The organism is Streptomyces sp. NPDC031111 (assembly GCF_055570675.1).
Window position 1 is genome coordinate 389,952 of the sequence record NZ_JBVIGS010000002.1, and the last position, 113,835, is coordinate 503,786.

The following is a 113,835-nucleotide window of genomic DNA, read 5'->3' on the forward strand; positions in this document are numbered from 1 at the left end:
CGTGGTGGTCGGTGGCAGTGATCGTGGTCGAAATTCGTGGTTGTGACGGCGCGGAAGGCGGGCTTCGGGCGTGGCGGTGCAGGAGGCGAGGCAGGGTGGCCCGGACATGGGCGCCCACGAGGGCGGCTGCACCTGCGGGGACTGTCCGCACGGCGTGCGTGAGGGGCATCGGCGGGCGGTCGCCGCGTTCCTGCTGAAGCGGGACGAGTTCGCGGCCGGACAGGGGCTGCCGGCCGCGGTGGCCCACTCGGCGTCCGCCTCCCGGCAGTGGGTGTCGGAGGAACTGACCCAGGCCGCGGAGGCCGTGGCCGAACGGGGGCGGGCCGAGGGCGCGGCCTGGCTGGTGCGGCTGTGGCGGCGGACCGCCGTGGTGGTGTGGGCGGGAGTCGTACTGCTCCTCCTGGGACAGGCGCTCACGGCGATCGGCGCGGGGTGGACCGCCGCGCGCACCGCCGGGCTGCTGGCCGCGGTGGTGGTGGCCGGGGCGCTGACCGCGGCGTCGTGGTTCCACCGGGCCCGTGGTGGCGCGTTGGCGCCGGTGATCGGGGAGGACAACCGCCTCTCCACGTCCCGTGCGGTCGCGGCCGCCTGGGTGCTGTTGCTGGCGTTCGCGGTGCTCGTCCTGGTGGGGCAGCTGGCGGCCGCCTCCGGGAGCCGGGAGCGGGACGCGCTGATCGAGGGGCTGGAACTCGCCCGCGGGGCCGGTGTGGTGACCGTGCTGGCCGTGGTGTGCGGGATCGCCGTGCTGGTGCGGCGGGTGGTCGGGCTGCGGGTGCTGGGGCAGCGGCTCCAGAAGGTACGCGCCTACCGGCCCAGGGCGGCGGACCTGCTGACCGACGATGCCGGGCGGGGGAGCTTCGCCGACATCCAGTACGTGGTGATCAGCGGTGTCGCCCTGGCGTTCGCGGCGGTGCGGCTGGCGCGGCGGCCGGACCAGTTGCCGGATCTGCCGTGGGGGCTGGCGGTGGTGGTGCTGGTGTCGGCGGCGACGTATCTCGCGGGGAAGTACGCGGAGGGCGGGCGGCCGGTGATCCTCTCGGTGGTGCGGGCGCGGGAGGCCGGCGATCTGGACGCGCCGATCCGGACCGGGGACGACATCGAGATCCGGGGGGCCGGGTTCGTGCCGGTGGGGGCGCAGGGGGCGGACCGGTTGTCGCGGATGGTGGTGCGGGTGGGGCCGGTGAATGTGCATGTGCCGTTGGTTCCGGTGCAGGGCGGCTTCGACAACCCGACGGACGCGCTGCTGACGGTGCCGGTGCCGGCGGAGGTGGAACCGGGCCGGGTGGAGGTACAGGTCGTCACAGCGGCGGGCGCGGAGACGAACCGCTACACGATCGACGTGACGGAGTAGGCCGTCGAGGGCTTGCTGGGCTGACGCCCACGGGCGGTGGGTGGGTCGGGGCCGGACCGGAGGTGTCCGTCCTCGGACTGGCGCGATTGAGTCACTTGGAGAGGTGCGGGGCGCGGACGCGCCAGCCACTGCGGGCGGCCACCCCCGCCCCGTCCCCTCCGCGCCGCACGCGGCAATCCGCCGCCTGGGGCGCGGCCACTACGTCCCGCTCTCCGCGGGCAGTCGTGCCGCTGGGGCGGCACGGGTGGGCGCGACGGCACCCGGCAAGCGCCGGGCCGGGCGACCCACCCCCGGTCGGCACCAACGCGGGGCACCTTGTACGGCACGGGCCGCCTGAGCCCACCCGGCCCACATACAACGCGGAGCACCCGCAATGCGCACGGCCCCGTGACCACACAGTCCCGCACGTTCGAAAGAAAAACACCGTCCCCAGGGTTGAGCCGGGAGCGTTTGCTGTACGTATGACTATTGAGGCGGCACGGCGGTGAGAGGCGGCAGACAGCGATGACTCACGGTATGCGCGCGGACACGTACTCCCCCCACTTCAACGGCGACGGAGGCGGTTGGCGGGACACCGCAACCCGCTTCGCCCTCGTCCCCCTGCGCATCTTCCTCGGGATCACCTTCATCTACGCCGGCCTCGACAAACTCACCGACAGCGCGTTCATGAAGGACGCCGGCGCCGGCTCGATCGGCGACATGATGCGCGGCGTCCGCGACTCCTCCGCCATCCCCGCCCTGGTCGACATGGCCCTGGAGAGCCCCGTCGCCTTCGGCTACGCCATCGCCTTCGGAGAGCTGGCCGTCGGCATCGGCACCCTCCTAGGACTGCTCACCCGCCTCGCCGCTCTCGGCGGCGCGCTGATCTCCCTCAGCCTGTGGCTGACCGTGAGCTGGGCCGCCGACCCCTACTACTACGGCAATGACCTCCCGTACCTCATGGGCTGGATCCCGCTGGTGCTGGCGGGCGCTCCACTGCTGTCCGTGGACGCCCTTCTCCGGTCACGGCGTCAGCGGACCGGGAGCTACCGGTAGCGCCCCCGGGCAGCCTCAGGGCGCCGTCCCCGCGCCGGACTCCCCGGGCACCGACCTGCGTCGGCGGCGGACGAGCCCCCTCAGGGAACCCACCGCGCCGGCCAGGCAGAGTCCGCCCGTGACGACGGGGATCATCACGAACCACGGCGTCTCCCAGGCACCGCCCGCGTCACCGCCGTAGATCACCGCGGCGAGGGTGAGGAAGAACCCGGCGATCAGCCGGCCCGGCTGGAACTCATGACGCAGCACGGCTCACCTCCGCCTGTCCCGCGCCGACCTGGAGCTCGAGGTCGAGCGTGCCCGCGCCCCCGGCGCCGGCCGGCGGCTCCAGGGTCACCTCCTTGTGCTTGCCCGGTGCCACGTCCACGTCCTTCTGTTCGTCGCCCGGCAACTGGATGTCGCCCACTCCCACGTCGATGCTCAGCCTCACGGTCACATCCCTGGGCACGATCACATGGATCCGGCCCAGGCCCACATCGGCCCGCGTCGAGACGGTGCGGCCCTCGGGGACGCGTATCGCGGACAGGTCCAGGACGCCTTCGCCGGCCCCCAGGTCGTAGCTCGGGCGTATCTGTGCGACCGAGGTGGGCTCCCAGGTCGTCCGTCTCCAGTCGGTGCCGATGTCCTTCGGCACGGCGGCCGAACCGGCGAGCAGGCCCGCCGTGATGACCGCCAGGATGATCGAACCCGCCCCGGTGCGGCCGAGGAACGCGCTCACGGCCACGCCGATGCCGAAGACGCCGAGCGCGCAGGCGAGACCGGCCTGGAGGCTCGTGCCGAGCGGGTGGTCCTGCCACGTCAGCCCGGTGCCGAGGCCGCCCGCGAGCAGGGCCAGCAGGAATATCCGGCCGCCGATGCCACGGGGGCCGCGCGGCCGCGGCGGGCGGGGGCGCGTCGCGTACGCGGTGTCGCGGGCGCCGGAGTGGAGGCCGCGGCCGATGGTGACGGCGGCGGAGATGTCCGGGTCACGGGCGTCCCGGGGGCCCCACAGATAGCCGGTGCCGCCGACGTGCGTGCCGTCCTTGACGATGGGGTCGCGCCACCACGAGGGGAACGCGGACGGAGCCGGCGGTGCCTGGGGCTCCGGCGGGGCGTCGGCCACGGCCTGGGCGGCTATGTGGTCGTCGGGGCTGGGGGCGCCGCGCCGCCGCGACCAGTAGCCGGCCCCGGCGAGCAGCAGGGACAGTATGACGGCGAAGCTCAGCACGCCGTCGTTGCTGAGCATGGTGAGGAAGACGCCGCAGCCGACCAGCGCGAACAGCACGGCCGTCAGGGTGTGGCCGTCGACCCGGCCGGTCAGCAGCCTGCGGATCTCGTTCTCCTCCTCGTCCTCGTACGGGACGAAGAGCCAGGCGAAGCCGTAGAAGATGAGGCCGATGCCGCCGGTGGCGGACAGCACCGCGAGCGTGATCCGGAAGATCACCGGGTCCATGTCGCACTGCCGGCCGAGCCCCGAGCACACCCCGCCGAGCATCTGGTGTCGACGGTCGCGCCGGAGCCGTCCGCTCTCCTCGGACGGCTCCGGTGGCACGGCGGTCGCTCCTCCCGGGCCGGAGCCGGGGCCCGGACCCGTCGCGGCGTGCTGGTGATCGGTCATGGGTCCATGGTGACGGGCGAGCCGCCGCGGCGGCAGTCGGAATGACCCTGGCCGGACCCTGATATCGGCCCCCGAGTGGGGCCGGGGGAGTGTTCGACGGACCCCGGCCACGGAGATCAGGGGAGTCTCCGGGGCCGACCCTGATGCTCCGGTACTCCGGGCGTGTGACCATCAGTGGCATGTCGGAAGCCGCAGCAGCGCCAGTCACCGAGCCGCGGCCGCCGCGCAAGCTCTACCGCAGCAGTGACGGACGCTGGCTCGGGGGCGTGGCGCGGGGTCTCGCCGGACACCTCGGGCTGCCCGTGATCTGGGTACGTCTCGTCTTCGTCGGTCTGTTCACGGCCGACGGTCTCGGCGCGCTGCTGTACGCCGCGTTCTGGTTCTTCGTCCCGCTGGGCGTCGGCGGTGTGGACGCGCAGAAGCCGCCCTCCCTGGTGACGACGGAGACCTCGCCGGACGGCCGGCGCAGACTCGTCACCCGGAAACCGGACAAGGGCCAGCTCGTCGCCCTGCTCCTCATGGTCGTGGTGGCCATGATCTTCGTGGGCAGTGTGAACCTGAGCAACGGTGCCAGGGCCTACCTCTGGCCGACCGTGCTGGTCGGCGCGGGCGTCGCCCTGGTCTGGCGGCAGGCGGACAACGCCCGCCGGGCCCGCTGGATGGAGGTCGGCCGGCGCCGCCGCACGGTCACGCTGCTGCGGGCCGTGGCCGGTGTGCTGCTCGTGACGGCGGGCGCCTCGGGCATCTTCGTCCTGCGGGGCTCCGGCAGCCACCTCGGCTCGGTCCTCCAGGCCGCCCTCGCGGTCCTCGTCGGCATAACGCTGCTCGCCGGCCCCTATCTCGTGCGGATGACCCAGGACCTCTCCGAGGAGCGCCTGATGCGCATCCGGGCCCAGGAGCGCGCGGAGGTCGCCGCCCATGTCCACGACTCGGTGTTGCACACGCTCACCCTGATCCAGCGCAACGCCGACAACGCGGGCGAGGTGCGCCGCCTGGCCCGTGCCCAGGAGCGCGACCTGCGCGCCTGGCTCTACAAACCGGAGGGCAACGGCAAGGACGAGGACGACGAACCCACCACCCTGGCCGAGGCCGTGAAGCGCAATGCCGCCGAGGTCGAGGACAAGCACGGCGTCCCCATCGAGGTCGTGGTCGTCGGCGACTGCCCGCTCGACGAGAGAATAGGCGCGCAGATGCAGGCCGCGCGCGAAGCGATGGTCAATGCCGCCAAGTACGGTGGCGAGGGAGGCGCGGTGCAGGTCTACGCCGAAGTCGAGGGGAAGACGGTCTTCGTGTCCGTCCGGGACCGCGGCCCCGGCTTCGACCTGGACTCGATACCCGCCGACCGCATGGGCGTCAGAGAATCGATCATCGGCCGCATGGAGCGCAACGGCGGCACGGCGCGGCTGCGCGCGGTGCCGGACGGCGGCACGGAGGTCGAGCTGGAGATGGAGAGGGCGGAGAAGACGTCATGAGCGAGCCGACCGAGGCGAACGGAACGGCGGGACCGGCGGAGGCGGCCGGTGGCAGCGGCCGGCGGGTGCGCGTCGTCCTCGTCGATGACCACCGCATGTTCCGCACCGGCGTCCAGGCCGAGATCGGGCAGACCGAGCAGACGGGCGTCGAGGTGGTCGGCGAGGCCGCCGACGTCGACCAGGCGGTCACGGTCATCACCGCGACCCGGCCCGAGGTGGTCCTGCTCGATGTGCACCTGCCCGGTGGCGGCGGCGTCGAAGTGCTGCGCCGTTGTGCCCCGTTGATGAGCGACACCGAGCAGCCGGTCCGTTTCCTCGCCCTGTCCGTGTCCGACGCGGCGGAGGACGTGATCGGCGTGATCCGGGGTGGCGCCCGCGGGTACGTCACCAAGACGATCACCGGGACCGACCTCGTCGACTCGATCTTCCGGGTCCAGGAGGGCGACGCGGTCTTCTCGCCCCGTCTGGCCGGCTTCGTCCTGGACGCCTTCGCCTCGACCGACGCCCCGCCGGTCGACGAGGACCTCGACCGCCTCACCCAGCGCGAGCGGGAGGTCCTGCGGCTGATCGCCCGCGGCTACGCCTACAAGGAGATCGCCAAGCAGCTGTTCATCTCGGTCAAGACGGTCGAGTCCCACGTCTCGGCGGTCCTGCGCAAACTCCAGCTCTCCAACCGCCACGAACTGACCCGCTGGGCGACGGCACGCCGGCTGGTGTGACCGCGGCTACGACGGGGCGGAGAGGGTCAGTTCGAACCAGACTTCCTTGCCGATGCCGCACTCTCTCTTCCGCACGCCCCACTGCTCGGCCAACGTTGCCACCAGCGCGAGGCCACGGCCCGACTCGTCGTCCGGGGAAGCCGTGGCCGGGGTCGGCAGCGTGTCGTTGGCGTCCGTGACCGTGATGCGGAGGCGGTCGTCCGCGAGGACGCAGCGGGCCCGGATCTCACGCCCGGCGGGGGCCTTCGCGTGGCGGTACGCGTTGGTCATCAGCTCGCTGAGGAGGAGTTCCGCCGTGTCCGTCACGTCCTGCGGCAGCTCCCAGATGGCCGCCTGTTCGCGGAACAGGGTGCGTGCCCGGCCGACGCTGCGTGCGTGACGGGGGAGTCGCCACTCGATGTCCTTCGGGGCGGCCGTAGGCAGTGGCTGCGGCAACGGGGTCTGCATGTGCGGGTCATCCCTTGCGTTGATGTTTCGCGGTTGGCGGGATCACCGTCTCGGTTCGTGCGTAGCCTCACGAGTAACGGACCGGGTACAGCGAGTGGTTGTACCCTGCGGGGACCTGCGGGGGTGTCTATGGCGACCGAGGTGAACTCCCAGCCGCCGATCGCGTGGCGGTACTGCGGCAGCCAGATCAAGTTGTGGCGTGCGGAGGCCGGGGTCGGCCGGGAGTCGCTGGCAAAAGAGGCCGGGTACGACTACGAGTACGTCAAGTCGATGGAGAACGGCCGCCGTCGGCCCACGCTGCGGTTGTTGCAGATCGCGGATCAACTGTGCGGGGCGGGCGGGAAGCTGGTCGCGGCTCAGGAGTACCTGAAGCCGGAGCCGTTCCCGGCACGATCGAAGGAGTTCATGGCCATCGAGGCCGAGGCCATCAGCTTTTCCTGTTACGAGCCGCTGCTCATCCCCGGCTTGTTGCAGACCGAGGAGTACGCACAGGCGCTGATCGGGGGTGGCTGTCCACCGTTGGACGACGAGACGGTGAACGAGCGCGTTGCCGCCAGGTTGCGCAGGGCTGAGGCGCTGAGGCGCAAGGTTGGCGTGATGTATGGCTTCCTCATCTACGAAGCTGCGCTACGTACTGGTGTAGGTGGAGAGGACGTCATGCGTCGCCAGTTGCGTCATCTGACCGAAGTTGGTCAGCTTCGCAACGTGTCGATTCAGATCTTGCCGTTCGGTCGGTGCGGAGGGGTTGCGCTCAGCGGCCCGATCGTCCTGCTGGAGACGGAGGAGCACGAGCTCTATGCCTTTGCCGAGGGGCAGGGGACGAGTGCGCTGTACGTCAGCCCTGGCAAGGTCAGTGAGTTGTCGCGTAAGCATGGCATGATCCGCATGCACGCTCTCAGTGTTGAGGAGTCTGCCGAGTTCATCAGAGGGGTGGCTGAGAGGCAGTGAGTGAGCGCTTGACGTGGTTCAAGTCCAGCTACAGCGACAGCGAAGGCAGCAACTGCCTCGAAGTAGCCCTGGACTGGCGCAAGTCCAGCCACAGTGACTTCGAGGACGCTGCCTGCGTCGAAGTGGCCGCCTGCCCCCACACCATCCACGTCCGGGACTCGAAGCTCGGCCCTCAGGGCCCCCGGTTCGCCGTCACCGGAGGTGCCTGGGTCGCCTTCGTCACGTACGCGCGTACTTAGGTCACGCGCGTCGCGCCCGCGAAGGGCATCTCGTCGATGGGGGCCACCCGTACCGGGGCCGAGGGGTTCGGGGCGTGGATCATTCGGCCGTCGCCGACGTAGATGCCGACGTGGCTGATGCCGGAGTAGAAGAAGACCAGGTCGCCGGGGAGGAGTTCGGAGCGGGGGATACGGCGGCCGGCGTCGATCTGGGCGTAGGTCGTGCGGGGGAGGGCGACTCCGGCGGAGCGGTACGCGGCCTGGACGAGGCCCGAGCAGTCGAAGGCGTCGGGGCCGGTCGCGCCCCAGACGTAGGGGCTGCCGAGCTTCTGGTGGGCGTAGGAGACGGCGGCCGCCGCGCGAGGGCCGGGGGCCTTGGCGGTGGTGGGGGTCGGGGCGGTCGAGGAGCCGGGGGTGAGTCCCGCGCGCTGCTCCGGTGTCAGCCGGGACAGCAGGCGGCGGGCCTCGGTCAGCTTGGCGTCGACCGTCTTCCGGTGCCGCTTCAGCTCGGCCCTGCGGGACGTCAGCGAGGCCACCTCGACGCGTGCGGCACCGCGCAACCGCTCGATCTCCCGGAGCTGTTCGCGCACGCGCCCCACGGCCGCGTTCTGGCGACTGCCCGCCCGCTCGGCCAGCGCGGCGCCCTCCAGATAGCCGTCGGGGTCCTCGGAGAGGACGAGCTGAAGGGCGGGGTCCAGGCCGGCGCCGCGGTACTGCGCCGCCGCGACCGAACCCAGGGCGGCTCGCGCGGAGTTGAGCCGGTCCTTCCGGCGGGCCGCCTCGTCCTGGAGGTCGCGCAGCCGCCGCTGCGCCGAGTCGGCCTTCTCCTTCGCGCCGTTGTACTTCTCGGTGGCGACCTCCGCCTCCCGGTGGAGCCGGTCCACGTCGGCCTTCACCCGGCCCGGTGTCGGCTGCGGTTCGGCGTGTCCCGTCCCGTCGAGGCCGGTCGCGGTGGCCGCGCCGGCGAGGGCGATGGCGGCGGCCGTGCGGGCCCTGGTGCCGCCCGTCACGCGCTGCCGGGTCCTGCGGTGCGCTGCCACCTGGACTCCTGCTCCTTTCCGACGACCGCCGGGAGCGGACCCCCGTCCGTCGGTCCGGCGGCGGGGGGTGCACAGGGGGAGCCGTCCGCCGCCGGACCTTTCTCGGCGGTGGTGGCCGGCTGCCGCCCCTGGTCCGGGCGGCGGTGGAGAGCCGGTCACCTGGGGGAGGACGCTAGGCCCGGCCGCGCCGCCCCGGTAACGGGTTGTGCGGAACTGGCGCGACCGGACCGACGGGTGACCGTAAGTGACCGCGATCCGGTCCCGGCTTCGTCGCCTTCACTCTGTGTGATGACCGATGTGGGGAAGGGCGGGGAGGTGAGGGCGGCGGACTGCTATGGGGTGGGGATGGTTAGGCTCCGGCCCCATGGACGTACTCATCCACCTCTTCGTCGGTCTGCACATCATCGGTATCGCCTCGCTCCTCGGCGGCTTCCTCACCCAGATCAAGGCGATGGGCCAGGGCACCGCCCGGTTCGTCCCCGCGATGCTGCACGGCGCGCTGACGATGCTGGTCACCGGTGTGGTGCTGGTCGGCCTCAACCAGGCGCAGGACTACTCCGTCGACAACATCAAGATCGGCGTGAAGCTGGCGCTGCTGATCGTGATCCTCGGCCTGGTCTATGTGAAGCGGGACGAGGAGAAGGTGGACAAGGGCATGTTCGGCCTCGTCGGGCTGCTGACCACGGCGAACGTCTTCATCGCCGTGCTCTGGACCTGACCCCTGTCCACCTCCGGCGCCCGGTGACGATCAGGCCGGGCGCACGATGCTGTGGATCGAGGACTCGCCGTCGTAGTAGATCGACTCCTCGCGGACGTACGTACCGGGCTTCGGGGCGTGGATCATCATCCCGTTGCCGATGTAGATGCCCACGTGGGTGATGTCGTCGTAGAAGAAGACCAGGTCACCGGGCTGGGCCTGGGAGACGGGGACCGTCGTGCCCGCGTCGACCTGGTCGTAGGTGGTGCGCGGGATGGTGACGCCGGCGGCCTTCCAGGCGGCCTGGGTGAGGCCGGAGCAGTCGTAGGAGCCGGGGCCGGTGGCGCCCCAGACGTACGGCTTGCCGATCTGCGCGCGGGCGAAGGCGAGGGCCTTCTCGGCCTTGGCGGCGTACGAGGAGTCGGTCGACGTCGACGGGGAGGTGGTCGAGCCGGAGGACTCGGACGAGCCCGAGGTGCCGCTGTCCTGCTGGGCCGCCTCCTGCTGGGCGGCCTCCTCCTCGGCCTGCTGCTCCGCCTGCTGCCGGGCGAGCTCGGCGGCCTTGCGGGCGGCCTCCTCCTGCTTCTTCTTCTCGATCGCCGCCAGCCGCGCCTTCTCCTCGGCGGTCAGCTTCGACATCAGCTCGCGCGCGTCGGCGAGCTTCTTCTGGACGGTGGCCTTGGCCGTCTTCAGGTCGCCCTGTGACTCGGTGAGCGTCTCGAGGCTCTTGGTGGCCTCCTGGCGCTTCTTCATCGTCTGGGACTGCTGTGTGACGTAGTCGTCGACCGCCTGCTTCTGGCGGCCGGTCATCCGGTCCATCACCTGGCGCTGGTCGAAGATGTCCTGCGGCGTGTCCGCGAGCAGGAAGGTCGCCGTGTCGGGGACGCCGGCACCGGTCCGGTACTGGGCGGCGGCGAAGGAACCCAGCTCCTCCCGCGCCTCGTTGAGCCGCTGCGTGCGCTTGGCCACGTCGTCGAGGAGGGTGTCGACGCGCGTGCGCTGCTTCGCGGTCTTCTCCTTGGCCGCGTTGTACTTCTCGGTCGCCGACTCCGCCTGGCGGTACAGGTCGTCGACCTTCTTCTCCACCTCCTCCAGGCTCGGCCTGTCGTCCGAGGGGGCGGCGTTGGCCGTCTGGGACAGCAGCGCCACGGAGGTCAGGGCGGCGGTGGCGAGGGCCGGGGTCCGTATGCCTGCCACGCGCGGGCCGGGGGTGCGCGACTTGCGGTGCGACGCCAAGGGAGGCGACTCCTTCCAGTGCTCCGCCTACCGGGTTAGCTGTCGGGTTCGGGCGGGTGGTGCTTCGGAAGGGTTGCCCTACGGCCGCTCCACGAAGGAGTGGGCCGATTCACCCCAAGGTCTCGGTGGGTCCCCGGCTCCGGCTGCCACGGCGGGCAGTGACGGACTCGGCGGGGGCCGCGCGGCCCGGCGGGGTTCGCCGGTGGGGGTCGTACGGCCCGCCCGCACCGTAGCCAACTGGTGTGGCGCCTGTGAAGGTTGATGGGTGATATGCCCGATACATTTTCGTGACCTTGTGCGTCCGGTCACTCAGGGTGCGGGTGCGGTGCCGGCGGGTGTGCGTTCCGGCCCGACGGCCGGAAACCAGGGATGTTCCCGGGGTGGCCCCGGGTTGTCGGTGCGGCGCCCTAGACTCGGAGAGCGATGAGCAGCCTCTTTGACGACAGCTTCCTGGCGGACCTCCAGGCCCAGCGGGGCCCCTCGGACGAGCCCCCGCCACCGCCCGAGGACGAGCACGTACCGGAGCAGATTCCGGACGACCTGTTCGGCGGGAAGTTCGACGTGCCGCCGGAGAGGGACGCCTACTACCGCGACGGCGCCCCGCGCCCGGTGATCGACTCCGCCGCGCTGCTGGAAGGGCTCAACGACAACCAGCGCGCCGCCGTCGTGCACTCCGGCTCCCCGCTGCTCATCGTGGCCGGCGCCGGCTCCGGCAAGACCCGCGTGCTCACCCACCGCATCGCCCATCTGCTGGCCGAGCGGCACGTCCACCCGGGCCAGATCCTCGCGATCACCTTCACCAACAAGGCCGCGGGCGAGATGAAGGAGCGCGTCGAGCAGCTCGTCGGCCCGCGTGCCAACGCCATGTGGGTCATGACGTTCCACAGCGCGTGCGTGCGCATCCTGCGCCGCGAGAGCAAGAAGCTCGGCTTCACGTCGTCGTTCTCGATCTACGACGCCGCCGACTCCAAGCGGCTGATGGCCCTGGTCTGCCGCGACCTCGACCTCGACCCCAAGCGCTTCCCGCCGAAGTCCTTCAGCGCCAAGATCAGCAATCTGAAGAACGAGCTGATCGACGAGGAGGACTTCGCGGCCCAGGCGGGCGACGGCTTCGAGAAGACCCTCGCCCAGGCCTACGCGCTGTACCAGTCCCGGCTGCGCGAGGCGAACGCCCTCGACTTCGACGACCTGATCATGACGACGGTCAATCTGCTCCGCGCCTTCCCGGACGTGGCCGAGCACTACCGCCGCCGCTTCCGCCACGTCCTGGTCGACGAGTACCAGGACACCAACCACGCCCAGTACGCCCTGGTCCGCGAGCTCGTCGGCACCTCCGAGCACCCGGTCGACGTACCGCCGGAGGCCGAGGTCCCGCCCGCAGAGCTGTGCGTCGTGGGCGACGCCGACCAGTCGATCTACGCCTTCCGCGGCGCGACGATCCGCAACATCCTCCAGTTCGAGGAGGACTACCCGGACGCGACGACGATCCTGCTGGAGCAGAACTACCGCTCCACGCAGACCATCCTGAGCGCCGCCAACGCCGTCATCGAGCGCAACGAGTCGCGCCGGCCGAAGAACCTGTGGACCAACGCCGGCTCGGGCGCCCGGATCACCGGGTACGTCGCCGACACCGAGCACGACGAGGCGCAGTTCGTCGCCGACGAGATAGACCGCCTCACGGACGCGGGGGAGGCCAAGGCGGGCGACGTCGCCGTCTTCTACCGCACCAACGCCCAGTCCCGTGTCTTCGAGGAGATCTTCATCCGCGTCGGCCTGCCCTACAAGGTCGTCGGCGGCGTCCGCTTCTACGAGCGCAAGGAGGTCCGGGACGTCCTGGCCTATCTGCGGGTGCTCGCCAACCCCGAGGACTCGGTGCCGCTGCGCCGCATCCTCAACGTCCCCAAGCGGGGCATCGGCGACCGCGCGGAGGCCATGATCGACGCCCTCGCACAGCGCGAGAAGATCAGCTTCCCGCAGGCGCTGAAGCGCGTCGACGAGGCGTACGGCATGGCCGCGCGGTCATCGAACGCGGTGAAGCGGTTCAACACGCTGATGGAGGACCTCCGTACGGTCGTGGATTCCGGGGCGGGCCCGGCCACGGTGCTGGAGGCGATCCTCGAACGCACCGGCTACCTCGCCGAGTTGCAGGCCTCCACCGATCCGCAGGACGAGACCCGGATCGAGAACCTCCAGGAACTCGCCGCTGTCGCCCTGGAGTTCGAGCAGGAGCGCGGGGAGGGCGAGTCGGTCGCGCTGTCCGACTTCCTGGAGCAGGTCGCCCTGGTCGCCGACTCCGACCAGATCCCCGACGAGGACGAGGACGGCTCCGGCGTCATCACCCTGATGACCCTGCACACCGCCAAGGGACTGGAGTTCCCGGTCGTCTTCCTCACCGGCATGGAGGACGGCGTCTTCCCGCACATGCGCGCCCTCGGCCAGACCAAGGAACTGGAGGAGGAGCGGCGCCTGGCGTACGTCGGCATCACGCGTGCGCGGGAGCGGCTGTACCTGACCCGCTCGACGCTGCGCAGCGCGTGGGGGCAGCCCTCCTACAACCCGCCCTCGCGGTTCCTGGAGGAGATCCCGGCCGCCCACCTGGAGTGGAAGCGGACGGGGGCGAGCGGGCCCGTGTCCTCCGGCCCGGTGTCGGGGGTGGCGGCCTCGCTGTCGTCGTCCCGCTCCCGCTCGTCGGCTTCGGGAGCGTCCGGCTTCGCCACCCGGCGGACATCGGAGAAGCCCGTGGTGTCGCTGGCGGTCGGGGACCGGGTCACGCACGACCAGTTCGGGCTCGGCACCGTGGTCGCCGTGAAGGGCACGGGGGCGAACGCGGAGGCGACTATCGACTTCGGGGAGACCAAGCCCAAGCGGCTGCTGCTGCGGTACGCGCCGGTGGAGAAGCTGTAGCGGCGGGCCGCGACCCGTCGGGGGGACGGTCCTACGGGGCCTCCGGCTCCTACGACGGGTCGAGGCCGTGGCTGCGGAACCAGGCGAGCGGGTCGATCGCCGAGCCGCCGCCCGGGCGGACCTCGAAGTGCAGGTGCGGGCCGGTCGAGTTGCCCGAGTTCCCGGAGAACGCGATCCGGTCGCCGGCCTTCACGGTCGAGCCGGAGGGGATCTGGTAGCTGGAGAGGTGGCAGTACCACGTCTCCGTGCCGTCCTTCGCCGTCACGATCATCATGTTGCCGTAGGCGGAGTTGTACTGCGTGCGCACCGTGCCGTCGGTCGCGGCCATCACCGGCGCACCGTACGAGACGGGGAAGTCGATGCCGGTGTGGACGGACATCCAGTTGATGCCGGACTGGCCGTAGTAGGCGCTGAGTCCGTGCTGTGCGACGGGGAGCGCGAACTTCGGACGCAGCCGCTCCTTGCGGGCCGCCTCCTCCGCCGCCCGCCTGCGCTCGGCCTCCTGCTGTGCCTTGAGGTCGATGCGCTCCTGGGTGCGGCTGGCCCGGTCGGCGAAGTCGTCGGCGCCGGCGGCGAGGCTTTCGAGCTGGGTGTCCAGCTTGATGTTGGCGGCGGACGGTTTCACCGGCTGGGCGTCCGCGGCGGTCGTCGTGGTGTCCTGGCCGCCGTCGTCGGTCAGGCCGCCGACCGAGGCCGCGGCGATACCGGCGACGCCCATCACGCACGCCGAGGGCACGGCCACCGTCAGCAGCGCGGAGCGCTTGGCGGGCGTACGGCGGCGGGACCGGGAACCGGAGCGTGAGGCCGCCCGCGGCGCCGGGACCGGAAGGGACTCCTCCTGCTCGTCGAGCAGGGACACCGCGGGCATCTCACCGGTGTCGGCGGGCCCGTCGGCCTCGGGGTCCGCGGGGGACTCCTGGTCGAAGGACTCGAACGACTCGGTCTGCGGCGCGTAGGCGTCGGCCGCGGGCTCCTGGGCGGCCGCCTCGCCGCCGTCGGAGTTCCACTGCGTGGCGTCGTAGACGCCGCTGTCGAAGGTCTGTGTGCCCCAGTCCCACTGTTGGGTGAGGGCGGCGGGGTTTCCGGCCTGGTCGGGCTGGAGCCACTCACCGGAGTCCCACTGGCCGCTCGCCTCCGGGGAGGTGGCCTGCGGCGGGATCATCGTCATCGGATGCTGACCGGTGGTCCAGGCGGTCGCGTCGTAGCCGCCGGTGTCGTACGCGGACGGCTGCTGGACGGCGTACGCGTCGTACTGCCCGGTGTCGTGGCCGCCCGTGGTCCAGTGCGCGGTGTCGTAGCCGCCGGTGTCGTGTCCGCCGGTGTCGTGTCCGCTGCCCGGGAGGTCGCCGAAGAGGGGGTCGGCGGCGAAGCTCCCGGTGGTGTGGGCGCCGGTCCCGAAGTGGGTCGCGGAGAAACCGGTGGCGTCGTAGCCGCCGTACGTGGTGAAGTCTCCGTACTGGGCTTCCTGGGAGCCGTACGACGCGTAGGGCGCCGAGTCGGCATCGGAAGCCGGAGCCGGGGCCATGGTCCCCGACGGGTGACGGTCGTTCACCAACTTCTCTTTCGCCTCGACAACAGGGGCTGCCAGAGCAGTGCGGCGACTGTACCCGGCGGTACGCGGGCACGACAATCTTCCTCAGGTTTCACGCGCGCAGGAAACGGGCAATCAGTCGTCTTTTGGCGGACGGCGGGCGCGGTCTTGGCTCTTTGTTCGAAGTCTGTTCGAGATCGTGAGTGGGTCGACGGCGGTAAGTCGGCTGTCCCGGACCGTTGTTGTTCGGTTTCCGTCGAGGGGTATATGCCCCCTTCGGTTGTCACGTGGCACCGGCGCCGGGCGTGTCGCGCCGCCGCCGTCTCCGGGTGGCCGCCCCGTTTGCGGCCGTCAGGCCACGGTCAGGCCGCCCGGGCGGCCGGCGGCCGGCTCTCCGGGGAGCGCCGTGTCCAGGGCCTGGCGTATGCCGGTCGCCACGGCCGGGTGCACGGGCAGCGCGAGATGGCCGACGCCGCTCACCCGTACGTTCACGGACGTCAGGTCGGGGTGCTCGATGCACGCCGACTCCAGCGGGTCCATGATGTGGTCGAGGTCGCTCCAGAACGCGACGAAGTGCGTACGGCAGCCCGGCGCCGGCTGGGTGAGCTCCTCGAGCACCGGTGAGCCGGGGCGCATCTGGCGCACGATGGGGTGTGCGTTCGCCAGCGGCGCGACACGGGTGCCGGAGTGCGGGGTGCCGAGCGTGACCAGCGTCCGCACGCGGGTGTCGCCCCCCAGCCGCTGGACGTAGTACCGCGCGATGAGCCCGCCGAGGCTGTGCCCGACCACGTCGACCCGACGGCTGCCCGTACGTTCGCACACCTGCTCGATGTGTCGGCCGAGCAGTTCGGCCGCGATGCGGATGTCGCAGGTCAGCGGCGAGTAGTTGAGCGACTCGACCTGCTGCCTGCCGTGCTGGGCGAGGCTGCGGCGCAACAGGACGAAGACCGACCGGTTGTCGATGAAGCCGTGCAGCAGGACGACCGGGGGCTTGGCCTCCGTCGGCAGCTTCGCCGTGCCGTCCGGCGGGGGCAGCGCCGGACTGGTGCCCCGCCGCTCCTGGATGATGCCGGCGGGATAGAGCAGGAGGTGACCCGCCAGGATCGCCAGCTCCAGCGCGGTCGCCTTCAGCAGGGCCAGGGAGAGATCCGCCAGCCGGGTCGGCAGAAGACGCCGGCAGAGCGGCAGGAACGGAAGAGCTGCCTCGGTGACCTTCATGGCCGACCTCCTGTCGGCACGCGGAGGGACAGCCCTGTCCCCCGTGTGCCCTCATGGGAAATCGCTACGAGAGCGGTCGACGGTGCGCGCGTATGACGTGTCGAGGGGGCGCGGTGGTACGGCGACCTCGGTGCGAATCCCTTATGCGCATGTTCCCACCGTTGCCCGAGTGGCGCACGGGCACGGGGTGCGTGGGGCGCGGAGCCCGGGAACGCTGCGCGGTGAACGTGTCCCACCGTGTGATTTGCCCCTCGCTGTGCACCGTGAAACTGCCGGTTGCGGGATGCTGGAGATAACGTTCGTTCACTTCCCCGGCCGGTTCGGGCAGGGGATCCCGAGCGATGTGTACGGCATGACGGATGTGTGCGGTACTTGTCGGTACGGATGGATGTAGTCGCTTCATGGAGGCAGTGATGGGTGTGGCAGCCGGTCCGATCCGCGTGGTGGTGGCCAAGCCGGGGCTCGACGGCCACGATCGCGGGGCCAAGGTGATCGCGCGGGCGTTGCGCGATGCCGGTATGGAGGTGATCTACACCGGGCTTCACCAGACCCCCGAGCAGATCGTCGACACCGCGATCCAGGAGGACGCCGACGCGATCGGTCTGTCCATCCTCTCCGGGGCGCACAACACGCTCTTCGCGGCGGTGATCGAGCTGCTGGAGCAGCGGGAGGCTGCGGACATCCTGGTCTTCGGGGGCGGGATCATTCCCGAGGCGGACATCGCTCCGCTGAAGGAGAAGGGTGTGGCGGAGATCTTCACGCCGGGGGCGACCACGGCGTCGATCGTGGAGTGGGTGCGGGCGAACGTGCGTCAGCCTGCGGAGGCGTAGGGCGCGGGGGGTTTGAGGCAGCGCCGGGTGCCGTTTGGCCGGGGGCGCGGTCTTGGCGCCCCGGGGTTGGGGTCGGCCGGGGGCGGGTCGCGCTGCCCGGCGCTTGCGGGGTGCCGTCGCGCCCACCCGTGCCGCCCCAGCGGCACGACTGCCCGCGGAGAGCGGCAGACAGCTGGCCGCGGAGAGCGCGGCAGGGCTGTCCGCGGGGGCGGTCAGGGGGTTAGTTCTTTCAGCATTGTTGCGCGTAGGTGGAGGGTGGTTACCAGGCGTTGGAAGGCTTCCGACCAGTAGCCGCCGGCGCCGGGTGACGCGTTCTCCGGCTCGTCCGGTATCGCCAGGAGCGCGTCGAGACGGCCGGCCTCGGACGGGTCCAGGCAGCGTTCGGCCAGTCCCATGACTCCGCTGAAACTCCATGGATAACTCCCTGCGTCCCGCGCGATGTTGAGCGCGTCGACCACGGCCCGTCCGACCGGCGCCGCCCAGGGCACCGCGCACACCCCGAGCAACTGGAACGCCTCGGACAGGCCGTGCGTCTCGATGAACCCGGCCACCCACTCCGCCCGTTCGGCGGCGTCAAGGGTGCCGAGCAGCTTGGCGCGTTCGGCCAGGGACACCGCCCCCGGACCGCCCGCCTCCGGCGCGGACGGCTCACCGAGCAGCGCCCGGGACCATGCCGCGTCGCGCTGCCGCACCGCCGCCCGGCACCAGGCGGCGTGCAGCTCGCCCTGCCAGTCGTCCGCCACCGGCAGCGCCACGATCTCCTGGGGCGTACGCCCGCCGAGCCGCCGTGACCAGCCGCCGAGTGGCGCCGCCTCCACCAACTGCCCGAGCCACCACGAACGTTCGCCCCGGCCGGCGGGGGCCTTGGCCACCACGCCGTCGCGCTCCATGTCCGCGTCGCACTCGTGCGGCGCCTCGACGGCGATCGTCGGTACGTCCCGGGTGTGGTCGACGGCCACACACGCCCCGGCCCTGACCGCCATCCGCCGCGCCAGCGCCGACGCGGGCAGCGCCGACAGCAGCTCCGCCGCCGTCGCCCGTACGTTGCGGCTGCGGTCGGCGAGGGCCTGCTCCAGGAAGGGCTCGTCGTCCGGACCGAGTCCGGTGCGCAGCGAGTCCAGGAACATCAGCCGGTCCTCCGCCCGCTCCGTCGCCCAGGTCTCCGTGAGGAGCTCGCGCGCGGCGGCCGGCTCCCGGGAGCGCAGCGCGGCGAGCAGGGCCACCCGCTCGGCGAACAGGCCCTCCTGCCAGAGCCGCCGTATGCCCTCCGGGTCGTGGAGGCCGGGCGCGGACGTGCCGCCGCCCGGGGTGGAACGCAGGGCGAACCGCCAGTCCGGGTTGAGCCGGGCCAGCCAGAGGGCGCGGGGCCCGGCGAACCGCAGTGCCGCGGGACGCAGGTCCGTCCGTCCCCGCGCGGCGTCCAGCAGGGCGGGCAGCGCCGCGGGGGGCGCCGCGAATCCGCCGGCGTTCGCCGCCGCCAGCCACTGCGGCAGCAGCTCCATCAGGTCCGGGGCCGTGCCCCGGCGGCCGCCGCCGGAGGTGCCGGGGCGGTCGGCGAGCAGCATCGCGAGCCGGCGCGCGGCGGCGGACGGCAGGGGAGGGCGAGGGTCCTCCGGCGCAGACGGCGGGCGCTCCGCGGCCCGCGCGGGCCGCAGCCCGGCGCGTCGCCGCACGGTCGCCACGGCCGCCGCGTCCAGCAGCGCCGACGGCGCGTCCGGCCCGGGCGCGGAGCCCGCCAGTGTACGCCGGTCCGTGCCCAGCAGGGCCGTGGTCACCAGCTCCTCCCATCCGTCCGGGAGGGACGCGTCCACGGCGGTGGTCGTCCTGCTCATGAGCTTCCTTTCCGACGGGCGTGCCGGTGCGGTCGAAGACTCACGCGCACCGAGTGTCCAGTGATGCCCGAAAGATTCCTGGGGCCCACGGGGCGGACGGGGCTGGGGGCCGGCACGTCGCTCAGCACAGCGGCACCGCCTCACCGGGGCCCTCCGGCCATGCCGCCAATGGGGTGAATCCCTGGTGGCCGCACTCGCCGAAGACCCTGACCGGGGCGCCGCCCGACAGGGCGACCAGACGCCACAGACCGGGGCGGGACAGCGCGGCCGGGGTGAGCGGCAGGGCCGTGTCCCCGTCGGCGTCCGCCAGCTGCCAGCCGTCACCGTCCGGAGTCGGTATCACCCGCTCCAGCGTCACCGGGACCGAGTCCAGCCAGGGGTCGTCGCGCAGTGCCTCGCCGTAGCGGGCCACCGCCCGGGCCGTGGTCGTCCCCGTCGGCCGCACGGCCGTGGGCGCGGGTGCGGAGAACCGCTCTCCCAGGGCCGCCCGGGGCTGTCCCGCGCCCGGATAGGCGGACAGCTCCGCGTCCAGGGCCAGCCCCACCGGCAGCGCGAGCTCCGGGGCACGGCCCGCCGCACCGTAGGAGAGGAGCAGCGCCGTACGCCCCGAGTCCGTGCCGTACAGCCAGACGCGGCGGGTGGTGAGACGGCTGTCGGCCGTGTCGTACTGGGCCAGGACCAGCCAGCGGTCCCGCACCGGCGGGCCGTCCGCCGAAGCGGGCAGGCCGACACGGGACCGGACCGTCGCGGCCAGGCCCTCCGGCAGCCGCTCGCGACGCAGCCAGCCCCGGCCCAGGAGGTGGAGCAGCGCGCACTCCTCCAGCAGCCGCACCGGCCAGCCCGGCCCGGTGCCCGGGAGCGCCCCCAGCTCCCGCACCCGGGCGGCCAGCCCCGGCGCCTGGGCGTCGACCATGCGGGCCGCGGTCTCCTCCCACAGGCCGTACCCCGACTGCTCGGCCGACACCAGGCCGCCGCGGAGCAGGTCCGTCAGCCGCTGCTCCAGCTCCGCCGCGCCCGCGGTGACCCGTTCGGCCCGGCGCTCCGCCCTGCGCCGCGCCGCCTCCGGGTCGGCCGCTCCCGGCGGGGAGCCCGAGCCGTCCGGGTCACCCCTCCGCTCCGCGCGCGAGCGCCGGTCCGCGACCCACTGCTCGGCCCACTCCGGCGCGGTTCCCCGCGGCACCGCCCCGTCCCCGGCGGCCCAGAGCAGCAGCAGACCGAGCGCGTGCTTGCACGGGAACTTGCGGCTCGGGCAACTGCACTTGTACGCGGGCCCGGAGGCGTCCGCGACGTCGACGACCGTCCGGTACGGAGTGCTCCCACTGCCCCTGCACTGCCCCCACACCGTCCCCTCGCCCGAACTGCCGGCCTCGGACCACGGACCGGCCGTGCCGAGTTTGCTTCCCGCTTTGCGTGACGCGGCGTCAGGCGCCAGTGCCAGCACCTGGTCCGCCGTCCAGCGCACCCCCTGCCGATTCATGCCTTCGAAAGTAGATCCCGGCACTGACAATCGGCCCGGTCGGCGCGATGGTGCAGGTCGGAGCGATTGTCAGTGGTGTGGTGCACGGTTGGTGACAGATCCGAACCGGCCGAGCTGGAGGGGGACTCCGCCATGACTGTGTCCGCTGAACCGACGCCCGTCGACCCGACGCGGAACGGCGCCGCGCCCGCGAACACCCCACCCGCGCAGACGCTGCGGCCGCACGCCGAGGACGCCTTCGCCGCCGAACTCGCGGCGCTGGCCGCCCAGGACGACCGGCCCCGCCCCGCCCGCTGGCGGCTGTCCCCGTGGGCCGTCGCGACCTATCTGCTCGGCGGCACGCTGCCGGACGGCACGGTGATCACGCCCAAGTACGTCGGCCCGCGCCGCATCGTCGAGGTCGCGGTGACCACGCTCGCCACCGATCGCGCCCTGCTCCTGCTCGGCGTGCCCGGCACCGCCAAGACCTGGGTGTCCGAGCATCTGGCCGCCGCCGTCAGCGGTGACTCCACCCTGCTGGTGCAGGGCACGGCCGGCACGCCGGAGGAGGCCATCCGCTACGGCTGGAACTACGCCCGGCTGCTCGCCCACGGCCCCAGCCGCGACGCCCTCGTGCCCAGCCCGGTGATGCGGGCCATGGCGGAGGGCATGACGGCCCGGGTCGAGGAGCTGACCCGCATCCCGGCCGACGTCCAGGACACGCTGATCACGATCCTGTCGGAGAAGACGCTGCCGATACCGGAGCTGGGCCAGGAGGTGCAGGCGGTCCGCGGCTTCAACCTGATCGCCACGGCCAACGACCGCGACCGCGGGGTCAACGAGCTGTCCAGCGCACTGCGCCGCCGCTTCAACACCGTGGTGCTGCCGCTGCCGGAGACACCGGAGGCGGAGGTCGACATCGTCTCGCGCCGGGTCGACCAGATCGGCCGCTCCCTCGACCTGCCGGCCGTGCCCGACGGCATCGACGAGATCCGCCGTGTCGTCACCGTCTTCCGCGAGCTGCGCGACGGGGTCACCGCCGACGGCAGGACGAAGCTCAAGTCGCCCAGCGGCACGCTGTCGACCGCCGAGGCGATCTCCGTCGTCACCAACGGACTGGCGCTGGCCGCCCACTTCGGCGACGGCGTGCTGCGGGCGGGGGACGTCGCCGCGGGCATCCTCGGCGCGGTCGTCCGCGACCCGGCCGCGGACCGGGTCGTCTGGCAGGAGTACCTGGAGACCGTGGTCCGCGAGCGCGACGGCTGGAAGGACTTCTACCGGGCCTGCCGGGAGGTCAGTGCATGAACGACGGGAAGGCGGGGGCCGGGGGACCGCTGCTGCTCGGCGTACGGCATCACGGGCCGGGGTCGGCGCGGGCGGTGCGGGCCGCGCTGGAGGAGGCCCGGCCGGGTGTCGTGCTGATCGAGGGCCCGCCCGAGGCGGACCCGCTGATCCCCTTGGCCGCCGAGGAGGGGATGCGGCCGCCGGTCGCCCTGCTCGCCCACGCCGTGGACGAGCCCGGCCGCTCGGCCTTCTGGCCGCTGGCCGGGTTCTCCCCGGAATGGGTCGCGATCCGCTGGGCCCTGGAGCACGGAGTCCCGGCCCGCTTCATCGACCTGCCGGCGACGCACACCCTGGCCTGGGAGAGGGACGGGGAGGGCGACTCGGGTGCGGGGGCCGAGCCGTCCGGAGCGGAGGGTGAGGACACCACGCCGGAGGCCGAGGTGCGGGTCGATCCGCTGAGGGTGCTCGCCGAGGCCGCCGGGTACGACGACGCCGAGCGGTGGTGGGAGGACGTCGTCGAGCACCGGGGCGTGGGCAAGGGGGACGCGGTCGCGCCGTTCACCGCGCTCGAGGAGGCCATGACCGCGCTGCGGGAGGAGTACGGAAGCGGGGGACACGAGAGGGACCTGGTGCGCGAGGCGTACATGCGGCTCCAGGTCAGGGCGGCACAGCGCGAGTTCGAGGACGGCGTGGCCGTGGTGTGCGGGGCCTGGCACGTTCCGGCGCTGCGCCGGAAGGCCGCCGTCGCCGCCGACCGCGCCCTGCTGAAGGGGCTGCCCAAGGTGAAGACGGACATGACCTGGGTGCCCTGGACCAACCGCAGACTCTCCCGGGCGAGCGGCTACGGCGCGGGCATCGACTCGCCGGGCTGGTACGGGCACCTGTTCGGCGCCCCGGACCGGCCGGTCGAGCGGTGGCTGACCAAGGTGGCCGGGCTGCTGCGGGCCGAGGACCGGATCGTCTCCTCCGCCCACGTCATCGAGGCCGTACGGCTGGCGGAGACCCTCGCGGCGATGCGCGGACGCCCGCTGCCCGGTCTGGGCGAGACGACCGACGCGGTACGGGCGGTGATGTGCGAGGGCTCCGACGTGCCGCTGGCGCTGGTGCACGACCGGCTGGTCGTCGGCGACGTGCTGGGGGAGGTGCCGCCGACGGCGCCCGCCGTGCCGTTGCAGCGGGACCTCGAGCGAACCCAGCGGCGGCTGCGGCTGAAGCCGGAGGCGGCGGAGCGGGAGCTGGAGCTCGACCTGCGCAAGGAGACCGACGCGGCGCGCAGCGGACTGCTGCACCGGCTGCGGCTGCTCGGCGTCGGCTGGGGGGAGCCGGCCGTCTCACGCGGAAGCACGGGGACCTTCCGGGAGACCTGGCGGCTGCGCTGGGAGCCGGAGCTGTCCGTGCGGGTCGCCGAGGCCGGGGTGTGGGGGACGACCGTACTCGCCGCCGCGACCGCCAAGGCGGAGGCGGACGCCGTCGGCGCGCGGAGCCTCGCCGAGGTCACCGCGCTCGCCGAGCACTGCCTGCCGGCCGGGCTGTCCGAGGCACTGCCCACGGTGATGCGGGTCCTCGCCGACCGCGCGGCCCTCGACACGGACGTCGGTCATCTCGCGCAGGCCCTGCCCGCCCTGGCCCGCTCACTGCGCTACGGCGATGTGCGCGGCACCGACACCGCGGCGCTGGCCGAGGTCGCCGCCGGTCTCGCCGAGCGGGTCTTCGTCGGACTCCCTCCGGCCTGCGCCGCACTCGACGCGGACGCCGCCGAGGAGATGCGGGGCCATGTCGACGCGGTGCACGGCGCGGTGGGCCTCCTCGGCGACGCACCCGCCCCGGGCCACGGGAGCCTGCGCGCCCGCTGGCAGTCGGTGCTGCGCACCCTGTCCGCACGCGACACGGTGTCCGGCGTCATACGCGGGCGGTCCGTGCGGCTGCTGCTGGACGACGGGGAGCTGGCACAGGACGAGGCGGCCCGGCTCATGGGGCTCGTGCTGTCGCCGGGCACACCCCCGGCGGACGCGGCCGCGTGGATCGAGGGCTTCGTCGGCGGCTCCGGGGGAGGGCTGCTCCTGGTCCACGACGAGCGGCTGCTCGGACTGGTCGACGCGTGGCTGACGGGCGTACCGGCGGAGGCGTTCACGGACGTACTGCCGCTGCTGCGGCGGACGTTCTCGGCGTACGAACCGGGCGTGCGGCGCACCCTCGGCGAACTCGTCCGGCGCGGGCCGGGGGCACGCGGACGCGCGGCGACCGCCGGTTCCGGCGCACCGGGCTTCGCGCCCGAGTTCGACACCGAGCGGGCGGACGCCGTGCTGCCGGTGGTGCGGCTGCTGCTGGGACAGGACGAGGACGACGAGGGAGCGCGTGACGGGCTCGCGGGGGTGACGGGATGACGGACACACAACGACAGGGCGAGGCGGGCGCGACGACCGATCCGGCGCAGGAGCGGCTGCGGCGCTGGCGGCTGGTGCTCGGCGGGGACACGGCCGACGGGACCGGGTGCGCGCTGTCCGGGCGGGACGCCGCGATGGACGGGACGCTCACCGCGCTCTACGGAAAGGGGGACAAGCCGCGGGCGGGCGGGGAGCGTTCGGCGGGTCTCGGGGCGTCGGCGCCCTCGGTGGCGCGCTGGCTCGGGGACATCCGGACCTACTTCCCCTCCTCGGTCGTCCAGGTCATGCAGCGCGACGCCATCGACCGGCTCGGCCTCGCCACGCTCCTGCTGGAACCGGAGATGCTGGAGGCGGTCGAGGCCGACGTCCACCTCGTCGGCACGCTGCTGTCGCTCAACAAGGCGATGCCGGAGACGACGAAGGAGACGGCACGGGCGGTCGTCCGCAAGGTCGTCGAGGACCTGGAGAAGCGGCTCGCCACCCGCACCCGGGCCACTCTCACCGGCGCCCTCGACCGCAGCGCCCGCGTCAGCCGGCCCCGCCACCACGACATCGACTGGAACCGCACGATCGCCGCCAATCTCAAGCACTACCTCCCGGAGTACCGGACGGTCGTGCCCGAGCGGCTCGTCGGCTACGGGCGCGCCTCGCGGACGGTGCGGAAGGAGGTCGTCCTCTGCGTCGACCAGTCCGGGTCGATGGCGGCGTCCGTCGTGTACGCGTCGGTGTTCGGGGCGGTGCTGGCGTCCATGCGGTCGATCGACACCCGGCTCGTCGTCTTCGACACGGCGGTCGTCGACCTCACCGACCGGCTCGACGACCCCGTCGACGTGCTCTTCGGCACCCAGCTCGGCGGCGGCACGGACATCAACCGGGCCCTGGCGTACTGCCAGTCGCGGATCACCCGGCCCGCGGAGACGGTGGTCGTGCTGATCAGCGACCTCTACGAAGGGGGAATACGCGACGGGATGCTCAAGCGGGTGGCGGCGATGAAGGCGTCGGGCGTGCAGTTCGTGACGCTGCTCGCCCTGTCCGACGAGGGAGCGCCCGCGTACGACAGGGAGCACGCGGCGGCGCTGGCCGCGCTGGGCGCCCCGGCGTTCGCCTGCACCCCCGATCTGTTCCCGGAGGTGATGGCGGCGGCGATCGAGAAGCGGCCGCTGCCGATACCGGACGCGGGGTGAGGGGCGGACTCGGTCCGTTGAAAAGGGACATGAGTATCCATCGGTAACAGAGGGCTTGCGCAACCTCAGGAGTCGCGTGCGAGTATCGACGCCGTTCGATGGGGACCGTGCAGCGTCCTCAGCCGTCCCGTCGCCCGGGAGGACCCGCCCCTCTTGACCCGGTCAGCAGCCGTGCCCGGTGCCGCTGTGCGCGCGATGCGCGTGGCGGCCGGGCGGCGTGCGGTCCAACTGGCGCTGCTGGTGGGCGCGGTCTTCGTGCTCGGCGTGCTGTGCGGGGAGCGGGCACAGGCGGCCGACGGCGGACCCGCGGGGGAGACCTCCACCGCCGCCGGGGAGGTCGCCTCCACCGTCGGGTCCCTGGCGTCGACCGGTCCGGGCACGCCGCCCGGCGCGGACGGTCCCACGGCGGTGCTCGACGCCCTCACCTCGCCGCGGCCGGACGCTGCCGACCCGATTCGTCCGTTGACCGAGACCGTGGTCCGTTCCGTGGACGAGCGGGTGCTGCGGCCGACCGCGGAACTGGTGGGCACGGTGGCCGGCCGGCTGGACGAGGCGACGGGGGAACTGCTCCCGCTGCCCGGTCCGGACCTGCCCGCACCGCTGCCGGAGGCCCCGGAACCGCCCGACGTGCCGGAGCGGCCCCTCCCGGAACCGGACGCGCCCGAAGCGCCCGCGCCCGAGCCGCACACGCTCGACCCGGAGTCGGGCGCTCCGACGCCGCGGCCCGACGAGCCCGGCCGGGACACCCCGGACGAGCCGAAGGGGCCGGACAGACCCGTCGGCACCGCGGGGCAGGTCGCGGGACCCGCTGCCCACGGCCCGGCGTTCCCCGCCGCCGTCGGCGCGTCCCACGATGACCCCGGCCACCGGCCCGTGCCGGGCGCCGCCCACGCCGGCCCGATCCCCGTATCCGGCGCTCCCGCCGGCCCGTCGGACGGCGTGACAGGGAGTGGCTCGGCCCTGGACCACGGCACGCCGCGCCACGGTGACGCGTACGCCGTCACCGCGCACCACCGCCCGGCCCTCCGGCTCGTCCCCGGCGCCACCGCGTGCGCCGAGGCGGCGACCGGCCCGCGGGACCGGTACCGGGACGTGCCGGTCTCACCCGCCTAGGGAGCGGTCCCCGCGCGCGGCGGATGCGTGCGTACGCGCGAGGGCGCGGCAGCCCCCTGCCCGTCCGGGCACCGTCGGTCCGTGTCCGGCCGCACGCGCCCACCGCCCCCATCCGTACCTGACTCGCGGGTAACAAAGGACTCCGCGGGGCATCAGGACCCGGACAGCCGAAAGCCGTCGGTCCGTCCGGTCGGAACCTCGTGGAGGGGCGGCCGGCCCCCATTGGGGTGGGGGCCGGTCACCCCGCACCCCGGAGAACAGGGCGTTCCCCGCCCTCCGGGTTGTTCGACAGGGCCTCACCGGGTCAACCCCAGCCCGGTGAGGCCCCTCACTCCCGGCACGCCGTGCCAGAGAAGACGGCATCATGTGACAGGTATCACCGCTCACGTGTGACCCGCGATTTAGAGCGGCCCCCCAAGCGGCGATAACCTGCGAGACGGACATGCCGCGCGCTCGGACACCGTGTGCGCCTCCCTTGTGACACAGCGGACGTCACGTTGCCCTTCGCGGCACGCCCACGCATCCAACGAACCGCGAGATCACTGATAGGGACGGAAGCGCGTGGACCTGTTCGAGTACCAGGCGAGGGACCTCTTCGCCAAGCACGATGTACCGGTGCTGGCCGGTGAAGTCATCGACACGCCTGAGGCGGCCCGCGCAGCCACCGAGCGTCTCGGTGGCAAGTCCGTCGTCAAGGCCCAGGTGAAGGTCGGCGGCCGTGGCAAGGCCGGCGGCGTCAAGCTCGCCGGGACCCCGGACGAGGCCGTCGCCCGCGCGACGGACATCCTCGGCATGGACATCAAGGGCCACACGGTCCACAAGGTGATGATCGCCGAGACGGCCCCGGAGATCCTGGAGGAGTACTACGTCTCCTTCCTCCTCGACCGTGCCAACCGCACCTTCCTCTCCATCGCCTCCGTCGAGGGCGGCATGGAGATCGAGGAGGTGGCCGCCACCCGTCCGGAGGCCGTCGCCAAGACGCCGATCGACGCCAACGAGGGTGTGACCCCCGCCAAGGCCCGCGAGATCGTCGAGGCCGCGAACTTCCCGGCCGAGGTCGCCGACAAGGTCGCGGACGTCCTGGTCACCCTGTGGAAGACCTTCGTCGCCGAGGACGCGCTCCTCGTCGAGGTCAACCCGCTGGCCAAGGTCGCCTCCGGTGACGTCATCGCCCTGGACGGCAAGGTCTCCCTGGACGAGAACGCCGAGTTCCGCCAGCCGGAGCACGAGGCCCTCCAGGACAAGGCCTCGGCCAACCCGCTCGAGGCGGCCGCCAAGGAGAAGAACCTCAACTACGTCAAGCTCGACGGCGAGGTCGGCATCATCGGCAACGGCGCGGGTCTCGTCATGAGCACCCTGGACGTCGTCGCCTACGCCGGTGAGGCGCACGGCGGCGTCAAGCCCGCCAACTTCCTCGACATCGGCGGTGGCGCCTCCGCCGCCGTCATGGCGAACGGCCTGGAGATCATCCTGGGCGACCCGGACGTCAAGTCCGTCTTCGTCAACGTCTTCGGCGGCATCACCGCGTGCGACGAGGTCGCCAACGGCATCGTGCAGGCGCTTCAGCTGCTCGCGGACAAGGGCGAGGAAGTCACCAAGCCCCTCGTCGTCCGCCTCGACGGCAACAACGCCGAGCTGGGTCGCAAGATCCTCTCCGATGCCAACCACCCGCTGGTCCAGCGCGTGGACACCATGGACGGCGCGGCCGACAAGGCCGCCGAGCTCGCGGCTGCTGCGAAGTAAGGGACGAGGGACTACACAGCCATGGCTATCTTCCTCAACAAGGACAGCAAGGTCATCGTCCAGGGCATGACCGGTGCCACGGGCATGAAGCACACCAAGCTCATGCTGGCCGACGGCACGAACATCGTCGGTGGCGTGAACCCGCGCAAGGCCGGCACGTCCGTCGACATCGACGGCAACGAGATCCCGGTCTTCGGCACGGTCGCCGAGGCGATGGAGAAGACGGGCGCCAACGTGTCCGTCCTCTTCGTCCCGCCGGCCTTCGCCAAGGCCGCCGTGGTCGAGGCCATCGACGCCGAGATCCCGCTCGCGGTCGTCATCACCGAGGGCATCGCGGTGCACGACTCCGCCGCCTTCTACGCGTACGCCGTGGAGAAGGGCAACAAGACCCGGATCATCGGCCCGAACTGCCCGGGTCTGATCACCCCCGGTCAGTCGAACGCCGGCATCATCCCGGGCGACATCACCAAGCCGGGCCGCATCGGCCTGGTCTCGAAGTCCGGCACGCTGACGTACCAGATGATGTACGAGCTGCGCGACATCGGCTTCTCCTCCGCCGTGGGCATCGGCGGCGACCCGGTCATCGGCACCACGCACATCGACGCGCTCGCCGCGTTCGAGGCCGACCCCGACACCGACCTGATCGTGATGATCGGTGAGATCGGCGGCGACGCCGAGGAGCGGGCCGCGGCCTACATCAAGGAGAACGTGAAGAAGCCGGTCGTCGGCTACGTCGCGGGCTTCACCGCGCCCGAGGGCAAGACCATGGGCCACGCCGGCGCCATCGTCTCCGGCTCCTCCGGCACGGCCGCCGCCAAGAAGGAGGCCCTCGAGGCCGCCGGCGTCAAGGTCGGCAAGACCCCGACCGAGACGGCGAAGCTGGCGCGCGCGATCCTCGCCGGCTGACGCCACGGCCGGATCACCGGCACTGGCACGGGTGGGCCCGTTCCCCTCAGGGGGGACGGGCCCACCGTCGTCCTCGTCCTCTTCTTCCTCGCCCGAGGTCACCGCGTCTGCGGAGCCAGCCGTTCCGGCCCGCGCGGGAGCTCCTCCCGCAGCCGGTCGCGCAGCTCGCGCTGGTCCTCCGACAGCGGGCCGGGTGCCACCCGTGGCGGAACGCCCCGTACCGTCTCCCCGGGCGGCACCGGCGGCTCGTAGCGGGTGGGGGACGTGCGCAGGGTGAGCGCCGTGGTGCCGATCAGGGCGACCGTGAAGGCGATGGCGGCCCGGGTCCAGAACCGGGCCCGGCGTTCGCTGCCCCCGCGCACCTCCGGCGGCTCGGACGCCCGCAGCCGCCCGGTGGAGGCCAGCTCGGCCAGCCGCCGGTGCAGCTCGTCCGGATCCGACAGTTCCGGGAGCCGGGCGGCGACGGCCTCCCGCGCGTGCGTCAGCCGGCCGGCCGTCGCCCAGGTGCTGGCCTCCGTCTCCGCCGCCGTCTCGGGCAGGTCGAGGCCGACACCGTCGTACAGCAGGAGCGTGCGGCGGTACGGCGGCGGCAGGTGCAGCAGGACCTCGAGGAGCGCGCGGTCCTCCGCGTCGGGGGGCGGCGGTTCGGGGTGCCGGTGGCGGCGACGGAAGCGGTGCCAGGGGGAGAGCGCCCACTCGTACGTGGCCGCGCGCACCCAGCCGGGCGGATCGGGGTCGCGGGCCACCTCGGGCCAGCGATCCCAGGCCAGCTGGAAGGCGCGCTCCACGGACTCGCGGGCGAGGTCGCGGCGGCCGGTGAGCAGATAGGCCTGACGGACGAGGGCGGGGGCGCAGAAGGAGTACAGGGCGTCGAAGGCCTGAACGGGCGTCAGGCCCGCGTAGCCCTCGTGACCGTGCGGCACGTGCGCAGGGGACGCGGACGGCGTCCGCATGAAGGCGGACGGCTCCGGTACGACCGATCCGTGCCCCGGTTTGTCCAGACACACCGTCACCACCGCTGCGCCCTCCTCCCTCTGACGAGCGGCCACGGGCGCCCGCTTCCCTGCGTCGGCCGACTCGGCCAGACCGGCCAGCAGCTTCGTGTACGCCTCCCGGTTCCGGCCGCGCGGTGCGCTGCGGCCGGACTCCCACGCCCGCACCGTGTCGGGCCGTACGCCCACGCGCTCCGCGAGCTGAGCCCGCGTCAGCGAAGCCGCCTCGCGCAGGCGTCGGCGTTCGTGGGGCGGGGGGAGCGGGGTGTCGGGGCTCCGCGTCACCGGACGCCCCTCCGTACGAAAAAGTACATAAACGTATATTGAGCGACACAGCGGTGCTTCGCCCGTTACACCGGGAAAGCGCGTGTCGTTGGGAGCATGGCGGGCGTGACCCAGTCGACCGCTCGCCGTACGACACCGGCCGCCCTGCTCACCCGGGTGCGGGACCGTTCGCCCGGGCTGGCCCCGGCCCTCCTCGGCGGTGCCCTCGCGGCCGGGCTGGGGCTCGCGGCCTTCACCATGCTGGTGGTGCTGCTGTGGATCAGCTCGCCGTACCCCGACAGCGGACCCGATGGCGCCCTGCACGTCGCGGCGGCCCTGTGGCTGCTGGCGCACGGCACCGAACTGGTCCGCATCGACACGCTCTCCGGCGTTCCCGCACCGGTGGGCGTGGTGCCGCTGCTGCCGCTCGTGCTCCCGGTGTGGCTGCTGCACCGGGCGGCCCGCGACGCGGCCGAGGGAGGCGCGGGGGAGTCGGCGGGCGAGGCCCCGCTGGTTCCCGGCCGTACGGCGTGGGCGGGAGTCGTCCTCGGCTACCTCGCCGTCGGCGCGCCCGCCGCGCTCTACGCCTCCGGCGGCGGGCTGCGGCCCGCGTGGCCGTGGACCGGGGTGTGTGTGCCGCTGGTCGCCGGGCTGGCCGCGGGGGCGGGGGTGTGGACGGCGTACGGCCGTCCGAGCGGACCGCTGGAGCGGCTGCTGGGGGCGGTGCTGCCGAGGCGCGTACGCCATCTGGTCCTCGGGCCGGACGGCCGCCCCGGGGTCGTCGCGCGGGCGGCGGCGGCCGGGGCGGCGGTGCTGGCCGGAGGCGGGGCGCTGCTGCTGGCGGTGTCGCTGGCCTGGCACGCCGGGGAGACCCGGCGGGCCTTCCCGCGGCTGACGGAGGGCTGGTCGGGGTGGCTGGCGGTACTGCTGCTCTGTGTCACGCTGCTGCCGAACGCCGCGGTGTGGGCGGCCGCGTACGCCCTCGGCCCGGGTTTCCTCCTCGGCACCGGCGTCTCGGTGACCCCGCTGTCCTCCGCGCCCGCCCCGGCGCTGCCGCCGCTCCCGCTGCTGGCGGCGGTGCCGGACGCCGGGGCCGGGACCGCGGTGAACTGGGCGGCGGGAACGCTGCCGGTGGCGGCGGGGGTGGTGGTGGGGTGGCTCGTGGGCCGGGGCGCCACGAGGAGCGGACGCGCACCGGCCCCCGCGTGGACGCCCGGCCGGACCGCCGGTGCGGCGGGAGTGGCGGCCGGGCTCTGCGCGGCCGTGCTGTCCGTGCTCGCCGCGCTCGCGGGCGGGCCGCTGGGCGTGGCCGCGCTCGCCCGGTTCGGCCCGGTCTGGTGGCACGTCGGAGCCGCCGCACTGGCATGGCTCGCCCTGGTGGCGGTCCCGGTGTCACTGGCGGTACGCGCCTGGCGCCACCGCCCGCCCGCCGACGACCCGGGGAGCCCCGGAAGGCCGCTCCGGCGCCCCCCGCTCCCGCCCCTTCCACCCGTCCCGCCCGACGACCCCGACGACGAGCCGTACCTCGTCACCCCCGCCTCCGGTGCGCGGGACGAGGTGTGGGACTGGGAGATGCCGTTCGCCGTGCGGGACACGGACCCCGGGGCCGGCGCCCCGGAATGAGTGCGGTGGCGTCAGTCCGTCGTGCCCAGGAGGTCGCGCAGCTGCTCCGGCAGGAGGTCGTTGCAGGACTGGCGGGCCTCATGGGTGAGCGCGTCGTTGGTGCACGTGTAGTAGTCGCTGTAGACCAGCTGGGCCGTGAAGGACGCGGCGACCAGGGCCAGCGCCAGCGAGCCCGTGACCAGTCCGCTCACCGCGGCCGTGGTCTGCGGGCGGCCCTTCTGCTCGGGCGCCGGGGAGTCCGGGTCCGGGGTGCGGGGCTTGGCGCGCAGTGCGCTGATGCCCCAGTACAGGGCCAGCGCGCCCAGCAGCAGCGCGACGTACGGCCAGTTGAACAGGGCGAAGAAGAAGGCCCACATGCCGGACAGCAGGGCGAAGCGGGCGCGGCGCTGGGCCGGATCCGTGGGGTCCCAGCGCATGCCGGGCCCCTGCGGACCGCCGCCCTGCCCCTCGGGGCCGCGCGGACGCTCGCCGAAGCCGCCGGGGGAGCGGCCGGGCTGCCGGTCGCTCCAGTTCCGGCCCCAGGGAGAGCGGCCGCCCTCCCCGCCGGAGGGGTGCCGCGGCTGCCACGGCCGGTCGGGGGTGCCCTCCGGCGGCGGCGCGAACGGGTTGTCGTCCTGGGTGCCCTGCGATCCCTGGGAACCGTCGGCGCCCCCGCCGTCACGGCGCCGGTCGTCACCGCCCTCGCCCCGGGGCGCGTCGGGCGGCGAGGCGGGGCGCTCCCGCAGCAGCACGCCGCCCCGCTCCCCTCCCTGGGCCGACTGCTGGGGGAACGTGAGGAGTCGCAGGCTGCGGTCCGGCATCAAGTGAGCGTCTTCCCCTTAATGAAGCACGGCGTGGTACGGCGCGACCGCCTCGCACGACGTATCGACTACGACTGAGCTGGAGCGTTCCCGTCAGCTCTCCGGCCCGGGTCCGTCATCCTGTGAACGCCCGGGGTGCGGCTCGCGTTCCCACGTGCCCCCGGCGCTCCCCGGCCCCGCTTTCCCGGACCGGCTCTTCCCAGACGCTACCTTCCGGCCACGCCCCCGTCCCGTGGGGGCCGCCCGGTGTGCCGGTATCGTTGCTGACGGTCGGCCGCTTCGTAGGCTTCCCCGTATCCGGGAACCCGAAGCATTCGTAGGAATGTACAAAGCGCTGTGCCGCCGACCGTACAGACGCTCCCCGAGAAAGGGCCCCACCGTGGCCGCCAAGCCCGTGGCCGAGCGCGCCAGGCGTCTCGTCGTGCTGGTCTCCGGATCCGGCACCAACCTCCAGGCGCTCCTCGACGAGATCGCCGCCGTCGGAGCCGAGGCGTACGGAGCCGAGATCGTGGCCGTCGGCGCCGACCGCGAGGGCATCGAGGGGCTGGCCCGCGCCGAGCGCGCCGGACTGCCGACCTTCGTCCGCAAGGTCAAGGACTACCCGACCCGCGAGGAGTGGGACGCGGCGCTCGCCGAGGCCGTCGCCGCCCACGAGCCGGACCTCGTGGTGTCCGCCGGGTTCATGAAGATCGTGGGGAAGGAGTTCCTCGCGCGCTTCGGCGGGCGGTTCGTCAACACCCACCCCGCCCTGCTGCCCAGTTTCCCCGGGGCCCACGGCGTACGGGACGCGCTCGCGTACGGCGCCAAGGTCACCGGCTGCACCGTCCACTTCGTCGACGACGGCGTCGACACCGGGCCGATCATCGCGCAGGGCGTGGTCGAGGTCCGGGACGAGGACGACGAGAGCGCTCTGCACGAGCGCATCAAGGAAGTCGAGCGAAGGCTGCTCGTCGAGGTCGTGGGGCGGCTCGCCCGCAACGGCTATCGCATTGAGGGACGAAAGGTAGTTATCCAGTGACCGCCGAGAGCAACAAGCGGGCCATCCGACGGGCGCTCGTCTCCGTCTACGACAAGACCGGCCTCGAGGACCTCGCGCGCGGCCTGCACGAGGCCGGCGTGGAGCTCGTCTCCACCGGGTCCACCGCCGCGAGGATCGCCGCCGCGGGCGTCCCCGTCACCAAGGTCGAGGAGCTCACCGGCTTTCCCGAGTGCCTGGACGGCCGCGTCAAGACCCTGCACCCCAAGGTCCACGCCGGCATCCTCGCCGACCTGCGCCTGGAGGACCACCGGCGGCAGCTCACCGAGCTGGGCGTGGAGCCGTTCGACCTCGTCGCTGTGAACCTCTACCCGTTCCGCGAGACCGTCGCCTCCGGCGCCACGCCCGACGAGTGCGTGGAGCAGATCGACATCGGCGGCCCGTCCATGGTGCGCGCCGCCGCCAAGAACCACCCCTCCGTCGCCGTCGTCACCAGCCCCGCCCGCTACGGCGACGTCCTCGCGGCCGTCCGCGACGGCGGTTTCGACCTCACCACCCGCAAGCGGCTCGCCGCGGAGGCCTTCCGGCACACGGCGGAGTACGACATCGCCGTCTCCTCCTGGTTCGCCTCCTCCTACGCGCCCGCCGACGACTCGCAGTTCCCGGAGTTCCTCGCCACCAGCCTGGAGCGCGCCCACACCCTGCGCTACGGCGAGAACCCGCACCAGCCCGCCGCCCTCTACACCGCGGGCACGGGCGGTCTGGCCGAGGCCGAGCAGCTGCACGGCAAGGAGATGTCGTACAACAACTACACGGACACGGACGCCGCGCGCCGTGCCGCGTACGACCACGACGAGCCGTGCGTCGCGATCATCAAGCACGCCAACCCCTGCGGCATCGCGATCGGCGCGGACGTCGCCGAGGCGCACCGCAAGGCGCACGCCTGCGACCCGCTGTCGGCATTCGGCGGTGTCATCGCCGTCAACCGGCCGGTGAGCAAGGAGATGGCGGAGCAGGTCGCCGAGATCTTCACCGAGGTCGTCGTCGCGCCCGACTACGAGGACGGCGCGCTGGAGGCCCTCACCAAGAAGAAGAACATCCGCGTGCTGCGCGCCCCGGGCCGCCCCGAGTACCCGGTCGAGGTCAAGCCCATCGACGGCGGCGCGCTGCTCCAGGTCACCGACCGTCTCCAGGCCGAGGGCGACGACCCCGCCACCTGGACCCTCGCCACCGGCGAGGCCCTCTCGGAGGCCGAGCTGGCCGAACTCGCCTTCGCCTGGAAGGCGTGCCGGGCCGTCAAGTCCAACGCGATCCTGCTCGCCAAGGACGGCGCCTCGGTGGGCGTCGGCATGGGCCAGGTCAACCGCGTCGACTCCGCGAAGCTGGCGGTGGAGCGGGCGGGCGCCGAGCGCGCGGCCGGTTCCTACGCCGCCTCCGACGCGTTCTTCCCGTTCCCCGACGGCCTGGAGATCCTCACCGCCGCGGGCGTCAAGGCCGTGGTCCAGCCCGGCGGTTCGGTCCGCGACGAGTTGGTCGTCGAGGCCGCGAAGAAGGCGGGCGTGACCATGTACTTCACGGGCACGCGCCACTTCTTCCACTGAGCGGAACGGCTGCCCCGAGCAGCACGACACAGGGCCCGCCGGCGTCAACGGCGGGCCCTGTGCCGTGCCGCAACCTGCAAGGTTCCAGGTTCCGCGGCGGCACCCGTCCGGCTAGCGTTCCCGCCGTCTCTTGAGCGCACGCCGGAGATCGACCGCTGTCAGTACTCAGCAAACGGGGGAATCATGAACATGGGCAAGCGATGTGTCGTGGCCGCTGTCACGGGTGCGCTGGCCGGCGCCGGCCTGATCGGTCTCGCATCCCCCGCCAACGCGGCGACCTGCTACGGCAGTGCCCGCAGTTACTCCAAGGCGGAAGGGCCGATCACGTACCCGACGAGCCAGGGGTCGTACCTCTACACCACGGGCAACTGTGCCGACATCAACATCAAGACCAAGTCCGCCGACGAGGTCATGGCCTGCTTCTACCCCACCAGCGGCGACCCCTACTGCGCGGAGCGCGGCTACGTGAACACGAAGGCCGGAATCTGGGCCGTGCTCGCCACGGACGTCAAGGACGGAACGAAGTTCAAGCTCTACTTCGCCAGCCGGAGCGCGTCGGCGGGGGTGTGGGCCGCCTGAGCGGCTGTCGCCGTTCGCAGCGGGGTGGGGCCCCGCCCCGCTGCCGACTCCACCTGGCGCAACAGCGCCTCCGTGCCCACCCGTTCGGTGTGCGTACGTCCCAGGCAACGCCGGATGATCTGCCGCCAGGCGTGCGGCAGTTCTGGGGACAGCCGTAGCTCGACGCCTCCCCTCGCGTACCGGGTCGCCTCGTCGCAGCGGGCGTCCGTTGTGTCGCCGGGGAAGGGGAAAGCGCTGGTCAGGGTCTTGTGGGCGAGGACGCCGAAGGCCCAGACGTCCGCCGACGGGTGGATCCGGGCTCCCCGCTCGTCCAACTCCGGCCACAGCAGCTCCGGGGGTGAGTAGTCCGGCGTGGAGAAGGCGGGCGCGTAGGCGTGCGTCCCCTCCATCTCGGCGGACATGCCGAAGTCCGCGAGCCGGACCGAACCGTCCCTCGTCAACAGGACGTTGGCGGGCTTCAGATCGCCGTGCACCCAGCCCGCCCCGTGCAACTGGGCCAGTCCCTCGCAGATCTGGGTGAGGAGCGGGCCGGGGTCCGTGGGCCGTACGGCGTCCAGGGAGCCCTCCGCCCGCTCCAGTACGAGGACGGTGGCACCGTCGAGTTCCGGTACGTCCGGGGCGTCGATCGTCAGCGACTCGTACATCCGGATGAGCCGCGGCGACCGCAGCCGACTGAGCAACCCGATCTCCCGCTCGGCCAGTTCACGCAGATGACGCGGTCGGCGCGCCGTGCGGGTGCCGGTGGGCAGGACTTTCAGCGCTGCCCGGCCGGGGAGTTTCCCCGGGCCGTCGCCGACGAGCCGTCCGGCGTAGACGGTGGCGAACGCGCCCGAGCCGAGGGGCTCGCGCACCTCCCAGCGCCCGATCCGGTACCCCCTCGGGACAGCGACGGCGTGCGGCCGTCCGCTGTTCACACCCGCGCCTTCCTCAGGGGCGGGGCCAGCACGACCAGGTCGTCCTCGCGGACCAGATCGAAGCGGAGAGCCAACGACACCAGGGACTCCTTCTTGCCGTTCAGGCGCTGACCGGCCTGTCCCGTTTCAGGGCCCGGTCGCAGCCGCAGCTTGAGCGCGAGGTAGTCGATGTTCCAGTAGACCGTGGAGCGGTTGACCGTCGCCCACACCGCCGTCAGCCGCTCGACGAGCTGATCGACAGTCGGCAAGGGGGCGTGCGGCTCGCCCCGCAGGCGGGGCTCGCACAGCGCGGCCAGCACCGCGAAGTACCTCTTCGTGCGGTCGAGCGTGAACGCCGGAGTGGTGTGGGCCCCGGAGAGTTCGTGCCGGGTGACGCTGCGGAAGGTGTGCCGCGGCGCCCACACGTCGAAGGTCAGCAGGTCCCCCGAGGCCGGCAGGACGACACGCGCGAACTCGAACGGTACGGGTGCGTCCACACGGCCGGGCGCGACCTTGATGTGCTCGCCGGCGCCCTCCGGGTTCTCGACGACGTACGTCTGGTCCTCACTGAGGTTGTTCAGCAGCCAGAAGGTCCGGAGCGCCGTGATCTCCCCGGCGATCCGGGGCACTCCCTCGTGCGCGATGGTGAGGCCGCGCGCGTTCTCGCCCCGGCCGAAGGCGAGCCGCTCACCCGTGGCGATCCTGATCTGGTCGGCCGGCCGTGCGCAGGCCGGCGGGACGACGATGACGCTGTACATGGATGCGTTCCCCCTGTCGATCCAAGCCGTCCTGACTGTAGGAGCGCCGTGGGCCGCGGCCAATGCGCACGATGCGCAGGTGTGGGTGGATGACTGTTCACGGTGCACGGTCCGCGATGCGGAACGCGTGGACCAGTTCGTGGGTGCCGGGGCCCGGAGCCAGGAGGCTGCGTCGCAGCAGCAGTTCGGCGGTGCCCAGGTGGGCGCGAACGGTGGTGCGGCTGATGCCGAGGTCGCGGGCCGTGCGCTGGGCATCGGTGCCTGCCTCGATCCAGGCACGCAGGGTCCGGCGCACGGTGCTGTCGGTGCCGAGCCGCAGGGGCTGGAGATAGGCGTGAGCCCAGGTGACGGCCGGCTCGGTGGACAGCAGACCGTCCACCGAGGGGGTCGGCGAAGGCTCGGTCACCGTGCCGCCGTCGGGCAGGGGGAGGCCGGTGATCGCGAGGGCCAGGGCGAGATCGGCGCGGCTGTGGGGGTCGCGCAGGTCGAGACCGAGGGTGTCCTGGACCCGTTTGAGGTGGGCGGCGACGGTGTTGCGGCTGACGTCGAGCAGTCGCGCCACACCGGAGCGGGGGAAGTTCAGGGCAAGGCCGGTGATGTCGAGGGTGAGTCGGGGAGCTTCCCGGATCGGCTCCAGGAACGCCCTCGCCCAGGCCCGGGCCTGCCGGCGGGGGAGCAGTCCGGCGAGCGGTGGCCGGTCGAGGTGGTCGGCGACCCGTTCGGGCGTGTGACGGGCGACAGCCAGGGCGTGGCGGGCTTGGTCGTAGGCCCGTGCGGTGGCGGGCAGGGGCTGGGGAGCGCTGATGCCCAGCGCGTACTGCGGGTTGTCCCGTACCAGCTCCCGCAAGGGCGCGGCGAGGTCACCGTCCCCGCTGTCGTCGCCGTCGTCGTGGTCCGTGGCCAGGAGACAGATGAGGTGGTCGTCGTAGACGGGGCACCGCACCATCAAGCCGCGACCGTGATAGCCGGAAGCGTCCTGGTAGGTGGCGATGAGCCTGCCGCGGTCCGAAGGTGGGCAGCGCAGCAGGTGGACGCGCAGACGCTCGGCGTCGAGCAACGGAGGCACCGCACCGGTCGTCATCCGGCGGGCCAGCGCGAGTTCTCCGGTCATCAGGGCCATGAAGACCGCCAGGCGCAGCCGTGCCGCCACCTCGCGATGGCGGAGAGCGAGGTCGTCGGCCTGTCGGGCGCGTCGCAACACCTCGGCCAGAGAGGCGACATGGGACACCAGCACCATCGACTCCCGCGTCAGCGGTGACGGGCTGCCCACCACCAGCACCGGACGCGGCACGTGCCGTCCCAGCGCCTCGCACCGCACATGTACGGCGCCCACCTGAGCGGCCGCGGCGGCCAGGCATCCGTTCGACAACCGCTCCAGCGTCGGCCGGACGCCGTCGAGGACGTCCGGTGCGAGCCGGGCAGTGGACACCTCCACCCTGCCCGTGCGGTCGACCAGGGCGATCTCCGCGCCGATCCGGCGTCCCAACCAGTGGATCAGCGCCCGCAGTTCGGACCCGTCGGCGTCCTGCCCGCCACGTGACCTCAGCTGACGCAGCAACTCATCGAGTACCTGAGGTGCCGGCACGGCTCACCTCCGCCCGATCCTCGCGATCCCGTTGAGCCCCCGTTTATCGAGTCCTGGCTTCCTTGACCTACGATCGCCCACCCGCAGCGTCCGACCAACGCTGTTGCGCTCCAGATCAAAGGCTCAGTTCGAGGGGGATGAACGAGGTGCTCCGCGTCCATTTCAGTGATGTCGATCTGGCCAGAACCAGAATCGCCGCGGCTCCGGACCCGCTCTGGGAGGTCGCGGCCAGCCTGCACCGCTTGCAGTCCCGGCGGGGGCGCTGGGCCTACGCGGGGTGGTACCGCGAGGCGCGGCGGCACATCGGCGAACAGGGCTTGGAGCGCCTTGTACGCGGCGTGCTCCGGCCGTTGTATCCCCGGGCCGCGTACTTCCCGGACTTTCTGACTCCGGCCCAGGGTGTGGGCGACTGGGAATCGGGGGTGGAGGCCATGATGGCCACGCCGCCCCGACGGGTCGTCGAGGAGATGACCATCCTCGACCGGATCGTCGGAGCACCGCCGTGGGCCGCCCGGCTGGCCGAGCCGGAGGCGCGCAGGGAGTTCGTGGGGATGCTGCGCGCGTACTACGAAGCGGTCGTCGTTCCCCACGAGGAGCAGGTTCGGGCCCGCGTCGAGGGCGAGCGCGCGGCGCGCTGCCGTGCGCTGCTCGACGGTGGCGTGGAGGGCATGCTCGCCGGCCTCGGGCCCATGATGCGGTGGCGCCCTCCGGTCCTGGAGGTCGACTACTCCCGGCAGACGGCGGACCGGGACCTGTACCTGAACGGCCGGGGGATCACGCTCGTCCCCTCCTACTTCAACTGGGGCGAGCCGGTCGCGTTCGCGGACCCCGAACTGCCGCCCGTGCTCTGGTACTCGCTGCTCCACGAACCGGACACCCCGGCCGGCCCTCTGGGGACCGAGGTTCCCGGGCGGTCCCTGACCAACCTGCTCGGACGGGCCCGTGCGATCGCCCTGTACGCCGCGTCCACGGGCGCCACGACCGGCGAGATCGCGCGCGCCGCCGGCATCTCGGCATCCGCCGCGAGCAGACACGCCACCGCGCTGCGCGACGCGGGCCTCGTCACCACCGTCCGGAACGGCCCGTCCGTGCTGCACACCCTCACACCGACGGGTGCGGCCGTGCTCCGCGCGGCGACCACGGACCCGAACGGCGTCTGACGCGCGAGGGCCGTGTCCCCCTCGTTCGGGTGGGACACGGCCCTCGCGCAGGAGTGGCTGGAGGTGTTCAGTACCGCGGTCGCCTGAACCATTCCGCGCTGGCGCGCTTCGAGGCGAAGACGATCAGCAGGATCGCGACCACCATGATGAGCAGACCGAGGCCGTACGCGGCGATCATGAAGATGCCGCTGACGATCGCGAACGAGCCGTAGATGATCGAGCAGACGCGGACGCCGTTGCCCCCCTTGGCGTACTGGAGCAGCAGCACCAGGCCCAGGACCGCGAAGACGGCGGCCAGCCCCAGGAAGAAGACGACGACGCCCTTGCCCAGGTCGGCGAACCGCTCGGCCTCGGCGTCACCCGTGATGCCGGCCTCGGCCATCGTCTCGTCCCACTCGGACAGCGCGTATCCGTACATCGCCGCGATGATCACGTGGGCCAGGGCGACGATGCCGAGCATGATCTGCGCGGCGCGCGTGATGCCCGGCATCTGCGTCGGGACGTAGCCGCCGCCGTACGGCTGGGACATCGGCGGGGCGGCGGGATAGCCGTAGCCCTGCTGCGGGGCGCCGGGCTGCTGCGGGTAGCCGTAGCCCGGGTTCCCGGCCGGCGGCTGCTGGGGCGGCTGCCCGTAGGGGTTGTTCGGGTCGCCGAAACTCATGGCGGTTCTTCCTCCGTTGCGCTTCAGGTGCGGGGACGACGCGAGGCTCGGCGCGGAGGAATTTCTACAGATGCGGTCCGTCCCCCCGGTTCTGCCCGCGGCACTGTGTCCTCATCGTTCTTGACCGTTGCTTTCCTTGTCCAGGCATACGCCGTATGTGTTGTGCAAGTGCAACATCGCTGATCTTGGACGGAAACGGGCATTACGGGATCGGGGGCGGCGCGGCCGCCCGCCATGCGGGCGGATTGGAACCCGGGCCCGGTCATCCGCGAGGATGGGGGGCATGACCGCCCAGATTCTCGATGGCAAGGCCACCGCAGCAGAGATCAAGTCCGATCTGACCGCCCGCGTGGCGGCGCTGAAGGAGAAGGGCGTCACGCCCGGCCTCGGCACGATCCTCGTCGGGGAGGACCCCGGCAGCCAGAAGTACGTCGCCGGAAAGCACCGCGACTGCGCCCAGGTGGGCATCGCCTCCATCCAGCGCGAGCTGCCGGGTACGGCCACGCAGGAGGAGATCGAGGCGGTCGTCCGCGAGCTGAACGAGGACCCCGACTGCACCGGTTACATCGTCCAGCTGCCGCTGCCCAAGGGCATCGACGAGAACCGCATCCTCGAACTGATGGACCCGGGCAAGGACGCCGACGGCCTCCACCCGATGAACCTCGGCCGGCTCGTCCTCAACGAGCCCGCGCCGCTGCCCTGCACCCCCAACGGCATCATCACCCTGCTGCGCCGCCACGGTGTGGAGATCAAGGGCGCCGAGGTGGTGGTCGTCGGGCGCGGTGTGACCATCGGCCGTCCGATGCCGTTGCTGCTGACCCGGCGCAGCGAGAACGCCACCGTGACCCAGTGCCACACCGGCACGCGTGATCTGTCGGCGCATCTGCGGCGCGCGGACATCATCGTGGCCGCGGCGGGCAGTGCCCATCTGATCCGTCCCGAGGACGTCAAGCCCGGCGCGGCCGTCCTGGACGTCGGTGTCTCCCGCAGCGCCGAGGGCAAGATCGTGGGCGACGTCCACCCGGGCGTGGCCGAGGTGGCCGGCTGGGTCGCCCCGAACCCGGGCGGCGTCGGACCGATGACCCGGGCCCAGCTGCTGGTCAACGTGGTCGAGGCGGCGGAGCGCAGTGTCGGCTGAGCGGAACGCCCCGGACACCTCGGGGGTCCCCGAGGAGCGGGAGGCCCGGCGGCGGGACGAGGACGTCACGGTGAGCGACCCCGTCAGCGCGCCCGACGCCGAGGGCACGCCGCGGCGCACCACCCGCCGGTTCCCGCTGTTCACACGGGACACCGCGCGCCCCGAGGGCGGCGGCAGGGCGGCGCCCGGAGACGCCCCCGCGCCGGCCCGTCAGTGGCCGATCCTCGCCGTGCTGCTCACGGTCGGACTGGGGCTGCTGCTGACCGCGCTGGACCTGTTCCGGCTGGGCACGCTACTGGTCGGGGTCGCTCTGCTGGCCGGGTCCGTGCTGCGCTGGCTGGTGCCGGACGTCGGCATGCTCGCGGTGCGGTCCCGGTTCACGGACATCGTCACGTACGGGGGGCTGGGGCTGGTGATCGTGCTGCTGGGGTTGATGGTGCAGCCGAATCCGCTGCTGGAGATTCCGTTCCTGAAGGACACGTTGCACTTCACTGTCGACAGTTAGGACGACGGCCCGTCCGCACCCCCGTGAGAGGACGGGCCGCCGTCGGGCATTACGTTCCTGCACCGTGAAGGGGCTGTTCAACGGGTGTCCGGGCGCTGTGGCACGGAAGTGACCGTTCCGGTACGTCGTCCGGAATCCCCTGACCGGTTTGCGATCTGACCGGCGGCGTGGGTGCTGGGCGGGGGTGGGTCGCGCGGCCCGGCGCTTGCGGGGTGCCGTCGCGCCCACCCGTGCCGCCCTGCGGCACGACTGCCCGCGGAGAACGCGGCGTGCGACTGCCCGCAGCCGGGCGGGGCGGTTGGCGGGTTGGTGTGTCGATGGGAGACTGGGCGCGAGCGCGGCCCCGATGCTTCCGTGCGCCCCCACCCCGGGAACTGAGACCCTGCCTGGCGGCATCCTCGTGGGTAGTCACAACGGGGAGTCGGCAAGGGGCACCGTGCGCGAGGGAACAACCAGCACCAACCGGGGGGAAGAGGGGGGAAGCAATGCCTCGTTGGAAGGCCTTGCCGGATGAACTCGATCCGCAGATCAGGGAGTTCACGAGCCAGCTCAGGCGGGTCGTGGACCGCAGCGGCCTGAGTGTCGCGTCGGTCTCCGACCGCACGGGCTACAGCAAGACGTCCTGGGAGCGTTATCTGAACGGCCGGCTGCTCGCGCCCAAGGGCGCGATCATCGCCCTGGCCGAGGTCACCGGGACCAACCCGATGCACCTCACCACCATGTGGGAGCTCGCCGAGCGCGCCTGGAGCCGCTCGGAGATGCGTCACGACATGACGATGGAGGCGATCCGGATCTCGCAGGCGCGTGCCGCGCTCAGCGAGCTCGCCGGGCCGTCCTCGGGCACGGGCGGCGGCGCCCGCAAGGGCGGGGCGGCCGTCCGTCCGGGCGTCGCGGGACCGGCCGGGGTGGTGCCGAGCGTGCCGCCGCAGCCGACCGCCTCGGACGTGCGCGACGCCTCCGGGGACGTACGGGAGGACAGCGGGAGGGGCGGCGCGCCGGGGGCGAACTCCTGGGGTGTCGCCGCGCCGGCCGGTTCGGCGCAGGCCGCCCGCCGGGGCCCCGGCGTCGGCGCCGGGGCGGGCGGGCATGCGCCGGGGACGCCCGGAGCGTACGGAGCACCGCCTCCCGGCCCGTCCGGTACCGGCGGCTCGGGCGGCTCCGGCCGTCCCGGCGGCAAGCGGCGGACGTCCACGTTCATCGCCGGAGCGGTGGGCGCCCTGGTGGTGATCGCCGCCGCGTTCTACGTCACCGGGACCGAGGACGACAAGAAGAAGGACGACACCCGGAAGTCCGCGTCGCCCACCGCCACCGCCGACGTGAAGCTGCCCCCGGGCGTGAAGTGCAGCGGGGACGCCTGCGCCGGCAAGGACGCCGAGGTCATGGGGTGCAGCGGCGACCTCGTGACCACGACCGGCACCGCGGTCGTCGGCGCCACCACGGTGGAGGTGCGCTACAGCGAGACCTGTGGCGCGGCATGGGGGCGCATCACCCAGGCCGCGCAGGGGGACAGGGTCGAGATCGGCGCGGGAACGGCGAAGAAGCAGAGCGACACCGTCACCGCGGCCGGCGACACGGTCGCGTACACCCCGATGCTGCCGGTGGAGAGCGCGACGGACGCGAAGGCGTGTGCGGTGCTGGCCGCGACCGGTGAGAAGGGCTGCACGGAGTAGCGCCGTACATCACCCGCTGCTCCATGTACGCCACATATATGGGTCCATTTGGGCCCATATATGTGGGGGAATCGTGGGGATGTGAATGGGGCGGCGAAAGGCGGGCACGCGAACAGTACCCCCACGGGAGTCCGGCACGGTCGGTCCCCGACGGCGGCCGCCCCGCCCCCACCTCTCCCGGACGGAGCGGCCGCCCTTTTTATGTGCCCGCCCCGACAGTCGCGTACCCGGACCGTCACCCTGTGGGGCGGGCCACAGGGAGCCCGGCCGTGCGCGCTCGTGGATGCGCGATAGCCTGACCGCTGGATCTCTCTTGACGCCAAGAGATCGATCATTCGAACCGTTGATCGATCATCGCGGCGGACGCCGGTCACGAGCCGGAGCGGGATCCCGCACCCCGGGGCAGGGACCGCCCCACCGCCAGCTGTCATACGGAGAACGCCATGACCCGCACTCCCGTGAACGTCACCGTCACCGGCGCGGCCGGCCAGATCGGTTACGCCCTGCTCTTCCGCATCGCCTCCGGCCAGCTGCTCGGCGCGGACGTGCCGGTCAAGCTGCGCCTGCTGGAGATCACCCCGGCGCTCAAGGCCGCCGAGGGCACCGCGATGGAGCTCGACGACTGCGCGTTCCCGCTCCTCCAGGGCATCGACATCACCGACGACCCGAACGTGGCCTTCGACGGCGCCAACGTCGGTCTCCTCGTGGGTGCCCGCCCGCGCACCAAGGGCATGGAGCGCGGTGACCTCCTCGAGGCCAACGGCGGCATCTTCAAGCCGCAGGGCCAGGCCATCAACGCCCACGCCGCGGACGACATCAAGGTCCTGGTCGTCGGCAACCCGGCCAACACCAACGCCCTGATCGCCCAGGCCGCCGCCCCGGACGTACCCGCCGAGCGGTTCACCGCCATGACGCGTCTGGACCACAACCGCGCGCTGACCCAGCTGTCGAAGAAGACCGGCACCCCGGTCTCCGAGATCAGGAAGCTGACGATCTGGGGCAACCACTCCGCCACCCAGTACCCGGACATCTTCCACGCCACGGTCGCCGGCAAGAACGCCGCCGAGGTCGTGAACGACGAGAAGTGGCTGGCCGAGGACTTCATCCCGACCGTCGCCAAGCGCGGCGCCGCGATCATCGAGGCCCGTGGCGCCTCGTCGGCCGCCTCCGCCGCCAACGCCGCCATCGACCACGTGTACACCTGGGTCAACGGCACCGCCGACGGCGACTGGGTCTCCATGGGCATCCCGTCGGACGGCTCCTACGGCGTCCCGGAGGGCCTGATCTCCTCCTTCCCGGTCACCGTGAAGGACGGAAAGTACGAGATCGTCCAGGGCCTGGAGATCAACGACTTCTCCCGCGCCCGCATCGACGCCTCCGTCAAGGAGCTCGAGGAGGAGCGCGAGGCGGTCCGCGGCCTCGGCCTCATCTGAGCCCATCCCAAGGCCTCCGCCGGGGCCCCGTGCCGGTTCGTCCGGTGCGGGGCCCCTCGCGTGTCCGGCCCCGTACGTGACCGCCCTCGGTAATCCGGTTCGCCCGGGCGCACCCTTCCCCTATGCTGATGCACCGTCACTTTGCGTATCAGCCGCGCCGATCGGCGCATCGGGGGACTCGCGTGAGCACCGCACATGTGCCGCCGCAGCAGCCACAGCACACCGGCGCGGCCGCACCGACCGAACCGCCGCCCACACCGCCGCACGCCAGCGAGGCGTCCCGCATGCTGTGCGCGGGCGTCTACCTGGACTCCGGCTACCGCGACCAGGTCATCGAGCAGCTGTATCTCAACGAGCAGCGCGTCGTCGCCCCCTCGCTCGGCTTCGACGCCGCCCGCGTCCTCGCGCACGCGCTGCGCGCCCGGCGCCGGGAACTGCTGTGGGCGGCGGCCGTCCTCGGGCTGTGGGTGGTGGGCGTACCGCTCAGCGGCAGCCTGCTCGTCCTCTTCCTGTGGCCCAGCCTGCTGCTCGCCGTCGCGCCCCTGCTCCGCGGGCGGGCCGCCCAGCCGCCCTGGTACCGCTGGCTCGCCGCGTTCCTGGCCCGCTGGAGCGGACGAGTGTTCACCGCCCTCGCCCTGCTGACGCTGGGGACGGTCGCCTTCGGCGGCGGCTCGGACGACGACTCCGGCTACGGGTCCTCGTACGACTCCGGCGGGGACGACGTGCTGGGATCGCTCACCGACATGTTCGCGACCCTCGCCGAACCGTGGCAGGCCTGGTTCGGGATCGCCGTGCTCGTCTGCGTCGGCCTGTGCACGGCGGCCCAGCGCAACCAGTTCGCCCGCGTCCTCGCCGCCGAACTGTCGCCCCGGCGTTTCCCGGACGCCGCCGGCGACCCCGCCGAACAGGCCGACGGGCAGCGGTTCCGGCGGCTGACGCACCGCATCCGGCTGGAACAGCACACGCCGCTGGTCATGTACCACGAGGCGCGCCCGTTCTGCGGGGCGGGCACGGCGCACGACACCTGGGTGCTCGCCGTGGAACTGCGCCCGGACGAGGAGGGCGAGCAGCAGCCGCTCAGCAACCGCGCGATCCTCGACCGCATCCGCCCCCTGCTGGAGCAGTTGCGCGTGCCCGCCGAGTACGCGGGCCCCGGAGTACGGGACAGGCTGCGCCGACTGGAGATCGACGAGTGCGTGTTCCTGCCCGTCGAAGGGCTCCTCAGCCGCGACCAGGCGCCGTACGGCCCCGCGGAGTTCGAGCGGCACCGGACGCGGGCCGTCGAGGAGGGCGGCGAGAAGCGCCGGCACTTCCTGCGCATCCGCGTCGGCGGCTGGGAGGAGGAACTGGTCGTCACGGTCTTCGTACGCGTCCACACGCAGGGCCGGATGCTCATGCTGGAGATCGCCCCGCACGTGCTGACACCGGTCCGCGCGGACTTCAAGGACGCCGACCGCACCTCGCACCGGTTCCTCAACGACAACCCGGTCGGCCGGATCGCCGGCGCCGCCGTCCTGGTGCCCGGCTCCGCGGGCCGCTCGCTGGTCACACTCGGCCGGGGCGCGGTCCACCTGTGGCGGCTGCTGACCGGCGGACACGCGCACGCGCTGCCCGACGGGCCGGCCCTCTCGGTGCGGGAGCTCGCCTCGGCGCCCGCCGGGTCCACCTTCCAGGAGATGGACGTCGCCCGGTATCTCCGGAGCGTCCAGGACCGCATCGGGCGCGGGGTGCGGCTGGCCCTGGCCGAGGCCGGCTACGAGACCGGCGAGTTCGTCCAGAAGATCGTCAACATCAGCAACGGCGCGGTGCACATCGGCCGCGCCGACAACTCCTCGTTCGCCTTCGGCGACCACGCGCGCGCCGAGACCACGACCGGCGGCTCCCAGCCGCAGAAGGGATCCGACTAGCGATGGCAGCCAACGAGCCGAACGTCAGCATCGGCCGCGCCGACAACTCCTCCTTCGCCTTCGGCGCCAACGCCCGCGCCGAGACCCGCAACAGCGCCCCCGCGGCGCCGGACGAGTCCGCCGAGCAACTGCTGGCGGCCGTGCGGGAACTCCGCGGTGACCTGGCCCGACTGCGGGAGAACGAGCAGGCCGCGCGGCTGGACGAGACCCTCGCCGAGACCGAGGAGGAGATCACCCTGACCGGTACGGCCGGTGAGGGCCGCCTCCAGCGGCTGCGGGAGGTGCTCACGGACGCCCAGAACATCCTGACGCTGTTCGCGTCGGCGGGTGCCGTCGCCGGACTGCTGGGAATGTGAGAGGGACGCGATGAACGGGGGACAGCGGTACTGGAACGAGGACGCCCAGCGCTGGGACGGCGGCGACGGCGTCGCACCGGTCACCCCGCCGCCCCCGCCGCGCCCGGGGTTCCTGCCGTCCGCTCCGGACGCGCCGACGAGCGCGGCGCCCGCGCCGGACGACGTGCCGCCGGGAGTCGTACCGGGGCCCGCCCCGGGGCACGGAGCCTGGTCCGGCCCCGAGCTGCCGCACGACGCCGCCTGGCCGCCCACCGAGCCGGTGCCGCCCGCCGGCCGGGGCCCCGGCCGACGGCTCCTGTGGGGCGTGCTGGGCGGGGCCGCCGCGGCCGGGGTCGCCGGGGCGCTGCTGCTGACCCTGGTCGTCGGGGACGACACGGCGGACGGCGGGCCCGGCTCCCGCGACGACCACGCGGCCACCTCCTCCCCGGCACCGGCCGACGGCGCGACCCCCGGCCCGTCGGACGTGGGCACGGCCGCCACCGAACCCACCGACGGCCTCCCGGAATCCCCTTCCGGTCAGGCGTCCGGGCTCCCCGCCGACTACGAGCTCCACACCGACGCCGAGGGCTTCACCATCGCCCGCCCGCTGGGCTGGACGCGCGAGGCCGTGCCCTCCCAGCACGGCATGGACGTCGTCAACTACCGCAGCGACGACGGATACCGCCGCCTCCAGGTCTACGAGGTCGCGGAGCCCTCCGCCGAGGCGTCCTTCGACCTGTTCCTGTCCGACGGCACGCAGAAGGCCGAGGGCTTCGAGAAGGTCTCCCTGGAGCCGTTCGAGGAGGCCGGCGTCTCCGGGCTGCGGCTGGAGTACCGGGCCGACTCCCTGCGGGGCGAGCCGGACGTCGGCAGCTGGCACGTCCAGGACGTGCGCTTCCGCGCGCCGGGCGACGGCAAGGTGTACGCGATCGCCGCGTACGGCCCGCCCACCGACGGCATCGACCCCGAACTGCACCTGGCGCTGACCGCCGTCGCGCACTTCTGTCCCCCGGACACCACCTGCGAACAGGGCTGATCCGGGACTTCCCCCCCCCCGCCGCACCCCACCCTTTTGTTCCGTTTCGCCCCGATGTTCCGTGACCCGGAGCACTTCCGGCCGTCGATTGCGCATGCACCGGTGGCCGGAGGGCAGGCGCACCCGGTCCCGTGGATGACACCCGTGTCACTCACGGGTGCTGAACAGGAACGGAAGGCAGTAACCGATCATGGCGGACAGTACAGAACCTCAGGCACGTGACACCATCCACGCGGGGGGCGAGTGGCGGGCGGCCGTCTCCGGGGCCACCCGCGAGATCCTCGACCCCGCGGACGCCCTGCCGTTCGCCGTGGTCGCGGAGGGCGACGAGAAGGACGCCGACCTCGCGGTGGCCGCGGCCCGCCGCGCCTTCGACGAGGGCCCGTGGCCGCACACGCCCGTCGCCGAACGGGCCGCGCTGCTCCGCCGCGTCGCCGGACTCCTCGTACGCGACCGGGAGAAGCTCGGTCTGCTGGAGAGCCGGGACGCGGGCAAGACCGTCGAGGAGGGACGCGTCGACATCGACTGCGTCGCCGACGCCTTCCGCTACTTCGCCGACCTGGTCGCCGGGGAAGCCCCCGGACGGGTCGTCGACGCCGGCTCGCCCGACGTCCACAGCGTCGTCGTGCACGAGCCGGTCGGCGTCTGCGCGATGATCACACCCTGGAACTACCCCCTCCTCCAGGCCAGTTGGAAGATCGCCCCCGCCCTCGCGGCCGGCAACACCTTCGTGATCAAGCCCAGCGAGATCACCCCGCTCACCACGGTCGCCCTCATCGACCTGCTGGCCGAGGCAGGACTGCCCACCGGCGCCGCCAACATCGTCACCGGCCCCGGTCACACCGTCGGCGCCCGGCTCGCCGAGCACCCCGACGTCGATCTGGTCTCCTTCACCGGCGGCCTGGCCAGCGGCACCAAGGTCGCCCAGGCCGCCGCCCCGAGCGTCAAGAAGGTGGCCCTCGAACTCGGCGGCAAGAACCCCAACGTCGTCTTCGCCGACGCCTGCGCCACCGAGGAGGGCTTCGACACCGCCGTCGACCAGGCCCTCAACGCGGCCTTCATCCACAGCGGCCAGGTCTGCTCGGCGGGCGCCCGGCTGATCGTGGAGGAGTCGGTCCGGGACCGCTTCGTCACCGAACTCGCCCGCCGCGCCGAGAAGATCAGGCTCGGCCGGGGCACCGAGGACGGCGTCGAGTGCGGTCCGCTGGTCTCCGAACAACAGCGCGCCAAGGTCGAGGCGTACGTCGAGTCCGCCCTCCGGGAGGGCGCGGTGCTGCGGTCCGGCGGCAAGCGCCCCGCGCCGTCCCCCGAACGCCCCGAGAACGGCTACTTCTACGAGCCGACCGTCCTCGACCACTGCCACCGCGAGATGAAGGTCGTACGCGAGGAGGTCTTCGGGCCCGTCCTCACCGTCGAGACGTTCCGCACCGAGGACGAGGCCGTCGCCCTCGCCAACGACACCGAGTACGGACTGGCCGGCGCCGTATGGACCGCCGACGCGGGCCGCGCCCGCCGCGTGGCCGGACGACTGCGCCACGGCACCGTGTGGATCAACGACTTCCACCCCTACCTCCCGCAGGCGGAGTGGGGCGGCTTCGGCAAGAGCGGAGTGGGCCGCGAACTCGGCCCCGCCGGTCTCGCCGAGTACCGCGAGACCAAGCACGTCTACCAGAACCTGGCGCCCGAGCCGGTGCGCTGGTTCGCGGGCTGAACCGCAGCCTCCCGTTCCGTACGCACCCCGCGTCGCCGCATCCGGCAGCCGTACCGCGATCCACCCACCTCTCCCGAGTCCCCGGAGGAGTACCACCACGATGCCCGCTCACACCCCCGCGTCCCACGAACACGAACGCGACCACACCTACGACTACGTCGTCATAGGCGGCGGCACCGCAGGCTCCGTCATCGCCTCCCGGCTGACCGAGAACCCCGACGTCACCGTCGCCGTCATCGAGGGCGGCCCCAGCGACGTCGGCCGCGACGACGTACTGACGCTGCGCCGCTGGATGGGCCTGCTCGGCGGCGAGCTGGACTACGACTACCCCACCACCGAGCAGCCGCGCGGCAACTCGCACATCCGGCACAGCCGCGCCCGCGTCCTCGGCGGCTGCTCCTCGCACAACACCCTCATCGCGTTCAAGCCGCTGCCGTCCGACTGGGACGAGTGGGAGCAGGCAGGGGCCAAGGGCTGGGGCGCCGTGCCGATGGAGGCGTACTACGCCCGCCTGAAGAACAACATCGTCCCGGTCGACGAGAAGGACCGGAACGCCATCGCCCGTGACTTCGTGGACGCGGCGCGGCAGGCCCTCGACGTCCCCCGGGTCGAGGGCTTCAACAAGAAGCCGTTCCACGAGGGCGTCGGATTCTTCGACCTGGCGTACCACCCGGAGGACAACAAGCGTTCCTCCGCGTCCGTGGCGTACCTGCACCCGGTGATGGACGAACGCCCCAACCTCACCCTCATGCTGGAGACCTGGGCGTACCGGCTGGAACTGGACGGCACCCGCGCCGAGGGCGTCCACGTCCGCACCAAGGACGGCGAGGAGATCCTCGTCCGCGCCCGGGGCGAGGTCGTCCTGTGCGCCGGCGCCGTCGACTCGCCCCGTCTGCTGCTGCACTCCGGCATCGGCCCGAAGGCCGACCTGGAGGCGCTCGGCATACCCGTGGCGCACGACCTGCCCGGCGTCGGCGAGAACCTGCTGGACCACCCCGAGTCGGTGATCGTCTGGGAGACGAACGGACCCATCCCGGAGAACTCCGCGATGGACTCCGACGCCGGTCTGTTCGTGCGCCGCGACCCCGAACACGCGGGCCCCGACCTGATGTTCCACTTCTACCAGATCCCATTCACGGACAATCCGGAGCGACTGGGCTACGAACGCCCGCCGTTCGGGGTCTCCATGACCCCCAACATCCCCAAGCCGAGGAGCCGCGGCCGGCTGTACCTCACCAGCGCCGACCCCGAGGTCAAACCCGCCCTCGACTTCCGCTACTTCACCGACGAGGACGACTACGACGGCCGCACCCTCGTCGACGGCATCCGCATCGCCCGCGAGATCGCGAAGACCGAACCGCTGGCCCACTGGCTGAAGCGCGAGGTGGCCCCCGGCCCGGACGTGACCGGCGACGAGGAACTGAGCGAGTATGCCCGCAAGGTCGCGCACACCGTCTACCACCCGGCGGGCACCTGCCGGATGGGCGCCGCGGGCGACGAACAGGCCGTCGTCGACCCCGAGCTGCGGATCCGCGGCCTGGAGGGCATCCGGATCGCGGACGCCTCCGTCTTCCCGACCATGACCGCCGTGAACCCGATGATCGGGGTCCTCATGGTCGGTGAGCGCGCCGTCGACCTGATCGGCGGTGGTGCGTGATGAGTACCGCGAGCACGGCGAGTACCGCCCCGGTCTTCTCCGTCGACGGGCTGTGGAAGGTCTTCGGCCCGAAGGCCGACCGCGTCCCCGGCGACCCCGAACTCACCGCCCTCGACCCGGCCGAGCTGCGCTCCCGCACCGGCTGCACCGCCGCCGTGCGCGATGTGAGCTTCGACGTCCGCAAGGGCGAGGTCTTCGTCGTCATGGGCCTCTCCGGCTCCGGCAAGTCCACGCTGGTGCGCTGTCTGACCCGGCTGATCGAGCCGACCGCGGGCACCATCGCCATCGACGGCGAGGACGTCCGCGCCATGGACAGGGCCCGGCTGCGCGAACTGCGCCGGCACCGCGCCGCGATGGTCTTCCAGCACTTCGGCCTGCTGCCGCACCGCACCGTCCTCGACAACGTCGCCTACGGCCTGGAGATCCAGGGCATGGGCAGGGCGGAGCGCCGTGCGCGGGCCGCCGAGGTCGTCGCGAAGGTCGGCCTGGAAGGCATGGAGCAGCGCAGGCCCGCCCAGCTGTCCGGCGGCCAGCGGCAGCGCGTCGGCCTCGCCCGCGCGCTGGCCGTCGACCCCGAAGTCCTCCTCTTCGACGAGCCGTTCAGCGCGCTCGACCCGCTCATCCGGCGCGACATGCAGGAGGAGGTGGTGCGGCTGCACCGCGAGGAGGGCCGCACGATGGTCTTCATCACCCACGACCTCCAGGAAGCGCTGAAGCTCGGTGACCGCATCGCCCTGATGCGCGACGGCCGCGTGGTGCAGCTCGGCACGCCGGAGGAGATCGTGGGCTCGCCCGCCGACGACTACGTCCGCGAGTTCGTCCGCGACGTCCCCCGCGAACAGGTCCTCACCGTCCGCACAGCCATGCGCCCCGCCACCTCCGCCGACGAGGCGGCCACAGGCCCGGCGATCCGCCCCGACGCCACGGTCTCGGAGGCCATAGAGGCGGTAGCCCGAGCCGGCACCTCCGCCCGAGTCCTGGACGAGGGCCGCTGCGTGGGCGTGATCGACGCAGCGACCCTGCTGGACGTAGTGGCCGGCGCCACCGCCGCCACAGCTGCGGGCAGCGCCGCCACCGCCCCAGCTGCGGGCAGTCGTGCCGCTGGGGCGGCACGGGTGGGCGCAGCTGCACCGGCCCAGCGCCGCGAGCCGACACCCACGCCCGCCGACACCAGCGAGGAGCCGGTGTGATGGCAACGCTCACCGCAGCACCCCAGAAGACGTCCCCGCCGCGCATCCTGACCCACCCCGCCACCCGCAAACTCGCAACCCTCACCCTGATCGCCGCGATCCTCGTCCCCCTCGCCGCCGCCCGCTGGGCAAACGGCACCTGGCCCGACGCCCTCACCATCGACGTCTCGGACCCCCTGGCCAGAACCAGCGACTGGATCATCGACAACCGGGACACACACCCCCTCTTCCTCTACTTCCTCGGCCACGTCAGCAACGCCGTCGTCATCGCCGTACGCGCCGTCTACCTCGCCCTCCTCGCCGTCGGCTGGGCGGGAGTGACCGCCGCGTCCGCGCTGATCGCGTGGCGCGTCGCGGGCATCCGTCTCGCGCTGGGCACCGCCGCCGCGTTCCTCGCCTGCGGCCTGCTCGGCATGTGGGTGCCGACCATGCAGACCCTCGCCCTGATGGTCGTGGCGGTCGTCGCGTCCGCCGCAGTGGGCGTACTGCTCGGCCTCGCCGCCGGACTGTCCGACCGCATGGACCGCGCCCTGCGCCCCGTGCTCGACACCATGCAGGTCCTCCCGGCGTTCGCCTACCTCCTCCCCGTCGTCCTGGTCTTCGGCATCGGCGTCCCCGCCGCCGTCCTGGCCACCGTCGTCTACGCCGCCCCGCCCATGGCCCGCCTCACCGCCCTCGGGCTGCGCGGCGCCGACAAGGAGGTGCTGGAGGCGGTCGAGTCGCTCGGGGCCACCGCCCGGCAGCGCCTGCTGACCGCCCGTCTCCCGCTGGCCCGCAAGGAACTGCTCCTCGGCCTCAACCAGACGATCATGATGGCGCTGTCCATGGCCGTCATCGCCTCCGTGATCGGCGCCGGTGGCCTCGGCGACCGCGTCTACCAGGCGCTGGCCTCGGTCGACGTGGGCGCCGCGCTCGCGGCCGGCATCCCGATCGTGCTGCTCGCCGTCGTCCTCGACCGGGTGACCGGCGCGGCCGGCGCACGGCTCGGACGGGCGCCCGCGCCGAACGCCCGCGCGCTGTGGGCGTACGCCCTGGTCGCCGCCGTGGCCGTCGCGGTCGCCGGACGTCTCGCGGGCCGCCTGGAGTGGCCCGACGGATGGGTCGTCGGCATCGCCGAGCCGGTCAACCGGGCCGTCGACTGGATGACCGCGCACCTCTACTCCGGGGTCCCGGTCATCGGAGGCACCGCCGACTGGGCGGGCCACTTCACCACCTGGGTACTGGACCCGCTCCGCGACGGCCTGCAATGGCTGCCCTGGTGGTCGGTGCTCCTCGTGGTCGCCGCACTGGCCTGGCTGATCGGCACCTGGCGCACCGCGCTCACCGCCGTCCTCGCCATGGCCGCGATCGGCGTGCTCGGCGTGTGGAAGCCGTCCCTGGACACGCTCTCCCAGGTCCTCGCGGCCGTCGCCGTGACGCTCGTCATCGGCTTCGCGACCGGCATCGCGGCCGCCCGCAGCGACCGCGTCGAGCGCCTGCTGCGTCCGGTCCTGGACGTGTTCCAGACGATGCCGCAGTTCGTGTACCTGATCCCCGTCGTCGCGCTGTTCGGCGTCGGCCGCGCCCCGGCCGTCGCCGCCGCGATCGTCTACGCGCTGCCCGCCGTCGTCCGCATCACCACCCAGGGCCTGCGCCAGGTCGACCCGGCCGCCCTGGAGTCCGCCCTCTCGCTCGGCGCGACCGGCGCCCAGCAACTGCGGCAGGTGCAGCTCCCGCTGGCCCGCCCCGCGCTGCTGCTCGCCGTGAACCAGGGCGTCGTCCTCGTCCTCGCCGTCGTCATCATCGGCGGGCTGGTCGGCGGCGGCGCGCTCGGCTACGACGTCGTCTTCGGCCTCGCCCAGGGCGACCTGGCGACCGGCCTGGTCGCCGGGGCCGCGATCGTCTGCCTGGGCCTGATGCTCGACCGGGTGACGCAACCGACCGGACGCCGCGCGAAGAAGGGAGCGTGACATGCGATTCCGTACGATCCCGGCGGTGGCCGCCGGTTCCGCGCTGCTGCTGCTGACCGGCTGCGGTGCCGCCGACATGACCAAGCAGGCGTCCCCCTTCGCGAACGCCCGGGGTGCCAGGACGGTCACCCTGTCCGTCCAGTCCTGGGTCGGCGCGCAGGCCAACGTGGCCGTCGCCCAGTACCTGCTGGAGCGCGAGCTGGGCTACCGCGTCGACACCGTCCAGGTCGACGAGGTGCCCGCCTGGGACGCGCTCAGCCAGGGCCGGGTCGACGCGATCCTGGAGGACTGGGGCCATCCCGAGCAGGAGCAGCGGTACGTCGAGGACAAGAAGACGATCGAGCCCGGCGGCGACCTCGGCGTCACCGGGCACATCGGCTGGTTCGTGCCGACGTACTTCGCCGAGAAGCACCCGGACGTCACCGACTGGAAGAACCTCAACAAGTACGCCGACCAGCTCCGCACGCCGGAGAGCGGCGGCAAGGGCCAGCTCATGGACGGCTCACCGTCCTACGTCACCAACGACAAGGCGCTGGTGAAGAACCTCGACCTGGACTACCAGGTGGTGTTCGCCGGCTCGGAGGCCGCGCAGATCACCCAGATCAAACAGTTCGCCAAGGAGAAGAAGCCCTTCCTCACCTACTGGTACACACCCCAGTGGCTGTTCGAGAAGGTGCCGATGACCGAGGTGAAACTCCCCGCGTACGAGGAGGGCTGCGACGCCGACCCGGAGAAGGTCGCCTGCGCCTACCCGGTCACGCCGCTCCAGAAGTACCTCAACGCGGACTTCGCCCGGCACGGCGGCGAGGCGGCGGACTTCCTGGAGAAGTTCACCTGGACGACGGAGGACCAGAACGAGGTCTCCCTGATGATCGCCGAGCAGAAGCTGTCACCGAAGGAGGCGGCGAGGAAGTGGGTGGACAGCCACGAGTCCACCTGGAAGCCGTGGCTGTCCTGAGGCTCACTTCCGGAGACCGGCCGCGAGGTCGCGCAGCGCCCGGGTCGCCCCGCGCTGCAAGCCCGGCCCGAAGGTGATGCGGGTGGCCCCCCGTTCACCGAGTTCCGCGAGCTCGGTGTGCGTGGGGTCCTCGCCGTCCAGCGGTGCGAACACGTTGATCGGTCCCTCGATACCGGCCCGCAGCAGCGGCAGTACGTCGGGCGGGGCGGCGATCGGATACACGCAGTCCGCGCCCGCGGCGACGTACAACGCGGCGCGCTCGATCGTCCGTTCGGGGTCGTGGACGCCCCGGATGAACGTGTCGACGCGCGCGTTGACGAACAGCCGGTCGCCCGCCGCCGCCCGCACCTCGCCCAGCCACTCGGCGTGCGCGTGCGGGTCCTTCAGGACGCCCTCGCTGGAGTCCTCCAGGTTGCAGCCGACGGCGCCGGTCTCCAGCAGCCGCTCGACCAGCTCCTTCGGCGCGAGCCCGTATCCGTCCTCGACATCCGCCGACACCGGCACGTCCACCGCCCGTACGATCCGGGCCACCGCCGCGAACATCTCGTCCGCCGGTGTCTCACCGTCCTCGTACCCGAGCGAGGCGGCGACCCCCGCGCTGGGCGTGGCCAGCGCGGGGAAACCGGCGTCCACGAGGGCACGGGCGGCGGCCGCGTCCCAGGGGCCGGGCAGGATCAGGGGGTCGGCCGGGTCCGGCCGGCGGTGCAGCGCGCGGAACGTCTGCGCTTTGGTCCGCTGTGATGTGGTTGCCTGTGCTTCGGTCACCATTCCAGGCTTCCCGCCGGGATCCGCCGGCTCACCATCAATCGGTTCCAACTGTTGATCACCGTGATCAGGGCGAGGAGGTGGGCGAGCCGGGCGGCGTCGAAGTGCCGCGCCGCCCGCTCGTGGAGCTCGTCGGGCACGAATCCGGCCGTCAGCACGGTCACCGCCTCGGTCAGCGCCAGCGCGGCCCGCTCACGTTCGTCGAAGACGTCCTCCGCCTCCTCCCACGCGTCCAGCAGGTCGAGCTGCCGTTCACTCACGCCGTGCTCGCGGGCGAGCGCGAGATGCATGTCGAGGCAGAACGCGCAGTGATTGAGCTGGGAGGCCCGGACCTGCACCAGTTCGGCGAGGGCCGGATCGCCGAGGCCCCGCTTGGCGGCGGCGCCCAGCGCCCGCATCGCCTCGCGCACCCCGGCGTCCAGGTGTGTGGTGCGGGCCGTCACCCGTGCTGCCCCGGCGTGTAGTGGCCCGGGGTCTTGCGGCAGGTCACGCCGAACCGGTTCCAGGCGTTGATCACCGTGATCGCGGCGATCAGCTGCGCCAGCTCCGCCTCCTCGAACTGCTTGGCGGCCCGCTCGTACACCTCGTCGGGCACGAACCCGTCCGTGAGGACGGTGACGGCCTCCGTCAGCTCGATCGCCGCGAGCTCCTTCTCCGTGTAGAAGTGCCGCGACTCCTCCCAGGCGCTGAGCTGGATGATCCGCTCGACGCTCTCGCCCGCCGCGAGCGCGTCCTTGGAGTGCATGTCCAGGCAGAAGGCGCAGTGGTTGATCTGCGAGGCGCGGATCTTCACCAGCTCCAGCAGCTTGGGGTCGAGGCCCCTCCGGGCGGCCGCGTCCAGCCGGATCATCGCCTTGTAGACCTCGGGCGCGTGCTCGGCCCACTCCAGCCGTACGGGCAGCTCGGTCGCGTTGGCGGTCGTGGTGGTCGTCGTGGTCGTTTCCGTGGTGGTCATGCCTCGACCCTAGGAGCGAGGCAGCCCAGGAGTATGGTCCATTTCCATGGCAGAACGCTGGGCCACTTTCGGCATTGACCTCCACCTCGAACCGACCGGTCCCGGACTGCGCCGCGGACTGACCGACGCCCTCCGCGAGGCCGTCCGCACCGGCCGGCTCGCTCCCGGTGCCCGGCTGCCCTCCTCCCGCTCCCTCGCCGCCGATCTGGGCATCGCCCGCAACACCGTCGCCGACGCCTACGGCGACCTGATCGCCGAGGGCTGGCTCACCGCCCGCCAGGGCTCCGGCACCCGGGTCGCCGACCGCGCGGTCCCCGGCCCGTCGGCCGGCCGGCCCGCCCCGCGCCGAGCCCCGGGCCGGCTGTCGTACGACCTCGTCCCCGGCACCCCCGACCTCTCTTCCTTCCCCCGCGCCGAATGGCTCAAGGCCACCCGCCGCGCCCTCGCCGCCGCACCCCACGAAGCCCTCGGCTACGGCGACCCGCGCGGCCGCCCCGAACTGCGCACGGCCCTCGCGGACTACCTCGCCCGGGCGCGGGGCGTCCGCGCCGACCCCGAACGCATCGTCGTCTGCTCGGGCTTCGCCCAGGGCCTCCAACTGCTCTGCGAGGTCCTGCACGCCCGCGGCGCCCGCACCCTCGCCGTGGAGTCCTACGGACTCGACGTCCACTGGGACCTGGCCGCCCGCGCCGGACTGACCACCACCCCGCTCCCCTTCGACGCCCTCGGCACCCGCGCACAGGACCCGGGCGACGCCGACGCGGTGCTGCTCAGCCCGGCCCACCAGTTCCCCCTCGGCGGCGCCCTGCCGCCCGAGCGCCGCGCCGCCGTCGTCGACTGGGCCCGCCGCACCGGCGGACTGATCCTGGAGGACGACTACGACGGCGAGTTCCGCTACGACCGCCAGTCCGTCGGCGCGCTCCAGAACCTCGACCCCGACCATGTGGTCCACCTCGGCACGGCCAGCAAGTCCCTCGCCCCCGGACTCCGCCTCGGCTGGATGGTCCTGCCCCCGTCCGTGGTCCCGGAGGCCGTCGCGCACGGCGGCGGCCGGTCGGTGAGCGTCCTCGAACAGCTCACCCTCGCCGAGTTCCTCACCTCCGGCGCCTACGACCGCCACGTCCGCGCCGCCCGGCTGCGCTACCGGCGCCGCCGCGACGCGCTGGTCCGGGCCCTCGCCGAGCGGGCGCCCGAGGTCCGGGTCACCGGCATCGCGGCCGGACTGCACGCGGTCCTCCGGCTCCCGCCCGGCACCGAGCAGTCCGTCGTCCGCGCCGCCACCTGGCAGAACCTCGCCGTCCACGGGCTCTCCCGCTACCGCCACCCCACCGCCGCGACCACCGCCGGTGACGCCCTCGTCGTCGGCTACGGCACCCCACCGGACCACGCCTGGGCGAGCACCCTGGACGCCCTGTGCAGGGCGCTGCCCTGACGCGCCAAGTCGGCATTCCGCGCCAAGAGTCACAAATGGACGGCGGGGAAGCGCCAACGGCAGGGGGCCCCTGGGCGCGCCGCCCGAGTGGTCTCTAGGCTGTCCGCCGCGAGCCGGGAGAGAAACCCCGGGCGGTGCGAGGGGGAGCGGAGAGCATGGCGGAGACACGGCGGCGGTTGCGGTCCAGCACGGTGGTGCTCGGCGGGATGGGCGTCTTGGCGGCGGCGCTGACCTCCTGCGGGTCCGACCCGGACCGGCGGTGCGTGGACCGGGACAGCTACGACTACGCCAACGGCTACAAGGTCGTCGCCGACAAGAACTGCAAGTCCTCCGGAACGACCTCCGGTTCGCTCGGCAAGGGCGGCAAGTCCCGGGCCAACGCCGACTGGTACTACGACGCCGACGTCAGCAACGGCTACGCCGACTACGGCACCTTCAGCCGCAGCGAGGCCGTCGACCGGGGCGGCTTCGGCTGCTCGGGTTCCGGCAGCGGCGGCGGCTGAGCCGGCCATGGAACGGCGTACGACAGAGCCCCGCCCCGGCTGGCAGGAGACCGTCGAGGAACAGGGACTCATTTACCCCCTGACCCGCTACCCCGACGGCTCCCTGCGCCCCTACTGGGACGAGAGCGCCTACTACGTCTTCTCCCTGGACGAGGTCGAGGCGCTGGAGGAGGTCGTCGAGGAACTGCACGCGATGTGCCTCGCCGCCGCCGAGCACATCGTCACCGCCGACCGCTTCGCCGACCTCGGCATCACCGACCCGCGGATCGCCCGCGTGGTCGCCGAGGCCTGGCACCGGCGTGCCGAACTCCCCTCCGTCTACGGCCGCTTCGACCTCCGCTACGACGGCACCGGCCCGGCCAAGCTCCTGGAGTACAACGCCGACACCCCCACCTCCCTGGTGGAGGCCGCTTCCCCCCAGTGGTTCTGGATGGAGGAGCGCTTCCCCGGCGCCGACCAGTGGAACTCCCTCCACGAACGCCTCGTCGACGCCTGGAAGAAGCAGGCCGCCCTTCTCCCGCCGGGCAGCCCCCTGTACTTCGCCCACTCCTCCGCCGACGAACTCGGCGAGGACCTCATGACCGTCGCCTATCTCAAGGAGACCGCCGAACAGGCCGGCCTCGACACCGACTGGATCTCCATGGAGGAGATCGGCTGGGACCGCCTCTCCGGCCGCTTCGTCGACAACGGGCTCCGGTTCATCCGCAGCATCTTCAAGCTCTACCCCTGGGAGTGGCTCACCACCGACCGCTTCGCCGGCCACGTCCTCGACACCCTCGACAACGGCGGCGGCACCGGCACCACCCTGTGGATCGAACCCGCCTGGAAGATGCTGCTCAGCAACAAGGCGCTGCTGGCGATCCTGTGGGAGCTCCATCCGGGTCACCCCAACCTCCTCCCCGCCTACCTCGACGGCCCGCGGGAGCTCGCGGACACCACCGGCTGGGTCGCCAAGCCCCTCCTCGGCCGCGAGGGCGCCGGCGTGACGATCCACGAGCCCGGCTCCGCCCCCGTCCTCCGCGACGAACCCTGCTGCTACCAGCAGCTCGCCCCCCTGCCGACCTTCGACGACAACCACGTGGTCCTCGGCACCTGGGTGGTGGAGAACGAGTCGGCGGGCCTGGGCATCCGCGAGTCCTCGGGCCTGGTAACGGACGAGTACGCCCGCTTCCTCCCCCACGTGATCCTTTAAACAGGGCTCAAGGTGAGCGCCCCGGAAGGGGCGCGGGGAACTGCGCGACCAGCCCCCCACGCACCCGCAGTCCGCGACGGACAACACCACGCAGACGCTGCCGCCCGCATGATGGACGCCGACGCCAGTGCCAACGCACCACCCGCTAGGCTGGTGACGGGCCGTGACTGGCGCGCTGGGATGGAGCAACCATCAGGAAGCGGCCCCGGACCCTTCGGGTCCGGAAACATGTGCCGTGCGCCTGGGCCGACCCGAACGCCACGACCACGTCCGGAGGTCCCCGTGTCCGCAGAACTCACCCCCGCTTCCACCGCCTTCCGTTCCGCCCTCGACGTGATCCGCGCCGTCGAGCCGCGCGTCGCCGACGCGATCGGCCAGGAGGTCGCCGACCAGCGCGAGATGCTCAAGCTGATCGCCTCCGAGAACTACGCCTCCCCGGCCACCCTCCTCGCGATGGGCAACTGGTTCAGCGACAAGTACGCCGAGGGCACCATCGGCCGCCGCTTCTACGCCGGCTGCCGCAACGTCGACACCGTCGAGTCGCTCGCCGCCGAGCACGCCAAGGAGCTCTTCGGCGCCCGTCACGCCTATGTCCAGCCGCACTCCGGCATCGACGCCAACCTGGTGGCCTTCTGGTCCGTCCTTGCCCAGCGGGTCGAGCTGCCCGCCCTGGAGAAGGCCGGTGCCCGCCAGGTCAACGACCTCTCCGAGGAGGACTGGGCCGAACTGCGCCGCGCCTTCGGCAACCAGCGCATGCTCGGCATGTCCCTGGACGCCGGCGGCCACCTCACCCATGGCTTCCGCCCCAACATCTCCGGCAAGATGTTCGACCAGCGCTCCTACGGCACCGACCCGGCGACCGGGCTGATCGACTACGAGGCCCTGCGTGCCTCCGCCCGCGAGTTCAAGCCGCTGATCATCGTCGCCGGCTACTCCGCCTACCCGCGTCTGGTGAACTTCCGGATCATGCGGGAGATCGCCGACGAGGTCGGCGCGACCCTCATGGTCGACATGGCCCACTTCGCCGGTCTCGTCGCCGGCAAGGTCCTCACCGGCGACTTCGACCCGGTCCCGCACGCCCAGATCGTCACCACCACCACCCACAAGTCGCTGCGCGGCCCGCGCGGCGGCATGGTGCTGTGCGACGACTCCCTCAAGGACCAGGTCGACCGCGGCTGCCCGATGGTCCTCGGCGGCCCGCTCCCGCACGTCATGGCCGCCAAGGCCGTCGCCCTCGCCGAGGCCCGGCAGCCCGCCTTCCGGGACTACGCCCAGCGCATCGTCGACAACTCCCGCGCCCTCGCCGAGGGCCTGATGCGCCGCGGCGCCACCCTGGTCACCGGCGGCACCGACAACCACCTCAACCTGATCGACGTCGCCACCTCCTACGGCCTCACCGGCCGCCAGGCCGAGGCGGCTCTCCTCGACTCCGGCATCGTCACCAACCGCAACGCCATCCCGTCCGACCCCAACGGCGCCTGGTACACCTCGGGCATCCGCATCGGCACCCCCGCGCTGACCACGCGCGGCCTGGGCACGGCGGAGATGGACGAGGTCGCGGGCCTGATCGACCGGGTTCTGACGACGACCGAGCCCGGCACCACCAAGTCCGGCGCTCCCTCCAAGGCGGCCCACGTCCTCGACGAGAAGGTCGCCGACGAGATCTCCCGCCGCGCCACCGACCTCGTCGCCGGCTTCCCGCTCTACCCGGAGATCGACCTCGGCTGAGGAGCCCCGCTCCGGCGCTCCCACGGCGGTCCGGCCATGTGCCGGGCCGCCGCGCCCCGCCGTCAGGCGTCCAGCAACTCCTGCCTCGGTCCGGGATCGTCCTTCCGCCGGCGGACCGGCGGCCACCGCGTCACATGGGGACGCAGCACCAGGGCCAGCACCGCTCCGGCCGCCACCCCCGGTATCGCCCACCACCAGTCGGTGTCGTCGCCCGTCACCCGCGCGGCGCCGGGCTCCGGGGCCGCCGCAGCCGCCTCCTCCTCCGTCCCGGAGTCGGCCTGCTCCGTCTCCCACGGTGCCGGGTAGATCTCCGGGTAGATCCCGGATGCCGATCCCGAGCCCGATGTCTTGCCCATCACGCCCAGCTCGAACAGGAACTTGTGCACGTCCGAGGGGTATGCGGCCCGGTGCCAGACGCCGTTCGGCGACTCCGTGAGGTGTGCCGCCGTGTGTATCCACACGTCCTCGCCCACCTCACCGAGGAAGACCCGGTCCACACGCCAGGGCGTCACGTCGTGCAGCATCCACGACACATTGACCAACCGGACCGAGGCCAGGTCGGCCTCCGGCGGCTTGTCCCGGGTGCCCTTGCCGGGCGGGCCGAGCAGCCGCTCCAGCTCGCCGTACTCCGCGTCGGAGTAGTACAGCGAGGCGGTCTCCTCGCTCTCCGGCGAGACCACCAGCACACTCGTCGGCCCCCCGGCGGAGGCCGGCGACGCTCCCCACAGCACCAGGGCCAGCGTCGCCGCCAACGCGCCCAACCCCGCCGTCAGTTGTCGAACCCTGCCCTTCCCACCGCGCATCCGGACCCCCACTCGGCCGGTCGATCCCCCTGCGACCCGCCCACGAGCCGCCTGTCATCTCTGGTACACCGCTCGGCCCGCCGGGGTTCCCGGTCGGCGCACCACGAATTCCACGAGTCGGGGACCCCGGCTACCGGCCGCCCGCCTCCTCGACCGCCTCCGCGATCTCCAGCGCCCGTGCCTTCGACGCCACGCCCTCCAGCCGCAGCGTCACTCCCGCCGTGGGCCCACCGCGGTGCGGCCACAGCAGCGTCGGTCCCGCCGTGCGCTCCTTCCGGGTGAACCGGTGACCGTCCGCGTCCACCAGCCAGAAGCCCAGCACGTGCGGCCGCGGGAACCACAGGGCCGGGTCGGTAATCCCACCCTCATCGCCGTCCTCGCCCAGCGACAGCCACTCCGGCTGCTCGCGCACGCTCTTGACGAAGGTGACGTCCAATCGGGCCGGGAACTCGTCCAGCCGGATCGTCCGCCCCGCCTCCCGCCAGCACAGGCTCACCAGCGACCGCCCCCGCGGCAGCCCGCTCACCGACACCGCGTCCGGAGCGCCCAGCACCTCCGGCACCAGCGGCGCGAACCCGGCCCGCCGCTCCGCCTCGCCGAGCGACACCGACCGCCCGCAGTCCGGAACCCGCGCGCCCGGCGAGGGAACCGCCGACGGGTCGTACCGCACCTCGACCCCGCCGAAGCCGAACCAGTCGGTCACCGCCGCCCGCACCGGAGGCGTCAGCGCCAGTACGGTCAGCAGACCGCACAGGGCCGCGCCCAGCGACCGCCACCGCGCCCGCGTCCAGCGCCGCGCCGCCCGCAACCGCTCCCCGGCGCCCACCGGCTCCGCCACCGGAACGGGCACCCGCTCGGTCAGTATCTGCCCGAGCACCCGCTCCACCATCGACTCGGACCCCGCCGCCGCGTCCGCCCCGTCCAGCGACCGCCCCAGCGCCCGCAGCTCCTCCCGCAGCCGGTCCGCCTCCCCGTCGTGCCGCTCACCCACGCGTCCCACCCCCTTCCCGGGGCCGGAAGTCCGGCAGCAGGCGCTCCAGCTTGCCCAGGGCGCGGTTCAGCCGGGACTTCACCGTGCCCCGGGGCCAGCCCAGGGCCTGGGAGGTCTCCCGCTCGTCCATCTCCAGCAGATAGCGGTAGGTGACGACCAGCCGATGCTCCTCGCTCAGCTTCTCCAGGGCGGCCATCAGCGCCCCGCGGCGCTCCGTCTCCAGCGTCGCGACCGCCGGGTCCGCCGACTCCGGTATCACCGGCTCCGCCCGCACGAACGCCGCCTCACGGTCGGCGAGGGTGTTCCGGCGCACGGCAGCGCGCACTGTGTTCCTCGTCTCATTGGCCACGATCGACAGCAGCCAGGGCCGGAAGGCCATGCCGTCCCGGAACCGGCCCAGCGCGCAGTACGCCTTCACGAACGCCTGCTGCACCACGTCCTCCGCGTCCGCCCCCGCCCCGAGCGCGGCGGCCGCCCTGAGCGCGATGCCCGTATGGGCCCGCACCAGCTCCGCGTACGCCTCCGGCTCCCCGGCGCGTACGCGTGCGATCACCGCGGCCTCATCGACGATGCGGCCCCCCTCCCGCGTCCTCACGTCTTTGTTACACCGCCGGGCCGGGATCGGTTCCCACCTGTTTCCGGTCGGTTCCGGACCGCCCCGCGGGACCTGAGAGAATGGTGAGCATGGCGACTGACCGACCCCGCGTGCTCTCCGGAATCCAGCCCACGGCAGGCTCGTTCCACCTCGGCAACTACCTCGGCGCCGTCCGCCAGTGGGTGGCCCTCCAGGAGACCCACGACGCGTTCTACATGGTCGTCGACCTGCACGCGATCACGATCCCGCAGGACCCGGAGGCGCTGCGCGCCAACACCCGGCTCGCCACCGCCCAGCTGCTGGCCGCCGGACTGGACCCGGACCGCTGCACGCTCTTCGTGCAGAGCCATGTGCCCGAGCACGCCCAGCTCGCCTGGGTCATGAACTGCCTCACCGGCTTCGGCGAGGCCTCCCGCATGACCCAGTTCAAGGACAAGTCCGCCAAGCAGGGCGCCGACCGCGCCTCCGTCGGCCTGTTCACGTACCCGATCCTCCAGGTCGCGGACATCCTGCTCTACCAGGCCCACGAGGTGCCGGTGGGCGAGGACCAGCGCCAGCACATCGAGCTCACGCGCGACCTGGCCGACCGTTTCAACGGCCGGTTCGGCCAGACCTTCACCGTCCCGAAGCCGTACATCCTCAAGGAGACGGCGAAGATCTACGACCTCCAGGACCCGTCGATCAAGATGAGCAAGTCGGCGTCCACGCCGAAGGGCCTCATCAACCTCCTCGACGAGCCGAAGGCCACCGCCAAGAAGGTGAAGAGCGCGGTCACCGACACCGACACGGTGATCCGCTACGACGTGGTGGAGAAGCCCGGTGTGAGCAACCTGCTCACGATCTACTCGACCCTCACCGGAGCGGACATCCCCGAACTGGAGGAGAAGTACGCAGGCAAGGGCTACGGTGCGCTGAAGACGGACCTCGCCGAGGTCATGGTCGAGTTCGTGACCCCGTTCAAGGAGCGCACCCAGCAGTACCTGGACGACCCCGAGACGCTCGACTCGATCCTGGCCAAGGGCGCGGAGAAGGCGCGTGCCGTCGCCGCGGAGACCCTCTCCCGGGCGTACGAGCGGGTCGGCTTCCTGCCCGCCAAGCACTGACCAGCCCGACACCGGCCCGCCGGGCACGGGACCGGCGCTGAACCGGCCCACGGTCCCGGTCCGTACCACCGCACAGCGCTGCACATCACTCCGGTTGCGCCTGCCCGCATCCGGGTCGTGGTCGTACAGTCGATATCCGGGTGACCGTTCCGGCGGTCACCCGGCGCTCACCGGAGCTTCACCACCACAACGACAGGAGACGACGTGGGGACCGTAACGATCGGCGTGTCGATCGCGGTCCCGGAGCCTCACGGCAGCCGGCTTCAGCAGCTGCGCGCGGGCTTCGGCGACGCCGCGGCTCACGGCATCCCCACGCACGTCACCCTGCTGCCGCCGACCGAGGTCGACGACACCGACGTGCCGGCCGTCGAGGCGCACCTGGGTGAGGTCGCCGCGGCCGGCCGGCCGTTCCCGATGCGGCTGTGCGGCACGGGCACCTTCCGGCCGCTGTCGCCGGTGGTGTACGTGCGGGTGGTCGACGGCGGCGAGGCCTGCGCCTGGCTCCAGCAGCGGGTGCGCGACGCCTCCGGCCCCGTCGCCCGCGAGCTTCAGTTCCCCTACCACCCGCATGTCACCGTGGCGCACGGCATCGAGGAGGCGGCCATGGACCGCGCCTTCGAGGAGCTCGCCGACTACGAGGCCGAGTGGCCCTGCACCGGCTTCGCGCTCTACGAGCAGGGCGCCGACGGGGTGTGGCGCAAACTGCGCGAGTTCCCCTTCGGCTCGGCGGTGGTACCCCCGCAGGCCGGGAGCGTGGACCGGGGATCCGTCTCCGCCCACTGAGCCAGCTGCCCTCCGGCCCTCAGACCGGCAGCCGCCGGAACACCGCCCGCGGCAGATGCCGCAGCGCCGACATCACCACCCGCAGCGCGCCCGGCACCCACACCGTCTCCGAGCGGCGCCGCAGCCCCAGCTCGACGGCCGCCGCGACCGCCTCCGGCGTGGTCGCCAGCGGCGCCTCGGGCAGCCCGGCGGTCATCCGCGTACGGACGAACCCGGGGCGTACGACCATGACGTGCACGCCCGTGCCGTACAGCGCGTCGCCGAGGCCCTGCGTGAAGGCGTCCAGGCCGGCCTTGCTGGAGCCGTAGATGAAGTTCGCGCGGCGGGCCCGCTCGCCCGCGACGGAGGACAGCACCACCAGCGAGCCGTGTCCCTGCGCCTGGAGCGCGCCCGCGCACACCAGGCCGGCTGAGACCGCGCCGGTGTAGTTGGTCTGCGCGACGCGCACCGCGGCCCCCGGGTCCCGCTCGTCGTGCGCCTGGTCGCCCAGAGTGCCGAAGGCGAGCAGCACCATGTCGACGTCGCCCTCGGCGAAGACCTTGCCGAGGGCGTCCTCGTGGGCCGCGGGGTCGAGGGCGTCGAAGGCGACGGTGCGCACCTCGGCGCCGAGCTCGCGCAGCCGCTCGGCGGCTTCGTCCAGACCGGGGGAGGGACGACCGGCCAGCCACACGGTGCGGGTGCGGCGGGCGATCAGCCGCCGCGCGGTGGCCAGCGCGATCTCGGACGTGCCGCCGAGGACGAGCAGGGACTGGGGGAGGCCGAAGGCGTCCTTCATGACAGCTCCTAGAGGGGTGCCTAGAGGTGGAGGCGGCGCGCCAGGTCGGAGACGAACACCCCGCGCGGGTCCAGTTCGGCGCGCAGCGACCGGAAGTCCTCCAGGCGGGGGTACATCGCCGCGAGCAGCTCCGGGCGCAGTCGGGAGTCCTTGGCGAGGTAGACGCGCCCGCCGGCGCCGGCGACCTCCTCGTCGAGCTCGTCGAGGAAGCCGCCGAGTCCGGGCAGCGCCGCCGGGATGTCCAGGGCCAGGGTCCAGCCCGGCACCGGGAAGGACAGCCAGCCGGGGTCGGCCTCGCCGAACCGCTTGAGGACGGCGAGGAAGGACGGGCAGCGGCGTTCGGAGATCCGGCGCACGATCCGGCGCAGGGCGTCCTCCCGGCCGTGCCCGACGACGAACTGGTACTGCACGAAGCCGCCCCGGCCGTAGACCCGGTTCCAGTGGGGCACGCCGTCCAAGGGGTGGAAGAACGCGGGGATCCGCTGGAGCTGCCCGGTCCGCGCGCGGGGCGCCTTGCGGTACCAGAGCTCGTTGAACAGCCCCACCGTGGTGCGGCTGAGCAGGCCCCCGGGGAGGAAGGACGGGGCGGCGGGGAGGCGGGGGGTGCGGAAGGAGAGCGGCTCCGCGCGTGCGCGGGCGCCCGGGGGCAGCGCGTCCAGGGGCGCGTGGTCGCCGCGCGTGAGCACCGCGCGGCCGGTGGCCCTGCCGCGGGCCAGCAGGTCGATCCAGGCGACCGAGTAGCGGTAGCGGTGGTCGGTGTCGGCGAGGCGGGCCATCAGGTCGTCGAGGTCGCTCGCGCGTTCGGTGTCGACCGACATCAGCGAGGTCTCGACCGGTTGGAGCCGGACCGTCGCGGTGAGGATCACCCCAGTGAGTCCCATCCCGCCCGCGGTCGCCTCGAACAGCGGTGTGCCCGGCACGACCGTACGGACCTGCCCGTCGGCGGTGAGCAGCTCCAGGGACAGGACGTGGCGGGAGAAGGAGCCGGACACATGGTGGTTCTTGCCGTGGATGTCGGCGCCGATCGCCCCGCCCACGGTCACATAGCGGGTGCCGGGCGTGACCGGCACGAACCAGCCGAGCGGCAGCAGCACCTCCATCAGCCGGTGCAGGGAGACGCCCGCGTCGCACAGCACGGTGCCGCCGTCGGCGTCGATCGCGTGGACGCGGTCCAGGCCCGTCATGTCGAGCACGGCACCGCCCGCGTTCTGCGCCGCGTCCCCGTACGCCCGTCCCAGCCCCCGCGCGATGCCTCCGCGGGCCCCGCAGTCCCGGACGGCGCGGGCGGCCTCCTCGTACGTCCGGGGGCGGATCAGCCGGGCGGCGGTGGGAGCGGTGCGGCCCCACCCCGTGACGGAGACGGTGTCGGCAGGCATGACAGTGACCGTATCGCCCATATGTGACCGATTGGTTTTGAAACGTCAATTCCATCCCCGGAATGGGTGATTAATGGGATGTCGCCCCCCGGGGACGGGAATTCCGGCCCGTCGGGGGTGAACAGTGGGTCCACATGGACGAACTCCACGACCGCCCCCTCGGTCCGCACGGTGTGGACCACCGGATCGTCACGGCCCTCAGGGCGTGCGGCACCGATCCGCGCGTGGCCGGCGCCGCGCGGGCCCTGTCGTGGGCGGGCGAGCACGGGGCGCTGTGGTTCGTGACGGGCCTCGCCGGGGCCGTCCTGGACCGCCCGCGGCGCGGCGCCTGGCTGCGCGGCACCGCGCTCACCGCGGGCGCCCACGCGGTCAGCATGGGGGTCAAGCGGATCGTGCGCCGTCCTCGCCCGGCCCATGTCGAACCCCTGGTCGGCACGGTCGGCCGGCACTCCTTCCCCAGCTCGCACGCCACCTCGGCGGCGGCCGCCGCCGTCGCGTTCGGCGCGCTGGGCTCCCGCGCGGTGCCCCCGCTCGCCGCCGCCGTCTGCGTGTCCCGCCTGGTGGCCGGCGTCCACTACCCCTCGGACGTGGCGGCCGGCGCCGCCCTCGGCGCGCTGACGGCCCGGCTCGGCGCCCGCTGGATGACGGGAGGCACCGCGTGACCCTGCTGCGCGAGCGCTCCGACCGACGGCAGGCCGCACCGCCCGACCGGGGCGGCCTCCTCAAGGGCCTGCTGCTGACCGCCCGGCCCAAGCAGTGGGTCAAGAACGTCCTGGTGATCGCCGCCCCGGCCGCCGCCGGCGAACTGTTCGCCGCCGGGGCCCCGACCCGGCTCGCGCTGGTCTTCGTCCTGTTCACCGCGTGCGCCGCCGCCGTCTACCTCGTCAACGACGCGCGCGACGCCGAGGCCGACCGCGCCCACCCCGTCAAGCGCGGCCGACCGGTCGCCTCCGGACAGGTCCCCGTGCCGGCCGCCTACGCCACCGGTGTCGCCCTCGGCGTCCTCGCGCCCCTCGTCGCGGCCCTGCTGTGCCCCCCGGAGGTCGCCGCGCTGCTGACCGCCTACCTCGGCATGCAACTGGCGTACTGCCTCAGTCTCAAGCACGTCCTCGTCGTCGACCTCGTCGTCGTCACCACCGGCTTCCTGATGCGTGCGGTGATCGGCGGGCTCGCCCTCGGCATCCCGCTGTCCCGCTGGTTCCTGATCACCACCGGGTTCGGCGCGCTGTTCATGGTCGCGGCCAAGCGCTACTCCGAGGCCGTGCAGATGGCCGGGAAGCCGGGCGCCACCCGGGCGCTGCTCACCGAGTACAGCACCGGCTACCTCCGCTTCGTCTGGCAGCTCGCGGCCGGCGTCGCCGTCCTCGGCTACTGCCTGTGGGCCCTGGAGGAGGGCGGCGTACCACACACCAGCGTGCTGCCCTGGCGGCAGCTGTCCGTGGTCGCGTTCGTCCTCGCCGTCCTCCGCTACGCCGTCTTCGCCGACCGCGGGACCGCCGGCGAACCCGAGGACGTGGTGCTGGGCGACCGCGCGCTCGCCGTCATCGGCCTGGTGTGGGCGGCGATGTACGCCCTCGCGGTGGCGGACTGGTGAGGGACCGTCTGCTCCGGCACCGGCGGGAGCTCCTCGGTTTCGCCACCGCCGGACTGCTCGCCTACGCCGTCGACCTCGCCCTCTTCACGTATCTGCGGGGCCCCGCCGGACTCGGCCCGCTCACCGCCAAGGCGCTCTCCTTCGTCGCCGGCTGCACGGTCGCCTACGCCGGCAACGCGCACGGCACCTACCGCGACACCCGGGTGCGCGGCCCGCGCCCCTACGCCCTGTTCTTCGCGGTGAACCTGGCCGGCGCCGCCGTACAGCTGCTGTGCCTGGCCGTCAGCCACTACGGGCTCGGCCTCACCTCGCAGCGCGCGGACACCGTCTCCGGCGCGGTGGTCGGCATGGCGCTGGCCACCGGCGTCCGGTTCTGGGGCACCAGGACATTGGTCTTCCGCGCCGCGGGCAGAGTCGGGTCATGGACTGGCTGAAAAGACTCCCGGTCGTCGGACCGTGGATGGCGCGGCTGATGCTCACGCACGCGTGGCGGTCGTACGAGCGACTGGACCGCGTGCACTGGACGCGGCTGGCCGCCGCGATGACGTTCACCAGTTTCGTCGCGCTGTTCCCGCTGCTCACCCTGGCCGCCGCGATCGGCGCGGCCGCGCTCAGCCAGGACCAGCAGGACACCCTCCAGGACAAGATCACCGATCAGGTGCCCGGGATCTCGGAGCAGTTGAACATCGGGGAGCTGGTGAACAACGCGGGCACCGTCGGCCTCATCGCGGGCGCCGTGCTGCTGTTCACCGGCGTCAGGTGGGCCGGTTCCACGCGCGAGTGCCTGCGCGCGGTGTGGGAGCTGCCCGACGAGGAGGAGAACCCGTTCCTGCGCAAGGGCAAGGACGCGGGCATACTCGTCGGCCTCGGCGGCGCGGTCCTGATCACGCTGGGCGCGTCCACCGTCGCCTCCGCGATGGTCGGCCGGATCAGCGACGCCATCGGGCTCGAGAAGGGCGGCTGGGGCGGGATCGTGCTGCAGATCGCGGCGTTCGCCGTCGCCGTCGGCGCCGACTTCCTGCTCCTGCTGTACGTCCTGACCCTGCTGCCCGGTGTCCAGCCCGCCCGGCGCCGCCTGATCGTCGCCGGCCTCACCGGCGCGGTCGGCTTCGAACTGCTGAAGCTGCTGCTCAGCGGCTATATGCAGGGCGTGGCCACGAAGAGCATGTACGGCGCCTTCGGTGTGCCGGTGGCCCTGCTGCTGTGGATCAACTTCACGGCGAAGCTGGTCCTGTTCTGCGCCGCCTGGACGGCGACGGGGAGCAAACGGGACGAGGTCCCCGAGGTCACGGACGGGAACGGCGGCGCACCAGGTCCGGGAGCGGCCAGCGGCGGTTGACCAGGAACGCGCCGCCCGCGAGCAGCACGACCACTCCGCCGGCGATGCCCAGCGCGACCCCCATGCCGTCGGTGCCGTCGCCCGGCGCGGCACTCGCCACCGGCTTCGACCCGGCCGCGGCGGCACCCTCCCCGCCTCCCCCGGCCGCACCGGGGGAGGCGGACGGACCCGGCTGGGCCGCCGCCTGGGCGGCGCTCTTCGGCGGCACCAGCTCACCCACCGGCTCGACCTTGCCGGCCGCCTTGAAACCCCAGTCGAAGAGCTTCGCGGTCTCCTTGTAGACCTCGTTGCTCGCGTTCTTCTGCGGGTTCATCACGGTGACGAGCAGCACCTTGCCGTTCTGCTCGGCGACACCGGTGAAGGTGGCGCCGGCGTTGGTGGTGTTGCCGTTCTTCACACCCGCTATGCCCTGGTAGACGGGCACGTCGGAGTCGCCGGACAGCAGCCGGTTGGTGTTCTGGATCTCGAAGGACCCGCGGACCTTCTTGCCCTTCTTGTTCTTCTTCGTCTCGCCCGGGAACTTCGCCCGGACCGTCGAGCAGTACTCGCGGAAGTCCTTCTTCTGGAGCCCCGAGCGGGCGATCAGCGTCAGGTCGTACGCGGACGACACCTGCTCCGCGGCGTCATAGCCGTCCGGGCTGACCACGTGCGTGTCGAGGGCCTGGAGCTCCTCGGCGTGCGCGTTCATCTCCTCGACGGTGTTCTCGACGCCGCCGTTCATCGCCGACAGCACACGCACCGCGTCGTTGCCGGAGCGAAGGAAGACACCCAGCCAGAGATCGTGGACGGTGTACGTCTCGTCCTCCTTGATCCCGACCATGCTGGACCCGGCGCCGATCCCGGCCAGGTCCGACGGCTCGACCTTGTGCTCCGTCGTCTTGGGCCACTTCGGCAGCAGCGTGTCGGCGAACAGCATCTTCAGCGTGCTCGCCGGGGCCAGGCGCCAGTGCGCGTTGTGCGCGGCGAGCACGTCGCCGGACTCGGCGTCGGCGACGATCCAGGACCGGCCCGACAGCCCCTTCGGCAGCACCGGCACCCCGCTCGCGAGGTTGACCTGCGTCCCCGCCTGTCCGAGCCGGGCGCCGCCGACCGTCGACATCTTCGCCGGGGGCGTGGCCGACGGGCTCGTCGAGGGCTTGGGGGCCGCGAGGGCCACGGGCGCGGTCAGCGCGGTGGACAACAGGGCGGCGGAAGCGACCAGCAGCGATCGCCGGACGGTGTTCTTGGGTGCGGGCACGACCGGAAACGTACATGCCATGTCCCTCGAAGTCCCGGGCAGGTCCCCACCCCGGGCAAGGATCCGGACACCAGCCGGTGATACTGGAGCCATGAAGCTCAGCCGCCCCGTCTCCTGGTTCCTGCTCGCCTTCGGGGTGTGGAGCTGGGTCATCTGGATCACTTTCGTCAAGAACCTGGTCAAGGACAGCAGCGGACTCGCGTTCGAGGACGGGCACCCGACGGCGTACTTCTTCGTTCATCTGACGCTCGCCGTTGTCTCCTTCGTATTGGGGACGGTCATCGGGGGCATCGGGTTGCGCGGTCTGCGCGCACTGAGCCGGACGTCACGGACGTCGTAACGGGAAGCAGGGGAAGTCCGCCTCGTGGCCATCGTCTTCGTACTCATCGCACTACTGGTCGTGGCCGTCCTGGTGACGGGCAACTGGTATGTGTGGCGCCGTCTGTTCCGGGACACCACGCGGGGCCCGGGGGCGGTGCGCCGCGCGGGCGCGGTGGTCATCGCGGGGGGCTGGGCGCTGACCGTCGGCGCCCTCGTCGCCGAGCGCGCCGGCGCCCCCTTCTGGCTCCAGCAGGTGCTGGCCTGGCCCGGGTTCCTGTGGCTGGCCCTGTCCCTGTATCTGCTGCTGGCGGTGCTCGCCGGTGAGCTGGTACGGCCGGTGCTGCGCCGGATCCTGGAACGGCGGGACCGCGCGGCGGAGGCCGGGACGGAGGCGGAGACGGAGGCCGCACCGGCGAAGCCGGAGCCGATACCGGCCGGCCAGGGGGCGGGGCGTGGCCCGGGGGCAGCGGGTGCGACGGATGCCGGGGTGCCCGGGGACGAGCCCGCGCCGGACGGGCCTTCCACCGGTGCTCACATGGCGCCCGTCGCTCCGTCCGGCCCGTCCCGCCGTCTCTTCGTCTCGCGTGTCGTCGGCGGGGCCGCCGCCGCGGCGGCCGTGGGGACCGTCGGTTACGGGACGTACGGCGTGCTGCGCGGGCCGCGTGTGAAGCGGGTCACCGTGCCGCTCGCCAAGCTTCCCCGCGCGGCGCACGGTTACCGGATCGCCGTGGTCAGCGACATCCACCTCGGGCCGGTGCTCGGGCGGGGGTTCGCGCAGAAGGTCGTCGACACGATCAACTCCACCCAGCCGGATCTGATCGCGGTCGTGGGCGACCTGGTGGACGGGAGCGTGAAGGACCTCGGGCCGGCCGCGGCTCCGCTGGCGCAGCTGAGGGCGCGTCAGGGCGCGTTCTTCGTCACCGGTAACCATGAGTACTTCTCCGGTGCCGAGCAGTGGGTCGAGGAGGTGCGGCGGCTCGGGCTGAATCCGCTGGAGAACGCCCGGACGGAGTTGCCGTACTTCGATCTGGCGGGGGTCAACGACGTGGCGGGCGAGGACGAGGGGCAGGGGCCCGACTACGTGAAGGCGCTCGGGGACCGGGATCGGGGGCGGGCGTGTGTGCTGATGGCTCACCAGCCGGTGCAGATCCATGACGCCGTCGATCATGGGGTGGACCTTCAGTTGTCCGGGCACACGCATGGGGGGCAGTTGTTTCCCGGGAATCTGGTCGCCGGGGCGGCGAATCCGACGCTGGCGGGGTTGGAGCGGTACGGGGACACTCAGCTGTATGTGAGCCGGGGGGCTGGGGCGTGGGGGCCGCCTACCCGGGTGGGTGCGCCGTCGGACATCACGGTGATCGAGTTGGCCTCTCGGCAGGCTTGAGCGTGTTGGGGTGGGGCGGGGGTGGGTCGCGCTGCCCGGCGCTTGCGGGGTGCCGTCGCGCCCACCCGTGCCGCCCTGCGGCACGACTGCCCGCGGAGAGCGGCAGCAGCGCGCGGCCCGGCGCTTGCGTGGTGCCTCCCAGGCCCTTTAGGCACTGGGGGAGGCACGACTGCCCGCAGTTGGGCGGTTAGGCGGTCAGGTCCACGTTCTTCGTCTCGCGGTAGCGGGTGAAGGAGATTGCGCTGGTCAGGCAGAGGGCCGATACGTACCAGGCGTACCAGTTCGTGTGGTGGTGTTCTGTCAGGTACTCGTTGAGGTAGGGGGCCGTGCCGCCGAAGAGGGCCACCGTCAGGGCGTAGGGCAGGCCCACGCCGCTGGAGCGTACGGCCGTCGGGAACATCTCCAGGGTCGCCGCCGGGGCGGCCGCCGCGTAGCAGCCGAACAGCAGCAGCGCCGCCGTCATCACCAGGAAGAGCCGCACCGCCGAGCCCGACAGCATGCCCAGGAACAGCGGTGACAGAGCGGCGAAACCGAAGCCGAAGACCAGGAGCAGCGGGCGGCGCCCGAACCGGTCGGCCGCCATGCCCAGTGCGGGCAGCGCCGCCATGAACACCACCTGCGCGGCGACGGCGGCCCACAGCGCGTCGTTCGCCGGGACGCCGTACCGCAGTTGCGCGTACAGCGGCAGGTACGAGGCGAAGGTGTAGTAGACGACGGTCGCGCCCAGGGTGAAGGCGGCCACGCGCAGCGCGGCGCGCGGATGGGTGCGCAGCACCTGGAGCGCCGGGTTGCGCGACCGCTCCCGCACCGTGCCGAAGACGGGCGTCTCGTCCATCCGGCCGCGCAGATACCAGCCGTACAGCGCCAGCAGTGACCCGAGCGCGAACGGGACCCGCCAGCCCCACTCGGTCAGCTGGGCGGGCGTGAGCGTGTTGTGCAGCAGCAGCGCCAGCAGGGTGGCGGTGAGCGCGCCGAGCGTGGTGCTGATGTAGATGGCGCTGGAGTACAGGCCCCGGCGCCCGGCGGGCGCCATCTCGTTGACGTAGGTGCTCATCGCCGCGCCCTCGCCGCCCGCGGACAGCCCTTGCAGCGCCCGGGCCACGATCAGCAGCAGCGGGGCCAGCGCGCCGACGGTCCGGTAGGGCGGGATGACCGCGATCAGGAGGCTGCCGCCCGCCATCAGCAGCAGCGACAGCCGCAGCGCCGCGCTGCGGCCCCTGCGGTCGCAGTACGCGCCGATCAGCGCTCCGCCCAGCGGCCGGAAGAGGAATCCGACGGCGAACACCGACAGGGTCCGCAGCACGTTCGTGGTTCCGTCGCCGGCCGGCTGGAGCTGGGCGCCGAGCAGCGCGGCGAACGTCACGAACGCGCCCCAGTCGAACCACTCCATCGCGTTGCCGACCGAGGCGACGGCCACCGGACGCAGCCCGCGCCGCCGGGCCGGCGCCGTGTCCTTCGTCATGACGGGGTTGTTCACGACGCCCTCCTCGCGGTCGACGGAACGGACCCGAGCCGGACGCGAACGTCGTCGGCCTCGGCGGCGCCGATCTCGGTGAACGCCTCCAGGGCCCGGGTCCAGTGGGCCCGCGCCCCGGCCGGGTCGCCGGCCAGTGCGGCCACGGTGCCGAGCACGTGCTCGGCGCGGGCCACGTTCAGCCGCTGCCCCGTCGGCTGAGACAGGGCGAGCGCCAGCCGCGCGCACTCCTCGGCGCGGTCCGGGTCGTCCAGGTCCAGGTGGAGCGGGGCGAGTTCCAGCAGCACCTTGCTGCGGGCGACCCGGTTCGCGCTCGACTCGGCCAGCGAGCGGGCCTCCTCGGCGTGCCGCGGGGCGTCGCCGCCTCCCAGCAGCCGGTCGGTGACGGCGCGGCGGGCCAGCGCGTACGCCTCCCCGTCGACGTAGCCGATCTGCCGCGCCGCCTCCAGCGCGGTGTCCGCGTAGTCCGCGGACTCCGCGGCCGAGCCGAGCGCGGCGCTGATGGCGGACAGCAGGCACAGGGTCTCGACCTCGTAGGTGCGGTCGCCGCCCTCCTGGAACGCGCTCAGCGCCCGCTGCGCCGACTCCAGCGCGGTCCGGGGCCTGCCCAGGTCGAGATCGACCAGGGCGAGCCCGTACAGCGAGATGCTCCGGTCGTACGAGGAGTCGATGGACTCGGACGCCCGCAGGGCGCGGGTGAAGCAGGACCGCGCCTCGGACAGCTCCCCGGTGGCCTGCCGCACCAGGCCCAGATTGCGCAGGCTGTAGGAGCTGATGTGGTGCAGGCCGAGCTCACCGGCGGTGTCCAGCGACGCGGTGAGGAACCCGGTGGCCCGCGCCATGTCGCCCCGCGTCCAGTGGATGAAGCCCAGCAGCCCCTGGGTGGTGGCGCTCAGCCGGGGCGAGCGGATGCGGCGCGCCACGTCCAGCGCCTGCCGTGCCGCCCTCTCGGCGGACGCGCCCCGGCCCAGGCTGAGATGGGCGAGGCTCATGTTGTTGAGCATGGCCGCCACCTCCTCGTCCATGCCGAGCCGGCCGTGCAGCGCCAGGCTCTTCTCCTGGTGCGCGATGGCCCGTTCGTAGTCGCCGAGGGTGTTGTGCAGATTGGCGAGGCTGCGGTGCATGGCCGCGATGCCGGGCTCGTCGGCCAGCGACTCGGCCGCGGACAGGCCGATGCGGGTCGCCTCGTCCCACTCGGCGCGGTACTTGCCGGTCCAGAAGAAGCCGCGCAGCGCGTCCGCCAGATGCCAGGACAGGTAGCGCGGGTCGTGGCCGCCGAAGTGGCGTACGCAGGCCAGCAGATTGCGCCGCTCGGCCAGCAGCCAGGCCATCGCGTGGCTCTCGTCCCGGAACCGGGGCGCGTCGAACAGGCCGTCGGGCCGGGCCGGTTCGGCCAGCCGCACGAACTCCGAGTACAGCACGTCGGCCGCCGCGCCCGCCCCCGCGAGATACCACTGGCCGAGCCGTCGCAGCGCCTCGTCCCGCTCGCGCGCGGAGTGCTCCTCGGCCGCGCGGTCCCGGGCGAACTCCCGCAGCAGGTCGTGGAACTGGTAGCGGCCGGGCGCGGTCTGCTGGAGCAGGCTCGCGGTCTCCAGCCGGCTCAGACCGGTCCGCGCCTGCGCCTCGCTGATGTCGGCGAGCACCGAGACGGCGGCGGGGGTGAAGTCGAAGCCGGGGAACAGTCCGGTGAGCCGGAACACGGCACGGTCGTCGGGCGCCATGGCGTCGTACGACAGGGCGATGGCCGTGGACACGGCGGACGTCGTGTCGCCGTCCACGGAGAGGGCGGCCAGCCGGCCGCGCCGCAGACTGTCCACGTACGCCTCGGTCATCCCGCCCGGCGCGCCGACCAGGTTGGCGGCGGCGATGCGCAGGGCGAGCGGCAGGTAGGAGCACAGGGCGGCCACCTCGCGCACCACCTCGGGCCCGATCGCCACGCCGGCCTGCCGCAGCATGCCGGTGACCAGCTCGGCCGACTCGCGCGGGCCGAGCGTGCCCACGCCGATCACCTGGGCGCCGTGCGTCACCGCGAGGGAACGCAGCTGCCGCCTGCTGGTGATCAGTACGGAGCAGCCCGCGTCGCCCGGGATGAGCGGCAGGACCTGCTCGGCGCCGGCCGCGTTGTCCAGCACCACCAGGACGTTCTTGCCGGTCAGTTTCGACCGGTAGAGGTTCGCCTGCTCCACCGGGTCCACCGGGATCCGGTCCGCGGGCACGCCCAGGCTGCGCAGGAACTGCGCGAGCACCTGGTCCGGCGGGATCGGCGCGTCCGCCCCGGTCCGCTCGTAGCCGTGCAGGTTGACGTAGAGCTGGCCGTCCGGGAACGCGGCGCGGACCCGCCGGCCGAGCCACACCGCCAGCGCGGTCTTGCCCACGCCGGGCGGCCCGGACAGCACCACCACGGGCACCCCGGTGCGGTCCGGCGTCGGCGGCAGCACCGACCCGACGCGCTCGACGATGTCCTCGCGGCCCACGAAACCGAGGGACAGCGGCGGGAGTTGCGCCGGGACGGTGACCGCCCCGTCGGCTCCGGGGCGCGGTCCGTCCGGGGCGGCGAGAGCCGGGTCGGACTCGAGGATGCCGGTGTGCAGGGTGCGCAGCCGTTCGCCGGGCTCGATGCCGAGGTGCTCCACCAGCTCGCGGCGCGCCTGCTGGTACACGTCCAGGGCCTCCGCCTGCCGCCCCGAGCGGTACAGGGCGAGCATCAGCAGGCTCCAGAAGTTCTCCCGCAGCGGGTTGTCCATCGCGGCCGTGCGCAGCTCCTTGACCAGCGGGGCGTGCCGGCCGAGCTGGAGCTCCGTCTCGAAGTACGCCTCCAGCGCGCCGAGCCGCTCGTCCTCAAGGGCAGGGGACTCGTCGCGGCGCAGGGCGTCCGACGGGACGTCCGCGAGCGGGGTGCCCCGCCACAGGCGGAGCGCGTCGCCGAGCAGCCGCGCCCGTTCCTCGGGCGCCCCGGTCCGCCGGGCGGCCCGCAGCAGGCCGCGGAACCGGGTCAGGTCCAGTTCGTCCTCGGCCACGTTGATGCGGTAGCCGGCGGCGGTGGTCTCCACCAGGTCGGTGTCGCCGAGCTGCGTCCGCAGCCGGGCGACGTAGGTGTGCAGGGTTCCGCGCGGGTTCGACGGCTTGCGTTCGTCCCACAGCCAGTCGGCGAGACGGTCGTTGTCGACGACGGAGCCGGACCGCAGCAGCAGTGCGGCCAGCAGGACCCGCAGCTTTCCGGAATCTATTGCCTTTTCTTTGCCGGATACGGTTGTGGTGAGTGTTCCGAGAATGCCGAATTCATTTCGTGCCACGCTGATGTTGCCTTCCCCCGTAGGCGTGTGCACAGCACAGCGGGCTGTGCGATTGCCACCATAGGGGACGCCAACGACGCCATGTCGGCTGCACGTTGTTCGAAAAATCACATGGTAGTAACTGCTCGAATTCCTCAATTGTTCAACGAATAAAGGTGCTTCGGGCAATGGACCCATCCGCTCATGCCGTGCCCGTGAACCGGGAAAGCGCTGTCGTCAACGGATCGTCGGTCACCGCGCCGTCGAGCCGTGCCACCGGGCGCGGACCGCGCAGGGCCCGCAGGAACCGGCTGCGCGCCTCCGCGTCGCATTCGGCCGCCGCCACCCGTGCTCTCGGCCGGTCGTGCGCGGGGGCGGCCGGGCCTGTCGGGTGACGACGCATCACGGTCTCCTTCGTTCGGCGGTCAGGGTGTGCTGCGGCGGAGGTGGTCGACGATCAGCGCGCACATCGTCGACGACCAGTGCGGAGGGAACATGTGTCCCATGCCGGCGATGCGCCACAGCCGCGCACGGGGGATCACCCGGCGCAGCTCCTCGCCGTGCTCGGGCGGGAAGACCGGGTCCTGCTCGCCGTGCACCACGAGCGTCGGCACGTCGAGGGCGGCGAGCCGGCCGGTGAGCGGGGGAGTGCGGTCCAGGGCGGTCAGATGCCGTCCCGAGGTGTCGGGACCCGACCCGCGGGACCTGACCCGGCGCACCAGGTCGTCCCAGTAGGCGTGGTCGAACGGCACCACGGGCCCCACCAGCACCCGCCAGCCGTCGACCGCCGAGGCCACGGACTCCTCGGGGCCGCGCGGCGGCGACGCGGCGAGCCGGGCGGCCCGCTCGAGCATCGGCCCGCGCGGACCGGGCAGACCGGTGCGCGGCGGCAGCGACACGTCGCCGTTGGCGTCCGGCGAGCTGGACAACAGCACCAGGGACCGCACCAGTTCGGGGCGTTCCAGGGCGAGCAGCTGCGCCACCATGCCGCCGAAGGACTGCCCCACCACGTGCGCCGCGCCCAGCTCAAGGCCGGTGATCACCTCGGCGGCGTCCGAGGCCGGCGCCGACAGGTCGTACTCGCCGTCCGACTTCCCCGACCGGCCGGTGTCCCGGTGGTCGTAGCGCACCACGAAGTACCCCCGCGCGGCGAGGAGTCCGCACAGCGCGTCGGGCCACACGATGCCGGGCGCCGTCCCGCCCATCACCAGCAGCACCGCCGGATCACGGCGGCTGCCGAACGTCTCCGTCCACAGCCGCAGACCGTCCCGGGTCGTGATTGGCCTCTCCACCGGTCCGTTTGTCCCCTTGGTAATGTGCCACGGACCGCTGATCACCGTTCTTGGGGGAACCGATGACCCGCGCCCGTACGGCACTCGTCCTGATCGATCTGCAACGGTGGATCGTCGACATGCCGTGGCGGCCGGTCGGCGGCGACACCGTCGTCGAGGCGTGCGGCAGACTGCGCGACCACTTCACGGCCGCCGGCGCCCCGCCCGTCGTCCTCGTCCGCTACGTACGCGCCGACGGGGCGGACGGCGGCCTCGACGCCGCCCCCAACCACCTCGTGCCCGGCTGCGCGCCGCGCCCCGGCGACCACCTGGTGACCAAGCACGGCCTCGACGCCTTCGAGGGCACCGACCTGGACGACGTACTCCGCCGCGAACAGGTCACCGAGGTCGTGCTCGCCGGACTGTCCACCGCGCACGGCGTCGCCGCGACGGCCGCGACGGCGCTGCGCCTGGGCTACGGCGTCGTCGTCGCCGAGGACGCCACCGCGAGCGTGGACGAGGCGCAGCACCGCGAGGCGCTGGAGCGGCTCACGGAGCTCGGCGCCCGCACCGCCCCGGTCGCCGACCTGACGGCCGCGCGGGTCGCCGGGGAGTGAGCCGCCGGCTCACTGGCAGCTGACCGCCGTGGGCTTGACCACGTACACGATCCGGTGCTCGGCGTCCGGCGGCGGACCGTCCAGCTTCATGCCGTACCGCTCGGCGAGCCGCGCGAAGAACTCCGCCGAGGAGTCGTCGTCGATCCGCACCACCTCACCGCGGATCTCCAGATAGCGGTAGGGCTGCTCGGGATCGTTGACGGACACCGCGACCCGCGGGTCGGCCGTGATGTTCTTGTACTTGTAGCGGACCGTCGTGTTGGTGAAGCGGATGTACTCGCCGTCCCAGGAGAACCACATCGGGTTCACCTGCGGCCCGCCGGCCGGGCGGATCGTCGCCAGGTGGCCGAAGAGCGGCCGCTCCAGCAGATCCCGGTGGCTGTCCGGAATGAGACTCATGCCGTGTGTGCCTTCGCTTTCTTCTCGGGTTCCTCCCGCCCGACCCCGAGCAGGGGCCGGAACAGGCCGGTCAGTCGTGCCCGCATCGCGGGGGCGTCCCTGGTGACCAGGTCCACGTGGCCGTCCGGCCGGACGAGGACCAGCGCCGGCCGTCCGCGACGTGCCACCGTACGCACGTCCAGCACCGGAACGAGCGCGTCCGCGCACCAGCGTGTCAGCTCCCGCATCGCTCCGTCCGGGGTGCCGACGACGACCAACGCGTGCCGCAGGTCGTCGAGTTCGCCGCGCAGCGGCGACGGCGCCAGCGCGCCGGGCACGAACCCCGCCACCCCGCCGCCGGCCGCCCCGCCCGTCCGGTACCGCGTCCGCAGACCGGCCAGCCAGGGGATGTACGCCAGGTCGAACAGGCGCAGCCCGGAGGCCACGCGCAGCGCGTTGTCCCGCAGGGCGACCTGGTGCCGCTTGCGCAGCAGCCACAGCCGGGTCTGCACATCGGCCTGGCGCACCACCGCACGCGCCACCTCGCCCCGCTCGCTCGCATAGGTGTCGAGCAGGGACTCGGCGACCCGCCCGTGCCGGACCAGGGCGAGCTTCCACGCCAGGTTGTGGGCGTCGTTGACCCCGGTGTTCAGGCCCTGGCCGCCCGCCGGGCTGTGGATGTGCGCGGCGTCCCCGATCAGGAAGACCCGGCCGACCCGGGTCGTCTCCGCGTGCCGGGCGTGCACGTCGAAGACGCTGATCCAGTCGGGGTCGCGCAGCCGGATGCCGCCCGGCCCCCGCTCGTCGACCAGCCGCTGCACCGCCGCCAGGTCGATCTCCTCCCGGGACACCCCGGGAGGCGCCGAGGTGAACACCCTCCAGCGCCCGTCCGGTAGCCCGCAGGCCACCAGGATGCCCCGCGGCGAGCAGAAGTAGTGCGTCATCCGGTGGTCGAAGGCGGTGTCGACCATGACGTCCGCGACCACGAACCGCAGTTCGTACGTGGAGCCCTCGAAGCCGACGCCCAGCTGTCCGCGTACGGTGCTGCTCGCGCCGTCCGCGCCCACGAGATACGCGAACTCCTGCTCGTGCTCCGCGCCGTCGGGGCCGCGCAGCCGGGCCCGCACGCGGTCGTCGAGCTGCTCGAAGGAGAGCAGTTCGGTCGACCACTCCACGGTGCCGCCGACCCGGGCGAGGTTGGCGCGCAGCACCTCCTCGATGTCCGGCTGCGGGCAGATCAACGGCCGGGTCGCGGGGCGGTAGCGGAGGTTGGCGATGACCTTGCCGTCGGAGTAGTAGCGCATCTGCGACTGGGGCAGCGCGCGTGCGGCCAGCAGGTCCCGGCCACCGACCCGGTGGATCAGCTCGACGGTACGGGGCCACAGACCCAGCGCCTTCGACAGGGTGCTCGGGCCGTCGGCCCGGTCCACACAGCGGACCGGAACCCCGCGCCGTACGAGCTCGGTCGCCGCGGTCAGCCCCGCCGGTCCCGCGCCGGTGACCAGGACCGGCAGTCCCTCCGCCGGGCCGCTCATACGGCGGCCTCCTCGACGGCGGGCTCGGCCGGCGCCGCCTGCGGGGCCTTCTCGCGCAGCATCACACCCACCAGGACGGCGCTCGCGGCGCAGATGGCGACGACCACCCAGAGCACCAGGCGCAGGGCGTCGGTGTAGCCGCCGGTCAGCAGGTCCCGGACGTCCTCGCGGGCCGCGCCGGCGACGGAGCCCGCCGCGCCCGCCAGGTCACCGCCGACCACGCGGTCGGCCAGCGCGCCCGCGTCGGCGTTCCCGGCCCCGGCGACCCCGGACAGACCGTCCCCGATGTGCGAGCGGGTCGAGTTGAGCAGGACGGCACTCATCACGGCGATGGCGAACGCCTCACCGGCCAGCCGCATCGTGTTGAACATGCCCGCGGCGGCACCCGCCTGGGCCGGCTCCACGGAGGTGATCGCCACCCCGTCCACCAGTCCGGCCGTCATGCCCATGGAGATGCCGAGCAGCAGCAGCGGACCGGCCAGCGCCGTCACCGACACGTCCGGGGCGATCAGCGTGAGCCAGCCGGCGCCCACGGCTGCGACGACCAGGCTCAGGGTGAGCACCAGCCGCGTCGACACCCCGTTCTTGACCAGCTTGCTCACCGCGATCGGCACGACCAGCACGGGCAGCGTGAGCAGCATCATCGTCGCGCCCGAGGCGTTGGTGCTCATCCCGGCGGCGCCGGTGAAGTACGTGGGCAGCAGCACCAGCAGGCACACGAAGCTGAACGACAGCGCGACCGGCACCAGCGACACCGCCATGAAGCGGCCCTGACCCAGCAGCGACAGCTGGAACATCGGCTGCCGCTGGCGCAGTTCGGCCACCACGAACAGCGCCATCAGCATTGCCGACGAGGCGAACAGCAGCAGCGTCGTCCCACTCGTCCAGCCCTGCTGCGGGCCCTGCACGATCGCGTACATCAGGCAGAACAGGGACAGCGTGAACGTCGAGATGCCGGCCCAGTCGACCTTGGTCGCCGCCGGGTTCCTCGACTCCGGCATCAGCGGTACCGCGGCCAGCACGATCACCGCGATCACCAGGTGCGACAGGAACACCGCCCGCCAGCCGAAGGCGTTGACGAGCAGACCCGCCGTCGACGGGCCGAGCGCCAGACCGGCGCCGGCCGAGGAGCCGAGGACCGCGAAGGCACGGGCCTGCGCGGCGCCCTCGAACGACGTGGCGAGCATGGCGGCACCGGCCGTCATCACCGCGGCGGCGCCGAGTCCGGCGAGCGCGCGGGCCACGTCCAGCACGGCGATGTTCGAGGTCGCCGCGCTGACCAGGCTGGACAGGGCGAACAGGACGGTACCGGCGGCGAACGTCCGGCGGCGGCCCACGATGTCCGCGAGCGAGCCGCAGCCCAGCATGAAACAGGCGAAGGCGAGGTTGTAGGCGTTGACCACCCACTGGAGCGGGGCGAGACCCACGTCGAGATCGGAGCTGATGTCCGGCAGCGCGACGGACGTACCGGTCAGCGAGGCGGGCAGGACCAGGACGGCGAGACACACCGCGGTGAGCGTCAGTGCCGGATTGCCCCGGGCGGTACCCGGACGGGGCGTGCTCATGAGAAGTCCCTTTCAGGGGTGATGGGGGGATGGGTGAGGTGGGGTGGGGGGGAGGTGCGGCGGGCGGTGGCTCAGCGGACCGGGCGGGCGACGACCGCGCAGGTGAAGCCGAAGCCGCCGCCCGCCGAGATCGCGAGCGCGATCTCACCCGGCGCGAGCAGCTCCCGCTCCCGTACGGCCGCGAGGTTGGCCGCCATGTCACCGGCGCCCAAGTGGCCGGTCCGGTCGCCCAGTTCGACGATGCGGGCCTTGGTCAGTCCCTCCACCGCCGGGTGGTACGTCTCGCGGCGGACCTTGAGACCGACCCTGGGCAGGGCCAGGACCCGGATGCGCGGATCGTCCAGGGCGATGCCGGCCTCCTCCAGGGCCGTGGTGACGATGGCGCGCAGCGCGGTGTGCACCTCGCGGTAGAAGCCGTCCAGGCCGGTGTCGGTGATGTACGCCTTCTTGGTGCGCCGTACGTCGATCCGGTCGCTGATCCACTTGGTCGCCGGGCTGAACCCGTCCCGGCCGCGGTGCAGCCCCTCGGCCGACGAGACGGCGGCGCTCGACAGCCCGAGCAGCGTGAACTCGTCCACGGCGTCGTCGCGTTCGTGCAGCAGGAGGGCGGTGGCGCCGTCGCCGTAGAAGACGCCGTAGTCGCCCGACCAGCGGTCGAACCCCTCGTCGGGGAACCGGTCGCCGGTGGTGACCAGCGCGGAACCGGTGGCGGGGTCGGCGAGGAGCCGGGCGGCGGCCGCCTCCAGGGCGGTGCCGCCGCCGTTGCACATCACCTGGATGCCCAGCGGCACCCCCCGCACCGCGCCCACGAGGTGCGCCACATAGTGCGCGGGCGACCAGAAGTCGTGGCCCTGGTGGTGGATCCAGGCGTGGGTGGTGAAGCCGAGGCCGGCTCCGTCCCAGCCCGCGGTCGCGAGCGCGTCGTGGGCCGCCGCCACCGCCATGTCCGGCGCCGAGATCCGCTCGGCGACGGGGACCTCCGTGACGGCGGTGTTCCGCAGGTCCTCCTCGCTGATCCTGCCCTGCGCGAGGGCCTCCCGGGCGGTCGCGGTGGTCCGGGGCAGCCAGGCCGTCACGGCGCGTATCCCGAGCCCGTTACCGAGTCGCATCTGTGAGTTCCTCCGTGGTCGACGTGGACGGTTCGGGAGCTGGGACCGGATCCGCAGCCGCGGTCCCCTGTGCTGCGGCTGCGGACCCGGTGGCCGGTGGGAACCTCGTCCAGCCCCGGCGGCCCGCGTGTTCGGCGAGCACCGGGTCGTCGCCGACGACCCCGGCCCGGCCCACGCAGGTCAGCAGCGGCAGATCGGAGGCGTGGTCGCCGTACGCGGCGCAGTGCTCCGGGTCGGCGCCCCACCGGCGCATCAGCGCACGGGCGGCCGTGGCCTTGCCCGCGCCGATCACGGTGCCGAGCACCTCGCCCGTGTACCGCCCGGAGGCCACCTCGGGCTCGCTGCACAGCACGTGGTCCGCGCCGAGCCGCTCCGCGACCGGGTCGAGGCAGGCCCGGAACGACCCCGAGACCAGGGCGATCCGGAACCCCTCGCCCTTGAGCCGCCGCAGTTCGGCCACCACCTGGGGGTGGAAGAACCCGGCGCGGCCCTCCTCACGGGCGAACCAGCGCCGCCCGCTCGCGGCGACCGCCGCCACCTCCATGCCGGCGTAGGCGCGGTAGTAGGTCCGGTTGGTCTCCTCGCGGGGCACTCCGGACCGCGCGGCCGCGGTCAGCGCGCCCACCGTGGCCCGGTAGCGGTCCGGGTCGGCGAGGTGGAACTCCAGGAAGGAGAAGATGCTCTTGACGGCGATGAGGGTCTCGTCGACGTCGAAGAACGCGATCCGTACGGGACTCGTCGGTCGAGTCGCCCGTTGAGCCGTCCGTCGTTCCATCCGTCAGTACCTGCTTCCCAGCGCCAGGGGCAGCGCGTCCAGGTCGGCGAGGTCGTCACCGGTGAGGTGGACCTCGGCCGCGGCCAGGTTCTCCCGCAGATAGCGGGAGTTCTTCGTGCCGGGGATCGGCACCACCCGCTCGCCCTGCGCGAGCGTCCAGGCGATGGCGACCTGGGCGGGCGTGACGGCGCGCCGGTCGGCCACCTCCCGGATCCCGTCCACGATCCGCTGGTTCGCCTCCATCGCCGCACGGTGGAAACGCGGGTTGGCGGCACGGAAGTCGGTGTCCTCGAACTGTCCGGCGTGCAGCGTCCCGGTGAGGAAGCCGCGGCCCAGCGGCGCGAACGGCACGAAGGTCGCCCCGTTGCTCTCGCACCAGCCGACCATCCCGCCCGCCTCGTCCCCCTCGCCCCGGAGCGCGTCGCGCGTCCACAACGACAGCTCCGACTGCACGGCGGTCACCGGATGGACCGCGTGCGCCTCACGGGCCTGCGCGACGGTCGCCTCGGACAGGCCGAGCCAGCGCACCTTGCCCTCCGCGACCAGCTCCGCCATCGCGCCCCAGGTCTCCGCCAGCGGCACGTCCGGGTCGATGCGGTGGACGTAGTACAGGTCGATGACGTCGACGTCCAGCCTTCTCAGGCTGGCCTCGACCGCCTGCCGCAGATACGCCCGTGAGTTGTCGCGGTGCGCCTGCCGACCCTCCAGGTCGTCCAGGACGATCCCGAACTTCGTCGCGACGACCGCCTCCTCACGGCGGCCCGCGATCGCCCGGCCCAGCAGCGTCTCGTTGTGGCCGGCCCCGTACAGGTCCGCCGTGTCCAGCAGGTTCCCGCCGAGGTCGAGCGCCTCGTTGATGACCCGGACCGACCGTTCGTCGTCCCGGGCGGACTCCTCGTAGAGCCAGCTCATGCCCATGCACCCGAGGCCGACGCTGCCGATCTTGATTCCCGTGTTGCCCAGATTCCTCAGGCGCACCGTTGCTCCTTCTCCTGTCAGGCGGCCGCGAGGACCAGGGCGGCGTTGTGGCCGCCGAAGCCGAGTGAGGTGCTCACCGCGACCTCCAGGTCCGCCCCGGCCGTCGTGTCCTTCGCGATGTCGAGGTCGATCTCCGGGTCGAGCTCGGTGAGGTTGGCCGTCGGCGGGACCACCCCGTGGCGCAGCGCCAGCGCCGTGAAGGCGGCCTCGATGGCGCCCGCGGCGGCCAGCGCGTGCCCGGTGACACCCTTGGTCGAGGTGACCAGCGGGCGCCCGCCCAGGACCCGGCGCAGCACCCGTCCCTCGGTGACGTCGTTGAGCGGTGTGGACGTGCCGTGCGCGTTCACGTGGTCCACCTCGTCCTCGCCGACCCCCGCGTCGGCGAGAGCGGCCCGCAGGGCGCGCTCCATCCCGGCTCCACTCGGATCGGGCGCCGTGGCGTGGTACGCGTCCGACGACGCTCCGAAGCCCACCACCCGCGCGTAGGCCGAGGCACCGCGCGCCCGTGCGTCCTCCGGCCGCTCCAGGACGAGGATCCCCGCGCCCTCCGCGGCGACGAAGCCGTCCCGCGCGGCGTCGAACGGCCGGGAGGCCGCCGCCGGGTCGTCCCGGCGCCCCGACAGACCGCCCATCCGGGTCAGCCCCGTGATCGTGGCCGGTGTCAGCGCCGACTCGGCGCCCCCGGCGAGCACGACGTCGCAGGTCCCGGACCGCAGCAGGTCCCGGGCCACACCGATGGCGTTGGCGCCGGACGCGCAGGCCGTGGCGGTGACCATGCTCGGGCCGTACGCCTTCACATCGATGGCGAGCTGACCGGCCACCATGTTCGACATCCCCATCGGGATCATCAGCGGGGAGACGCTCTTCGGGGTGTCCTCGCGGAAGCGGCGGTGCTGCTCCTCCAACGTCGCCGTCCCGCCGAGGGAGTTGCCGACGATGACACCGACCCGGGTGCCGTCCCAGCTCTCCGGGTCGAGCCCCGCGTCCGCCAGTGCCTGCCGGGCGGCGACGATCGCCAGCTGGGTGAAGCGGTCCAGCCGCCAGGCGCTGCCCGGACCGAGCAGCCGGCCGGCGTCGAAGTCCGGCACCCGGCAGGAGAAGTCCACCGGGAGCCCTTCGAGTCGGGGGTCGCGGGCGGCGGTCGGGCGGCCGGAGCAGACCCGCTCCCAGCTGGACCGCGTGTCCGGGCCGGCCGCGGTCACGAGCCCGATGCCCGTGATCGCGACGGCTCCCCCCGTGGGTGCGGTCACGCGCGCACGCCCTGGGACTCGATGAGCTCGACGGTCTCGGCGATCGTCGTCTCCGCCAGCAGCTGGTCGTCGCCGAGCTCGGTGCCGAGCTCACGGTTGACGACCATCGTGAACTCGATCAGTGCGAGCGAGTCGAGGCCGAGGTCCTGGTACGAGACCTCCGGCTCGATCTTCCCGGCGGGCACGCCGAGGTGGGTGACGAGGAGGCCGGTCAGCTGTTCCTGTATCGCGCTCATGGTGTCGCTCTCGCTTTCTCTTCTACGGATGGGTGGGCAAGGGTTCGACGGACAGGTCCGGCAGCTCCAGCGCCGCGGCGCCCCACGTGAGGCCGCCGCCGAAGCCGCACAGCAGCACCCGCTGCCCGGGCGTGAGGGAGCCCTCGTGCACGCCGTCCGTCAGCGCCAGCGGGATCGACGCGGCCACGGTGTTGCCGACCCGGTCGAGGTTGACGACGACCTTCTCCTCGGGCAGCCCGAGTTCCGCGCCGACGGCCGTCAGGATGCGGATGTTCGCCTGGTGGGCGACGAGCCGGTCCACCGACTCCAGCGGCCAGTCCAGGTCCTTCGCCAGCCGCCGCGACGACTCGCTCATCCGGGTCACGGCGTGCCGGAACACCGAACGGCCCTGCATGGTGAAGAACTCGTCGCCCGGGTCGGCGAGCCCCTTCGAACGGTGCTCGGAGCCGCCTCCCGGCACCGTGATCAGTTCCGCCTGCGATCCGTCACTGGCCAGGTCGAACCCGAGCAGCGCGCCGCGCTCCCCGCGGTCCCCGGCGCGCAGCACCACCGCGCCCGCGCCGTCGCCGAAGATCGCCCTGGTCGTACGGTCCTCCGGGTCGAGGATCGTGGAGAACGTGTCGGCGCCGATCACCAGCGCGCTGTCGGCGAGCCCGGCGGTGATCATGCCGGCCGCGGTGGCCAGCGCGTACACGAACCCCGTGCACACGGCCGCCACGTCGAACGCGGCGATCTCGCCGAGCCCGAGCCGGCCGGCCACCTCCGGGGCGGTGGCCGGGCATGGGTGGTCGGGGGTACTGGTCGCCAGGACCAGCAGGTCCACCCGGTCCGTGCCCGCCGAGGCCAGCGCCCGCGCCCCCGCCTCGACCGCCACACCCGAGGTGGACAGGCCCGGCGGGACCACGAACCGCTGCCGGATGCCGGTGCGGGTGGTGATCCACTCGTCGCTGGTGTCCAGCCGCCGGGCCAGGTCGTCGTTGGTGACCCTGGTCGGGGGCAGCCAGCCGCCGAGCCCGGTCAGTACGGCCGCGCGTGCGTTCACCGGGAGCTCCGGTGCGAGGCGGGGACGGCCGTGGTGTCGACCGTGCCTGCCGCGATCTCCTCGCCGTGCTGGCGGAACGCGATGTGAAAGGTGCCGTTGTCTTTTGGGACCGCGCTGACCGTGGTCGGCGCGTCCAGCTCGGCGAACCTGGTGAAGGCCAGGTCGAAGCCGGTCAGTGTGGTGTCCCGCGCGGGGCGTCCGAGGAGCCTCGCGCCGGTCAGCAGGGCCGCCTGCCGTGCGGCCTCGGTGAGCACCATGCCCGGCAGGTGGTCCTGCGCGTGGTCGAACATGCTCGGGTTGTCGTTGGCGGTGCGGATGCCGGCGGTGATGCCGTCGCCGTCCCGTACCGGGTCGATCAGCAGGGCGTTGCTCGGGGCGGTGCGTCCGACGTCCTTCGCGTCGACCGTCGCCGGTACGGCCGGGACGTCGTCGGAGGAGACGGGCGGGCTGCCGCGCCGCTTGGTGCGGATGAACGCGTACGTCTCGGAGGAGAGGTAGCCCACCGTCATGCGGGCCTCGCCGATCTCCCGGCCGTCGATCAGGAAACGCATGCCGTACGTGACCGAGCGGGCCGGGCGGTCCGCGGTGACCTCCATGGTCAGCTCGGCCGGCTCACCGGAGTGCGCGGTGAACAGGCCGGGCAGGCGCATCGACCAGGACTGGAGGACGAACTTGGTGTCGTCGTCGACACCGAGGTGGCGGTGGGCGCCGTAGGTCTCGGCCTGGCGGGCGCACTCCAGGAGCAGGACCGGGTCGAGGACCGTGTGGCCGAGGTGGTCGGTGAAGTAGGCGTGGGAGGAGGGGAGCTGTGCGCCGGCGAGGAAGCGCTGCTCGTCCACCGGCGAGGTGTCGGTGAGGAAGACTTCCGACAGGGCCCGGCGGTGCAGCAGACGGCGGTCGACGGACCGGACGAACTCGAGCATCATGGGCGGGTGACCCCTCTCTCAACAGCGATGAGAGGAAGCTAGACACCCCCGCTTTCGCCCCACTGTCTCCCCCTGAAAGCCCCCTGACACCTGGGGCTCGCCGCGCCCATCCGCGGGCAGCCGCCCGCCGCCCATCCGCGGGCAGCCGCCCGCCGCGCCCATCCGTCTGCCGCCCCTCCGCGGGCAGCCGCCCGCCGCGCCCATCCGTCTGCCGCCCCTCCGCGGGCAGTCGTGCCGCTGGGGCGGCACGGGTGGGCGCGACGGCACCCGGCAAGCGCCGGGCCGCGCGACCCACCCCTGGCCGGCACCAACGCGGGGCACTCCCCACGGCGCCGGGCCGCGCAGACACCGCCGGCCCACGCCCACGCACGGGCACCCGGATCAGTCGGAGCGGACGCTTCGTTCGGGTGCCGGCAACGAAACGGTGACCGCCAGCCCTTCCCCCGGCGCCGTCACCACCCCCACCTCACCCCCGTGCGCCCGCACAACCCCCTGCACGATCGCCATCCCCAGCCCACTCCCCGCACCCCCACCCGCCCGGAAGAACCGGTCGAACACCCGAGCCGCGTCCTCCGCCGAAAGCCCCGGCCCCTCGTCCGCCACGGACACCCGCACCACCCCGTCGTCCGCCCGCGACACCCCCAACCGCACCGGCACATCCGCAGGCGTGTGCGTCCGTACGTTGCCCAGCAGATTCCCCAGCACCTGCCGCAACCCCGCCTCGTCCGCCCGCACCAGCACGGAACCGTCCGCGTCCACCGACACCGCCCGCTCCGGCTGCTGCACCCGCAGATCCTCCGCCGCGTCCCGCACCAGCCGGCACACGTCCACGTTCCGCAGCCGCAGTTCGGGACGCTGGTCCAGCCGGGCCAGGACCAGCAGTTCGTCCACGAGCCGGCCCATCCGGTCGGACTCGGCCATCATCCGGTCCCAGGCCCGCTTCCGCTCGGTCGGCTCCCGCAGCATCCCCCGCTCGTACAGCTGGAGATAGCCGCGTATCGCGGACAGCGGCGTACGCAGCTCGTGCGAGGCGTCGGCGACGAACCGCCGCAGCTGCGCCGCGCTGCGCTCCCGCGTGCGATACGCCGACTCCACCTGCTGGAGCATGGAGTTGAGCGCCAGCCGCAGCTGCTCCACCTCGAGGATCGGGTCCCGGCTGGACGGCACCCGCCGGGTCAGATCGCCCTCCGCGATCGCCGAGGAGGTCTCCACCATGTCCTCCAGCGGCCGCATCCGGCGCCGCACGCTGACCATGGTCAGGCAGGCCAGCAGCAGCAACAGCAGGGTGCCGATCGTCAGATCGAACTTGACCACCTTGGCGACGCCGTCGTGCACCGCCTCGGTGGAGGTGGCGATCAGGACGCACGTGCCGTCCGCCAGCCGGGCCGCGGTGACGCGGTAGACGGCGCCGCGCACGGTGACGTCGTGCGGTTCCGGGTCCTCGATCAGGCTGCGCGGGTCGCCCACCGCGTCCGTCAGGTCGTGCTGTGCCTCGGTCGGTTCGAAGCCCAGGATGCCGACGGGCTCCCCCCGGGTGTCGACGGCGGCGAAGATCGAGTCGGGGTCGTCCTCCCGGTTCCAGTCCGGGTCCACCCGGTCCCGGAAGAAGCTCAGCACGCTCAACGAGTCGATCTGGCGCAGCGTCAGCTGCGAGCCGTCGAGGGAGTCCCGGGTCCGGGTCAGCTCCGTGTCGATGTGGTCGAGCAGGTAGTACCGCATGCCCAGCACGCTCACCACCGTCGCCGCCACGATGCCGAGGGCCAGCAGCACCACGTTCGCCAGTGTCAGCTGCCCGCGCAGCGAGTGGATGCCCCGGCCCCGGCCGGGCTTCCGCAGCCTCACGTCAGGCCGTACCCGACGCCGCGCCGGGTGGTGATCACCGGCGGGCCCAGGGTGTCGAGTTTGCGCCGCAGATAGCTGATGTAGGTCTCCACGACGGTCGACTCGGCCGGCGTGTGCTCGTACTGCCAGACGTGGCGCAGCAGTTGCTCCTTGGGCACGATCCGGCCCGCGTTGCGCACCAGGAACCGCAGCAGCGCGTACTCGGTGGGGGTCAGCTCGACCGAACGGCCCGCGCGGCGCACCGAGTACGTCGTCTCGTCCAGCTCCAGGTCGCCGTGGCGCAGCGGGGCCCGCTGCGGCAGCACGTCGGCGGGGCGGGTGCGGCGCAGTACGGCCGTGACGCGGGCGACCACCTCGTCGATGTTGAACGGCTTGGTGATGTAGTCGTCGCCGAAGCCGAGCGCGCCGACGACCTCGGCGGGCGCGTCCCGCGCGGTGAGGAAGACCAGCGCCATCTCGGGGCGCCGCGCGCGTAGTTCGCGGCCCAGGGCGCGGCCGTCGCCGTCCGGCAGCATGACGTCGAGGAGGGCGGCGTCGGGGCGGGTGTGCTCGGTCAGGGCGAGCGCCTCGCGGACCGTGCCCGCGGTCATGACCTCGAAGCGGTGGTAGCGCAGGGCGATGGCGAGGACGTCCGCGATGCTCTCCTCGTCCTCCACGACCAGCACGGTGCCGGGAGCTGTCGTCATGCCCCCAGTATCGGCGCGCGCACCGCCCGCCGTGCCGGTCCGCGCTTTGGAGTTCCTTGAGAGTCCGGCGCCGGTCGTGTTCCCACGCGGGTGCCGCCGTCGATTCTGCTGCCCAGGACCTGGGGGACCGACCGAGCGACCAAGGAGTGAACGTGGCGGTATTGGCACGCTGGTGCTATCGGCATCGGCTGGTGGTCCTGTTGCTGTGGGTGGGGGCGCTGCTCGGACTGGGGGTTTCGGCGAGCGGCGCGGGGACGAACTACGCGGAGGTCTTCTCGCTTCCGGACACCGACTCCAAGCGGGCGTACGACCTGATGGAGCGGGCGTTCCCGGAGCGCGCCGGCGACACCGACACCGTGGTGTGGAAGGTCGACGAGGGCTCCGTGCGCGACGACTCGGTGCGGTCCCGGATCGAGCCGGCGCTGAGGGAGATCGGGCGCATGGAGGGCGTCGGAGCCGTCACCGATCCGTACGGCGCGCAGGGCGCGGCGCAGATCAGCCGGGACGGGCGGATCGCCTACGCGCAGGTCACGTTCGCCGAGCAGGCGGACGCCGTGCCGAAGGAGCTGGTCCAGGACGTCGTCGACACCGCGCGGGACGCCGCCGGCGACGGGCTCCAGGTGGAGCTGGGCGGCCAGGCCATCACCCGGGTCCAGGAGCCGCCGACGGGCACGGCCGAGCTGGTCGGCATCCTGGCCGCGGCGATCGTGCTGTTCGTGGCCTTCGGGTCGCTGTTCGCGATGCTGCTGCCCATCGTGGTCGCCGTCTTCGGCGTCGGCACCGGCATGTTCGGCACCCAGCTGCTCAGCCACGTCACCGACGTGCCCGAACTCGCCTCGCTGCTCTCCACGTTGATCGGTCTCGGCGTCGGCATCGACTACGCCCTGTTCATCGTCACCCGGCACCGGCGCGGCATCCTGCGCGGCGCCGACCCGGAGGAGGCGGCCGTCACCGCCCTCAACACCTCCGGCCGGGCCGTGCTGTTCGCGGGCGGCACGGTGTGCATCGCGCTCGCCGGGATGCTGGTGACGAACCTGCGGTTCCTGGACGGTGTGGTCATCGGCACCTCGCTGACCGTCGTCCTGAGCGTGCTCGCCGCCGTCACCCTGCTGCCCGCGCTGCTCGGGCTGCTCGGCCCCCGGGTGCTCAGCCGCCGCCAGCGCCGCAGGCTCGCGGCCAAGGGCCCGGAGACCGAGGCGGTGAGCGGTCTCGCGGCGCGCTGGTCCGCCTCGGTGGAGCGCCGCCCGCGGTCCGTGGCGGCCCTGGCCGTCGTGCTGATGGCGGCGCTCGCGATCCCGCTGCTGTCGCTGCGCCTGGGCACCGTGGACCAGGGCAACGACGACGCCTCGACGACCACCAGGAAGGCGTACGACCTGCTCGCCGAGGGCTTCGGGCCCGGCTTCAACGGCCCCCTCCAGGTGGTCGTGGACGGCGAGGCGTCCGACGGCCTGGTGACCGTCCTGGAGCGGACCGAGGGCGTCGCGCAGGTCGCCGCCGTGCCGCCGGCGAACGGCGTGACCGTCATCCAGGTCGTGCCCACCACCTCCCCGCAGGACGAGGAGACGGACCGGCTCATCGACACCCTGCGCGACGACGTCATCCCGGCCGCGGGCGTCGAGGCCCACGTCGGCGGGGTGACCGCGGTGTCCAAGGACTTCGCGACGGTGACCGGCGACCGGCTGCCGCTGTTCATCGGCACGATCATCGGCCTCGGCTTCCTGCTCCTGCTGCTCGCGTTCCGTTCCCTGGTGGTGCCGTTGACGGCCGCCCTGATGAACCTGCTCGCGGCGGCGGCCTCGTTCGGCGTCCTGGTGGCGATCTTCCAGTGGGGCTACGGCCTGGACCTGCTCGGCCTCGGCAAGGAGGGCCCCATCGCCTCCTTCCTGCCGATCATCATGCTGTCGCTGCTGTTCGGGCTCTCCATGGACTACCAGGTGTTCCTGGTGAGCCGGATGCACGAGGAATGGGTGCACACCCGGGACAACGCCCGAGCGGTGCGCGTCGGCCTCGCGGAGACCAGCCGGGTCATCAACTCCGCGGCCCTGATCATGGTCTGTGTCTTCCTCGCCTTCGTGCTCAGCGGCGACTACGGCGCGGCCATGGCGGGCGTGGGACTGGCCGCCGCGGTCGCCCTGGACGCGTTCATCCTGCGTACGGCACTGGTCCCGGCGGTGATGCATCTGCTCGGCCGGTCCAACTGGTGGCTCCCGGCCGGTCTGGAGAAGCGGCTGCCGCATCTGGCGGTCGAACCGAAGGAGGACGCCCTGCCCGAGCCCGCCGAGGCCCCGGACCCGCAGGGTGCCGCCTCGGTCGTCCACGGCTTCGTCCGCGATGCCGACGGCGAACCCGTGGAGAGTGCGGCCGTCACGCTGCTCACCACCGGCGGACGCCAGCTGGACCGGGTCGTCTCCCTCGCCGACGGGGCGTACATCGTCTCGGTGCCGGCCCCGGGAACCTATCTGCTGGCGGTCACGGCGAGCCGGTACGGCTCCCGCGCGGCGCACGTGACCGTGGTGGACGGCCCGCTCGTGCACGACGTGGAGCTCACACCGGGTGAGGTGGACGTGGTCAACTGACGGTGTCGGGGCGTCCGCCGTCGGCGGGCGCCCCCTTCTTCGCCGGGTCCGGGAGCGCCTTCGTCATTCCGGGAAGGAACTCCGTGAACAGCTCGTGCACCTCCCGCACCAGCGGCCGCAGCACCCGGAAGCGGGCCAGGGCGATGCCCCGCGCGGTGAGCCGGGCGCCGCGCTCGGCGAGGCGGTAGCTGCGCTCCCGGCCCTCGGTGCGGTCGAAGATCCAGTACAGGACGAGCCCCATCTGGGACAGCCACATCAACTCGGGCAGGATGTCCCGCAGTTCCTGCGGCACCTTCGTCTTCGTCCCGGCGAGCACCGCGCGGTGGACGCTGATCGCCTCCTCGCGCGCGTGCTCCGACTCCGGCGAGAACGGGCTGAGCGGGCTGTCCGGGTCGGCGGCGTTCTTGAAGAACTGCACCGCGAACTCGTGGTACGGCCCGGCGATGTCCAGCCATGCCTTCAGCACCCCGGAGAGCCGTGCCTCCAGGTCCGTCTCCCGTTCCAGGACCTCCCGGGTCGCCACCTGGTGCTCGGCGGCGATCCGGTCGTAGAAGCCCTGGATCAGGTGCTCCTTGCCCTCGAAGTAGTAGTACGCGTTGCCGACGGAGACCCCGGCCTCCTTGGCGATGGCCCGCATGGTCGTCTTGTCGTACCCGCGCTCCTGGAACAGCCGCATGGCCGTCTGGAGGATCAGCGCGCGGGTCTGCTCGGACTTGCTGGGGGTGGCGCCGTCGTCGGGGCCGTCGTTCTTCGCGGACACGGAAAGAGAGCCTAACGCCAGGGATCAGGTGCTCCGGGCCGCGGTGCCGCAGGTGCCCGTGGCGCAGCCCGGCGGGGCGTAGCTCCAGCCGTCGCGCGGATCGTACGTCCAGCCGTCGCCCCGGCGGTACACCCCGCCGCCCCACCCGGACACCGCCCCGCGCCACTTGGCGGCGGCCAGCACCGCGCCCTTGGCGAGCAGGAGGCCGGACGGGGTGCTCAGCCGGTGGGCCAGGCGCCGGTGCTCCCGCAGCGCCCACAGCGTGACGATCCAGGCCCCGGCGCCCCGGTACACCTGCCCGCCGTCCCCCACGACGGTGATCTCCTCCAGCGTGGAGCCGTGGTCGAGGCCGGGGAACCGGGTCCGCGCCGCCTCGGACGCCGCCGGGACCAGTTCCAGGGGGACCAGCTGCGGCTGGCGGACCAGCCAGTCCCGTACGAAGGCGCACAGGGAGCACTCGGCGTCGTAGAGCACGGTGAGCCGGCGGACCGGGACGCGCGCGGCGCCCCGGTCCTCGTAGGTGGCCGTCACGCCGCTCACGCCCCGGCCGTCGGGGCCACCCAGCCCTGCGGCGGCACCGGCGGCAGCTGCTCCCGCTCCATCACCCCGCGCCGCCGGATCTTGTTGAGCACGTACACGTTGCCCAGGTGCATCACGCCCAGCACCAGCAGCACCACGCCGAGCTTGGTCGACAGGGCCTCGAAGATGCCGCGGGTGTCGGTGATCGTCTCGTCGTCGCTCAGATACAGCGCGACGAACCCGAGGTTGACGAGGTAGAAGCCGACCACCAGGAGGTGGTTGACGGCGTCGGCGAGCTTCTCGTTGCCGTGCAGCACGTCGGAGAGGAAGATCCGCCCGTTCCTGCTGAGCGTACGAGCCACCCAGACGGTCAGGCCGATGCTGACGACGAGGTAGATGACGTAGGCGATGACCGTACGGTCCATGTCCCCCAGCCCTTCTTGAACGCGTTCAAAACGCTGACAGGGGAGACTCTAGACCCTTCTTTTGAACATGTTCAACTCGGGTGCCGCATTCCGCCGGGACAAACGCCGGAGGGCCCCGTCTCCGGCGGAGACGGGGCCCTCACGGACGTACGGCGACGTGCCTCAGTAGCGGCGCGTGATCAGCGCACGCTTCACTTCCGCGATCGCCTTCGTGACCTCGATGCCGCGCGGGCAGGCGTCCGTGCAGTTGAAGGTCGTGCGGCAGCGCCACACGCCGTCGCGGTCGTTGAGGATCTCCAGCCGCTGCTCGCCGGCCTCGTCACGCGAGTCGAAGATGAAGCGGTGGGCGTTCACGATGGCGGCCGGACCGAAGTACTGGCCGTCGTTCCAGAACACCGGGCACGACGTGGTGCAGGCGGCGCACAGGATGCACTTCGTCGTGTCGTCGAAGCGCTCGCGGTCCTCGGCGGACTGGAGGCGCTCCCGCGTCGGCTCGTTGGTGTCCTTCGTGATCAGGAAGGGCATCACGTCCCGGTACGCCTGGAAGAACGGCTCCATGTCCACGACCAGGTCCTTCAGGACCGTGAGGCCCTTGATGGCCTCGATCGTGATCGGCTTCTCGGGGTTGATGTCCTTGATCAGCGTCTTGCACGCCAGGCGGTTCTTGCCGTTGATCCGCATGGCGTCCGAACCGCAGATGCCGTGGGCGCAGGAACGGCGGAAGGTCAGCGTGCCGTCCAGATCCCACTTGATCTTGTGCAGACCGTCGAGGACGCGCTCCTTGGGGTCGATCTCCAGCTGGAAGTCTTCCCAGGTCGCCTCCGCCGAGACCTCCGGGTTGAACCGGCGGATCCGGAAGGTGACGGTGATGTAGGGGGAGTCGGCGAAACCGGGCTCGGGGGAACCGGCCGCGTCCGCCTTGTCCAGAACAGGGGTAGCCATCAGTACTTACGCTCCATCGGCTGGTAGCGGGTCTGGACGACCGGCTTGTAGTCCAGACGGACGGACTCGGTGCCGTCGGCGCCCACCTCGCGGTACGCCATCGTGTGGCGCATGAAGTTGACGTCGTCGCGGTTCGGGTAGTCCTCGCGGTAGTGACCGCCGCGGGACTCCTTGCGGGCCAGCGCCGAGACGGCCATGACCTCCGCCAGGTCGAGCAGGTTGCCCAGCTCGACGGCCTCCAGCAGGTCGGTGTTGAACCGCTTGCCCTTGTCCTGGATGGCGACGTTCTTGTAGCGCTCGCGCAGCTCGGCGATCTTCTCGACCGCCGTCTTGATCGTCTGCTCGGTGCGGAACACCATGACGTTGGCGTCCATGGTCTCCTGGAGCTCGCGGCGGATCTCGGCCACCCGCTCGTTGCCGGTGGAGGACCGCAGCCGCTCGATCTGCTCGACGACGAGGGACTCCGGGTTCTCCGGCAGCTCGACGAAGTCGGCGGTCTGCGAGTACTCCGCGGCGGCGATGCCCGCCCGCTTGCCGAACACGTTGATGTCCAGCAGCGAGTTGGTGCCCAGACGGTTGGCGCCGTGCACCGACACGCAGGCCACCTCGCCGGCCGCGTACAGGCCCGGCACGACGGTGGTGTTGTCCGCCAGGACCTCACCCTCGACGTTGGTCGGGATGCCGCCCATCGCGTAGTGCGCGGTGGGCTGGATCGGGATCGGATCCGTGTACGGCTCGATGCCGAGGTAGGTCCGCGCGAACTCGGTGATGTCGGGCAGCTTGGCGTCCAGCTGCTCCGGCGGGAGGTGGGTGAGGTCCAGGTAGACGTGGTCGCCCTCGGGACCGCAGCCGCGGCCCTCGCGGATCTCCGTGTAGATGGAGCGCGAGACGACGTCACGCGAGGCGAGGTCCTTCATGACCGGCGCGTACTTCTCCATGAAGCGCTCGCCGTCCTTGTTGCGAAGGATGCCGCCCTCACCGCGGGCGCCCTCCGTCAGCAGGATGCCCATGCGCCAGATGCCGGTCGGGTGGAACTGGAAGAACTCCATGTCCTCCAGCGGCAGCCCGCGCCGGTACACGGCGGCCTGGCCGTCACCGGTCAGCGTGTGCGCGTTGGACGTCACCTTGAAGAACTTGCCGGTGCCGCCGGACGCGTAGATCACGGCCTTCGCCTGGAAGACGTGGATCTCGCCGGTGGCCAGCTCGTAGGCGACCACACCGGCCGACTTCTTGACGCCGTCGACCTCGGTGATCAGCTGGTCCAGGACGTAGAACTCGTTGAAGAACTCCACGCCCTCCTTGACGCAGTTCTGGTACAGCGTCTGGAGGATCATGTGGCCGGTGCGGTCGGCCGCGTAGCAGGAGCGGCGGACCGGGGCCTCGCCGTGGTTGCGGCTGTGACCGCCGAAGCGGCGCTGGTCGATGGTGCCGTTCGGGGTGCGGTTGAACGGCAGGCCCATCTTCTCCAGGTCGAGGACGGAGTCGATGGCCTCCTTCGCCAGGATCTCGGCGGCGTCCTGGTCGACCAGGTAGTCACCGCCCTTGACCGTGTCGAAGGTGTGCCACTCCCAGTTGTCCTCCTCCACGTTGGCCAGCGCGGCGGCCATGCCGCCCTGCGCGGCGCCCGTGTGGGAGCGGGTGGGGTAGAGCTTGGTCAGCACGGCGGTGCGGCTGCGCTTGGTCGCCTCGATGGCGGCCCGCATACCGGCGCCACCGGCGCCGACGATGACGGTGTCGTACTTGTGGATCTTCATGATTCTCGCAGCCCCGTGCCTAGCGGATGTTCGGGTCGAAGGTGAAGATCACCAGCGTGCCCAGCAGGATGGTGAACACCGTGGCGGTGTAGAGCAGGCCCTTGAGCCACAGCCGGGTGTTCGGCCGCTCCGCGTAGTCGTTGATGACCGTGCGCAGGCCGTTGGCGCCGTGCAGCATGGCGAGCCACAGCATCAGCAGGTCCCAGACCTGCCAGAACGGCGAGGCCCAGCGGCCGGCCACGAAGGCGAAGCCGATCTTGGAGACGCCGCCGTCCAACACCAGCTGGATCAGCAGGTGGCCGAGGACGAGGACGACCAGCACGACACCGGACAGGCGCATGAACAGCCAGGCGGCCAGCTCGAAGTTGCCCCGGGTGGTCTTCGGGGTCTTCTTGGTCCGCTTGCGCGGGGGCTCGATGACCGGCGCCGGGTTGTCGACGGAGTACAGGGACGCTCCCTCGACGGGGCCGATGCCCGAGGCGGTGGTTTCAGTCGTGGACATTGGCGTCAGCTCCCGAACAGTTCACGAGCGGCGTGGCCGAGCACGGGGTAGATGGCCCCGATCATCAGCACGGCCCACAGGGCGACGACGGTCCAGAGCATCTGCTTCTGGTAGCGGGCGCCCTTGACCCAGAAGTCGACGGCGATGACGCGCAGACCGTTGAGCGCGTGGAACAGGATGGCGGCGACGAGGCCGTACTCCAGCAGCGCGACGATCGGCGTCTTGTACGTGGCCACGACCTCGTCGTAGGCCTCGGGGGACACCCGCACGAGGGCGGTGTCCAGCACGTGAACGAACAGGAAGAAGAAAATGAGGACGCCGGTGACTCGGTGAGCCACCCAGGACCACATTCCTTCCCGGCCGCGGTACAGCGTTCCAGCCGGCACGGAAATTTCCTCCGGGAGCGGGGATTGGGGCCGCGCCGGCTTTCCTTGTCGGTCGGGCCCGGCCGGGTACGGTCCACCGGCCCCCAGCATCGTAGCGACGGTTGCCTGCGGCGCTTACGGGGGGCCTGCCGGTGTGATCAAACTTGCACTCAAAGGGGTGCGGGGCGCCTCTCGGCGGCTACCGGGGTGGGGCTTTGTCACGTTCGCCGGGTGCGGGCCCGTCCGTGGCCGGTCGCGCAGTTCCCCGCGCCCCCAGGGCGTCGAGCAACCGTTCCCTGGCCAGGCGGCGGAGTTGGTCGGCTGCTACGACACGCTCGTCTTCCGGATCGTTTGCCAATCGTGACCGGATGTCCGTCAGGACGCGGTCCAGGGCTTCTTCCTCGGGGACCCCGTCCAGGGCGATGACGAAGACGTGGCCGAACTTTTCCTCGTACGCCGTGTGGGCCGCGGTCAGGGCCGTGTGGGCGGCGGAGTAGGTGTCGGCGGGGAGGGCGGGGAGGGCCTCCGCCGCCAGGGCCTCCGTCAGTTCCTTGGGGGAGAGGTCGTACGTCGCCTCGTCGGAGGCCGCCAGCAGGGACGCCAGGTCCGGGTAGGGGCGGTGGCCGGAGAGGCGCAGGGCCCAGCGAAGGCTGCGCAGGCAGCCCAGAAGGGCGCGTTCGGCGTCCTCGGCGGGAGCGGTGTTGAAGTGCTCCAGCGCGGACGGTGTGCCGGGCGCGCCGCGGGACTGTCCGGGTATGGCGACTCGGCCGGGGAGGTCTGGGAGACGGTGCGCAGGCAGCGTGGGTCCTCGTGGGCGTCGCGTGTATGTCGGTGGTAGATGCTGTGAGAGTTCTGACGTCACGTTATCGAGTGAGTCCGAGACGTGTCCGATCGGTACCCCGAATTCACCCGAACGGCAGAGTTTGAGAGCCGCTCGTCGACACCCCTCACCCGGATGGGTCGTACGTTGGGCTGTGTGAGTCAGCACAGGCAGCACAGGCAGCACAGGCGCCGCACGGTGGCGGCGGCGGTGAGGCGGCGACGGGTGCTGATCGTGGCCGTCACCGCGGGCGCGCTGGTGGCGGCGTCCGGCGTGAGCCTCGGCCTCTGGGCGACCTCCGACGACGACGGCTCCCCCGCGGGCTCGACGGCGGCGACGTCGGCGGAGAGCCCCGGCGGCTCCGACGAGGGCGCGGGCACGGCACGGGGGGAGAGCCCGAGTCCGAGCCCCAGCCGCACCTACCCGCTCTCGCAGGCGCCGCGCACCATACCCGCCGTCCGCGACCACACCGCCGAGCGCGGCCCCGGCTGGCGCCCCGCGCGGGACCACCGCGTGGTCGTGGACGATCCCGCGCTGGCCGACGAGGGGCGTCTGATAGCCGGCGAGCTGGGACTGACGTACGCGGGGGAGAAGGACGACCGGCGCGACGGCGACCTGCTGCTCGTCCTGAACCGCGACGAGGGCGCGAACCCCGAGTCGTACGCGATGACCGTGCGGGGCGGACGGGTGACCGTCAGCGCCCCCGGCGAGGCGGGCGTGTTCTACGGCACCCGCACGCTGAAGCAGGAGATACGCGGCACCGGAACCGCCCCCGAGGGCGTGGTGCGGGACGAGCCCGCCAAGGAGCGGCGCGGGCTGATGCTGGACATGGCGCGCAAGTACTACACGGCCGACTGGATCGAGGACCGGATCCGCGAGCTCGGCGATCTGAAGTACAACGAGATCGGCCTGCACTTCTCCGACGACCAGGGCTTCCGCATCGAGTCCGACTCGCACCCGGAGATCGTGTCCGAGGAGCACCTGACGAAGGCACAGGTGAAGGAGATCATCGACCTCGCGGAGAGCCGGCACATCACCGTCGTCCCCGAGATCGACTCGCCCGGACACCTGGGCGCCGTCATCGCGGCCCACCCGGACCTCCAGCTGCGCGACGCGAACGGCGCCGCCGTGCGCGGCGCGATCGACATCTCCAAGGCCGGGTCCGCCGAGATCGTCGACGACCTGCTGAACGAGTACGCCGGGCTCTTCCCCGGCGGTCAGTGGCACCTCGGCGGCGACGAGTACCAGGCGCTGGTGGTGTCCGACCCCGAGGCGTCCTTCCCGGGCCTCGCCGCCGCCGCGCGGGAGAGGTACGGCTCCGGCGCGACCGTGGAGGACCTGACCACAGGCTGGCTCAACGACCGGGCCGCCACCGTCCGCGCCCACGACCGCACGCCCCGCGCCTGGAACGACGGGTTCTTCCGGGGCGGGTCGGTGCGGGCCGACAGGGACATCCGGGTCGCCTACTGGACCGGCAAGGAGATCGGCGCCCGGCCGCCCGTGGAGTATCTGAGCGAGGGCCGCGACGTCATCAACTACAACGACGAGTTCCTCTACTACGTGCTCGGCGAGCCCCTGACCTTCGTCTATCCGACCGGCGAGCGGATCTACGAGCAGTGGACCCCGCGGGTGCTGCGCGGCACCACCGCCGTCCCGGAGCGGTACGACGACCAGATCCTCGGCGGGTCCTTCGCCATCTGGGGCGACATCCCCAGCGCCCAGACCCAGGAGCAGGTCGCGGCCGGGATCCGGCTGCCGCTGGCGGCGACCGTCCAGAAGCTCTGGGACCCGGACCGGCCGGACGTGTCCTGGGCGGAGTTCCGGAACCTGGCGGACGAGCTGGACTGACCGCCTCCGCCGCAGGTCCGTGCCGGTCCCTGCCGGGGGACGGATTGCCGCATACGGCTGCGAACCCTCGCAGGACTGTGGTGGTGTTCTGAACGAGCCGAAGGACCATCGCACCGGGGGGAAAACCAGCACATGGGCTACTGGGGGTATTTCGTCGTGGGCCGCGGGGAGCGGCCGCTCGCCGAACTGGAGACGCTGGCCGGCGCCGCCGCGGGCATGACCCTGCACACCTCGGCGCCGGACGGCTGGCAGGTGTGGGAGTACCCGAGCGGTCAGGGCGACATCGGGAACATGAACGACCTCGCCCGGGAGACCGGCGCGCCCGCGCTGTTCGGGTACGTCATGGACAGTGACTGCGTGGTCGTGGAGGCGGCGTCGCCGGAGAGCGGGGCGTGGACGACCTGCCTGGCGCGGGACCGCATGGCCGGCTACCTCGAGGGGCAGGGGGAGGGACTCACGGTCGACGACTACTTCCTGGAGCCCTCCGACGCCGCCGAGCGGGCCGTGTTCTGGGCCGAGGAGGCGGGACGAGTCGCCTCCGCCGAGCAGGTGGCCGAGGTGCTGACCGCCGACCCCGACCCGATGGCCGAAAAGCTCTTCTTCCGTCTGCTGGACCGGCTCGGAGTGGTGCCCCTGTGACACTCCGGGGCTGTCGCACGCAGTAAGGGGAGATGCGGGCTCCGTGAGGGATGGGGCACGTGAGGGCCTCGTCGGGGGCCCGCGGACATTCCTTGAGGAGGCGTGGATGAGCCTGGTGGAACTGATCGCGCAGGCCGACGAGCGCGGGCTGACCGTGAGCGGACTGGCTTGTTTGGATCGGTGCGTGCCCCTGCTGGGCGGCGACGACGAGGTGCTGCGGCCGCTGTGGGCGAGCCTCGCGGAGAACGCGGCCGTCGGCGACTGGGCGGAGCGGCTGGAGCAGACGCGCGGCAAGCTGGACGCGGCGCCCGGTGACGGGGACGAGGCCGTGGCGCTCGCACGCCGGATGCTCGCCGCCGCCCCCGCCGAGCGGTCCGCCGCCGCGCTGCGGGAGTGGGCCGACGACTGCTCCGTCGCCGCGCTGCGGATCCACCGGCTGCTGGACGGCGCCGACGACGACTCCGGCCTCGCCGGCGCCCGCCGCGAGGACCGCCCCGAGGGTCTGTCACCCCTGCTCGCCGCCGAACTGCGCCGCCAGGTCACGGTCCTGGAACTCCTCGCCGCCCACGGCCCGACGGGTCTGCGCGGGGCGCTGGAGGTGTCGACGGAGGGCCGGCGGGTGCTCCGTGCCGCGGTGTCCCGCCGCAGCCGCAGGGACAGCTGAGGCGACGTAGCATCCCGCACGCCTCCTGTGACCGTTCCGGGGCGGTCGTGCGGGGGTTGGGAGAACCGCCGGGATCCGGGTGACGAAACGCTTCTCCGGGGCGCTTACCAGGATGTGACGAGTGCGACGAGCGTGACGACCCAGCAGGAGACCAGGCCCTCCGCCGCGACCAAGCCGGTCCGGTGGGCGGCGGACGCGGTGGCGGCGATGCGCGAAGGGGCGCGCCTGCGCCTCGATTACTCGGCCCGCAGTCTGTGGAGCGTCGACCGGATGATCGAGGACATACGCCAGGAGGCGGCCCCGTTCGCCGCCGTGGAACTGGTGCTGCGCGGATTCGGCGCCTACGCCGGTGAGGTGATCGCCCGTCAGACCGGCGGCGAGTGGTGGGCCTCGGGCGGCGACCACTGGGTCCGCACCCCCGACGGCCGCCTCTGGGACCCGATCGACGAGGCCCGCCGCTGCTACACGGGCGACGGATCCCTGCGCCTGCTGTGCCGCGACGCGTCCGACGGGGCACCACGCTCCTGACGTGCGACGGCCGGGGTCCCCGCGCGGGGACCCCGGCCGTCGTCGTACCGGTGGCGCCGTGTTACGGCGTCAGCGTCTGGCCCAGCCGTACGTCCGCGGCCAGGCCGAGGGTGCCCTTGCCGAAGACGTACGAGTCGCCGTAGCCGAGGCCCGAGCTGTTGCTCGGCAGGTAGAGGACCACGCCGTCCGACGTGTCCTCGCCGTCGGCGCCGACCGTCAGGTCCGCGCGGCCGTAGCCGGACAGGTCGGTCAGGGACACCGCGGAACCCAACCGGTCACCGGACTCCGTCGATCCGGGGATGCCGGAGGTGTCCTGGGAGACGCCGATGGCGCCCGTGCCGGTCAGGCCGGAGGAGCTGCCGCGGAACAGGAGAGCCTGTCCGGCGTCCTTCTGGTTGGTGCCGCTGCGGGTGAGGTCCTCGCCGGGGGCGCCGACCAGGGCGTCCGCGTAGCCGTCGCGGTTGAAGTCGCCCGCCGAGACCGAGGTGCCCAGCGCGTCGCCGGACTCGTTGCCGCCGGGGACGCCGGAGGTGTCCTGGTGGATGGTCCGCATGCCGGTGGTGGTGAACCCGGAGGACGTGCCCAGCACCATGGTGATCCGCCCGCCCGGCGTCGAACCGCCGGCCTCGGCGGCCACCGGCTGGCCGATGACGATGTCGTCGTAGCCGTTGCCGTTGAAGTCGCCCGCGGCGATGGAGCGCCCGCCCTTGACGGAGATGACGCCGGCCTTGGTCAGACCGGACGCGGAGCCCGCGAAGCGGACGACCCGGCCGATACCACCGGTGTCGCGGTAGTTGAGGGCGACGTCCGCGTAGCCGTCCCGGTTGAAGTCGCCGGCCGCGGCGTCGAGGTACGCCACCGCGCCCGTGGCCGAGGTCAGCGTGCCGTACTTGGTGGCGCCGCCGGTGTGCCGGGCGTTCCAGTTGCCGCCACCGCCGGTGCCGGCCGCGAACACGTCCGCCTTGCCGTCGCCGTTGAAGTCGCCGACGGCGACCGTGCTGCCGAGCTTGGCGCCGGTCTGGGTGACACCCGTGGTCGTGTACGAGAAGCCGGTGTTGAGGGCCGGGCCGTACATCACCACGACGCCGCCGCGGTCGGTGTCGCCGTCGGTGTCGTTCTCGCCGGGCACGCCGATCGCGAGGTCCGCGTGGCCGTCGCCGTTGACGTCGCCCCAGGCGGTGGAGGTGCCGAAGCCGTCACCGGACTCGTTGGAGCCGGGGACGCCGGAGCTGCTCTGGGTGAGCGTCTTCCTCGCGGCGGTGACCGGGCCGTTCTCCCCGCCCGGGATCACCGTCAGGCTGCCGCCGCTGGAGGCCTTCGGGGTCCCGGCGACCAGGTCGGCGAGGCCGTCCCGGTTGTAGTCCGAGGTGGCCAGGGCGTGCGAGACGCCGGGGGCCGCGGCGAGCGCGGCGATCAGGGACAGCTTCGGGTACAGGTTCGCGCCGGGGCAGGCCGTGTAGTTGGTGTCCCGGTGGCCGAAGACCCGCGGCAGGGTGACCGAGTCACCCTTGTCGATCTTGTTGCCGCTGACGCCGGCCTCCGTGCCGGAGGTCAGCGTGACCTTGCCGGTCGGGTCGATGCCGTACATGCCGAACTTCCAGGCGACGACCCGCGCGATCGAGTCCAGCGCGGCCCGGCTCGGGTGCGCGCTCTCGAAGTTGCCGATGTACGAGATGCCGAGCGTGTCGGTGTTGAAGCCGACGTCGTGCGCGCCGACCACCGGCAGGTCCATGCCGCCGCTGCGGCCCTCGAAGATCTGTCCGCAGCGGTCGACGACGAAGTTGTAGCCGAGGTCGTAGTAGCCGCGCGCGAAGTGCTCCTGCTGGATGGAGCGCATCCGGGCGCGCGAGTCGGCGCAGGACACGCTGTTGTCGCTGTCGACGCCGGTGTGGTGGACGACGGCGGCCTTGATCTCGGTGCCGTAGCTCGGCGTGCCGTCGTAGTCCGTGGACGCGCCCCACTCGGCCTGCGTGATGATCGGCGGCTTCACGACCGTCGAGGGGCGGGGCTCGGGGACGGTGGGCGTCGGCTCGGGGGACGCCGTCGGGGACGCGGTGTCCGTGACGGTCTCCGACGGGGTGCCGGTCGGCTCCGTGGACGCCGTGTCGGTGGCCGTCGCGGTGACGGGCGGCTCCGAGGGCGTCTCCGTCGTCTGCGTCTCCGTCGCCCCGGGGGTCGCCGGCGCGGTGGTCTCCGCGGTGAACGCGGCCGGTTCCATGGACGCGACGGTCGGCGCGCCCTTCGGGTCCGTGCCCGGGTCGAGCAGCTTGACGTCCATACCGGCCGGCTGGCCGGCCGCCTGGCTGCCGTCGGCGTTCACGACGCGGACCTCGACGCCGTCGGAGTCGTCGGTCCACACCGAGGCCGTGCCGCCGCGGGTCGCCGCCCGCTCGCCCTCCGCGCCGTCGGCCTGGTTCGGCTCGTCCTCCAGCCGCTGCCAGCCGGACCACTTGCCGGTCTCCAGGTCCCGGGTGCGCACCTCGGGCGTGCCCTTGACCTCCGCCTCCGGGTTGTCCCAGGTCACCAGCACCGCGCTGAAGCGTTCCGTGGTCTGCCGGTCGAGACCCCGGCGGCCCGCGCCCCGGTTCTCCAGCTTCAGCGTGTGAACGCTCGGCTTGCGGGCCTTCGTCCCGGTGTCCGGCGCGGACGACGGACCGGCCACCGCGTACGTGACGACACCCGCGCCACTGAGCACCACGGCTCCTACGGTCAGCCAGGCCCGCCGTTTCAGGCTGAGCGGCTTGTACGCATGGGTCCTGCGAGGACTCAACTACCCCACCCCTAGAAAAGAACACGGACACCACCTGTCACACAGGTGGCACTCATCCAGCGCCGAGCCCTGGCCAAACGTCACACGTGGCGTCACCGGACCCGTACATCCGTCGAGAGGCCTTCACGGACGTACGAGACGCCGAAAAGTTGTATGTGCGCGGTGAGTTGACCGTGTGGGGATCACCACGTCCGTCACCCGTGATGATCACGGACCCACGGCCGCTTGGTCTGCTGGGGGAACCCGAGCGGGCTCCCCGCGGACCGAGTGGAGGGGCGGTGTCCCATGGGGGCGGCGGACGAGCGGGTGCCGGGCGCGGGAGAGATGCGGCCGTACGCGGCGGCCTTCGTCGCCCGGGTGACCGCCCACAGCCGGCTGCCGCTGGACTACTCCGTGGCCAGCCTGCGCCTGGTCGACGCCCTGGTCGACGGCCTGCGCAAGGGCGGTGCGGACCGCGAGGGGGCGCGGGAGACACTGTTCGCGCTCGGTGCCTACGTCGGTGAGGTGCTCGTACGCCGTGCGGGCGGGGCGTGGGTGGACTTCGACGAGGGGCAGCGCGCCTACTTCGGCCAGCCGGTCGGGGTCCGGATGCCCGACGGCCGGATCTGGAACCCGGTCGGCAAGGTGCACAACCGGTTCGAGGCGGGGGGCCCGCAGGAGTCGCTGCGGACCTTCTACCTGGTGCTGCACGGGCGGGCCCGGGGGGCCGCCGCCTGATGACCGAACAGACCGATATGGGGGATCTCCGTCGTGGGGAAGCGTGACGGACGCGGGAAGCGTGACGGACGTGGGGAGCGGAACCGGCGCGGGGGCCGGAACGGACGGGGGAGCGGACCGGGCGGCCGGTCCGGCGCCGGCGGACGGCGCTGGACGCGGACCGTGCCGGCCGGACTCGCCTTCGCGGCGGTGATGGTCGCCTCGGGAGCCGCGGTGGCCTACTACCAGGACCGGCACGGTCCCGCGGCGGGCGACGCCCCGGTGCACGCCGGGGACACGCTGGAGGGCAACGCGACGGACACCGGCGCGGAGCGGACGGCCGGCGCCTCGGACGGTCCCGAGCCCTCCTCCTCGCCGGCCCCGTCCTCGTCCTCGTCCTCCCCGGCCCCGAGCACGTCCGCCTCCGCCTCCGCCTCCCCGTCGCTCACGGAGACCGACATCCCGGCCACCGGCCCCGGCACCTTCACCACCGCGCGGGCCGACGGCAGCGTCGCCGGTACGGGCAGCCGGACGCGGCGCTACAAGGTGCTGGTCGAGGACGGCGTCGACGTGTCGGCGAGCGCGGCCGCGGCCGAGGTCTCCGCGGTCCTCGCCGACCGCAGGGGCTGGACCCGCGACGGGGTGAACTCCTTCCAGCTCGTCAGCTCGGGCTCGTACGACTTCGTCGTGAAGATCGCCACGCCGGGCACCACCGACCGCATCTGCGGTGCCGCGGGCCTGCTGACGCGCGGCGAGGTCAACTGCAGCGTGGGCACGGACGTGGTGGTCAACCTCAAGCGGTGGGTGCTGGGATCGCCCCAGTTCGACGGGCCGATCGGCGAGTACCGCGCGCTGATCGTCAACCACGAGGTCGGCCACCGCATCGGACACGGCCATGAGGGCTGCCCGGGGCCCGGACGCCCGGCCCCGGCGATGATGCAGCAGATCAAGGGACTGCAAGGCTGCGTCGCCAACGCCTGGCCCTACGACCGGGACGGCACCTACCTGGGCGGACCCGCCGTTCCCTGACGGCAACCGCGGCGGCCCCGGATGTGGCGCACGGGGCGGGTGACGAGCTGTGACACTTTCGTGGCGCCGGACGCTGATGACCTTGGGGGTGTGGGCACTGCCGGATGTGCTCACTCCAAGCGACAGCGGTGCACTACGCGCTCGGTACGGACGAGGACAGTTCTTGGGCCACGGAGGGGAACCCCGCCGCGCACAGGCGTACGACGGGGAACTGGGCGCGGCCGTCGCGCGGGCCCAGAAGGGCGACGAGGCCGCCTTCGCCGTGGCCTACCGGCTCGTGCAGCCCGGACTGCTCACCTATGTGCGCGGTCTCGTCGGGGACGACGCCGAGGACGTGATGTCGGACGCCTGGCTGGAGATAGCCCGCGACCTGGGCAGGTTCAAGGGCGACGGAGCCGGGTTCCGGGGCTGGACGGCGACCATCGCCCGGCACCGGGCGCTGGACCATCTGCGCCGGCAGCGGGTCCGGCCCCGGCCCTCCACCCTGGAACAGGACGTGCTGGACCTGCCCGGTCCACAGAGCACCTACGACCAGGCCATGGAGGCCATGTCCACCGAGTACGCCCTGGAGCTGGTCGGCGGGCTGCCGCGGGACCAGGCCGAGGCGGTGCTGCTGCGCGTGGTCGTCGGCCTCGACGGGCCCGCCGCGGCCCGCGTCCTCGGCAAGCGGCCGGGCGCGGTGCGGACGGCCGCGTACCGGGGTCTGAAGCGCCTGGCGAAGCAGCTGGGCGTCGATGGTGTGACGGATGAGGCGTCGCGGACGCTGGGTGAGTCGACATGAACATCGGCCGGGACGGCGGCCACGGCGGGCCGCGCGGCGGCTCCCGGCCCGGTCCGGGCGGACCCGGCGGCCCACGTCGGCCCCCGCGGGCCGACGGCTGAACAGGCCGGACATGCGGAACGTATCCGTCGGTCCGGGCGGCACCGGCTTCGCTGGTGGACCGCACGGGCGCGGCGGGCCGATCGGATCGTGCGGGCCGCGGGTATCAAGTGGAACGAGCAGGGACGGGAACGGACATGGGTGAACGGCAGGACGACGGCGGGCCGGCCGGCCGTCGGCGTGTGCACCCTGAGGGCGCGCCGCCCGGCCGGGCCGGTGCGGGGCCCGTCCCCGGCGGGCGCCGGGTCGTCGACGCCGCCGGCCTGGAGGCGCTGCTCGCCGCCGCGCTGATCCGCGACGGTGTGGACGCCGGCGCCGAGCAGCGGGCCGTCGCCGCGTTCCTGGCGGCCCGGGACTCGGGGGCGCATGGCGCGCGCACCCGGCGCCGGGACGACTGGCGGGCGCGTCGGCGGCTCGGCAGCCACTCGCTGAAGGCCACACTCACCGCGCTGGTGGCCGGCCTCACCCTCAGCGGGGTCGCGGTCGCCGGCATCGGCGCGACGGGCTCCTCCGACGGCCCGTCGGAGGACGTCGAGCGCACCCACGTCCCGTCGCCCGGCACCACCGCCCCGCCCGGGGCCGGCTCGGCCGGTTCCGACCCCGGCTCCGGCCGGCCGGAGCGTCCCGGCACCGCCGGCGACACCGAGGCGCGGTGCCGCGCGTACGAGCAGGTCCGGGACCGCGGCAAGGCGCTGGACTCGACGGCCTGGAAGCGGCTCACGGAGCTGGCGGGCGGCGCGGCGAAGGTCGACGCCTACTGCGCCGAGCGGCTGGCGGAGGCCGGCACCGGGACCGATGCCGGGACCGGTGCCGAGACCGGGACCGATGCCGAGGAGCGGCCCGGCAGCACCCGGCCGCCCGAGAGGAACGACAACGGTCCGGACGACCGGTCCGGAAACACCCCCACCGGCAACGCGAGCGACAACACCGCGCGCACCTCGGGCAACGACACGGGCGGCGTTCCGGACACCACGGGCAACGACGCGGCCGGTACTCCGGGCACTACGGGCAGCAGTGCGGACAACGGCTCGGCGAACGCCTCGGACAACAGCACGGGACAGCAAGAGAACCCGGGCGCGAACAACCGGTGACGCACGTCTGAGGCCCGTGTGACCAGGGGAAACAATGAACTCCGCGCGTTGAGGCGGGCTCGCGCCGCTGCCGCCGAGGCAACGGCCGAGGCCGCCACCCCCCACAGGAGAGGCCCCGGCCGTCGCGCGGCACGGGCCGCGCGGCGACCCGTACTTCCTACAGCGTCGTGAGTGCGGTTTCTGTCACACCCTCGATGTCACGGATCAGTTGCATCTTGGACGGGCGTGGACGGGAGAGGATTCAGGCCGTAACGTGCCTTTCGCGCCAGGCCGCCAAGGACAAACGACCACAAGAACCACTGGCGGCCTCGAGACCGCAACCACCGATTGAGCAACCACGACGGCGAGAACCCGGCCCGCGAGAGCGGCGCCGGCTTGGGCGCAGAAGGGCGCACGCGGGTGCTGGGGGACGACGCGGAGCTGACCGCCGCGGTGCGTGCGGCACAGGACGGGGACGAGACCGCGTTCCGGACTGTGTACCGCGCCGTGCACCCGCGGCTGCTGGGATACGTACGCACACTGGTGGGCGAGCCCGACGCCGAGGACGTGACGTCCGAGGCCTGGCTCCAGATAGCCCGTGACCTGGAGCGCTTCACCGGCGACGCGGACCGGTTCCGCGGCTGGGCCGCCCGCATCGCCCGCAACCGCGCGCTGGACCACATACGGATG

General features: G+C 72.6%; 103 protein-coding genes, 1 pseudogene and 2 riboswitches (1 of these 106 cut by a window edge). Of the genes and pseudogenes, 55 read left to right on the top strand and 49 right to left on the bottom strand.

Annotated elements, in window-relative coordinates; all coding sequences use genetic code 11:
* The first annotated feature begins 70 nt into the window (after positions 1-70).
* Positions 71-1,351: a hypothetical protein gene (locus tag ACZ470_RS05510; RefSeq protein ID WP_468424637.1), complete on the top strand. Its 1,281-nt coding sequence runs from the start codon at positions 71-73 to the stop codon at positions 1,349-1,351.
* A 504-nt stretch (positions 1,352-1,855) separates the two neighbouring features.
* Positions 1,856-2,386, top strand: a complete 531-nt coding sequence (locus ACZ470_RS05515; RefSeq protein ID WP_468424638.1) for a DoxX family membrane protein — start codon at positions 1,856-1,858, stop codon at positions 2,384-2,386.
* Positions 2,387-2,401: 15 nt separating this feature from the next.
* Here ACZ470_RS05515 and ACZ470_RS05520 read toward each other — a convergent pair whose 3' ends face one another.
* Positions 2,402-2,635, bottom strand: a complete 234-nt coding sequence (locus ACZ470_RS05520) for a hypothetical protein (RefSeq protein WP_468424639.1) — start codon at positions 2,633-2,635, stop codon at positions 2,402-2,404.
* Positions 2,622-3,983 (bottom strand): PspC domain-containing protein, encoded by a 1,362-nt coding sequence (locus tag ACZ470_RS05525; RefSeq protein WP_468424641.1) that lies wholly within the window; start codon positions 3,981-3,983, stop codon positions 2,622-2,624. The genes ACZ470_RS05520 and ACZ470_RS05525 overlap by 14 nt, the downstream gene beginning before the upstream one ends.
* A gap of 179 nt (positions 3,984-4,162) precedes the next feature.
* Here ACZ470_RS05525 and ACZ470_RS05530 point away from each other — a divergent pair, with 179 nt between their 5' ends.
* Positions 4,163-5,455: a PspC domain-containing protein gene (locus ACZ470_RS05530; protein ID WP_468424642.1), complete on the top strand. Its 1,293-nt coding sequence runs from the start codon at positions 4,163-4,165 to the stop codon at positions 5,453-5,455.
* Positions 5,452-6,174: a LuxR C-terminal-related transcriptional regulator gene (locus ACZ470_RS05535; RefSeq protein WP_468424644.1), complete on the top strand. Its 723-nt coding sequence runs from the start codon at positions 5,452-5,454 to the stop codon at positions 6,172-6,174. Before ACZ470_RS05530 ends, ACZ470_RS05535 begins: the two co-directional genes overlap by 4 nt.
* 6 nt (positions 6,175-6,180) lie before the next feature.
* Here the strand turns inward: ACZ470_RS05535 and ACZ470_RS05540 are convergent, their stop codons facing one another.
* The gene (locus tag ACZ470_RS05540; RefSeq protein ID WP_468424646.1) at positions 6,181-6,621 is read right to left on the bottom strand and encodes an ATP-binding protein; all 441 of its coding nucleotides are present in this window, start codon (positions 6,619-6,621) and stop codon (positions 6,181-6,183) included.
* A gap of 129 nt (positions 6,622-6,750) precedes the next feature.
* Here ACZ470_RS05540 and ACZ470_RS05545 point away from each other — a divergent pair, with 129 nt between their 5' ends.
* The gene (locus ACZ470_RS05545) at positions 6,751-7,569 is read left to right on the top strand and encodes a helix-turn-helix domain-containing protein (RefSeq protein ID WP_468424648.1); all 819 of its coding nucleotides are present in this window, start codon (positions 6,751-6,753) and stop codon (positions 7,567-7,569) included.
* Positions 7,566-7,808, top strand: coding sequence for a DUF397 domain-containing protein (locus tag ACZ470_RS05550; RefSeq protein WP_468424650.1), 243 nt, complete (start codon positions 7,566-7,568; stop codon positions 7,806-7,808). The genes ACZ470_RS05545 and ACZ470_RS05550 overlap by 4 nt, the downstream gene beginning before the upstream one ends.
* Here ACZ470_RS05550 and ACZ470_RS05555 read toward each other — a convergent pair.
* Positions 7,805-8,827: a C40 family peptidase gene (locus ACZ470_RS05555; RefSeq protein ID WP_468424652.1), complete on the bottom strand. Its 1,023-nt coding sequence runs from the start codon at positions 8,825-8,827 to the stop codon at positions 7,805-7,807. The genes ACZ470_RS05550 and ACZ470_RS05555 overlap by 4 nt on opposite strands.
* A 364-nt stretch (positions 8,828-9,191) precedes the next feature.
* Between ACZ470_RS05555 and ACZ470_RS05560 the strand changes: the two genes are divergently transcribed.
* On the top strand, positions 9,192-9,545 hold the full coding sequence (locus ACZ470_RS05560; RefSeq protein ID WP_468424654.1) for a hypothetical protein: 354 nt from the start codon (positions 9,192-9,194) through the stop codon (positions 9,543-9,545).
* A gap of 30 nt (positions 9,546-9,575) precedes the next feature.
* On the opposite strand, the gene ACZ470_RS05565 is transcribed toward ACZ470_RS05560, so the two are convergent.
* The gene (locus ACZ470_RS05565) at positions 9,576-10,760 is read right to left on the bottom strand and encodes a C40 family peptidase (RefSeq protein WP_468424656.1); all 1,185 of its coding nucleotides are present in this window, start codon (positions 10,758-10,760) and stop codon (positions 9,576-9,578) included.
* 7 nt (positions 10,761-10,767) lie between these two features.
* A riboswitch (cyclic di-AMP (ydaO/yuaA leader) is annotated at positions 10,768-10,924 on the bottom strand.
* Positions 10,925-11,183: 259 nt separating this feature from the next.
* On the opposite strand from ACZ470_RS05565, the gene pcrA reads away from it, so the two are divergent.
* Positions 11,184-13,664: a DNA helicase PcrA gene (pcrA, locus tag ACZ470_RS05570; RefSeq protein WP_468424658.1), complete on the top strand. Its 2,481-nt coding sequence runs from the start codon at positions 11,184-11,186 to the stop codon at positions 13,662-13,664.
* 49 nt (positions 13,665-13,713) lie between these two features.
* Here pcrA and ACZ470_RS05575 read toward each other — a convergent pair whose 3' ends face one another.
* A complete protein-coding gene (locus ACZ470_RS05575) occupies positions 13,714-15,189 on the bottom strand; it encodes a M23 family metallopeptidase (protein ID WP_468425187.1) in 1,476 nt (491 codons plus the stop codon).
* Between the two features lie 357 nt (positions 15,190-15,546).
* On the bottom strand, positions 15,547-16,413 hold the full coding sequence (locus tag ACZ470_RS05580; protein WP_468424660.1) for an esterase/lipase family protein: 867 nt from the start codon (positions 16,411-16,413) through the stop codon (positions 15,547-15,549).
* A gap of 413 nt (positions 16,414-16,826) precedes the next feature.
* On the opposite strand from ACZ470_RS05580, the gene ACZ470_RS05585 reads away from it, so the two are divergent.
* Positions 16,827-17,243, top strand: coding sequence for a cobalamin B12-binding domain-containing protein (locus ACZ470_RS05585; RefSeq protein ID WP_468424662.1), 417 nt, complete (start codon positions 16,827-16,829; stop codon positions 17,241-17,243).
* A gap of 212 nt (positions 17,244-17,455) precedes the next feature.
* On the opposite strand, the gene ACZ470_RS05590 is transcribed toward ACZ470_RS05585, so the two are convergent.
* Both ACZ470_RS05590 and ACZ470_RS05595 read right to left on the bottom strand, forming a co-directional pair.
* A complete protein-coding gene (locus tag ACZ470_RS05590) occupies positions 17,456-19,075 on the bottom strand; it encodes a DUF5691 domain-containing protein (RefSeq protein ID WP_468424664.1) in 1,620 nt (539 codons plus the stop codon).
* A gap of 121 nt (positions 19,076-19,196) precedes the next feature.
* Entirely contained in the window at positions 19,197-20,552 is a 1,356-nt protein-coding gene (locus ACZ470_RS05595; protein ID WP_468424666.1) for an SWIM zinc finger family protein, read from the bottom strand.
* Between the two features lie 132 nt (positions 20,553-20,684).
* On the opposite strand from ACZ470_RS05595, the gene ACZ470_RS05600 reads away from it, so the two are divergent.
* The 6 genes from ACZ470_RS05600 (at position 20,685) to sucD (ending at position 29,145) form a co-directional block, all read left to right on the top strand.
* Positions 20,685-21,836 carry an ATP-binding protein gene (locus ACZ470_RS05600; protein ID WP_468424668.1) on the top strand — a complete coding sequence of 384 codons (1,152 nt, stop codon included), beginning with the start codon at positions 20,685-20,687 and terminating at the stop codon, positions 21,834-21,836.
* On the top strand, positions 21,833-24,199 hold the full coding sequence (locus tag ACZ470_RS05605) for a DUF5682 family protein (RefSeq protein WP_468424670.1): 2,367 nt from the start codon (positions 21,833-21,835) through the stop codon (positions 24,197-24,199). The genes ACZ470_RS05600 and ACZ470_RS05605 overlap by 4 nt, the downstream gene beginning before the upstream one ends.
* Positions 24,196-25,383: a VWA domain-containing protein gene (locus ACZ470_RS05610; RefSeq protein ID WP_468424672.1), complete on the top strand. Its 1,188-nt coding sequence runs from the start codon at positions 24,196-24,198 to the stop codon at positions 25,381-25,383. The genes ACZ470_RS05605 and ACZ470_RS05610 overlap by 4 nt, the downstream gene beginning before the upstream one ends.
* Before the next feature lie 153 nt (positions 25,384-25,536).
* Positions 25,537-26,496, top strand: coding sequence for a hypothetical protein (locus ACZ470_RS05615; RefSeq protein WP_468424674.1), 960 nt, complete (start codon positions 25,537-25,539; stop codon positions 26,494-26,496).
* 561 nt (positions 26,497-27,057) lie between these two features.
* The gene (gene sucC, locus ACZ470_RS05620) at positions 27,058-28,239 is read left to right on the top strand and encodes an ADP-forming succinate--CoA ligase subunit beta (RefSeq protein ID WP_468424676.1); all 1,182 of its coding nucleotides are present in this window, start codon (positions 27,058-27,060) and stop codon (positions 28,237-28,239) included.
* A 21-nt stretch (positions 28,240-28,260) separates the two neighbouring features.
* Complete coding sequence (sucD, locus tag ACZ470_RS05625; RefSeq protein ID WP_391030865.1) at positions 28,261-29,145, top strand: succinate--CoA ligase subunit alpha; 885 nt, start codon at positions 28,261-28,263, stop codon at positions 29,143-29,145.
* A 98-nt stretch (positions 29,146-29,243) separates the two neighbouring features.
* On the opposite strand, the gene ACZ470_RS05630 is transcribed toward sucD, so the two are convergent.
* Complete coding sequence (locus tag ACZ470_RS05630; protein ID WP_468424678.1) at positions 29,244-30,422, bottom strand: helix-turn-helix domain-containing protein; 1,179 nt, start codon at positions 30,420-30,422, stop codon at positions 29,244-29,246.
* A gap of 96 nt (positions 30,423-30,518) precedes the next feature.
* Between ACZ470_RS05630 and ACZ470_RS05635 the strand changes: the two genes are divergently transcribed.
* Positions 30,519-32,024, top strand: coding sequence for a cell division protein PerM (locus tag ACZ470_RS05635; protein ID WP_468424680.1), 1,506 nt, complete (start codon positions 30,519-30,521; stop codon positions 32,022-32,024).
* Positions 32,025-32,035: 11 nt separating this feature from the next.
* Here the strand turns inward: ACZ470_RS05635 and ACZ470_RS05640 are convergent, their stop codons facing one another.
* Positions 32,036-32,824 (bottom strand): hypothetical protein, encoded by a 789-nt coding sequence (locus ACZ470_RS05640; protein WP_468424681.1) that lies wholly within the window; start codon positions 32,822-32,824, stop codon positions 32,036-32,038.
* A gap of 379 nt (positions 32,825-33,203) precedes the next feature.
* Between ACZ470_RS05640 and purN the strand changes: the two genes are divergently transcribed.
* From purN to ACZ470_RS05655, 3 genes are all read left to right on the top strand, one after another.
* Positions 33,204-33,842 (top strand): phosphoribosylglycinamide formyltransferase, encoded by a 639-nt coding sequence (gene purN, locus ACZ470_RS05645; RefSeq protein WP_468424683.1) that lies wholly within the window; start codon positions 33,204-33,206, stop codon positions 33,840-33,842.
* On the top strand, positions 33,839-35,401 hold the full coding sequence (gene purH, locus ACZ470_RS05650) for a bifunctional phosphoribosylaminoimidazolecarboxamide formyltransferase/IMP cyclohydrolase (protein WP_468424684.1): 1,563 nt from the start codon (positions 33,839-33,841) through the stop codon (positions 35,399-35,401). The genes purN and purH overlap by 4 nt, the downstream gene beginning before the upstream one ends.
* A 207-nt stretch (positions 35,402-35,608) precedes the next feature.
* Complete coding sequence (locus ACZ470_RS05655) at positions 35,609-35,980, top strand: hypothetical protein (RefSeq protein WP_468424686.1); 372 nt, start codon at positions 35,609-35,611, stop codon at positions 35,978-35,980.
* A gap of 35 nt (positions 35,981-36,015) precedes the next feature.
* On the opposite strand, the pseudogene ACZ470_RS05660 reads toward ACZ470_RS05655, so the two are convergent.
* The 3 genes and pseudogenes from ACZ470_RS05660 to ACZ470_RS05670 all read right to left on the bottom strand — a co-directional run.
* A pseudogene (locus tag ACZ470_RS05660) lies at positions 36,016-36,894 on the bottom strand (serine/threonine-protein kinase); the annotation flags it as partial.
* A complete protein-coding gene (locus ACZ470_RS05665; RefSeq protein ID WP_468424688.1) occupies positions 36,891-37,631 on the bottom strand; it encodes an FHA domain-containing protein in 741 nt (246 codons plus the stop codon). The pseudogene ACZ470_RS05660 and the gene ACZ470_RS05665, both read right to left, overlap by 4 nt.
* A gap of 97 nt (positions 37,632-37,728) precedes the next feature.
* Complete coding sequence (locus ACZ470_RS05670) at positions 37,729-39,216, bottom strand: helix-turn-helix domain-containing protein (protein ID WP_468424690.1); 1,488 nt, start codon at positions 39,214-39,216, stop codon at positions 37,729-37,731.
* 146 nt (positions 39,217-39,362) lie between these two features.
* Between ACZ470_RS05670 and ACZ470_RS05675 the strand changes: the two genes are divergently transcribed.
* Positions 39,363-40,376, top strand: a complete 1,014-nt coding sequence (locus tag ACZ470_RS05675) for an ArsR family transcriptional regulator (protein WP_468425189.1) — start codon at positions 39,363-39,365, stop codon at positions 40,374-40,376.
* Between the two features lie 67 nt (positions 40,377-40,443).
* Here the strand turns inward: ACZ470_RS05675 and ACZ470_RS05680 are convergent, their stop codons facing one another.
* Positions 40,444-41,037 (bottom strand): hypothetical protein, encoded by a 594-nt coding sequence (locus ACZ470_RS05680; RefSeq protein WP_468424692.1) that lies wholly within the window; start codon positions 41,035-41,037, stop codon positions 40,444-40,446.
* Between the two features lie 283 nt (positions 41,038-41,320).
* Here ACZ470_RS05680 and ACZ470_RS05685 point away from each other — a divergent pair, with 283 nt between their 5' ends.
* The 12 genes from ACZ470_RS05685 (at position 41,321) to ACZ470_RS05740 (ending at position 56,526) form a co-directional block, all read left to right on the top strand.
* Positions 41,321-42,175 carry a bifunctional methylenetetrahydrofolate dehydrogenase/methenyltetrahydrofolate cyclohydrolase gene (locus ACZ470_RS05685; RefSeq protein WP_468424694.1) on the top strand — a complete coding sequence of 285 codons (855 nt, stop codon included), beginning with the start codon at positions 41,321-41,323 and terminating at the stop codon, positions 42,173-42,175.
* Positions 42,165-42,680 carry a DUF3017 domain-containing protein gene (locus ACZ470_RS05690; protein ID WP_468424696.1) on the top strand — a complete coding sequence of 172 codons (516 nt, stop codon included), beginning with the start codon at positions 42,165-42,167 and terminating at the stop codon, positions 42,678-42,680. The genes ACZ470_RS05685 and ACZ470_RS05690 overlap by 11 nt, the downstream gene beginning before the upstream one ends.
* A 485-nt stretch (positions 42,681-43,165) precedes the next feature.
* Positions 43,166-44,350, top strand: coding sequence for a helix-turn-helix domain-containing protein (locus ACZ470_RS05695; RefSeq protein ID WP_468424698.1), 1,185 nt, complete (start codon positions 43,166-43,168; stop codon positions 44,348-44,350).
* Between the two features lie 443 nt (positions 44,351-44,793).
* Positions 44,794-45,783 (top strand): malate dehydrogenase, encoded by a 990-nt coding sequence (locus ACZ470_RS05700; RefSeq protein WP_468424700.1) that lies wholly within the window; start codon positions 44,794-44,796, stop codon positions 45,781-45,783.
* A 182-nt stretch (positions 45,784-45,965) separates the two neighbouring features.
* Positions 45,966-47,690 carry a hypothetical protein gene (locus tag ACZ470_RS05705; protein WP_468424702.1) on the top strand — a complete coding sequence of 575 codons (1,725 nt, stop codon included), beginning with the start codon at positions 45,966-45,968 and terminating at the stop codon, positions 47,688-47,690.
* A 2-nt stretch (positions 47,691-47,692) separates the two neighbouring features.
* The gene (locus tag ACZ470_RS05710; protein WP_468424704.1) at positions 47,693-48,046 is read left to right on the top strand and encodes a hypothetical protein; all 354 of its coding nucleotides are present in this window, start codon (positions 47,693-47,695) and stop codon (positions 48,044-48,046) included.
* A gap of 10 nt (positions 48,047-48,056) precedes the next feature.
* The gene (locus ACZ470_RS05715) at positions 48,057-49,061 is read left to right on the top strand and encodes a hypothetical protein (protein WP_468424706.1); all 1,005 of its coding nucleotides are present in this window, start codon (positions 48,057-48,059) and stop codon (positions 49,059-49,061) included.
* A gap of 190 nt (positions 49,062-49,251) precedes the next feature.
* Positions 49,252-50,772 (top strand): aldehyde dehydrogenase family protein, encoded by a 1,521-nt coding sequence (locus tag ACZ470_RS05720; RefSeq protein ID WP_468424708.1) that lies wholly within the window; start codon positions 49,252-49,254, stop codon positions 50,770-50,772.
* A gap of 100 nt (positions 50,773-50,872) precedes the next feature.
* On the top strand, positions 50,873-52,429 hold the full coding sequence (locus ACZ470_RS05725; protein WP_468424710.1) for a GMC family oxidoreductase: 1,557 nt from the start codon (positions 50,873-50,875) through the stop codon (positions 52,427-52,429).
* Complete coding sequence (locus tag ACZ470_RS05730; RefSeq protein ID WP_468424712.1) at positions 52,429-53,619, top strand: quaternary amine ABC transporter ATP-binding protein; 1,191 nt, start codon at positions 52,429-52,431, stop codon at positions 53,617-53,619. Before ACZ470_RS05725 ends, ACZ470_RS05730 begins: the two co-directional genes overlap by 1 nt.
* Complete coding sequence (locus ACZ470_RS05735) at positions 53,619-55,568, top strand: ABC transporter permease (RefSeq protein WP_468424714.1); 1,950 nt, start codon at positions 53,619-53,621, stop codon at positions 55,566-55,568. Before ACZ470_RS05730 ends, ACZ470_RS05735 begins: the two co-directional genes overlap by 1 nt.
* A gap of 1 nt (position 55,569) precedes the next feature.
* Entirely contained in the window at positions 55,570-56,526 is a 957-nt protein-coding gene (locus ACZ470_RS05740; RefSeq protein ID WP_468424716.1) for an ABC transporter substrate-binding protein, read from the top strand.
* A 3-nt stretch (positions 56,527-56,529) separates the two neighbouring features.
* Here ACZ470_RS05740 and ACZ470_RS05745 read toward each other — a convergent pair whose 3' ends face one another.
* The 3 genes from ACZ470_RS05745 to ACZ470_RS05755 are packed head-to-tail and all read right to left on the bottom strand — an operon-like array spanning position 56,530 to position 58,246.
* Positions 56,530-57,294 carry an isocitrate lyase/PEP mutase family protein gene (locus ACZ470_RS05745; RefSeq protein ID WP_468424718.1) on the bottom strand — a complete coding sequence of 255 codons (765 nt, stop codon included), beginning with the start codon at positions 57,292-57,294 and terminating at the stop codon, positions 56,530-56,532.
* Entirely contained in the window at positions 57,288-57,734 is a 447-nt protein-coding gene (locus ACZ470_RS05750) for a carboxymuconolactone decarboxylase family protein (RefSeq protein ID WP_468424720.1), read from the bottom strand. The genes ACZ470_RS05745 and ACZ470_RS05750 overlap by 7 nt, the downstream gene beginning before the upstream one ends.
* Positions 57,731-58,246, bottom strand: a complete 516-nt coding sequence (locus ACZ470_RS05755; RefSeq protein ID WP_468424722.1) for a carboxymuconolactone decarboxylase family protein — start codon at positions 58,244-58,246, stop codon at positions 57,731-57,733. The genes ACZ470_RS05750 and ACZ470_RS05755 overlap by 4 nt, the downstream gene beginning before the upstream one ends.
* Positions 58,247-58,292: 46 nt before the next feature.
* On the opposite strand from ACZ470_RS05755, the gene pdxR reads away from it, so the two are divergent.
* The 4 genes from pdxR (at position 58,293) to ACZ470_RS05775 (ending at position 63,101) form a co-directional block, all read left to right on the top strand.
* Positions 58,293-59,678, top strand: coding sequence for a MocR-like pyridoxine biosynthesis transcription factor PdxR (gene pdxR, locus ACZ470_RS05760; protein ID WP_468424724.1), 1,386 nt, complete (start codon positions 58,293-58,295; stop codon positions 59,676-59,678).
* Between the two features lie 155 nt (positions 59,679-59,833).
* Entirely contained in the window at positions 59,834-60,181 is a 348-nt protein-coding gene (locus tag ACZ470_RS05765; protein ID WP_468424726.1) for a hypothetical protein, read from the top strand.
* Positions 60,182-60,188: 7 nt separating this feature from the next.
* Positions 60,189-61,373 (top strand): glutathionylspermidine synthase family protein, encoded by a 1,185-nt coding sequence (locus ACZ470_RS05770; protein WP_468424728.1) that lies wholly within the window; start codon positions 60,189-60,191, stop codon positions 61,371-61,373.
* A gap of 153 nt (positions 61,374-61,526) precedes the next feature.
* Positions 61,527-61,627: riboswitch (ZMP/ZTP riboswitch) on the top strand.
* 28 nt (positions 61,628-61,655) lie between these two features.
* Entirely contained in the window at positions 61,656-63,101 is a 1,446-nt protein-coding gene (locus ACZ470_RS05775; RefSeq protein ID WP_468424729.1) for a glycine hydroxymethyltransferase, read from the top strand.
* 62 nt (positions 63,102-63,163) lie between these two features.
* On the opposite strand, the gene ACZ470_RS05780 is transcribed toward ACZ470_RS05775, so the two are convergent.
* From ACZ470_RS05780 to ACZ470_RS05790, 3 genes are all read right to left on the bottom strand, one after another.
* Entirely contained in the window at positions 63,164-63,904 is a 741-nt protein-coding gene (locus ACZ470_RS05780; protein WP_468424731.1) for a hypothetical protein, read from the bottom strand.
* Between the two features lie 130 nt (positions 63,905-64,034).
* Complete coding sequence (locus ACZ470_RS05785) at positions 64,035-64,895, bottom strand: hypothetical protein (RefSeq protein ID WP_468424733.1); 861 nt, start codon at positions 64,893-64,895, stop codon at positions 64,035-64,037.
* Complete coding sequence (locus ACZ470_RS05790) at positions 64,888-65,448, bottom strand: RNA polymerase sigma factor (protein WP_468424735.1); 561 nt, start codon at positions 65,446-65,448, stop codon at positions 64,888-64,890. Before ACZ470_RS05790 ends, ACZ470_RS05785 begins: the two co-directional genes overlap by 8 nt.
* Positions 65,449-65,600: 152 nt before the next feature.
* Between ACZ470_RS05790 and trpS the strand changes: the two genes are divergently transcribed.
* Positions 65,601-66,593 carry a tryptophan--tRNA ligase gene (trpS, locus tag ACZ470_RS05795; RefSeq protein ID WP_468425190.1) on the top strand — a complete coding sequence of 331 codons (993 nt, stop codon included), beginning with the start codon at positions 65,601-65,603 and terminating at the stop codon, positions 66,591-66,593.
* 204 nt (positions 66,594-66,797) lie between these two features.
* Positions 66,798-67,376: a 2'-5' RNA ligase family protein gene (locus ACZ470_RS05800; RefSeq protein WP_468424737.1), complete on the top strand. Its 579-nt coding sequence runs from the start codon at positions 66,798-66,800 to the stop codon at positions 67,374-67,376.
* A gap of 19 nt (positions 67,377-67,395) precedes the next feature.
* On the opposite strand, the gene ACZ470_RS05805 is transcribed toward ACZ470_RS05800, so the two are convergent.
* Together ACZ470_RS05805 and ACZ470_RS05810 are read right to left on the bottom strand one after the other, a co-directional pair.
* The gene (locus ACZ470_RS05805; protein ID WP_468424738.1) at positions 67,396-68,151 is read right to left on the bottom strand and encodes a decaprenylphospho-beta-D-erythro-pentofuranosid-2-ulose 2-reductase; all 756 of its coding nucleotides are present in this window, start codon (positions 68,149-68,151) and stop codon (positions 67,396-67,398) included.
* A gap of 20 nt (positions 68,152-68,171) precedes the next feature.
* Positions 68,172-69,527 carry an FAD-binding protein gene (locus tag ACZ470_RS05810; protein ID WP_468424740.1) on the bottom strand — a complete coding sequence of 452 codons (1,356 nt, stop codon included), beginning with the start codon at positions 69,525-69,527 and terminating at the stop codon, positions 68,172-68,174.
* A 134-nt stretch (positions 69,528-69,661) separates the two neighbouring features.
* Here ACZ470_RS05810 and ACZ470_RS05815 point away from each other — a divergent pair, with 134 nt between their 5' ends.
* The 4 genes from ACZ470_RS05815 to ACZ470_RS05830 are packed head-to-tail and all read left to right on the top strand — an operon-like array spanning position 69,662 to position 72,460.
* Positions 69,662-70,189 (top strand): phosphatase PAP2 family protein, encoded by a 528-nt coding sequence (locus tag ACZ470_RS05815; RefSeq protein ID WP_468424741.1) that lies wholly within the window; start codon positions 69,662-69,664, stop codon positions 70,187-70,189.
* Entirely contained in the window at positions 70,186-71,121 is a 936-nt protein-coding gene (locus tag ACZ470_RS05820) for a decaprenyl-phosphate phosphoribosyltransferase (protein ID WP_468424743.1), read from the top strand. Before ACZ470_RS05815 ends, ACZ470_RS05820 begins: the two co-directional genes overlap by 4 nt.
* Positions 71,118-71,555 (top strand): GtrA family protein, encoded by a 438-nt coding sequence (locus ACZ470_RS05825; RefSeq protein ID WP_468424745.1) that lies wholly within the window; start codon positions 71,118-71,120, stop codon positions 71,553-71,555. The genes ACZ470_RS05820 and ACZ470_RS05825 overlap by 4 nt, the downstream gene beginning before the upstream one ends.
* Positions 71,543-72,460: a YihY/virulence factor BrkB family protein gene (locus ACZ470_RS05830; protein ID WP_468424747.1), complete on the top strand. Its 918-nt coding sequence runs from the start codon at positions 71,543-71,545 to the stop codon at positions 72,458-72,460. The genes ACZ470_RS05825 and ACZ470_RS05830 overlap by 13 nt, the downstream gene beginning before the upstream one ends.
* Here the strand turns inward: ACZ470_RS05830 and ACZ470_RS05835 are convergent.
* Positions 72,408-73,697 carry a D-alanyl-D-alanine carboxypeptidase family protein gene (locus ACZ470_RS05835; RefSeq protein WP_468424749.1) on the bottom strand — a complete coding sequence of 430 codons (1,290 nt, stop codon included), beginning with the start codon at positions 73,695-73,697 and terminating at the stop codon, positions 72,408-72,410. The genes ACZ470_RS05830 and ACZ470_RS05835 overlap by 53 nt on opposite strands.
* Before the next feature lie 91 nt (positions 73,698-73,788).
* Between ACZ470_RS05835 and ACZ470_RS05840 the strand changes: the two genes are divergently transcribed.
* Both ACZ470_RS05840 and ACZ470_RS05845 read left to right on the top strand, forming a co-directional pair.
* On the top strand, positions 73,789-74,037 hold the full coding sequence (locus tag ACZ470_RS05840; protein WP_184818217.1) for an SCO4848 family membrane protein: 249 nt from the start codon (positions 73,789-73,791) through the stop codon (positions 74,035-74,037).
* A gap of 24 nt (positions 74,038-74,061) precedes the next feature.
* Entirely contained in the window at positions 74,062-75,402 is a 1,341-nt protein-coding gene (locus ACZ470_RS05845) for a metallophosphoesterase (RefSeq protein ID WP_468424751.1), read from the top strand.
* A gap of 187 nt (positions 75,403-75,589) precedes the next feature.
* Here ACZ470_RS05845 and ACZ470_RS05850 read toward each other — a convergent pair whose 3' ends face one another.
* The 4 genes from ACZ470_RS05850 to ACZ470_RS05865 form a co-directional block, all read right to left on the bottom strand.
* Positions 75,590-76,879, bottom strand: coding sequence for an MFS transporter (locus ACZ470_RS05850; RefSeq protein WP_468424753.1), 1,290 nt, complete (start codon positions 76,877-76,879; stop codon positions 75,590-75,592).
* Positions 76,876-80,169: an AfsR/SARP family transcriptional regulator gene (locus ACZ470_RS05855; protein ID WP_468424755.1), complete on the bottom strand. Its 3,294-nt coding sequence runs from the start codon at positions 80,167-80,169 to the stop codon at positions 76,876-76,878. The genes ACZ470_RS05850 and ACZ470_RS05855 overlap by 4 nt, the downstream gene beginning before the upstream one ends.
* Before the next feature lie 181 nt (positions 80,170-80,350).
* Positions 80,351-80,551, bottom strand: coding sequence for a hypothetical protein (locus ACZ470_RS05860; RefSeq protein ID WP_468424757.1), 201 nt, complete (start codon positions 80,549-80,551; stop codon positions 80,351-80,353).
* A 22-nt stretch (positions 80,552-80,573) separates the two neighbouring features.
* Complete coding sequence (locus tag ACZ470_RS05865) at positions 80,574-81,440, bottom strand: alpha/beta fold hydrolase (RefSeq protein ID WP_468424759.1); 867 nt, start codon at positions 81,438-81,440, stop codon at positions 80,574-80,576.
* 62 nt (positions 81,441-81,502) lie between these two features.
* Here ACZ470_RS05865 and ACZ470_RS05870 point away from each other — a divergent pair, with 62 nt between their 5' ends.
* Positions 81,503-82,036, top strand: coding sequence for a cysteine hydrolase family protein (locus tag ACZ470_RS05870; RefSeq protein ID WP_468424760.1), 534 nt, complete (start codon positions 81,503-81,505; stop codon positions 82,034-82,036).
* A gap of 9 nt (positions 82,037-82,045) precedes the next feature.
* On the opposite strand, the gene ACZ470_RS05875 is transcribed toward ACZ470_RS05870, so the two are convergent.
* From ACZ470_RS05875 to ACZ470_RS05930, 12 genes are all read right to left on the bottom strand, one after another.
* Entirely contained in the window at positions 82,046-82,435 is a 390-nt protein-coding gene (locus tag ACZ470_RS05875) for a PPOX class F420-dependent oxidoreductase (RefSeq protein ID WP_468424762.1), read from the bottom strand.
* On the bottom strand, positions 82,432-83,949 hold the full coding sequence (locus ACZ470_RS05880) for an FAD-dependent monooxygenase (RefSeq protein ID WP_468424764.1): 1,518 nt from the start codon (positions 83,947-83,949) through the stop codon (positions 82,432-82,434). Before ACZ470_RS05880 ends, ACZ470_RS05875 begins: the two co-directional genes overlap by 4 nt.
* Positions 83,946-85,514 (bottom strand): MFS transporter, encoded by a 1,569-nt coding sequence (locus ACZ470_RS05885; RefSeq protein ID WP_468424766.1) that lies wholly within the window; start codon positions 85,512-85,514, stop codon positions 83,946-83,948. Before ACZ470_RS05885 ends, ACZ470_RS05880 begins: the two co-directional genes overlap by 4 nt.
* A 71-nt stretch (positions 85,515-85,585) precedes the next feature.
* Positions 85,586-86,623 carry a beta-ketoacyl-[acyl-carrier-protein] synthase family protein gene (locus ACZ470_RS05890; protein WP_468424768.1) on the bottom strand — a complete coding sequence of 346 codons (1,038 nt, stop codon included), beginning with the start codon at positions 86,621-86,623 and terminating at the stop codon, positions 85,586-85,588.
* On the bottom strand, positions 86,610-87,398 hold the full coding sequence (locus ACZ470_RS05895; RefSeq protein WP_468424769.1) for an HAD family hydrolase: 789 nt from the start codon (positions 87,396-87,398) through the stop codon (positions 86,610-86,612). Before ACZ470_RS05895 ends, ACZ470_RS05890 begins: the two co-directional genes overlap by 14 nt.
* A 3-nt stretch (positions 87,399-87,401) precedes the next feature.
* Positions 87,402-88,376, bottom strand: a complete 975-nt coding sequence (locus ACZ470_RS05900) for an aldo/keto reductase (RefSeq protein WP_468424770.1) — start codon at positions 88,374-88,376, stop codon at positions 87,402-87,404.
* Positions 88,377-88,393: 17 nt separating this feature from the next.
* Positions 88,394-89,626 carry a beta-ketoacyl-[acyl-carrier-protein] synthase family protein gene (locus ACZ470_RS05905; RefSeq protein ID WP_468424771.1) on the bottom strand — a complete coding sequence of 411 codons (1,233 nt, stop codon included), beginning with the start codon at positions 89,624-89,626 and terminating at the stop codon, positions 88,394-88,396.
* Positions 89,623-89,862: an acyl carrier protein gene (locus ACZ470_RS05910; RefSeq protein WP_468424772.1), complete on the bottom strand. Its 240-nt coding sequence runs from the start codon at positions 89,860-89,862 to the stop codon at positions 89,623-89,625. The genes ACZ470_RS05905 and ACZ470_RS05910 overlap by 4 nt, the downstream gene beginning before the upstream one ends.
* Positions 89,863-89,884: 22 nt before the next feature.
* The gene (locus ACZ470_RS05915) at positions 89,885-90,904 is read right to left on the bottom strand and encodes a beta-ketoacyl-ACP synthase III (RefSeq protein WP_468424773.1); all 1,020 of its coding nucleotides are present in this window, start codon (positions 90,902-90,904) and stop codon (positions 89,885-89,887) included.
* The gene (locus ACZ470_RS05920; protein ID WP_468424775.1) at positions 90,901-91,830 is read right to left on the bottom strand and encodes an AfsA-related hotdog domain-containing protein; all 930 of its coding nucleotides are present in this window, start codon (positions 91,828-91,830) and stop codon (positions 90,901-90,903) included. Before ACZ470_RS05920 ends, ACZ470_RS05915 begins: the two co-directional genes overlap by 4 nt.
* A 381-nt stretch (positions 91,831-92,211) precedes the next feature.
* A complete protein-coding gene (locus tag ACZ470_RS05925) occupies positions 92,212-93,672 on the bottom strand; it encodes a sensor histidine kinase (RefSeq protein WP_468424776.1) in 1,461 nt (486 codons plus the stop codon).
* Positions 93,669-94,358: a response regulator transcription factor gene (locus ACZ470_RS05930; protein WP_468424777.1), complete on the bottom strand. Its 690-nt coding sequence runs from the start codon at positions 94,356-94,358 to the stop codon at positions 93,669-93,671. Before ACZ470_RS05930 ends, ACZ470_RS05925 begins: the two co-directional genes overlap by 4 nt.
* Positions 94,359-94,519: 161 nt before the next feature.
* Here ACZ470_RS05930 and ACZ470_RS05935 point away from each other — a divergent pair, with 161 nt between their 5' ends.
* Positions 94,520-96,934, top strand: coding sequence for an MMPL family transporter (locus ACZ470_RS05935; protein WP_468425191.1), 2,415 nt, complete (start codon positions 94,520-94,522; stop codon positions 96,932-96,934).
* On the opposite strand, the gene ACZ470_RS05940 is transcribed toward ACZ470_RS05935, so the two are convergent.
* From ACZ470_RS05940 to ACZ470_RS05975, 8 genes are all read right to left on the bottom strand, one after another.
* Entirely contained in the window at positions 96,927-97,694 is a 768-nt protein-coding gene (locus tag ACZ470_RS05940) for a TetR/AcrR family transcriptional regulator (protein WP_468424779.1), read from the bottom strand. The two genes, ACZ470_RS05935 and ACZ470_RS05940, sit on opposite strands and share 8 nt — an antisense overlap.
* Before the next feature lie 24 nt (positions 97,695-97,718).
* Positions 97,719-98,234, bottom strand: a complete 516-nt coding sequence (locus tag ACZ470_RS05945) for a thiol-disulfide oxidoreductase DCC family protein (RefSeq protein ID WP_468424781.1) — start codon at positions 98,232-98,234, stop codon at positions 97,719-97,721.
* Entirely contained in the window at positions 98,231-98,638 is a 408-nt protein-coding gene (locus ACZ470_RS05950; protein WP_468424782.1) for a hypothetical protein, read from the bottom strand. The genes ACZ470_RS05945 and ACZ470_RS05950 overlap by 4 nt, the downstream gene beginning before the upstream one ends.
* A gap of 162 nt (positions 98,639-98,800) precedes the next feature.
* The gene (locus tag ACZ470_RS05955) at positions 98,801-99,580 is read right to left on the bottom strand and encodes a succinate dehydrogenase iron-sulfur subunit (RefSeq protein ID WP_106412783.1); all 780 of its coding nucleotides are present in this window, start codon (positions 99,578-99,580) and stop codon (positions 98,801-98,803) included.
* Entirely contained in the window at positions 99,580-101,334 is a 1,755-nt protein-coding gene (gene sdhA / locus ACZ470_RS05960) for a succinate dehydrogenase flavoprotein subunit (RefSeq protein WP_468424784.1), read from the bottom strand. The genes ACZ470_RS05955 and sdhA overlap by 1 nt, the downstream gene beginning before the upstream one ends.
* Positions 101,335-101,353: 19 nt before the next feature.
* Positions 101,354-101,836 (bottom strand): succinate dehydrogenase hydrophobic membrane anchor subunit, encoded by a 483-nt coding sequence (locus ACZ470_RS05965; RefSeq protein WP_468424786.1) that lies wholly within the window; start codon positions 101,834-101,836, stop codon positions 101,354-101,356.
* Positions 101,837-101,841: 5 nt separating this feature from the next.
* On the bottom strand, positions 101,842-102,222 hold the full coding sequence (gene sdhC, locus ACZ470_RS05970) for a succinate dehydrogenase, cytochrome b556 subunit (RefSeq protein ID WP_468424787.1): 381 nt from the start codon (positions 102,220-102,222) through the stop codon (positions 101,842-101,844).
* Positions 102,223-102,400: 178 nt separating this feature from the next.
* Positions 102,401-103,063 carry a 2-oxo-4-hydroxy-4-carboxy-5-ureidoimidazoline decarboxylase gene (locus ACZ470_RS05975; RefSeq protein WP_468424788.1) on the bottom strand — a complete coding sequence of 221 codons (663 nt, stop codon included), beginning with the start codon at positions 103,061-103,063 and terminating at the stop codon, positions 102,401-102,403.
* Between the two features lie 186 nt (positions 103,064-103,249).
* On the opposite strand from ACZ470_RS05975, the gene ACZ470_RS05980 reads away from it, so the two are divergent.
* From ACZ470_RS05980 to ACZ470_RS05995, 4 genes are all read left to right on the top strand, one after another.
* On the top strand, positions 103,250-104,869 hold the full coding sequence (locus tag ACZ470_RS05980; protein ID WP_468425192.1) for a beta-N-acetylhexosaminidase: 1,620 nt from the start codon (positions 103,250-103,252) through the stop codon (positions 104,867-104,869).
* 132 nt (positions 104,870-105,001) lie between these two features.
* Positions 105,002-105,508, top strand: a complete 507-nt coding sequence (locus ACZ470_RS05985; protein ID WP_468424789.1) for a hypothetical protein — start codon at positions 105,002-105,004, stop codon at positions 105,506-105,508.
* A 106-nt stretch (positions 105,509-105,614) separates the two neighbouring features.
* Positions 105,615-106,172, top strand: coding sequence for a hypothetical protein (locus ACZ470_RS05990; protein WP_468424790.1), 558 nt, complete (start codon positions 105,615-105,617; stop codon positions 106,170-106,172).
* Between the two features lie 132 nt (positions 106,173-106,304).
* On the top strand, positions 106,305-106,700 hold the full coding sequence (locus ACZ470_RS05995) for a hypothetical protein (protein WP_468424792.1): 396 nt from the start codon (positions 106,305-106,307) through the stop codon (positions 106,698-106,700).
* 61 nt (positions 106,701-106,761) lie between these two features.
* Here the strand turns inward: ACZ470_RS05995 and ACZ470_RS06000 are convergent, their stop codons facing one another.
* Entirely contained in the window at positions 106,762-109,470 is a 2,709-nt protein-coding gene (locus ACZ470_RS06000; RefSeq protein WP_468424793.1) for an FG-GAP-like repeat-containing protein, read from the bottom strand.
* A 285-nt stretch (positions 109,471-109,755) separates the two neighbouring features.
* Between ACZ470_RS06000 and ACZ470_RS06005 the strand changes: the two genes are divergently transcribed.
* The 5 genes from ACZ470_RS06005 to ACZ470_RS06025 form a co-directional block, all read left to right on the top strand.
* Entirely contained in the window at positions 109,756-110,187 is a 432-nt protein-coding gene (locus ACZ470_RS06005) for a hypothetical protein (RefSeq protein ID WP_468424795.1), read from the top strand.
* A 162-nt stretch (positions 110,188-110,349) separates the two neighbouring features.
* Positions 110,350-111,195, top strand: a complete 846-nt coding sequence (locus tag ACZ470_RS06010) for a DUF3152 domain-containing protein (RefSeq protein ID WP_468424797.1) — start codon at positions 110,350-110,352, stop codon at positions 111,193-111,195.
* Between the two features lie 163 nt (positions 111,196-111,358).
* Positions 111,359-111,976 carry an RNA polymerase sigma factor gene (locus tag ACZ470_RS06015; protein WP_468424799.1) on the top strand — a complete coding sequence of 206 codons (618 nt, stop codon included), beginning with the start codon at positions 111,359-111,361 and terminating at the stop codon, positions 111,974-111,976.
* Between the two features lie 236 nt (positions 111,977-112,212).
* Positions 112,213-113,166: a hypothetical protein gene (locus ACZ470_RS06020; protein ID WP_468424801.1), complete on the top strand. Its 954-nt coding sequence runs from the start codon at positions 112,213-112,215 to the stop codon at positions 113,164-113,166.
* A gap of 399 nt (positions 113,167-113,565) precedes the next feature.
* Positions 113,566-113,835, top strand: partial view of an RNA polymerase sigma factor gene (locus tag ACZ470_RS06025; RefSeq protein WP_468425194.1) — the 5' portion only. It continues 405 nt past the right edge of the window; only the first 270 of its 675 coding nucleotides appear in the window; its start codon is at positions 113,566-113,568; its stop codon lies off the right edge, out of view.

Coding starts and splice junctions, on each gene's coding strand:
- ACZ470_RS05910 (WP_468424772.1), bottom strand. CDS start 89,862: ATGAGCGCGATACAGGAACAGCTGACCGGCCTCCTCGTCACCCACCTC.
- ACZ470_RS05950 (WP_468424782.1), bottom strand. CDS start 98,638: ATGGACCGTACGGTCATCGCCTACGTCATCTACCTCGTCGTCAGCATC.
- ACZ470_RS05715 (WP_468424706.1), top strand. CDS start 48,057: ATGAACGGGGGACAGCGGTACTGGAACGAGGACGCCCAGCGCTGGGAC.
- ACZ470_RS05635 (WP_468424680.1), top strand. CDS start 30,519: ATGGCGGGCGTGACCCAGTCGACCGCTCGCCGTACGACACCGGCCGCC.
- ACZ470_RS05595 (WP_468424666.1), bottom strand. CDS start 20,552: ATGAATCGGCAGGGGGTGCGCTGGACGGCGGACCAGGTGCTGGCACTG.
- ACZ470_RS05920 (WP_468424775.1), bottom strand. CDS start 91,830: ATGATGCTCGAGTTCGTCCGGTCCGTCGACCGCCGTCTGCTGCACCGC.
- ACZ470_RS05895 (WP_468424769.1), bottom strand. CDS start 87,398: ATGGAACGACGGACGGCTCAACGGGCGACTCGACCGACGAGTCCCGTA.
- ACZ470_RS05985 (WP_468424789.1), top strand. CDS start 105,002: ATGGGCTACTGGGGGTATTTCGTCGTGGGCCGCGGGGAGCGGCCGCTC.
- ACZ470_RS05515 (WP_468424638.1), top strand. CDS start 1,856: ATGACTCACGGTATGCGCGCGGACACGTACTCCCCCCACTTCAACGGC.
- ACZ470_RS05870 (WP_468424760.1), top strand. CDS start 81,503: ATGACCCGCGCCCGTACGGCACTCGTCCTGATCGATCTGCAACGGTGG.
- ACZ470_RS05930 (WP_468424777.1), bottom strand. CDS start 94,358: ATGACGACAGCTCCCGGCACCGTGCTGGTCGTGGAGGACGAGGAGAGC.
- ACZ470_RS05710 (WP_468424704.1), top strand. CDS start 47,693: ATGGCAGCCAACGAGCCGAACGTCAGCATCGGCCGCGCCGACAACTCC.
- ACZ470_RS05700 (WP_468424700.1), top strand. CDS start 44,794: ATGACCCGCACTCCCGTGAACGTCACCGTCACCGGCGCGGCCGGCCAG.
- ACZ470_RS05535 (WP_468424644.1), top strand. CDS start 5,452: ATGAGCGAGCCGACCGAGGCGAACGGAACGGCGGGACCGGCGGAGGCG.
- ACZ470_RS05955 (WP_106412783.1), bottom strand. CDS start 99,580: ATGGCTACCCCTGTTCTGGACAAGGCGGACGCGGCCGGTTCCCCCGAG.
- ACZ470_RS05725 (WP_468424710.1), top strand. CDS start 50,873: ATGCCCGCTCACACCCCCGCGTCCCACGAACACGAACGCGACCACACC.
- pcrA (WP_468424658.1), top strand. CDS start 11,184: ATGAGCAGCCTCTTTGACGACAGCTTCCTGGCGGACCTCCAGGCCCAG.
- ACZ470_RS05600 (WP_468424668.1), top strand. CDS start 20,685: ATGACTGTGTCCGCTGAACCGACGCCCGTCGACCCGACGCGGAACGGC.
- ACZ470_RS05880 (WP_468424764.1), bottom strand. CDS start 83,949: ATGAGCGGCCCGGCGGAGGGACTGCCGGTCCTGGTCACCGGCGCGGGA.
- sdhA (WP_468424784.1), bottom strand. CDS start 101,334: ATGAAGATCCACAAGTACGACACCGTCATCGTCGGCGCCGGTGGCGCC.
- ACZ470_RS05810 (WP_468424740.1), bottom strand. CDS start 69,527: ATGCCTGCCGACACCGTCTCCGTCACGGGGTGGGGCCGCACCGCTCCC.
- ACZ470_RS05665 (WP_468424688.1), bottom strand. CDS start 37,631: ATGTACAGCGTCATCGTCGTCCCGCCGGCCTGCGCACGGCCGGCCGAC.
- ACZ470_RS05805 (WP_468424738.1), bottom strand. CDS start 68,151: ATGAAGGACGCCTTCGGCCTCCCCCAGTCCCTGCTCGTCCTCGGCGGC.
- ACZ470_RS05685 (WP_468424694.1), top strand. CDS start 41,321: ATGACCGCCCAGATTCTCGATGGCAAGGCCACCGCAGCAGAGATCAAG.
- ACZ470_RS05580 (WP_468424660.1), bottom strand. CDS start 16,413: ATGAAGGTCACCGAGGCAGCTCTTCCGTTCCTGCCGCTCTGCCGGCGT.
- ACZ470_RS05640 (WP_468424681.1), bottom strand. CDS start 32,824: ATGCCGGACCGCAGCCTGCGACTCCTCACGTTCCCCCAGCAGTCGGCC.
- ACZ470_RS05875 (WP_468424762.1), bottom strand. CDS start 82,435: ATGAGTCTCATTCCGGACAGCCACCGGGATCTGCTGGAGCGGCCGCTC.
- ACZ470_RS05585 (WP_468424662.1), top strand. CDS start 16,827: ATGGGTGTGGCAGCCGGTCCGATCCGCGTGGTGGTGGCCAAGCCGGGG.
- ACZ470_RS06005 (WP_468424795.1), top strand. CDS start 109,756: ATGGGGGCGGCGGACGAGCGGGTGCCGGGCGCGGGAGAGATGCGGCCG.
- ACZ470_RS05780 (WP_468424731.1), bottom strand. CDS start 63,904: ATGCGCGGTGGGAAGGGCAGGGTTCGACAACTGACGGCGGGGTTGGGC.
- ACZ470_RS05745 (WP_468424718.1), bottom strand. CDS start 57,294: ATGGTGACCGAAGCACAGGCAACCACATCACAGCGGACCAAAGCGCAG.
- ACZ470_RS05990 (WP_468424790.1), top strand. CDS start 105,615: ATGAGCCTGGTGGAACTGATCGCGCAGGCCGACGAGCGCGGGCTGACC.
- ACZ470_RS05720 (WP_468424708.1), top strand. CDS start 49,252: ATGGCGGACAGTACAGAACCTCAGGCACGTGACACCATCCACGCGGGG.
- ACZ470_RS05525 (WP_468424641.1), bottom strand. CDS start 3,983: ATGACCGATCACCAGCACGCCGCGACGGGTCCGGGCCCCGGCTCCGGC.
- ACZ470_RS05695 (WP_468424698.1), top strand. CDS start 43,166: ATGCCTCGTTGGAAGGCCTTGCCGGATGAACTCGATCCGCAGATCAGG.
- ACZ470_RS05610 (WP_468424672.1), top strand. CDS start 24,196: ATGACGGACACACAACGACAGGGCGAGGCGGGCGCGACGACCGATCCG.
- ACZ470_RS05740 (WP_468424716.1), top strand. CDS start 55,570: ATGCGATTCCGTACGATCCCGGCGGTGGCCGCCGGTTCCGCGCTGCTG.
- ACZ470_RS05735 (WP_468424714.1), top strand. CDS start 53,619: ATGGCAACGCTCACCGCAGCACCCCAGAAGACGTCCCCGCCGCGCATC.
- ACZ470_RS05530 (WP_468424642.1), top strand. CDS start 4,163: ATGTCGGAAGCCGCAGCAGCGCCAGTCACCGAGCCGCGGCCGCCGCGC.
- ACZ470_RS05965 (WP_468424786.1), bottom strand. CDS start 101,836: ATGTCCACGACTGAAACCACCGCCTCGGGCATCGGCCCCGTCGAGGGA.
- pdxR (WP_468424724.1), top strand. CDS start 58,293: ATGGCAGAACGCTGGGCCACTTTCGGCATTGACCTCCACCTCGAACCG.
- ACZ470_RS05885 (WP_468424766.1), bottom strand. CDS start 85,514: ATGAGCACGCCCCGTCCGGGTACCGCCCGGGGCAATCCGGCACTGACG.
- ACZ470_RS06020 (WP_468424801.1), top strand. CDS start 112,213: ATGGGTGAACGGCAGGACGACGGCGGGCCGGCCGGCCGTCGGCGTGTG.
- ACZ470_RS05560 (WP_468424654.1), top strand. CDS start 9,192: ATGGACGTACTCATCCACCTCTTCGTCGGTCTGCACATCATCGGTATC.
- ACZ470_RS05605 (WP_468424670.1), top strand. CDS start 21,833: ATGAACGACGGGAAGGCGGGGGCCGGGGGACCGCTGCTGCTCGGCGTA.
- ACZ470_RS05765 (WP_468424726.1), top strand. CDS start 59,834: ATGGCGGAGACACGGCGGCGGTTGCGGTCCAGCACGGTGGTGCTCGGC.
- ACZ470_RS05575 (WP_468425187.1), bottom strand. CDS start 15,189: ATGGCCCCGGCTCCGGCTTCCGATGCCGACTCGGCGCCCTACGCGTCG.
- ACZ470_RS05815 (WP_468424741.1), top strand. CDS start 69,662: ATGGACGAACTCCACGACCGCCCCCTCGGTCCGCACGGTGTGGACCAC.
- ACZ470_RS05545 (WP_468424648.1), top strand. CDS start 6,751: ATGGCGACCGAGGTGAACTCCCAGCCGCCGATCGCGTGGCGGTACTGC.
- ACZ470_RS05840 (WP_184818217.1), top strand. CDS start 73,789: ATGAAGCTCAGCCGCCCCGTCTCCTGGTTCCTGCTCGCCTTCGGGGTG.
- ACZ470_RS05860 (WP_468424757.1), bottom strand. CDS start 80,551: ATGCGTCGTCACCCGACAGGCCCGGCCGCCCCCGCGCACGACCGGCCG.
- ACZ470_RS05730 (WP_468424712.1), top strand. CDS start 52,429: ATGAGTACCGCGAGCACGGCGAGTACCGCCCCGGTCTTCTCCGTCGAC.
- ACZ470_RS05590 (WP_468424664.1), bottom strand. CDS start 19,075: ATGAGCAGGACGACCACCGCCGTGGACGCGTCCCTCCCGGACGGATGG.
- ACZ470_RS05890 (WP_468424768.1), bottom strand. CDS start 86,623: ATGCGACTCGGTAACGGGCTCGGGATACGCGCCGTGACGGCCTGGCTG.
- ACZ470_RS05755 (WP_468424722.1), bottom strand. CDS start 58,246: ATGACCACCACGGAAACGACCACGACGACCACCACGACCGCCAACGCG.
- ACZ470_RS05680 (WP_468424692.1), bottom strand. CDS start 41,037: ATGAGTTTCGGCGACCCGAACAACCCCTACGGGCAGCCGCCCCAGCAG.
- ACZ470_RS05830 (WP_468424747.1), top strand. CDS start 71,543: ATGGACTGGCTGAAAAGACTCCCGGTCGTCGGACCGTGGATGGCGCGG.
- ACZ470_RS05540 (WP_468424646.1), bottom strand. CDS start 6,621: ATGCAGACCCCGTTGCCGCAGCCACTGCCTACGGCCGCCCCGAAGGAC.
- ACZ470_RS05770 (WP_468424728.1), top strand. CDS start 60,189: ATGGAACGGCGTACGACAGAGCCCCGCCCCGGCTGGCAGGAGACCGTC.
- sucD (WP_391030865.1), top strand. CDS start 28,261: ATGGCTATCTTCCTCAACAAGGACAGCAAGGTCATCGTCCAGGGCATG.